Source organism: Stenotrophomonas sp. YJH_SMC_43 (assembly GCF_059372535.1).
The window spans coordinates 624,239-736,323 of sequence record NZ_JCAFVQ010000003.1; the positions used below are offsets into that span (position 1 = coordinate 624,239).

Here is a 112,085-nt window from a genome sequence, read left to right on the forward strand (position 1 = left end):
GCCTGCCGTCTTCGGCGTCACTGCGCCGCTGCAGCAGCCCTTCGCGCTGCAGGCCATCAATCAGGCCACTGATCGTGGCGCGGGTGACACCTGCGCGCTCGGCCAGTTCATGCGGAGGCAGCGTGCCACCCGCGCCGTGCAGCAGGAAAAGCACGATGAAACGCCCTTCACTGAGCCCGTGCGGCGCCAGGCGCGTGGCGCAGTCGCGGTCGATGGCCGATGACAGCGACAGCAGCTGGAAACACAGGCGCAGCTGCGCGACGCCGGTATGGCCGCGTCGTTGCGCTTCATCCAGAAGGGCACTGTGCTTGGCTTCCAGCATGGCTCTCTCCAACATGATTAGGCGCCTAATCATATTGCAAAACAAGGCTCCAACGCCAGTATCAAGGCGATATCAGGAAACCGGCCCCAGCAGCAGGCGTGCGATCAGTCCGCCGCCGTCACGCTGCAGCAGCAGAAGCTCGCCCCCATGCCGTCGTGCGACGTTGGCCGCCACCGCCAGGCCCAGGCCGGTCCCTCCTGTGGCGCGGCTGCGCGAGCTCTCGCTGCGTTGGAAGGGTTGCAGCAGGCGTGCGCGGTCGTCCTCGGCGATGCCCGGACCGCGGTCCATCACATCCAGCTGCATGCGACTGCCTTCCATGGCGATGTGCAGGTCTACGGCACCGGCGTAGCGGTCTGCGTTGTCGATGAGGTTGTCGATCGCCCGCCGCAGCAGGAGCGCGTCGCCCTGCCACGGCAAGGTGTCCGGTCCCTCGATGGAGATCTCGACGCCGCGCAGCAGGGCACCCTGCACGCATTCCTCCAGCAACGCGGCAAGGTCCAGCGGCCGTAACTGCAGTGGTTGCAGTTCGCCGCGTGCGTAGTCGAGCACCTGCTCGATCATCGTATCCATGCGTTCGATGTCGGCCACCATCCGCGCCGCCTGCGGTGGCGGTGCGAACTCCGCACGCAGACGCAGGCCGGTCAACGGCGTGCGCAGGTCGTGCGCTACTGCGGCCAGCATGCGCGTCATGTCCTGGGCCTGTTCGCGCAGGCGCACGCGCCCGGTGCTGATCGCTGCAGCCAATATCTGTACTTCGCGTGGGCCGTCGTCCGGCAATGGTGTTTCGGCCTGCAGGTCCACACGTGCACTGGCATCGGCCAAGCGTCGTAGTGGACGCACCAGCCGGATCGATGCCCACGCCGCCAGCGGCGCCAACAATAAGGCACCGCCCAGCAGCGCCAGCACGACCTGCCGGCGCCACGCCGCCAGATCGCTGTGGTCACTACCCACCACCTGCCATCGGCCATCGGCCTGGCGCATGCCCAGTTCAAACGGCGGCCATTGCATCGCGGTCAGCAGCGCGGCCTGCGCCTTCAGTACACCGACCCGCGCCGTGGCGTCGAGCACAGCGCCGCCTTCGATGACCTGCACATCAGGCGCCTTGCCCTGTCCGCTCCAGACCAGGCGCACCTCCTTCGCCGGCAAACCCATCTGCAGCGCCGCCAACTGGGTGAGCCAGTCACTGGCACTGCCCTGTGGTGGCGCATCCTGCGTCGCCAGATGCAGGCCCAGTGGTGCCGCGGCCTGTTCCCCTCGCAGCACCTGCACGGCCTGGTCCAACCGCATCGGTGGCGGCGCGGGCCGAGGCATCCACCCAACCACCGCCACGCTGACCAGCGTCGCCAGCAGCAGGCTGGCCAGGGCCAGCATCGTGATCCAACGCGCGGTCGGCCACCGGCTGCTCACAGCAGCTGTACCTCGGCGTCGAAGCGATAGCCTTCGCCACGCGATGTCTGCACCAGCGATTCCGCACCGGGTGAAGCCTGCCCGAGCTTGCGGCGCAGGCGGCTGATCGCCAGGTCGACCGCGCGGTCGACGCTGTCACTGGGCTCGCCACGGCTCAGCTGCAGCAGCTGCTCGCGCCCCAGCACCCGCCCGGGGCGTTCGGCCAGCGCCAGCAACAAGCTGAATTCACCACGGCTGAGCACCAGCTCGTTGCCATCCGGGGCCAGCAGGCGACGTTGTTCCGGCAGCAACCGCCAACCAGAAAAGCGCAGTTCACTGGCGACCTGCGCGCGCAGCTTGTCCTGCCGGCGCAGCAGCGCACGTACCCGCGCCAGCAGCTCGCGCGGATCGAACGGTTTGGCCAGATAGTCGTCCGCGCCCATCTCCAGGCCGATCACCCTGTCCGGTGCGCTGCCCATCGCCGACAACATCAGGATCGGGATCGCCCGCGCCTGCAATCGGCGGCAGACCGAAAGTCCATCCTCGCCGGGCATCATCCAGTCAAGCACGATCAGGTCCGGACGTTCGACCTGCAGCAGCACATCCAGCGCCGCTGCGTCGGCAGCCACTCGCACCTGGTAGCCGTGCAGCAGCAGGCAATCGGCGATGGCATCACGGATGCTGGCGTCGTCATCGACAACGAAGACACGGGCGGGAGTCGTCATGCGGGCAGTATCAGGCAGGTCTGTATCAGGACGGTATCAACGCCGATATTCCCGCGATACGCCGCTGCGCGCCAATGGTCACCCATGATCACTGCGGAGACTTCCCTTGCGCCTCATCCCATTCTTCCTGCTTGCTGCCCCGCTGCCTGCGCTGGCGTCCGATCCCCCCGAACACATCCTGCCGATGTGGATGCAGGGCGGTCATCCGGCCGTGGCCGTGTCGCTGGACGGGCGTGCCGAACCGCTGCGCTTCGTGGTCGACAGCGCGGCAGGCGCCACTCTGGTCGATGACCGCGTCGTGCGGCGCTATGGTCTGGAGGATGCGGATGCAGAGGTATCACAGGCCCAAGGGGCAAGTGCAGCTTCCGCGCGGCTGCAGCGCATACGCAGCACGTCCTGGCAGCTGGGCAGCTGGCAGCTGCAGGCCCAAGCCATGAAGGTCGATCTATCGTCGTTGCCGAAGGGCGATGATCCGGCCATTGACGGCTTGATCGGCAACGATCTGACCGGACGCTGGGACACCCGTTGGGACTTCGGCCGCAATCAACTGGCGCTGTGGACACCCGGTGGATTGAACCTGGAAGGACCGGGTTGCCAGCCCAATGCGCTGCCCGGCCGCACTGACGGCCTGCGCCAGTTCGGCTTCATCAGGCTTGCACTGGGCGCGCCCGCGGTGGACGCCATCGCCGTGGTCGACACCGGTGCCGCGCAGACCATCCTCAACGCCGAAGCAGCCCGCGCACTGGGGCTGCGCACCGACGGCAGCGACGCGCGGGTGCGGGTGCGTGAAAAGGGCACCGAAGGCCTGGGCGGCGGAAAGCAGGCAACCTGGCTGTACACCCTGCCCGGCATGACCGGCAGCGGCTGGCAGCACCCGTCGATGGAGGTCCGCATCAGCGAACTGCCAGTGTTCAAGGCGATCGGCCTGGAGGGTCGGCCGGCGCTGATCCTTGGTGCGGATGCAATGCGTGGCGGCCAGGTGGACATCGGTGCCGGCGCGGCCCGGATCTGCCTGCGCCGGCCGCAGGCCAGCTGACATCTGGCAATGACGCCAGCGGCAGCCTGGCGTAGCATCACCGTGCGCCCCACCAGGAGTTCCACGCATGTGCCGTGCCACCCTGATGTTGCTGACGCTGCTCCCGCTGGCGGTACTGGCCGCGCCGCCACCCGTGCCCTCGCCCACTCGCATCGATGCCGAAGCACAGCGGCTGATGCAGGCGGCCCACGCGCGCGGCATGGCGCTGGCGGTGATCGATGGCGGCAAGGTGGTGCATGTGGCCGCCTACGGTGAACGCAACGCCGCAGGCGAGCCGCTGCGCACCGACACCGTGATGTACGCTGCGTCACTGACCAAGATGGCTTTCGGCCACCTGGTCGCACAGCTGGCGCAGGACGCGCGGATCGATCTGGATGCGAGCATCGCTACCGCCCTGGACAAACCGCTGCCGGACTATCCACCGGAACCGAAGAAGTACGCCGACTACAGCGTGCTGGCCGGCGATGCCCGCTGGCGCCAGCTCACCCCGCGCCTGCTGCTCAACCATTCCAGTGGCTTTGCCAACTTCGGCTTCCTGGAGCCCGATGGGCGCCTGAAGTTCCACTTTGATCCGGGTAGTCGATATGGGTATTCCGGAGAGGGACTGATCCTGCTGCAGTTCGTGATCGAACGCGGGCGGCTGGGCGAGGATGTGGGCGCGTTGATGCAGCAGCGGGTGTTCGACCGCTTCGGCATGACCCGCACCAGCATGATGTGGCGCGAGGATTTCGCCGCCAACCTGGCCGATGGCTGGACGGCGGAAGGTGTGGCCGAACCGCATGATGAGCGCAGCCGCGTACGTGCGGCAGGGTCCATGGATACCACCATTGCCGACATGGCCCGCTTCGCCGCCGGTTACGTGCGTGGCGACGGGCTATCCGCACCGATGCGCAGGGAGCTGGTGCGGCCGCAGCTGCCCATCACCACGGCCAGCCAGTTCCCCACCCTGCAACCGGAGTTGCCGAAGGCGCAGCAACGCAAGGACCTGGCGGCAGGTCTGGGCGTGGTGACGTTTCTCGGCCCGCAGGGCGCAGGCTTCTACAAGGGCGGCCACGACGATGCAGTGGGCAACACGCTGGTATGCGTGGAGCAGCACCAGCGCTGCGTGGTGATCCTGGGCAACGATGTGCGGGCAGAGGCGGCCTTCCCGGCCCTGGTAGCGTTTGTGCTGGGCGACACCGGCGTGCCGTGGCAGTGGGAGTACGGCGCGGCGAAGGCGTTCGTCAGATGATCGAAGCGTTGCCGTTGCACACAGGTCCCGCAGTCGTGCAGCATGCAGACACGGACGCAATGCAGGAGACAGGATGAATCGCCCAGAGATCGATGCCATTGCCGAAGCGGTGTTGCAGCCGGATGCACGGCGCCTGCGCATCGCCGCACGCCATCGCCAGGCTGCACATCGGCAGCGGCGGCAGCGGGTGGGCGCCGGCGCCAGCCTGATCGGCATGGCGGCGGGCCTGCTGCTTGCGCCGATCACGGAGCTGCCGTGGGTACAGGGCATGATCGCGGGTGGCGCGCTGGCCCTGCTGGCGGCCCACCTGTGGCTGCAGCGGCGCGAGGGCCGCGCGTAGATACCCGCCTGGGAGCGGTATCCACGCATGGCGTGGATCTGATTCGATTCCGACCGGCCCCAAAAAAAAACCCCGCCTTCCGGCGGGGTTTTTCATTGCATCGGTAACGCGGGGACTTAGAAGTCCATGCCGCCCATGCCACCCATGCCGCCCATGCCACCGGCGCCGCCCATGGCCGGCTCGTCCTTCTTCGGAGCTTCGGCAACCATGGCTTCGGTCGTGATCATCAGGCCAGCGATCGAGGCCGCGTTCTGCAGCGCCGAACGGGTCACCTTGGTCGGGTCCAGGATGCCGAACTGCAGCATGTCGCCGAACTCGCCGGTGGCGGCGTTGTAGCCGAAGCTGCCGGTGCCTTCCTTGACCTTGTTGATGATGACCGACGGTTCTTCACCGGCGTTGGCCACGATTTCGCGCAGCGGGGCTTCCATCGCGCGCAGGGCGATCTGGATGCCGTGGTTCTGGTCTTCGTTGGTACCCTTCAGGCCGGCCAGCGCGGTGACCGCACGGACCAGGGCAACGCCGCCGCCCGGGACCACGCCTTCTTCAACGGCTGCACGGGTCGCGTGCAGGGCGTCGTCGACGCGATCCTTCTTTTCCTTCATTTCGATTTCGGTCGAAGCGCCGACCTTGATCACGGCAACGCCGCCGGCCAGCTTGGCCACGCGTTCCTGCAGCTTCTCGCGATCGTAATCGGAGGAGGTGTCCTGGATCTGGGTCTTGATCTGCGCCACGCGTGCATCAACGTTGGCCTTGTCACCCACGCCATCGATGATGGTGGTGTTTTCCTTGGAGACCTGCACCTTCTTGGCGCGGCCCAGGTCCTTGATGGTGGCCTTTTCCAGCGACAGGCCAACTTCTTCGGAGATCACGGTGCCGCCGGTAAGCACGGCCATGTCTTCCAGCATCGCCTTGCGACGGTCGCCGAAGCCCGGAGCCTTGACGGCCACGACCTTGACGATGCCACGGATGGTGTTGACCACCAGGGTCGCCAGCGCTTCGCCTTCGACTTCTTCGGCAACGATCAGCAGCGGCTTGCCGGCCTTGGCGACGCCTTCCAGCACCGGCAGCAGGTCACGGACGTTGGAGATCTTCTTGTCGTGCAGCAGGATGAACGGGTCATCCAGGTCAGCAGTCTGCGACTGCTGGTTGTTGATGAAGTACGGGGACAGGTAGCCGCGGTCGAACTGCATGCCCTTGACCACGTCCAGCTCGTTGTCCAGGCCCGAGCCTTCTTCAACGGTGATCACGCCTTCCTTGCCGACTTCCTTCATCGCGTCAGCGATGATCTGGCCGATCGACTCGTCCGAGTTGGCCGAGATGGTGCCGACCTGGGCAATCGCCTTGTCGTCGGCGGTCGGCTTGGAGATGGTCTTCAGCTCGGCAACGGCGGCCACGACGGCCTTGTCGATACCGCGCTTGAGGTCCATCGGGTTCATGCCGGCGGCAACAGCCTTGGCACCTTCGCGGATCAGGGCCTGGGCCAGCACGGTGGCGGTGGTGGTGCCGTCGCCGGCGTCGTCGTTGGTGCGCGAAGCAACTTCCTTCACCATCTGCGCGCCCATGTTCTCGAACTTGTCAGCCAGTTCGATTTCCTTGGCGACGGAGACGCCGTCCTTGGTGATGGTCGGCGCGCCGAAGCTCTTTTCCAGCACGACGTTGCGGCCCTTCGGGCCCAGGGTGGCCTTGACGGCATTGGCGAGAACGTTGACGCCGCGCACCATGCGCGAACGGGCGTCTTCACCGAAACGAATATCCTTGGCAGCCATTGCGATTACCTCGATGTTTGCGCCGGGCCGGGCCCGGCGACGAAAAGGGATGTCTTACAGAAAAGCAGGTCGCGCCGAGGCTCAGCCGATGATGGCGAGCACGTCGTCTTCGCGCAGGACCTTGTACTCGACGCCTTCGCTCTTGTACGAGCTGCCGGCGTACTGGCCGTAGATGACCTTGTCGCCAACCTTCAGCGACGGCGCGCGCACGTTGCCGTTGTCCAGCGGCTTGCCCGGGCCGACGGCCACAACTTCACCCTTGGTGGACTTTTCCTTGGCCGAGTCGGGGATGACGATGCCACCGGCGGAGATTTCGTCGGCTTCGATCGGCTTGACCACAACGCGGTCGTGCAGCGGCTTGATGCTCATGAGAGACCTCTTAAGTTATTGATTGGTCTGAAAAAGTCCGGCGATGTTAGCAGTCACACCAGGCGAGTGCCAGCAACGCGCGTGAAAAAGCCCGACAAGTCGGGAGCACGACAGAGATGGAGACCTCCACAGGCCTTTCAAGGGCCGATCCCGAAATTTTTCTCCGGACCCGGAAACCTCCTTCCCTGCGTGGACGCCTGTATAGGGATGCAACGCGGCAAGCCAAGGGGGGAACGGGTGACATTTGGTGACCAATGTCCCACTGTCAGATATCTGACGTTCATTTACGACAAAGTGTCACTGGATCGGCCTTAGGCTCGGCCGCGCATTCCCAATCACAAGGAGTTGTCGATGCGATTGCTGTCCCCGCTTGCCGCCGCCTGCCTGCTGGCGCTGGCCGCCGCGCCGGCCCAGGCCGAGGTCTTCATCAACGAACTGCACTACGACGACAGCACCGCCGCCGGTGACGTCGGCGAAGCGATCGAGGTCGTAGCCACCGCCGGTGAGGATCTGTCCGGCTACCGCCTCTACCTCTACAACGGCAGCAACCCTTCTGCCGCCACGGTTTACGCCAACAACCCGGTTCCGGCCGGCACCGCCGCCGGTTGCGGCAGCGCCACCCTGGCCGTGGTCAGCTACCCGACCAACGGCCTCCAGAACGGCCCGAACGACGGCATCGCCCTGGTCGATGCCAGCGGCAAGGTGGTCCAGTTCCTCAGCTACGAGGGCGCCATCACCGCCTCCGGTGGCCCTGCCGCCGGCATGACCAGCCAGAACATTCCGGTGGCCGAGACCAACAGCACAGCGCCGGGCACCTCGCTGCAGCTGACCGGCAGCGGCAGCCAGTACGCCCACTTCACCTGGGCCGAGTCGGCCAGGCAGACCTTCGGCAGCTGCAACAACGGCCAGACCTTCAGCGGTGGTGGCACCCCGGGTCCGAACACGCCGCCGTCGGTGTCTACCACCACCCCGGCACAGGGCAGCAGCACCTTCCCGGCCGCCGCCGACCTGGAAGTGGTGTTCAGCGAGACGGTGAACCTGGCCAGCGGCGCCTTCGCCCTGAGCTGCGGCACTTCCGGCAGCGTGCCGCTGACCTACCCGGCCAGCGGTCGCAACGTGAAGCTGTCCACCAATACCGCGCTGGTGGCCGGTGAAGCCTGCCGCTTCGATATCCGCGCCGCGCGCATCACCGACCTGCAGGGCGCACACCCGGCCGCCGACAGCCGTATCGCCTTCACCGTGGCCAGCACCGGCGGCAACCCCGACCCGGGCAATCCGGGCGTACCGGCCGGCTACTACTCCAAGGTCAACACCAGCAGCCCCAGCCAGCTGCGCTGCTCGCTGCACGCCACCATCAAGGGCCACACCGCCTACCCGTACAGCGGCTCGGGCACCAGCACCTGGACCATCCTGGAAATCGCCGACGAGGATCCGAACAACAGCGGCAGAATCCTGGATGCGTACCGCAACCGCAGCTACGCCAAGGTGACCGACCGCGCCGGCAGCGGCGGCGGCCTGAAGTACAACCGCGAGCACACCTGGCCGAACTCGCTGGGCTTTGCCAGCACCACCGGCGACAAGGGCCTGCCGTACGCGCCGTACACCGACACCCACATGCTGTACCTGACCGATGCGCAGTGGAACGCCGACCGTGGCAACAAGCCGTTCGGCAAGTGCGACGCCAACTGCGGCGAGCGCGCCACCGAGGCCAACAACGGCCAGGGCGGCGGCAGCGGCGGTTACCCGGGCAACTCCAACTGGGTACGCACGCCGGACGGCAACACCGGCACCTTCGAGGTGTGGGGCAAGCGCAAGGGCGACATGGCGCGTGCGGTGCTGTACATGGCCATCCGCTACGAGGGCGGCAAGGATGCGGCGACCGGCCAGTCCGAGCCGGACCTGGAGCTGACCGACGACCGCAGCAAGATCGTCAAGACCAGCAGTTCGCCGGCCTACATGGGCCTGCTGTCCACGCTGATCGACTGGCACCTGTCCGATCCGCCGGATGATGCCGAACGTGCGCGCAATGACGTGATCTTCAGCTTCCAGGGCAACCGCAATCCGTTCATCGACCACCCCGAGTGGGCGACCCCGGGCCTGTTCACCTCGGCCAAGCCGGCTACCTGCCAGCTGGCCAACTGACCGCGCAACGCAGCGGTCCACTGCCGCCGCCGGGCCCTGACCCGGCGGCGGCCCTATACTCGACGGTCATGTCGACCGTCGATCCCGTGCTGCTGCTGTTGACCACCTGCCCGGACCGGGCCAGTGCCGAGCGCATCGCGCACGCGCTGGTCGGCGAGCGCCTGGCCGCGTGCGTGACCCGCCTCGATGGCGCGCAGTCGACCTACCGCTGGCAGGGCGAGGTGACCACCGACGCCGAGCTGCAACTGCTGGTGAAGACCACCGCAAGCCGCGTCGATGACGCGATTGCCCGGATCGTCGAACTGCATCCGTATGAACTCCCGGAGTGCATCGCGGTCGAAACCCGGGCCGGCCTGCCGGCGTATCTGGACTGGATCCGGGCACAGACCCGAGAGGACACTGATTGAAGACTCTGTTTGCGCGTGGCGCCGCCTTGTGCGCCCTGATGTGGCTCTCGCTGCCCGCCTTCGCCCTGGATGAGAAGGACCTGCTGCCGGTGGACCAGGCGTTCGCGCTGACCGCCACCGCCCCCGAACGCGGCCAGGTGCAACTGCAGTTCAAGATCGCACCCGGCTACTACCTGTATCGCCACCGCACCAGCGTCAAGGCTGATCCGGCGTTCAACGCCGGCGCGCTGCAGATGCCCAAGGGCGACAAGCACCACGACGATTTCTTCGGCGAAGTCGAAACCTATCGCGAACGCCTGCAGGCCACCCTGCCCGGCACGCCGACCGACGCCGCCGGCACCATCAGCCTGGAAGTGCGTTACCAGGGCTGCGCCGATGCCGGTGTCTGCTACCCGCCGCAGAAGCGCGTGGTGCAGGTCACCCTGCCCGGTAGCGGCGCACAGGCCGCGGCGCCGGCCACGCGTGCCGGCGCCACCAGCCCGTTCAACAACCCGCTGGCCGGTGCCGGCAACAGCGGTGGGCTGCGCCTGCCGGGTGCCGCCAGCAACAGCCAGGCGCTGCCGCTTCCTTCGGAGCAGGCGTTCGGCTTCGATGCCATCGCCAGTGACGGCAACACCCTGCTGCTGCGCTTCAGCCCGGCGCCGGGCTACTACCTGTATCGCGACCGCACTTCGGTGAAGCTGGACGGCAGCACCGGCGTGCTGGCCGACAAGCTGCGCTGGCCGGCCGCACAGTCGCATCGCGACGAGCATTTCGGCGATGTCTCGGTCTACTTCAACCAGGTGGAAGTGCCGCTGCCGCTGCGCCGCGCCGTCGCCGATGCGGTCGACAGCACCCTGGTGGTGACGTTCCAGGGCTGCCAGACCGATGGCATCTGCTACCCGCCGATGACCCGCCGGGTGAAGCTGTTGATCCCGGCCGGCAAGATCAACGCCAGCACCGATCAGTCGCCGCCGCGCAACGAGGTGATCAGTCCGCTGCCTACCGCCAGCGGCGCACCACGCGAAGCCGCCAACGGCGCCCCGTTGCGCCTGCTGCCGACGGTGCCCAATACGGATGCCAGCACCCCGGCCGTTGCAGGCGCCGAAAACGGCGATGAGTTCGCTGCCGATGCGCGCGGTGACAACGCCCTGCGCACGCGCCCACCGGCGACCACGCCGAATCCGGACCGTTCGTTCGTTTGGGTGCTGCTGCTGGCCCTGGCCGGTGGCCTGGTACTGAACCTGATGCCCTGCGTGCTGCCGATCCTCTCGCTGAAGGTGCTGAGCCTGGCGCAGAGTGGCGAAAGCCCGCAGCGCGCGCGCAGCCACGCCCTCTGGTACACGTTGGGCGTACTGGTCGCGTTCGCGGTGATCGGCGCGTTGATGGTCGGCCTGCGCGCGATCGGCAACGCCGTCGGCATCGGCTTCCAGCTGCAGCACCCGGGCGTGGTCGCGGTGCTGGCCTACATCATGTTCGCGGTGGGCCTGAGCCTGTCCGGCGTGTTCACCCTCGGCGGCGGCATCGGCAACCTCGGCCAGTCGCTGGCCAGCCGCAGTGGCCCGGCCGGTGATTTCTTCACCGGTGCGTTGGCCTGCGTGGTCGGCAGTGCCTGCGTCGGCCCGTTCATGGGCGGCGCGATTGCCTACGCGTTCATTGCCCCGCCGCTGAAGGCGATGACCGTGTTCCTGTTCCTCGGCCTGGGCCTGGCGCTGCCGTTCCTGCTGATCGGCTTCGTGCCGGCACTGGCGCGCCGCCTGCCCAAGCCGGGCCCGTGGATGGAGACGCTCAAGCACGTGCTGGCCTTCCCGATGTACGCCACCGCGCTGTGGCTGCTGTGGGTGCTGGGCAAGCAGCGTGGCGTGGACGGCATGGCGCTGGTGCTGGGTGGCCTGCTGCTGCTGGCCTTCGGCCTGTGGCTATTCGAGCGCAACCGCTGGACTGGTTCGCGTGCAGTGACCCTGCTCGGCGTGCTGCTGGCGATCGGTGCACTGGTTCCCGCCTGGGGCGTGACCCAGCTGGCACCGCCGGCACGCGCCGCACAGGCCGCCAGCGACAACGTGGTCGAGTACTCGCCGCAGTTGCTGGACCGCCTGCGCGCCGACAACCGCGTGGTGTTCGTGAACATGACCGCCGACTGGTGCGTGAGCTGCAAGGCCAACGAGCGCGCCGTGCTGTCGCGGCCGGAGTTCAAGGAACTGCTCAAGCGCACCAACGCGGTGTACATGCGCGGGGACTACACCAACGTCGATCCGCAGATCACCACGTTCCTGGAAGAGCACAAGGCCGTGGGCGTGCCGCTGTACGTCGTGTACGGCCCGGGCGCACCGCCGACCGTGCTGCCGACCCTGCTGACCCAGGCGGTGGTCGAGGAAGCGCTGCTGCGCACCGCACGATGAAGTGGCAACGGCCAGCGCTGCTGTGGACAGCGGTGCTGGCCGCCGGCCTTGGACTGTGGGCCGGGCATCGATTGGCTCCTGCGCCGGCTGCGCCTGAGGCCATGCCAGCGGCGCCCGCCGTTGCGGCTGCGGCACCCGCCTTGCAGGTTGGCGACAGCCTGCCCGCATTGTCGCTGCCCGATCTTGATGGCCGGCCGCTGGACCTGCGCCAGCACGCTGCCGGTCGCCCGCTGTTGATCAATGTCTGGGCCAGCTGGTGCGCTCCGTGCGTGGAAGAAATGCCGGAGCTTGCCCGCTTCGCCCATGCCCAGGGCGACAACGGCGTGCAGGTGCTGGGCCTGGCACTGGATACCCCGGAAGACGTGCGCGGTTTCCTGCAGCGTGTCCCGGTGGATTACCCGATCGTGATCGAGACCCCGGGGCTGCGCGATGCCAGCGTGCAGCTGGGCAATACACAGGGCCTGCTTCCCTACAGCGTGCTGTTCGATGCACAAGGGCGGCTGGTGAAGGCAAAGCTGGGACCATTCGCCCACGGCGAGATCGACAGCTGGGTGAAGTGAGGGGGCTTTTTGCAGGGCTTGCAGCCCTGCACCCGGCTCAATGCAACGCCAACAGCCAAAGCGGGCGTTCCGCGGGTTGGCGGGGCGATGTCGGAGTGCGGGGACGCTGCAAGTACGTCCCTGTAAGCTTGGCAGCCGCATCCATGCGGCTGACACCCCGCACTCCGACACCGCCCCACCTCTGACAGATCTTCGCGGCTGTTGGTAGGTGTCGACCTTGGTCGACACATCTGTCAGATATCGATATTCAGAACAGAATCAGACCCCGTGCCGACCAACGGTCGGCACCCACCAAAGCAGAACGCCGTTCCGACAGATCGCGGAAAACTGTCGAAGGCGGGGTGGGTCCGGTTGAGGGGGCGTGAGCCGCATGGGCCCGAGGCATGCCTCGGGCGGGTTGGGCAGGACGCCCAACCCTGGTCTTGCCGTGTGCGCAGGACAGCGCACACGAGCAAGCGGCGACCGAGCTTACATGGACGTACTTGCAGCGTCCCCCTCAACCGGACCCACCCCGCCAGCCCACGGAAAGCCAGCTTTTGACGTTGACGTTGCTCCGGCTTGTAGCGGGTGCAGGGCTGCAAAGCCCTGCAACAAAACCCTCCTTGACCGTAGCCCCTCCGCCACGGAGAATTCCGCGACTAATTCTCATTTGCTGTTGCGCAGGATGCGGGCGGCAGCCTTCCGGGCCCTCCTCCTTCGATGTTCAAGAACGTCCTGTTCCAACTGCACTGGCTGCTGGGCATCACCGCCGGTGCCGTACTGGCCGTAATGGGCCTCAGCGGCGCCGTACTGTCCTTCGAGGACGAGCTGTTGCGCGCCGCCAATCCCGGCTTCGCCGAGATTGCCGAGCACCATGCCGATGGCCAGCTTCCACTTGCACTGAGCGAACTGGTGCCGCTGCTGCAGGCCGGCAGTGAACGCCCGCTGCAGCGCCTGCGTGTGGATGCCACCGGGCAACGGCCCTCGGTGGCACGCTTCGCCGGCGGCAAGGAACACTGGGTCTACTTCGATCCGTACAGCGGCGAACGATTCAGCGCCCTGCGCGGGCAGGCGTTCTTCGATTTCGTCGAGGACCTGCATCGCCACCTCGCCGCCGGCGAGCGTGGCAAATGGATCACCGGCAGCTGCGCCATCGCGCTACTGTTCTTCACCCTGTCCGGACTCTATCTGCGCTGGCCGCGACGCTGGTGGCACTGGCGCAGCTGGTTGGCGGTGGAGTGGAAGCGCAGCGGCCGTGGCTTCCTGTGGAGCCTGCACTCGGTGGTCGGCACGTGGGTGCTGCTGATCTACCTGATGAGTGCGCTGACCGGCCTGTGGTGGTCCTTCGACTGGTATCGCAGCGCCGCCAACACCCTGCTTGGCGTCGCACCGGCCGCCAAGCACAAGATCGCCACCGGTGCCGCCCTGAACCTGGAACGCGTCGAAGCCACGCTGTACGCACTGCCCGGCGTGCGCACCGGCTACATCGACCTGCGCCTGCCGGAGAAGCCCGGGCAGGCACTGAATGTACGCGTGATGGCCGGTGATCCGTCGCAGCGCGGCGGCCAGCATGACCGCGCGCATGATCTGCTGCAGCTCGACCCGGGCACGGGTGCCACACTCGATGCCCGCCCCTATGCACGCCAGGGCGTCGGCGCGCAGCTGGCCACCAGCGTGTTCGCGCTCCACTCGGGCAGCTACTTCGGCGTGCCCGGGCGTGTCGTGGTGATGCTCAGCAGTTTGGGCATGAGCCTGTTCTTCATCACCGGCTGGATGCTCTATCTGGACCGCCGACGCAGCCAGCGCGCTGCGCGTGGCCTGCGCCAGTCGCTGCCAGCAACGCCTGCCGATGGCGGTGGCACGCCGTGGCTGGTGGTGCATGCCAGCCAGAGCGGACTGGGCGAACAACTCGCATGGCGCGCAGCCGCGCAGCTGCAGGCATCCGGTCATGCGGTGCAGGTGCTGCCGCTGGCCCGCGTCGATGCCGTGCAGCTGGCACGCACCGCGCAGGCGCTGTTGGTACTGAGCACCTTCGGCGATGGCGAACCACCGGATGCGGCGCGAGGTGCTGCACGACGGCTGATGGCACAGACACTCGACCTGTCAGGCCTGCAGTTTGGACTGCTGGCGCTGGGTGATCGACAGTACCCGCACTACTGCGGCTTCGGCCGCCAGGTTGATGGCTGGCTGCTCGGCAACGGCGCGCGCCCGTTGTTCGACCGCATCGAAGTCGATGCCGCCTCGGTCGCGGCGCTGCGCCAATGGCAGCTGCAGCTGGGCGCGCTGACCGGCATCGCCACCGATGACAGCGTGCTGCCGGCGGCCACGCAGATGCATGAGTGGCGGCTGCTCGGCCGCGACCGGCTCAACCCGGGCAGCGTGGGCGGCGCCATCTGGCGCATCTGTCTTGCGCCACCGGCCGAGGTGCAGTGGCAGGCGGGCGACATCCTGCATATCGCGCCCCGGCACAACGCGCGGCATGCCGGCGCGGTGCTGAAGGCACATGGGCTGGATCCCCTGCAGCCACTGCTGATCGACGGCCAGCCGCGCACGCTGTTGGCGCTGGCCAGCGAACGCGAACTGCCGGATGCCGATGCTGCGCTGGCGGTACAGGATCCGTGCCTGTGGCTGGCAGGGCTGCCGATGCTGCCCGGACGCGAATATTCCATCGCCTCGTGCACCGAGGATGGCGCGGTGGAACTGGTGGTACGACTGGTGCACGACGACACGGGCCGCGCCGGGCTCGGCTCGGGCTGGCTGTCGCTGCATGCACCGATCGGTGCCAGTCTCGTCGCCCGCGTGCACCGCAATCCCGGGTTCCACCGCGTCGCCGGTGCACCGATGGTGCTGATCGGCAACGGCACCGGCATCGCGGGCCTGCGCAGCCTGTTGCGCGAAGCCGCGCATGCAGGCGAGCACGGGCACTGGCTGCTGTTCGGCGAACGCCAGCGCGCGCATGACTTCCTGTTCGCCGACGAGATCGAGGCCTGGCAGGCCAATGGTCATCTCGCGCGGGTGGACCTGGCGTTCTCGCGCGATGGCGACGGTGGCTATGTACAGGATCGCCTGCGTGCGGCGGCCGATGCCCTGCGCAACTGGATGCAGCGTGGTGCAGTCATCCACGTGTGCGGTTCGCTGCAGGGCATGGCCGAAGGCGTGGACCAGGTACTGCGTGAAGCACTCGGTGATGAGGCGGTGGAAACACTGCTGGAGAACGGCCGCTACCGCCGCGACGTGTATTGATTCCTGCCAGCGCGCATTGGCCTGAGCCGAGCATGGGCTCGGCTCTACAGTGTGCCTGCAGCCGATGTAGAGCCGAGCCGACGCTCGGCTGATTCCCGGCCAGCCGACAAGGAACCGCAGGCTAGGCCGCCGCAGCGCGCGCCTCTGGCATCGACTGCAGACGGAACGCGCCCACCGCTTCCGCCAGCGCATGCACCTGCGCCTGCATCTGCGCTGTCGAAGCACCCGCCTCTTCCACCAGGCTGGCGTTGCGCTGGGTACTGGCTTCCATCTGCACGATGGTCTGGTTCACCTGGGCGATGCCGGCATGCTGGTCCTGCGACGCGCTGCGGATACCGGCCAGCAGATCCGCCAGTTGCTGCACGCTGCCGACAATCTCGCCCATCGTGGTGCCGGCCTGTTCGGCCTGCTGGTTGCCCTGGCCCACACGCGCCACCGAATCCTCGATCAGGCCCTTGATCTGTTTGGCCGCCTCCGCGCTGCGTTGTGCCAGCAGGCGCACTTCTGCGGCCACCACGGCGAAGCTGCGGCCCTGCTCGCCCGCGCGCGCGGCTTCCACCGCAGCATTCAGCGCGAGAATGTTGGTCTGGAAAGCGATGCCATCGATCAGCTGGGTGATGTCGCCGATCCGTCGCGAGGCCTCGCTGATGCCCTGCATGGTCGCGACCACCTGGCCAACGGCCTCGCCACCGCGCTGGGCCACTGCCGCCGCGCCCTTGACCAGCACGTCGGCACGGCCCGCGGCATCAGCATTGCGGCCAACGGTATCGGTCAGCTCGTGCATCGACGCCGCCGTCTCTTCCAGGTTGGCCGCCTGCTGTTCGGTACGCTGCGACAGGTCATGGTGACCGGCAACGATCTCGCCAACGCCGGCATCCAGGCTGGACGTGGCGTGCTGGATGCGGGTGACGATGCGGCCCAGTTGCGCGACGGTGGCGTTGGCATCGTCGCGCATGCGTGCGAACACGCCTTGCAGCTCACCTTCCATGCGCACGCTGAGGTCGCCGCGGGCCAGCGCGGCCAGAAGCGCCTGCAGATCGCCGAGGTTGGTCTCGAAGGTGGTCAACAGGCGATTGATGCTGGTCGACAACGTACGCACAAAGCCCTGCTTTCCCTCCAGCGCGATGCGCCCGTGCAGGTCGCCGTGCGCGGCGGCGTCGACCAGTGCGGCCACTTCGGTTTCCAACAGGGTTTCCAGCGCACGGCTGCGCCACTCCACCGCCACACCAAGGAAGTGACCTTCGTCGATGATGGCGTTGGCAATCAGCTGGTAGCGCACCCCTGCATGGCCGATCTCGCGCTCCTCGCGCTGGCGCACACCGGCCAGGCTGGCCAGTGCCGGATGCAGGCGCACCGCATCGCTCGCCACCAGATCTTCAACCTGGAGGTCAAGCTGCTCCAGCAGCGCCGGATTGGCGTAGGCGACCTGCCCTTCCGCATCAATCACCATCAGCCCGGTCTGCGCGCTGTCCAATGCCTGGCGCACCCGGGTATTGCCGCGCGCCACGGCACGCTCGGTCTCGATGCGCGCACGCAGGCGCTGCTGCATGTCGACCAGGCGCTGGGCCAGCTGGCCGATCTCATCATTGGCGTTGTAGACGCGCAGGGTGGTGTCGAGGCGGTCGTCAGCGATATCGCTGGCGAAACGCAGGGTGTCCTGGATCGGCTGGCGCACCGCACGGAGCACCAGCATCAGGCTGGTGATCAGCACGCCGGCCACCAGCAGCAGGGTCAGTGCGAACAGCACGCTCATCGTGCGTGCGCCGGCCTGCTGGCGCGCCTGCGCCGTGGCCAGCGCCGCCACCTGCGCCTGCTGGAAGGCGGCCAGCGCCGGTGCTACGCCCGCGGCGGTATCCAGCAGCGACTGCGCTTCCACATCCAGGCCGACGCGGGCAGCGGTATACCCCAGCAATGCGGCCTGATACGCATCCATCCCGGTGCGCAGGGTGTCCTGCGCATCTGCGGGAAGGCCCGCCAGCGCGAGGTCGAACGGCAGCTTTTCCTCGCTGGCGCGGTCGGCGTGAGTGGAGTCACCGTCGAGCAGCAGCAGTGCCTCCTGCCTTCGCATCTTCTGCAGTGACAACGCCAACGACGGCCGCTGCAGCGCATCCACCTGTACCTGCAGGGTATCGGCGGCCTGCTGCAGCTGCGCGGCGAGGCCGGCATCACCACGACCCATCTCGTCGACACGTTCGAACAGGGCGGCCACACCCTGCGAGAACGCGTCGGCGGCTTCGGTCAGCGCCTGCAGGGCCTTGCGCCGGCCAGTATCCATCGGCGTCGCGCGCAGCGCCTGCAGATCGACCTGCAGTGCCTTCTGCGTGGCCAGCAGCTGCGCGCGGTCGGCATCATCGAAACTGCGTGCATACTGGGTCTGCAGGCGACGCGCTTCGGCCACCCGCGTGGACAGGCTGGCTGCCAGATCGCTGCCGCGCTGGTAGCTGGCCTGGCTGCGCGCAGCCAGTGCGTTGGCATGGCCGGTCCAGGCGTAGACAGCGGCGATCGCGACCAGGCCCAGGCCACAGACCCACAGGGTCGCCTTGAGCTTGTTGGCCACGCTGAGCCGATGCGGCTGCAGCCAGCGCAGCAGGCCGGGGGACGCCGAGTGCAACGCGGCAAGGCGCGTGCGCAGGGACCGGAGGTGGGGGACAACGGCCGACATGACAGACTCCAGGCGGAAAGACGCACCTGTATCGGCCGGATTCAGGGCAACTTTAGCGCCTTCTTCGTCCGGGTCCCCCGGTCGCGGGTGGACGCGGCCTTTGTACAGGGTGCAAGCGACGGGGGCATGACACGGGCACCGCGCTTGACCTCAACCACGGTTGGGGGAGCACAGTGGACGTTCCTCCCCGCCCGGTGTCTCCATGACGACGCTCGATGTCCCCCGCTACCTGCAACGCCTGCAGCTGGATGCGCCGCCACCGCGGACCCTGGCCGGCCTGACCCTGCTGCAGCAGCGCCACAACGCACTGCTGCCCTTCGAGACCCTCAGCTGCCTGCTGCGCGACGCGGTGCCGATCGACCTGGACAGCGTGCAACGCAAGCTGCTTGACGACCGCCGCGGTGGTTACTGCTTCGAACTCAATGGCGGCCTGCTGGCCCTGCTGCAGGCACTGGGCTTTGATGCGCAGCCGCTGAGTGCGCGCGTGCTGCTGGCAGCGCATGACGGCGAACTGACCGCGCGTACCCATCTGCTGCTGCGCGTGCATGTGGATGGGGACGACTGGCTGGTGGATGCCGGTTTCGGCAGCCTGACCCCGACCGTGCCGCTGCGGCTGCACGATGCGCAGCCGCAGGCCACGCCGCATGAGCGCTACCTGCTGCAGCGTCTGCCTGACGAGGGCGACTTCGTGCTGTCAGCCGAATCCAGCGACGGCTGGCGGGCGATGTACCGCTTCGATCTGCAGGCGCCTGCACCGATCGACAACGTGGTGGGCAACTGGTACGTATGCACCCACCCCGATTCCAGCTTCCCGGGCCAGCTACGCGTGTCGCTGACCGGACCGGACTGGCGCCGTACCATCGGCAGCGGCAACTACACCGAGTACCGCCCCGGGCAGGCGCCGGACAAGCGACCGCTGCATGATGTGGGTGATGTGCGTGACGTGCTGCAGCAGCGCTTCGGCATGCAGCTGCCGGACGACCCGCGACTGGACCCGGCCATCAATGACTGGCTGCAGCGCTCGCGCGCCGCGACCTTGTAGGGCCGAGCCCATGCTCGGCTGAGCTGGAGCGGCTGGGCCAACAGCAGCCGAGCGTGGGCTCGGCTCTACAGAGCTGCGCGCGCCTGCAGCGCAATGCGGTTGCCTTCGCTGTCGCGGATCTCGGCCACACGCCAGTCACCCGCGTCGGCCGGGCCGAAGCGCAGCTCAGCTCCCGATTGCAGTGCACGGTCGAGGCTCGCATCCAGGTCATCGACGCCGATGTAGATGCGGGCGCCCTGCTCGGAGGGCCGGTAGTCCGCGCCGTGCACCAGCGCAATGCTGGCACCGGCGGCGTCATCGGAGAACGGCAGGTAGGCCATCCGGCAGTCGTGCAGCACGATAGGTTCGTCCACCGCGACCTGCAGCCACCGCTGGTAGAACGTGATGGCCCGGTCCAGGTCACTGGCCGGGATTTCCACATGCAGGATCGGGTTCACTGGCACGCCTTGCTCGGTCCACTCAGATGATGCGCAGGGTAATCGCCTTCAGCACTGCACGGGTGCGATCGCGAGTGCCCAGCTTGTCGAGTATGGCCGACACGTAGTTCTTCACCGTGCCTTCGGCCAGGAACAGGCTGCGCGCGATTTCCTTGTTGCTGTATCCCCCGGCCAGCAGGCGCAGGATCGCCACTTCGCGTTCCCCGAAGGTATCGGTGGGCGGTGCTTCGTCGTGGAAGCGGTAACGGGCGCGCACCGGCTCGGTGCTGACCGGCAACAGCAGGGTTTCACCCGCGGCGACGCGCTCGATCGCTTCACGCAGGTCTGCGGGCACGGCGTCCTTGAGCAGGAAGCCCTGTGCGCCGGCCTCGCTGGCACGCAGCAGCAGATCACTTTCATCGAAGGTGGTCAGCAGCAGGCACGGCGTGGCATCACCGCGCGCGCGCAGCTGGCGCAGTGCCTCGATGCCGTCCATCCCGGGCATGCGGATGTCACTGAGCACCACATCCACGCGCTGGGCAGCCAACGCGTCCAGCAGCGCCTGGCCCTCTTCGGCCTCCAGCACCACGTCTACCCCCAGGCCCTGCAGCAGCGCGCGCAGACCCGCACGCACCAGCGCCTGGTCATCGGCCAGGGCAACGCGGATCGCGGCGCCACTCATGCCGGCAACCATGCGGTCAGGTGCATGCCGCCCTGTGCGGTTCGCGCCAGCTCCAAACGCCCCTGTACGGCCGCCAGGCGCTCGCGCATGCCGGCGATGCCATTGCCCTCGCGGATGCGTTCGGCGCGCTGGCCGTCATCGCGGATATCGATACGCAACCGGGAATCCTCTTCACTGATCGTCAGCCAGACGGTGTCTGCATTGCCGTGGCGGGCGGCGTTGGTCAGGGCTTCCTGCACCAGCCGCAGCACGGTCTCGGCCATCAACGGGTCAGCCACGCGCACCCCGTCGCCGATCTGCAGCTGCAGCTTTGGTCGTGGGAAGGGTGCGGCCAGCGCATGCAGTGCGGTGGCCAGATCGAGGCCGCGATCATCGCGCATCGATTGCACCACCTGGCGGATGTCGGCCAGCAACTCGCCGGACAACCGTTCCACCAGCACCAGTCCCTCGCGGCCGGCCAGTGCTGGGTCAGCGGCCAGGGCGCGCAGGTTGAGCCGCATCGCGGTGAGCTTGTGCCCAGCCACATCGTGCAGCTCACGCGCCAGGCGCAGGCGCTCGGCATCGCGTGCGCTGTCGGCCAGCAGCGCGCGGGTAGCCAGCAGGTCGGCGTTGACCCGGGCCAGGTCATCGCGGGCCAGCGCCGTGCTGCGGGCATAGTGGGCGGTCAGTGCGGCGAAGGCCTGGAAGCCGCCATAGAGCAGCACGACCAGCAGCGGCTGGCTGAAGCCGCTGTGGCGCAGCGCGGCATACACCGCCAGGTTGGCCAGCAGCGCAACGCCCAGCACGAAGCGCGGCGGCCAGTGCTCGGCCAGCTGTGCGACCAGCACCACCAGCAGCACCGGAGCAGTTCCGGTACGCGGCTGCAGCGCAACCAGCGCAACCGCCAGCAGCGCCTGCAACACCGCAGCGACGGCGCGCACGCGGGATGGCATCGACGCCCAGCCGTGCACCACGAACAGCAACAGGAACACGGCAAGCAGCAGCAGGCTCAGCCCGGCACCGTTGCGCTGTACAGCGAACGACAGGCCCACCGCCAGCACGGTAACCAGGCCGGCAAGGCTGAGAGGACGCAAGAGATGGCGGAACAGGCTGGGCATGGCCAGATGCTGACCGCCGCACACGCCGGCGGCAATGGGTCCAGCGCAGAAAGTGACTTCTGGCACGTCGAATCGATGACCACTGGCCCTGAACCCCGTGCACCGCGCCACCCAGACTGGCGCCACACCGCCACACACACTTCCGGAGCCACTGCCATGATCCGCACCGCCCTGCTCAGCACCGCCCTGACTGCACTGGCCCTGGCCGCCAGTGCCCACGCCGCCGACCTGGCCGTGACCGTGCACGACGTCCACGCGCAGAGCGGCACCCTGCGCGTTGCGCTGGTCGACAGCGCTGCCGCCTGGGACGGCAAGGCCAAGCCGGTGCAGGCCCAGCAGGCGGCGCCCAGCGGCGACAGCGCTCACTTCACGTTCAAGGGTATACCGGCCGGCAGCTATGCCGTGCTGCTCACCCACGACGAGAACGACAACGGCAAGCTCGACACCAACCTGGTCGGCATGCCGGTGGAAGGCTACGGCTTCAGCAACAACCCGCAGGTGATGCGCAAGCCGACCTTCGACGAAGCACGCGTCAACGTGCCAGCCGCTGGCGCCGCCATCGACATCACCCTGCGCTGATTCCGCATCCAGACCCGAGGCCACCATGGACCGTCGCCGCTTCCTTCGTACCTTGCTCAGCAGCAGTGCCTGCCTGGCCCTGGGCGCCACCGCGCTGCGCAGCGCTCCCGCCTTCGCCGGCGACCCGGCGCGGTTCGCGCAGGGTATGCAGGAACACCCCTGGCTGCTCGGCTGGCGCAGCGTCGGCAGCGAAAGCCTCGGCCCGGCCACCGTGCAGCTGCAGGGAAAGCTGCCGTCAGGCCTGGCCGGTACGCTGTACCGCAACGGCCCGGCGTGGACCGAGCGCGATGGCTTCCGCTACGACCACTGGTTCGACGGCGACGGCATGGTGCATGGCTGGCGTTTCAATGGTGATGGCAGCCTGACCCATCACGGGCGCATGGTCGCCACGCCGAAATTCACCCGTGAACAGAAGGCCGGCCGCTTCCAGTATCCGGCTGCCGGCACCAGCGTTCCCGGTGCGCTGGCGGTACGCAACAACGATGATGCCAACGTGGCCAACACCTCGGTGACGATGATCAATGGCCGCCTGTTCGCGCTGTGCGAATCCGGTTCTGCGTTCGAAGTGGACCCCGATTCGCTGCAGACGCTCGGCCCGGTCACCTGGCGCCCGGACCTGGCCGCGCTGCCGTTCTCGGCGCACCCGCTGACCGATCGCGACGGCAGCCTCTGGAACTTCGGCTCGATCAGCCTGATGGGGGGCCATGGCCTGCTGGTCTGGCACATCGGTGCGGACGGCCAGCTGCGCAGCGCCAATGTGATCGAAACACCCGAGCATGGCTACCTGCATGCCTTCGCGATGACCGACCAGCACCTGGTGTTCGTCATGATGCCGTTCGATTTCACCGGCGCAGGTGGCAGCTTCTTCGAGCGCATGCAGTTCGCACCGCAGCGTCCTGTGCGTATCGCGGTGGTCGCCAAGGATGCGCCGGACAAGGCGCAATGGTTCGAGGCCCCGTTCGCGGCGATCTATCACTTCGGCGACGCGTTCACCCGCGATGGCGGCATCGTGCTGCGCGCAGTACGCCATGACGACATCAACGAGGCGCGCTCGCCGATGAAGGAAGCGATGGCCGGTGACGGTGCACATGCGGCCAACAGTGGCGCCAGCCTGGTCGAGCTGCATCTGGACCTGCGTCGTGGACAGGCCCGCTGGGAGACGTTGGGCATCAGCGCGGTGGAGTTCCCGTTGTTCGACCCGCGCTCGACGAACACACGTGGCGCACGGCTGTATGCGCCGACCATCGACGGCCCGACCACCGCACCGTACTTCAACGCCGTGGCTGCGTTCGACATCGATCGCGGGCGCCGCCAGCGGTGGAACTACGGGCCGGACATCATGGCCGAAGAGCATGTGTTCGTACCGCGCCCGGGCAGCCGCGAAGCTGACGATGGCTGGCTGATCGGCACCCTGCTTGACCCGGTCAACAAGCGCAGTGGCCTGGCGGTGCTGGATGCGCGCCATGTGGATGACGGCCCGCTGGCACAGGCCTGGCTGCCGTATGCGGTGCCACTGGGCTTCCACGGCACTTTCGCCGCGCACGGCTGAGTCCACGCTACGCGGACACCGTTGTTGGCATGCTGGGTCTCCCCTGCCCCGTGGAGTCCTGCATGTCCTTGGCCGACCATCGAAGTACGCTGGCACCGCACGGTTTCCTGCGCGTGGCGATCAACCTGGGCAACCCGGTGCTGGCACAGGGCGATGCGCGCTCACCGCGCGGCCCCTCGCTGGAACTGGCTACCGCATTGGCGCAACGGATGGGGGTGCAGGCACGCTTCACCTGCCACGATGCCGCAGCCTCGGTGGTTGCCGCAGCGGGCGAAGACGGCTGGGACCTGGCTTTCCTGGCCATCGATCCGGCACGCACCGACCGCATCGCCTTCAGTGCCCCGTACGTGGAGATCGAAGGCACCTATCTGGTTCGCGAGGACAGCCCTGCGCAGCAGGTGGCCGACCTCGACCGCGAAGGGCTGCGCATCGCGGTGGGGCGTGGCGCGGCCTATGACCTGTTCCTGAGCCGTGAACTGCGCAACGCCACGATCGAGCGGGCGGAGACCTCGGCGGCGGCCATCACCCTGTTCGATCAGCAGCGTCTGGATGCCGCCGCCGGCGTGCGCCAGCCGCTGGTGGCCTGGGCACAGGCGCATCCCGGCCATCGCGTGCTGGCCGACCGTTTCACCGCGATCCAGCAGGCCGTGGCGGCGCCAGCGTCGCGCCCAGCCGAGGCACTGCAGACGCTGTTCGACGAGGTGGAAGCGATCAAGACCGGTCCCTTGCTGGGCGAAGCGTTCGCGCGTGCCGGGCAGGCAGTCACGCTGGTGCGGTGACTGTAGAGTCGGGCCATGCTCGACTGCTTCTTCGAAAGACCAGTCGAGCATGGTTCGACTCTACAGATGCAAGATCGAGCACCGCGCCACGCTACAGATGCGCGTCTGCCATGTGCCGCACGTGCTCGGCGGCCTGCGCGTGCAGCCAGTCGCGGAACGCGAGGAAGCCACGATGGCTGGCCGAGCGCTGCGGGTACACCAGCCAATGTGGCCAGTCGGTCTTCAGGCGCTGGCTGGACAGCGCGACCAACTGGCCCGAATCCAGCAGCAGCCGCGCCCGCGTCACCCGCCCGAGGGCCACGCCCACGCCATCCAGAGCGGCGCGATGGTGCGCCTCCGAATCATCCAGCACCGCCACGAAGCGCGACGGCGGGCTCTGCCCGCTCAACGCGAACCAGGCGCCCCATGCCCCGTCCGGATCACCCAGCAGCGGCCACTGGGTCAACGGCACACGGTCGACGCCTCCCATGCGTTCGATCAGCGCCGGGCTCGCCATTGGCAGCAGCCATTCGTCGAACAGCGGCTCCACCACCAGACCTGGCCATTGCCCGCTGCCCAGCCGCAGCGCGGCGTCGAACTGGCGCTGCCGCTCGAAATCAATCAGGCGTTCACTCGACTGCAGGTTGATCTCGATCTGTGGGTGCTCTGCCACGAAGTGACCCAGGCGCGGCACCAGCCAGGCCGACGCCATCGACGGTACTGCGCTGATCGTCAGCACGTGCTCGGCACGTGCGGCATAGGGCTGGAAGGCTTCGTTGATCGCATCCAGATGCGGACCCACCTGGTCGAGCAGGCGCTGGCCCTCCAGGGTGAGGGTGACACCACGCGGCTGGCGGATCAGCAGCGGCTGCCCGAGCCGTTCTTCCAGCTGCCGCATCTGATGGCTGAGCGCGCTGACGGTCAGGTTCATCGACGCCGCCGCGCGCGACAGGTTGCCGAGCCGGGCGGCGGCCACGAAACCCTGCAGGGCATGGAGCGGTGGGCGGGACATCAGGCTTGAATTCCTCTCAAGGCACGCTTGCGGAAATGTCGCTTTTTGCCCGCCCATGCTGCCCGTATCGTGCAATCCACTCAAGTGGAGGCACGCTCATGAACATCTTCGGCGGCTTGTTGTTCCTGCAGGGCCACGTGGCCAGCACCGAGCTGGCACGCCAGCTGGCCAGCCCTTCCACACCTGCCCCGCAGTGCGCGCAGCAACCGGCTGCGCCTGTTCAGCCGCCGAGAACCCGTTGAACGCTCCTCACCCTGCGTACCAGCGTTGGACGTGTTCAGGCAGCCACGGGATCGGATCGATATCCAATGCCCCACAACCGTCGAGGGTGTCACGCAGCGCGCGCTCGCCGGGGCCACTGGGCAGCCGCAGGCCTTCCTCCTCCGGAAGTTGCACCGCAGCCCAGTCGTGCAGCTGGTCCATGCGCAGGCACAGGGCGGCCCGCAGCCACGCCTTCAGTGGATAGCAGCGATAGCCTTGTTTGCCCAACGCGATAATTGCACGCGACAAGGCCTGGTTGGCACCACGTACCCATTCGGTGCGACCTCCAGCCTTGTCCTGGACCGTCATCGGCGCCGGCGCGCGGTGCGCCTTGAACGGCGAACGCAGCTGCAGCTCCAGATCTCGCGCATCGCGCTCGCTTTCCGCTTCCACCAGTGCACCGGCGTCGAGGTCGAAGAACTCGAACCAACGCCGGTGCAATGCGCTGATGCGTCCGAGCGGATCACGTGAGAAACCGATCTTCGCGTAGTCTTCCCACGCACAGGGGAAGACGTAGGCGAAGACACGACCGTCGATGCGGATATCCGACTGCATGTGCGCAGGCTGCCTCGACAACAGCCCGGGTGCAACCGGGCGTTACCGTGGACGCTGCAGCGCCTCCTGCACCGCCGCAGCCACGTCGGTGTTGTCGATGTAACTGCCGTCGTTCCAGCGCACGTGCTGACGGTAGCCGGCATCAACGCCGCGCACGCGCTTGCCCAGCAGTTCCGACCCCGCGCCCTTGGCCCACAATGGCACCAGTGCATTGGAATGGTTGCCGGTGGGACGGAAACTGATCCCGGGCATGCGGCCGCGGCCGTTGTTGCGTACCGGAGAGAAGGCAACGTTCTGTGCATCCGGGCCCATCGGCATGCTGTTGTCGTGGTCGGTGGTAACGATCAGCAGGTTGCGCTCCCAGCCACCGTTACGCTCGATCCAGTCGACCACCGCCGTCACCGCGTTATTGAACTCCATGGTCTCTTCGATCAACCGGCCATACTGCGGCTGATCGCTGCACTGGCCGTAATGCCATTCGGTGCCGCAGGCACTGGTGTGTGCGGCCCAGTCGGTGGCGCCACCTTCCACCATCAGGTACAGCCCCTTGGACGAGCGCTGCTGCAGGAACTGCAGCGCGCCGCGGGTCATGGTCGCCAGATCGGGCACGCTGTCGATCTTCCTCACTCCCGAAGGCGTGGCTGCATCCTTGCCCAGCACCTGCAGGCGGCGCGCCTGCTGCAGGGTGTTGGCCACGCGCGGTACACCGATCAGCGGCCTGTCGGCCGGCAACCGTCCCTGCGCCAGTGCGGCGAACGCTTCCTTGCTGCGGATCAGGCGCCACGGTCCCGCCGGATTGCCGGCGATGGTGCTGCCCGCTTCCAGCTGCTGCCAATCCTGCTGCGACACCCACTCCCATGGATTCGCGCAGCCCTCTGCGTTTGCGGCGTCCGTGCCTTTGTTGCAGGCGCGGCCGTCGACGCTGTAGCCCGGGCCTCCGGTGCCCATCACCAGGTCCATGTGGCCCTGCGCCAGCATCTGGTGCGCAATGGCGTGATAGCTGCTACGCGATTCGTTCTGCGCTGCGAATGCGGCCGGTGTGGCGTGCGCGAACGGTACCGAAGTCACTACACCGGTCGCCATGCCCAGGCGCTTGGCGCGCAGCGTATTGAACTCGACCGGCTGGCCATCGTTGTTGTAGTTGATGGCGTTGTTGTAGGTCTTGATGCCCGAGGACAACGCGGTGCCCGCCGCCGCACTGTCGGTAGCCACCGCGGCCAGGTACTGGTAGCCGGCAAACGGCAGGTCCTGCGCAGGAACCGGCGTGTCATCCCAGGCCTTGCCCGGGTCGTAGCCAAGCGTCTGTGCGTTGTCGCGGGTCGGCTGGCTGCTGGCATTCAACGGGAAGGTGGTTACCGCCAGGCGCAGCGGGAAATCCGCATAGGGTGCGCCTTCGCGGCGGCCATACTGCCAGTAGGCCGCCGCGTCCCAGGTACCCCAGCCGGCACCGTCGTTGATCATCACGATCACATTGAGCGGACCGGCTTCGGCGGAGGAAACAGCCTCGGTGCGCAGGTTGGGCTGGCAGCCGCCAAGTGCGGCCAGCGCGAGCAGCAACGAAGAATGAAGCCAGCGGCGTGGAATGCGTGCAGTCATCGGATGTCCCGTCGGGCCATCGGCGGCCCGCAATTATGCTACGTTATATCGTTGCAATATTTCAGCTTCGTGCAGCCGCCGCACACTATCCTCCAGGGCCCCCACTGTCATCGTCGTTTCCATGCCGCTTCCTGCTCCTGCGCGTGCACCGCTGTCGTCCATCACCCTCGATGCGGCAACCTTCGCAGTGATTCACCAGCACAACGCGGACATCGCCAGGCAACCGGCCTCGCTGACCAAGCTGATGACCGCCTACGCGGCTTACGAGTGTGTCGAGGAGCGCGGGCGCTCGTGGGAGGACGAAGTCACCATCGCCGCCGACGACGTGCATGCGGTCGCCGACGATGAAACGCGCATGGGCCTGGTGCCCGGCGAAACGGTCACTCTCGCGCGCCTGCTGGAAGGCTTGATGATCGTCTCCGGCAATGACGCGGCGCTGGCGGTCGCGCGCCACCTGGACGGATCGCAGCCTGCGTTCCTGGAGCGCATGAACCGGCACGCGCGCCAGCTCGGCCTGCGCAGCACCTGGTTCGCCAGCGTCTCCGGCATCACCACGCCGCATCATGCGTCCAGCGCGCGCGACATGGCGGTGCTGGCCGCGTGCCTGTTGAACGATCATCCGCAGATCCTGGCGGTCACCGCGCAGCGCGCGTTCGCGCACGGCAGCTTCAGCCGCAACAACCAGAACGCCCTGCTTGGCGATGACGGCGTGGATGGCTTGAAGACCGGCTACACCCAGGCCGCAGGCTTCTGCCTGGCCGCCACCGCATGCCGGGTGGTACACGGGCGGGACGAGCCTATACGCCTGATCACCGTGGTATTGGGTTCTGAGAGCCGCGACGCGCGCGACGCATGGGCGCGCGATCAGCTGGCGGCAGGATTCGCCACGCTGGTCGGCAGTACCGCCGGGGCCTGACCTTCGAAGCAGCTCAGCGACGCTTGACCGTCGCCACGATCAGCCGCTGCAGCTCGGCCTCGGCGTCGGTCTTGTCCAGCGCGCCCGCGGCCACACCCTCGGACAGGGTTTCAGCCGCACCCAGGATCGCCCAGCGTCCCGCCAGCGGCACCGAGCCGTCGCTGGCGAACGGGCCCAGCCAGGCGTCGCAGTTGTCGATGAAGTCCTGCTGGTAACGCCGCCGCACCTCGTGCAGTTCCGGCGCGCCCACCAGCGCGGCGAGGATGCCCTGCACTTCACTGCCCTGGCTGAGGATGCAGTCGATGTAGCCGGAGGCGATGGCTGCCGCACGGTCGGCCAGCTGCGCCCGGGCGCGGCCGATACGCTCGTGGAAGACCACCGTCTGCCGCCCGTCATAGTCATCGTAGAGCGCGGCCAGCAGGCCGTTGCGGGTCACGAAGTGATCGTAGGCCACCGGCTTGGTCACGCCCGCCGCCTCGGCCAGCCGTCCCAGCGTCAACGCGTCGGTGCCCTCTTCGCCAACCAGCGCCCAGGCCACGTCCAGCAACTGGCGGGCGCGTTGCTCGCGGGTCAATCGGCGGCGCGTGGGAGCGGCGTTGGCAGGCATCGGCGGAACACGGTGATCAACTCATCGGAGTACCGATTTTACGGCCGATTTCCATGGCGGTCTGCAGATGCGCCTGCGCGGCACCGCTGTCGGCGTCGAGCAGCAGTTCGGACGACAGCACGCGCGCGCCACAGTAGTCGAAGATGCCCATGTCGATCTGGGTCTTCATCGCCGTGCCATAGCCGCGCCGTTCGATCATTTCCGCGCCCGCACCGCCAACGCCGACCAGATGCACGCGCAGGCGCTGCAGCTTCTTCTGCACCTTGCCATCGGCACCGTCCTGGTACGCCCAGCCCTGGGTGAACACGCGATCGATCCATCCCTTCAGCAAGGCAGGGAACGACCACCAGTACAGCGGGTAGACCAGCACCAGCGTATCGATGGCGTCCAGCCGCGCATGCTCGGCCGCCACATCGGGGGGAACCGGGCCGGTCCCGCGGAACAGAGCCTGGTCATCGCGGTTGAAGCGCGGATCGAAGCCTTCGGCGACCAGGTCGGCGTGGGTTACGGTGTTGCCGGCGCCGACGGCCCGGATGGCGTCGCCGATGCGCTGGGCGATGGCATGGGTAAGCGATCCGGTTTCCGGGTGGGTGGTGACGATGAGACTGTGCATGGGTGAATCTCCAGGAATCATTACCTACCAATGGTAAGTAATGATTCCCGGATCACCAACGCCACCGATGGGACGCTGTTTTTGCGTTCACCGTATAGTGCGCCGCATCCCGTGGAGGTCCCCGACGATGCACCGACGCCTGCTTGCTCCCCTGCTGTTCCTGCTGCTGGCCACGATGGCGCCGACGGCCGTAGCCGGCGAGCTCACCCCATCCGAATCGGCTGCCCTGCGCCAGGACGTGCAGGGGATGCTGGCCGCGTTCGCCCGCGGCGATGCCGAGCTGATCATCGCCCGCACGCATCCCAGCCTGAAACGCCTGGCCGGCGGTGATGAGGTATACGCCCGATCAACCCGCGACACGGTCAAGGCGCTGCACGAGGCCGGCGTCACCATCATCAGCGACGAAGCTGGGGTACCGACCCGTACCTATGCCGCCGGTGACGAGGAGGTCTGCTTCGTCCCGCGCTACTCGTTGCTGCGCGTACGTGAATCCCCGATCCGCAGCACCTCGTTCATGGTCGCCGTGCGCCGCGTCGGCGCCGCGCAATGGAGCTATCTGGATGGCGCCGGGTTGCTCGACAACCCTGAGCTGCTCTGGCAACTGCTGCCAGCGCTGGAGCCTGGCGTGACGCTGCCCAAGGGTGGAGTGGAAACGCTGTAGCGCGATTGCTGGGCGTCGGTACGCTCCGGCGCATCCATCTACGCATGGCATGGATCTGCCGGCTGTCCGTTAGCGGAACAACGCGTTCAACGCGGCCCCGGAAGCCGCCTGCTGCAGCCCATCGAAACGCCCCTCCTGCACGATCGGCTGTGTGGCCTGTATCAGCCCACCCCATGCCGCACGCGCAAGCGCACCGCCCAGGCTGACCCGGCGAACGCCAAGTGCTGCGATGTCCTGCAGGCTCAGCGGTGTCGGTCCACCAACCAGCAGGTTCACCGGTTTTGACCCTGCAGCGGCAACCACCGCGCTGATCTGCTCGCGCGTGCTGATGCCAGGCGCATACAGCACATCGGCACCGGCCTCGGCATAGGCCCGCAGGCGCTGCAGGGTGTCCTGCAGATCCGGCACGCCGACGAAGAAGTTCTCCGCACGCCCGACCAGCAGCACGTCACCGCCTGCGCGGTCGATGGCTGCACGGGCAGCGCGCAGGCGCTCGACCGCCTGGTCGATCGAACGCAGCGGTGCATCGGCGACGCCGCTGGCATCCTCGATCGACAACGCCGCGATGCCGGTGTCGATCGCTGCAGCCACCGCCTCCTCCACCGCCTGCGGCGTCGCGCCGAAACCATCACCGAAGTCGGCATTCAACGGCAACGGGGTCGCCGCCGCCATCAGGCGCAGATGCGCCAGCGTGGCCGGCAACGAAACCGCGCCATCCGGCCGCCCTTCGCTCCAGGCGCAGCCGGCACTGGTGGTGGCCAACGCCAGGAAGCCTTGCCGCTGCAGGTAGCGCGCACTGCCCACGTCCCACGGGTTGGGCAGCACGAAGCACCCCTGCGCGTGCAGTTGGCGGAAAGACGCGCGCTTGTGCTGTGTGTCGGCATCGGGCGAGGCCATGGCAGGGCTCCGGGGCGGCAGACCTGCACCCTAGCCCGCCGTGCGGTCGCGCTCAATGGCATCGAAGCCGGCCATGCATGAAGTGATGCCCCCTGCTTATTGGACGCCACCGGCAGCCCTGCCCGAGCGTACGTGGTTGTCCACACCAGTGCCGCCACGGAGCCCTTCATGCCGCCTGACCCGCAGCCCCTCATCGACGTCGGCGATGATGACGCCCACTGGGCCGACCTGCTCTCGCCGGCACGGCGCCGCCTGATCGCTTCGGCAGGTCTGGCCGCCGGTGGCCTGGCCAGTGCGTCGACCGGCACCGCAGCACCGCGCGGCAACGACGCGGTGAATACCACCGAGCCTGGCCGCCCCGGCTTCCGTGTCATCGTGCCGCCAGCGCCGGAAGGGCGCAGCCCCTGGGGCCAGGCCACAGCCAGCGAACCGACCCTGCGCCCGGCCAGCGTGCGTCCCGGCGAAGCCACCCTGCCCGCGACCCCACGCGCCTACACCGACATCAAGAGCTATCACGCGCATATCTACTTCGACGAGGACAGCTTCGAGAAGGCTGCGCTGCTGCGGCGCTGGGCGGCCGAGCGCTTCCCGGTGGAGCTGGGCAACTGGAACCTGGAACCACGCGGACCACACGTCACCCCGTCGTTCTATTTCGGCTTCACCAACGACCTGCTGCCGGTGCTGGTGCCCTGGCTGCAGCTCAACAGCCTGGGCCTGACCATCCTGATCCACCCCAATACCGGTGATGGCCGTGCCGACCACCTGTATTACGCATTGTGGGTGAACCGCGCGCAGCCGGTGAACGCCTACAACTGGCCGGCACCGAAGCCGGGGGAACGGGAGCCGCTGGAGGAGGTGTTCCCGAACGTGGTGCCGACGGTGCCGCTGGAGACCTGACCCGCCTTTCCGGTGGGTGCGTAGCTTGCTGCGCACCTTGGGACGCCCTTCGGTGGGTGCGTAGCTTGCTGCGCACCTTGAGCCCCCCTCCGGTGGGTGCGTAGCTTGCTGCGCACCGAGCTTCCTTCTTCCACGCGTGGCGCGGCTCCCCCGGCAAGGCTCTTGCCGCCATCGTCGCCCTACGTGCACGCATCCCCCGCCCGCACGGCGTTCAGCGCGCCTTGATCCGCCGCCCCGCGTAGGGCCGCAAGCGCTTCGGCAGGTTTCAAACAAACGATTGAAACGCAGCAAACTTCGCCGAACTGGACAGCATCCGCCGGTTCCGCCAGACTGCCGCCCTTTCCCGTCTTCCGGATCCCATGGCGAAGCTGCTGGTCCTGCACGGCCCCAACCTCAACCTGCTCGGCACCCGCGAGCCGGAGGTCTACGGCCACACCACGCTGGCCGACATCGACCAGGCGCTGGCGGCCCAGGCCTCGGCCGCCGGGCACGCGATGGAGAGCCTGCAGTCCAATGCCGAGCACGTACTGGTGGACCGCGTGCAGGCCGCGCGCGACGACGGAACCGCTTTCATCCTGATCAACCCCGCCGCCTTCACCCATACCTCGGTGGCCCTGCGCGATGCGCTGGCGGCGGTGGCGGTGCCGTTCATCGAGATTCACCTGTCCAATCCGCATACCCGCGAACCGTTCCGCCAGCACAGCTACTTCAGTGACAAGGCCGTGGGCGTGGTCTGCGGCTTCGGCGCCGACAGCTACCGCTACGCGATGGACGCGGCGCTGCTGCGCGTGCAGGCGGCCCGCGCGTGAACGTGCTGCCGCGCGTGCTTGCCGGCGTTCTGGCGTGGGCCGGTCTCTGCGGCGCGGCCACGGCGTTCGACCGCAAGGACGAAGGCATCGACTGCGCACGTCCGACCTCCACGATGGAGAGCGACCTGTGCGCCTCGGACGTGGCCGCAGCCGCTGATGTCGAACTCAATGCGGTGTATGCACAAGCCCGGCGCCAGTTGCGCACACCCGCCAACGGTGGCGGCTGCAGCTATTGCGGCGATGCCGAGCAGCAGCTGGTCCTGGCCCAGCGTGCCTGGATGCAGCTGCGCGACCACGACTGCAACGCCGTCTATGCCCTCAATTCCGATGGCACGGCGCGCAACGGCGCACAGATGCGCTGCCTGATCACCCTCGCGCGCGACCGCACACGGCAGCTGCGCGAGTTCTACGAACTGCTTTGACCCGAGCGCGATGCGCTTCCCACCACACTGACATCAAGAGCAAAGAGGCCACCATGGATCTCCGCAAAATCAAGAAGCTGATCGACCTGCTGGAAGAGTCGAACCTGGCTGAAATCGAAATCAAGGAAGGCGAAGAGTCGGTGCGCCTGTCGCGCGCCCCGGTGGCCGGCTATGCCGCCCCGGTCGCCGCCCCGGTGTATGCCGCTCCGGCTGCTCCGGCGCCGCAGGCGATGCCGATGCAGTCGCCGACCGAAGCTTCCACCGGCGGCACCGCCAAGCCGGGCCCGGCACTGCCGGAAGGCCACGTGCTGCGCTCGCCGATGGTCGGCACCTTCTACGCCTCGTCCGCTCCGGACAAGCCGGCCTTCGTCACCGTGGGCCAGCAGGTCAAGGAAGGCGAGACCCTGGCCATCATCGAAGCGATGAAGATGTTCAACCCGATCGAAGCCGACAAGTCCGGCACCATCGTCGCCATCCTCGGCGAGAACGGCCAGCCGGTGGAATTCGACCAGCCGCTGTTCGTGATCGGCTGAGGGGCACGCCATGCTCGACAAAGTCGTCATCGCCAACCGAGGGGAAATCGCGCTGCGCATCCTGCGCGCGTGCCACACCCTCGGCATCCGCACGGTGGCCGTGCACTCCACGGTCGACCGCAACCTCAAGCACGTGGCCATGGCCGACGAGTCGGTCTGCATCGGCCCGGCGCCGTCGCCGCAGAGCTACCTCAACATCCCGGCACTGATCGCCGCAGCGGAAGTCACCGACGCCCAGGCCATCCACCCGGGCTACGGCTTCCTGTCGGAGAACGCCGACTTCGCCGAGCGGGTGGAAGAGTCCGGCTTCATCTTCATCGGCCCCAAGGCCGACACCATCCGCATGATGGGTGACAAGGTCGAAGCCATCCGCGCGATGAAGTCCGCCGGCGTGCCGTGCGTGCCCGGCTCGGGCGGCCCGCTGGGCGAGGACATCGTCGCCAACACCAAGATCGCCCGTGAGATCGGCTACCCGGTCATCATCAAGGCAGCCGGTGGCGGCGGTGGCCGCGGCATGCGCGTGGTGCACGCCGAAGCCTCGCTGAAGACCTCGATCGAAACCACCAAGAGCGAGGCCAAGGCCGCGTTCGGCAATGGCGAGGTCTACATGGAGAAGTTCCTGGAGAATCCGCGCCACGTGGAGATCCAGGTGCTGGCCGACGGCCAGGGCAACGCCATCCACCTGGGTGAGCGCGACTGCTCGATGCAGCGCCGCCACCAGAAGGTGGTGGAAGAAGCGCCGGCCCCGGGCATCACCGCCGAGCAGCGCGAGCAGATCGGCAAGGTGTGCGTGGAAGCCTGCATCCGCATTGGTTATCGCGGCGCCGGCACCTTCGAGTTCCTGTACGAGGACGGCCGCTTCTACTTCATCGAAATGAACACCCGCATCCAGGTGGAACATCCGGTCACCGAAATGGTCACCGGCATCGACCTGGTGGCCGAGCAGCTGAAGATCGCCGCCGGCCAGAAGCTGTCGATCAAGCAGAGTGACGTGGTGCTGACCGGCCATGCCATCGAATGCCGCATCAACGCCGAAGATGCAGAAACGTTCGTGCCGAGCCCGGGCACCATCACCGGCTTCCATCCGCCGGGCGGCCCCGGCGTGCGCGTGGACACCCACATCTACAGTGGCTACCGCGTGCCGTCGAACTACGACTCGATGATCGGCAAGCTGATCGTGCACGGCCCGGACCGCGAAACCGCCATTGCCCGCATGCGCGTGGCACTGAGCGAAATGGTGGTCGATGGCATCAAGACCAACGTCGCCCTGCAGCAGCGGATCATGCGCGACAAGGGCTTCCAGGCCGGTGGCCAGAACATCCACTACCTGGAAAAGCGTTTGGCCGAACGCAAGAACAAGCCGATCGCGCTGACCTGATCGGTGCCCGGTGCTGGACATGAAAAGGGCGGGGATATTCCCGCCCTTTTCGCGTTCTTGCGGTAGCGCCGGGCCATGCCCGGCGGCTTTCCATTGCGACCGTCCACCCGCCGGGCATGGCCCGGCGCTACCGGTGTGGCATCAGCGCTTGTCGGCCGCTTCGGCCGGAATCTGCGAGTTCGCCAGCGGACGCACGCCATTGGGCGAGGTCGGGTCGACGATCACCATGGTCTCGGTCGAACCATCCGGCCACACCACCTGGAAGGTGCTGCCCGCCGGCAGCGACGCGAACGGCATGCCGCTCTGCGCGCGATAGACCGCGGCCACCTGGCTGGCACCGGCACGGCGCACGTCTTCCTGCGCCTTCACCGTGGTCAGTTCCACCTTCGACAGATGCCGGTAGCGATCTTCATAGGTATCGATCATCAACAGGCCAACCGCGCCAGCCGAGTAGGCCACGAACAGGACCACCCAGAACCAGAACTTGGCCCCGTGCAGGAATCGGCGGTAGTTCATTGCTCGTTCCTCTTTCCAACCAATCGCTTGATCCATTCCTTCATCTTCCCAGCGCCCTGCCGCGATACCGCAGCGTCATACACGAAATCCCGGAAATCCTGCGTACCATCCTGCGAACAGATCCCTCCGTTCGCACAAAAACTGTTGACCAGCACACTGTCTGCCCCACACGGTAGACCGAGTTCGCAGGCCGCAAGCCGCCAAGCGAGTTCACTGAGCTGCTCGCCCGCCACCAGGCCGTTGAGCGCACGGTCACCCGAGGCGCGCACGCCCATGCCCGGTGCGATCGCCATGAAGGCCTCCGGGTCGCGCGAGGTGCGCACCCGTGCAACCAGGTCACGGCGGTACTCGGGGCTGTCCTGCAGCGGCTCTCCCTCGGCGAACAACGCAGCCTCTGCAGCCAGATTGCCTTGTGCGGCCGCCTTGCGACGTTCGGACAGCACCAGGGCCGTGCCCAGCTTGTCGCCCGGCACGAAACCACCACAACGCTGCGCGACGCGTTCGCGCGCCTGCACCATCGCCGGCGCGGCGGTCAGGCCCAGCCCGGCCAGCACGTTGTTGTCCAGGCGGTAGCCACCCGGATCGACCGCGTACTGCGCGCAATAGTCATAGACACGGCTGAGCATCCAGCGCGCCTCGTGGTTGCCTTCGTCCGCCTGCACACGCAACCGCTGTGCATAGGCATACAGGTCGGTGGCGTCTTCGATATCGGCGCGGAGATCCAGGGGCAGCCCGGACGGCAATGCATTGCCACGCTCGAAGGGTGCCAGGCGGCGCGCGAGCGCCTCCGGCATCACCGGCAGCGGTGCCGCACTGTCAGTGGCTGCCACCCCACCTGCCAGATCCGCCGACGCCAGCGAAGAGGTCGCGGCATGGCCGCTGGCCCGATAACCGGCCACGCCCAGCACGGCCACGGCCGGCAGTACGAGCAACCAGGTTTTCAGGGTCGGAGCGAAGGCCATCGGCGGCGGTGAGCGATGCGGCGGACAGGAAAGCACGAAGTTTAGCAAGGCCCGACGGGCCTGTCTGAACGGGCTTCGTTCATCTCGGAGCGGCATCTCAGGCGATACGGAGACGCCCCGATGGTCTAGCATGGCCCCCTTTCCTGCGATTGCCCCCACCGCCATGCCGTTTCTGGAACTGACCCTGCGTTGCACCGAAGCTACCCAGCCCCGCTATGAGAATGCGCTGGAGGACGTCGGCGCACTGGCCGTCACGCTGCTTGATGCCGAGGCCGATACCAGCAACGAACAGGCCATCCTCGAGCCGGGCGTGGGCGAGACCCCGCTGTGGGACACGCTGGTGCTGAGCGCGCTGTTCCCCGCCGACAGCAACGCGCTGTTGCTGCTGGCCGCACTGGAATCCTTCGATCCGGAACTGGACTGGAGCAGCGGCAGCTTCCGCGCGGTCGAGGATGAAGACTGGGAACGCGCCTGGATCGACCAGTTCCAGCCGATGGACTTCGGCAGCCGTACCTGGATCGTGCCGTGGAACCATGAACTGCCCGATGCCGCACAGGCCGCCGATGCCGCCGTGGTGCGGCTGGACCCGGGCCTGGCGTTCGGTTCGGGCACCCACCCGACCACCGCACTGTGCCTGCGCTGGCTGGACCAGTTGGCAGTCGATGGCCTGCTGCAGGGCCAGCGCGTGCTCGACTTCGGTTGCGGCTCGGGCATCCTCGCACTGGCCGCGCTGAAGCTGGGCGCCGCTGAAGCCATCGGCGTGGACAACGATCCGCAGGCCCTGGTCGCCACCGCCGACAATGCCGAACGCAACGGCGAACAGGCCCGCATGCACGTGTACCTGCCGCAGGACGAACCGGTCGCGACCTATCCGATCGTGGTCGCCAACATCCTCGCCTCGGCGCTGGATGCGCTGGCCGAACTGCTGGCCGCGCGCGTCGCTGCCGGTGGCCGCATCGCCCTGTCCGGCATCCTGCATGGCCAGGAAGGTGAGCTGCTGCAGCGCTATGCGGCCTGGTTCGACGATCTGCAGGCCACCCAGGATGGCGACTGGATGCGCATCACCGGCGTGCGCCGCGCCTGATCGTGGTTGAATGACCGCTGGATCCGAGCCCGCGCCCTGAGCATGTCCGAGCCGAACCCACCGCGCCGTCCCCTGGCCACCTTCCTGCGCACCGCGCCGGAAGGTGAGCCCGCGCCTGCGACCGATGCGCGCATGCAGGATGAAGCCGGGCACACAGCGCCTGTGGAGCAGATTCCCGTCGAGCCCATCGACCTGGCAGGCCCACCGGCGACAGAAAGGCGACACGACGATGACGTTGTCATCGTTGATGAAGCAGCGGCCATCGAACCGGCGCCGCTCGCGGTGCAAGCAGCAGCGGCCGCCAGTGATGCCCCCAGCTTCCTGGGCAGCACGCGCGCACGCACGCTGCCAGCACCCCGCTGGCACTGGCTGCTGGTCGCCGGGCTGGCATTGCTGCTGGTACTGCAGAGCGTGCTGGCCGACCGCGCGCGGTTGGCCGCCGACGCCGGCAACCGCGCGTGGCTGGGCACGCTGTGCGGCGTCCTGCACTGCAGCCTGCCGGCCTGGCACGAACCCACGGCGTTCACCATGACCAGCCGCGAGATCCGGCCGCTGCCCGGGCAGGCCGGTGTGCTGCAGGTGCAGGCCAGCATCCGCAACGACGCACGTTGGGCACAAGCGTGGCCAGACCTGCGCCTGTCACTGTCCGATGCCGATGGCCGGGTGATCGGCAGCGGCGTGTTCACGCCCGCGCAGTACCTGGGTGAGAACCCCGGCGCAGCCCTGCTGGAACCGGGCCAGAGCGCACGCGTCGCGTTCCGGGTACAGGAGCCCGCCGCCTCCACCGTCGCATTCACCTTCGACTTCCTCTGACCGGGAGAGGCGACCAGCCGTGGCAGGCCGGGCACGCTCGCGCTAGACTGGCCGCCACCACCTCGTCCGGCCGCGCGCTCCGCGCGCACGGGCCAACCGAATCGGGAACCCCCTTGAACGCTGTCCTTTCTCGTCCTGACAACAGTCGTGGCGCTCCCCGGCCACCGCTGCGTGAACACGTCGCCCAGTCCGTGCGCCGCTACCTGCGTGACCTTGATGGCTGCGATGCGGACGATGTCTACGAGATCGTGCTGCGCGAGATGGAGATCCCGCTGTTCGTGGAAGTGCTCAACCACTGCGAAGGCAACCAGAGCCGCGCCGCGGCGATGCTGGGCATCCACCGTGCCACCCTGCGCAAGAAGCTGAAGGAATACGGCATCAGCGCCTGAGCGCACCGATGTGTAGAGTCGAGCCATGCTCGACTGCTCCTGCGCCGGGCGACACGTGAAAGGCAGTCGAGCATGGCTCGACGCTACAGAAGCGCGTCAATGCCGTTCCAGCAGAGCCATGCCATGCGTGGGTGGACGCCCGGCGGAATCAGCCACCCCCGCCCGCCTTCCAGTAATACCGCACCACGTGGAAGAACACCGGCGCGGCGAAGCACACCGAATCCAGCCGGTCGAGCATGCCACCATGGCCCTCGATCATGTGGCCCCAGTCCTTGATGCCACGATCACGCTTGATCGCCGACATCACCAGGCCGCCCCAGAACCCCATCAGGTTGATCAGCAGCGACAGGCCGAACGCCTGCAGCGGCGTGAACGGGGTGATCCACCACAGCGCCGCACCCAGCGCGCTGGCACTCAGCACGCCGCCCACGAAGCCCTCCACCGTCTTCGACGGCGACAGCTTCGGCGCGATCAGGTGCTTGCCCAGCAGCTTGCCCCAGATGTACTGCAGCACGTCCGAGGACTGCACCACGATCACCAGGAAGGCGAACAGCAACACGTTGCGCGACGGATCATGGCCGGGCACGTGCAGGTTCAGCAGCAGCGGCACATGCGAGATGCAGAACACGCAGATCATCAGCCCCCACTGGACCTTCGCGGTCCGCTCCAGGTAGTGCGTGGTATCACCACCGATGGTCGACAGGATCGGCAGGAACAGGAACGCATAGACCGGAATCAGCAGCGTGTACATGCCGTACCAGTCGATCCACACCAGGTAGTACTGCCACGGCAGGACGATGTAGAACGCGGCCAGCAGCGCGTAGTAGTCGCCCGAGCGGGTCGGCGCCAGGGTGATGAACTCGCGCAACGCGAACAGCGAGATGATCGCGAACAGCACGATCACCCCGGCACGTCCGAAGAACAGCGCCAGCCCGACCACGATCGCCATCACCCACCAGGCGCGGATGCGTGACACCAGGTTGGCGATGACTGCACTGGGCAGGCCGCGCTGGCGCCAGCGCAGGGTCTCGGCCACCAGCGTGGCCAGCACCAGCACCGCGCCGACACCAGCAAACAGCAGGCCGGTCTGCTGGCCCACACTCTGCGTTGCCAGATCGCCAGATACATCCAACACGAAACTCATGCACGACCTCCATTCGGCGCCAGGTCCAGCAGCGCCTGCCGGCTGCGGGCCAGGAAGGCGGCCTTGTCCTCGTCGGCCTGCAGTCGCAGCGGCGTGCCGAAGGTAGCCGTGCACAACAAGGGCAGCGGCAGGAAGCGGCCCTTGGGCATCACCCGCTTCAGGTTGTCGATCCACACCGGCACGAACTCCAGTTCCGGCCGCTGCCGCGCCAGATGGTAGATGCCGCTCTTGAACGGCAGCAGCGGCTCGTCGCCGACATTGCGCGTGCCTTCCGGGAACAGGATCAGCGAGCAGTCTTCGTCCACCGCGTCACGCAGGGCCTGCAGCGGATCCTGCTGGCGATGACCGGCCTCGCGCTCGACCAGCACGCCGTTGAACACCGCATCGATCAGGTAGCGACGCAGCCCATCGCGCTGCCAGTACTCGGCAGCAGCAACCGGGCGCACCTGCCGCCGCAATGCCGGTGGCATCGACGACCAGATCAGCACGAAGTCACCATGGCTGGCATGGTTGCCGTAATACACGCGTCGCTCGCTGGACGGCGCGCAACCGATCCACAGCGCGCGGGCGCCAGTCACCACATGGATCGCACCACTGCAGGCGCGGGCAATCAGTTCGGCGAACATTGGTCCCTCCCGTTCACGTCTGCGGCCACAACACGGCCAGCACCAGCAGTGCGAACTGCACCGCGGTCAGCAGGTACTGGCGCAACAGCAGGCGGCGCATGCCGGCCCAGCGCGCGTCCCAGCCGCGCAGGGGCGCATCGGGCGACGCGCGGCGCAGGCCGCTGTCCTGCAGCACCTGATCGGTGCGGCGCGCGGCGGCATCGCCGTCCAGGCCCTCATCGCGCAGCAGCTGCAGCAGGCTGGCGTCCAGCGCCACCCGCCACGCGTGGTACGTCTGAGCCACCCCCGCAAACATGCTGGCCAGCAGCAACCCTGCAGCGATCATCGCCAGGCCCGGCTCGGTGCCGAGCAGCAGCAATGCCACCAGCAGCAGCCCCAGCGACAGGCCTGCCGGCCAACGCCCCTGCCGCAACAGCAGCTGCATGGTCGCCAGATCGGGAACCGTACTCATGTGTGCGTTCCTGCCGCGTTGGTGATGGCACGCAGATGGGCCGTACCCAGCACGATGCCAGGACGCGCAGAACGCACGATCGCTACCGCCGCATCGGCATCAGCCGCGCGACCACTGCGCAGCAGCCAGGTCGCCACGCTGGCGGCACTGCGCGAATAGCCCAGTGCACAGCACACCAGCAACGGTCCCTGCGCACGCAGGCGCTCGATGGCCTCGGCTGCCTCGCGCAGCTGCTCCGGTTCTGGCACCACCAGGTCCAGCATCGGCACGCTGGCATACCCGGCGCCCGGCGCGCGGCAGGACAGCTCGGCACAGGCATCGACCACGCCCACCAAGGGTGCCGGCAACGCCGCGCAGGGAATCCGCCCCAACCACACGCCGTCCAGCACCGGCACCGGCTGCGGCGCACGCCGCGTCCACAGCCGCGAGTTGATCCAGGCGGCGCCCACGTACGGCGCCAGCAGCCAGCGCGCCGCCATGGTCAGGCGACCATCAGCGCGCTTCTGGAACACCGCCGTACCCAACCCGGCATACGCCAGCGCCACCAGCAGCAACGACACCACCGGCCACAGCAGCCACAACGCCACGCCGCGCAGCATCACCGCCGGCGCCAGCAGCAGCATCGCCCCCAGCAGGTACAGCACTGCCAATCGCCAACGTTTGGCATCACCCGCAGTACGCCAGGCGCGCAGCGGCGGCGTGCCCTGCTCCGGCCACAGCCATACGCACAGCCAGCCGGCCAGCAGCCCGGTCGGGATGTCGATGAAATGGTGCTGGAACGTGGTCAGCACCGAGACACCGATCAGCAGTGCCCACACATGCAGCACCCAACGCCACACGCCGTGCAGGTACTGCGCGAACTTCACCCACAGCACGATCAGCAGCACGATGTGCAGCGATGGCGCCTGGTTGAACGGCTTGTCGAAGCCCAGCAGCACATCGAACAGCCAACCGAACACGCCGCCGATCTCCGGCCGCTCGAAACTGAAGCGCAGCGGCCACAGCAGGAAGCAAGTGACCGCGATCAGCTGTGCACTGAACAGCCGCAGCGCATGCCGGTCCAGTTCCAGACGTTGCCGGCACAGGAAGAAGGAGACCGCGTAGAACAGGTCGATCGACCAGTACGGCACGATCGTCCACGGCACGAAGGGAATGCGCGTCTCCCAGGCGAACGCCATCACCGGCAGTTCGGGATGGCGACCAGCCATCCAGTTGGCGAAGCCGTAGCTGGCGAAGAAGAACGGACCCAGCAGAGCCAGCCACAGCAGGGCGCGCCGCCAGGGGCGCCCTTCCGCGGCCAGTGGGGTTGCGGCCAGCGTCGCCATCACGCGGTCCGGCGCGCCAGCGACACGGTGAAGATGCCGAAGTCATCGATGCGCTGCGCCACCTTCTCGAACCCGGCCAGGCGCACCAGCTCATCCATCTCCTGCTGGGTACGGCGGCGCATCACCCACGCGGCGCCACCACGATGGCTGGTCAGTGCGCGCGCGATGAACTCCAGCTGCGGGTGCCAGGGCTGGCCGGTGTAGGCCAGGTAACCGCCCACCGGCACGGTTGCGGCAATGCCCTGCAGCGAGCGCAGCACCGCATCGTTGTCGGGGAACAGTTCGTACAGGCCCGATACCACCGCCAGCGTCGGCGCTGGATCGACCTTGGCCAGCTGTGCCGGATCGAACGCATCGCCCTGCTCGAAGTGGGCGATGTCGGCTGCACCGAGGCGCTCGATCAAGGCCTGGCCCTGGGTCACGTTCAGATCGCTGAAATCACGCAGCACGATGCGGTCGGCGCGCTGTTCGCCCTGGCCCAGCGCTTCCAGCACATAGCGGCCATGGCCGGCGGCCACGTCCAGCACGCGCACCGGCGTGCCCTGCCCGCGCAGTCGCTGCGCAGCATCGCGCAGCAGTTCCTGCAGGTGCTGGCCGCGCACACGGATGCCGCGCCAGCCGATTGCATCCAGATAGTTGCGGTCGACCATGCGGCCCAGCGGGCCCTTGCCACGCGCTTGGTCGCGATAGATGTAGTCCAGCGTGCTGCCGGAATCGAAACCGGTCTGCAGGCCCAGCGCGATGCCTTCGGACAACGTGCCACCGAAACGCAGGCCGCCACGCACCACGCGCCAGCGCAGGTCGGCCAGGCTGTTGCGTTCCAGTGGCCAGGCCAGGATCTCCGATTCCTCGAAGGTCGGACCATGCCGGTGTGCGTCACGACGCGACAACTCGCGCAGGGGTTCGGCGAAGCGCGTCTGGATGAAACTGCGGATGCGCGCCAGTGCCGGCGCGCGATCACGTTCGCCCAGCGTGTCGTGGAAGAAGCCCGGCAGGTGCACGCGCTCCTTGATCGGGCTGGACAGGCGCTCGTAGAAGCGGTCCTGCGGGCCACGATGCACGACGAAGTCCGAGCCGGACACCAACAGCTGCACCGGCACGCTGATCGCCTGCGCATCGGCGACGATGCGGTCGGCCGCTTCGTACAGGCCCAGCAGCACGCGCACCGAGATCGGGCGGGTGATCAGCGGATCGGTACGATAGCTTTCCACCCGTGCCGGGTCGTGGGTCAGCCACTGCGGCTTGACGTAGCTGTTGACGAAGAAATTGCCGCGCAGCTTCTGCATCAGCGCCAACCCAGCGCGTGCGAACGGCACGTACAGCTTCACCTTGAAGGCGGGCGAAGCCATCACCAGCGCACGCAGGCGCGGCGCGTAATCGTGCACCCAGGTCGCGGCGACCACCGCCCCCACGCTCTGCGCGATCACCACGATGTCTTCCACCGCGATACCGTGCTCGGCGCCGATGTGGGCAATGAAGCTGTCCAGGTCACGCACCAGCGCCGGGAAGCCCGGTGCATCGCCACGTGCGCCCGGCGAACGGCCATTGCCGCGCGCATCCCAGGCGAAGAAGGCGGTGTCGGGCAGGTCCAGCTCATCGACCAGGTGGGTGACCCGGCCGGAGTGCTCGTGGCCGCGGTGCAGCAGCACGATGGCCCTGGTGGCCGGGGTTGCGGTGGTGCCCGCCCAGTACCGGTAGAACAGCGGTACCTGGTCGAAGCTGTGGAATTCCCGTTCCTGCGCCTGACGCATGCAATCTCCTGATTGTCTTTTTGTATCTGCTTGATTAATTCGGCGAAACCGCCGCTTCCCGCAGTCCGCGACGGACGCGGTTGATCATCGTCAGCACGCACAACACTGCCATGGCTGCAGCCACGCCGCTGACCGTCAGTGCACCGCCCCAGCCGAAGGCCAGCAGCAAGCCCAGCGCACCGATCACGAAGGCGCGGTCGCTCTTGCCCATCGGGCCGTCATAGCGGCGGCTGGCACCGACCATCAGCCCCAGCACGCCGGCGTACTCGCTCAGCGCCGCCGTCCAGGCCAGCAGCCACAGCGCCTCCGGGCGCACGCCGGGTACGCTGAGCAGGCTCAGGTACAGCGCCGCATCGGCGATCACATCGCACAATTCGTTCAGATAGGCGCCCAGCCGCGATTGCTGGCCGAATTCGCGCGCCAGCATGCCGTCCACCGCGTTGAGCGCCATGCGCAGCAGCATCCACAACGGCAGCAGCAGATACAGCAGAGGCTGGGCAGGCGCGCAGCACCACACGGCCGCGGCCACCAGCAGCGAGACCACGGCAGCGGCCACGGTCACCGTATTGGCAGTGATCCCCATGCGGAACAGACCGCGTACGGCTGGACGCAACAGGTCCTGGAAACGTCCCTTCAATGCATAGATCGACATGATCCGTACCCGCTGATCCTTGGCAGTGCGGGCACAGCCTACCCCATCGTTGGCAGATTCCGACAACCCGGCTCTGGTCCGCAGCCCAGACTCCGGATCGGGCCGGATCGGTGTGCCCGACCCGGCCTTACGCCGATTGCCACGGCAAATTACCCCTTCCAGCGCCCGCCACGGGCCCCCACCGCCTACAATATCGGCCCCGCTCCGCTGCCGATTCTGTCCCATGACTGCTGATCTGTTGCCCGTCCGCCGGGCCCTCCTCTCCGTTTCCGACAAGACCGGTCTGGTCGAGCTGGCCACTGCGCTGGCGGCACGCGGCGTGGAGCTGCTGTCCACCGGCGGCACCGCCAAGGCGATCCGCGATGCGGGCCTGGCCGTGAAGGACGTGGCCGAGGTCACCGGTTTCCCGGAAATGATGGACGGCCGCGTCAAGACCCTGCACCCGATGGTGCACGGTGGCCTGCTGGGCCGTTCGGGCCTGGATGATGCGGTGATGGCCGAGCATGGCATCGGTGCCATCGACCTGCTGGTGCTGAACCTGTACCCGTTCGAGTCGGTCACCGCCAAGGCCGACTGCACCCTGGCCGACGCGGTCGAGAACATCGACATCGGCGGCCCGGCCATGCTGCGCTCGGCGGCCAAGAACTTCGCCCGCGTGGCGGTGGCCACCGATCCGTCGCAGTACGCCGAACTGCTGGCCTCGCTGGCGGCCAACGACGGCCAGCTGTCGGCCGCCACCCGCTTCGCGTTCTCGGTGGCCGCGTTCAACCGCGTCGCCCAGTACGACGCGGCGATCAGCAACTACCTGTCGGCGGTCACCGCCACCGACGCCGCCGTGCCGGCCCGTGCCGAGTACCCGGCGCAGATGAACTCCACCTTCGTGAAGGTGATGGACCTGCGCTACGGCGAGAACCCGCACCAGAGCGGCGCGTTCTACCGCGACCTGTACCCGGTGCCGGGCACCCTGGCCACGTTCCAGCAGCTGCAGGGCAAGGAACTGAGCTACAACAACCTGGCCGATGCCGATGCGGCGTGGGAGTGCGTGCGCCAGTTCGACGCGCCGGCCTGCGTCATCGTCAAGCACGCCAACCCGTGCGGCGTGGCCGTCGGTGCCGGCAACGGCGATGCCTACGAGCTGGCCTACGCCACCGACCCGACCAGCGCCTTCGGCGGCATCATCGCCTTCAACAAGCCGCTGGACGCTGCCACCGCCAAGGTCATCCTGGACCGCCAGTTCGTCGAAGTGCTGATCGCCCCGGATTACGAGCCGGCCGCGCTGGAATACGCGCAGAAGAAGGCCAACGTGCGCGTGCTGCGCATCCCGCATGGTGATGGCCTGAACAACTTCGACAGCAAGCGCGTCGGCTCGGGCCTGTTGCTGCAGTCCTCGGACAACCGCGGCATGACCCGCGATGAGCTGAAGGTGGTCAGCAAGCTGGCGCCGACCGACAAGCAGTTCACCGACCTGCTGTTTGCCTGGAAGGTGGCCAAGTTCGTGAAGTCCAACGCGATCGTCTATGCGAAGGACAACCGCACCATCGGTGTCGGCGCCGGCCAGATGAGCCGCGTGTACTCGGCGCGCATCGCCGGCATCAAGGCCGCCGATGCAAACCTGGTGGTCGAGGGCTCGGTGATGGCCTCCGATGCGTTCTTCCCGTTCCGCGACGGCATCGATGCCGCTGCTGCCGCCGGCATCAAGGCGGTCATCCAGCCGGGCGGTTCGATGCGCGATGCCGAAGTGATCGCCGCCGCCGACGAACACGGCCTGGCCATGGTGTTCACCGGTGTTCGCCACTTCCGCCACTGATACTGGAGCGACACGGATGTCCGCAGTCTCACTGAAACCGCTGGCCTTGCTCGCCCTCGCGGGCGCGGCCGCGCTGGCCGGCTGCAAGCCTGCGGCCGCCCCGGTGCCTGCGTCGTCGCCGCAGGCCGCCACGTCGGCCCCCGCCGAGCCGACGGCGCACGTGAGCCGCACCGCACGACTGCAGGCCTTCCTGGTCCAGCGCTACGGCAAGAACGCCAGGCTCTCCGGTGAATGGCACGGCAGCTGGAACGACGACGGCGAAACCCGCCCGATGGACTGGCACGTCTGCGCCGAGCAACCGGTGGTGAGCGGTGACAGCTGGCAGCAGTTGCTGGCGGTCTGCGGTGCTTTGTCCGAAGGCGCGCACATCGACGCAGGCATGATCGACTTCTTCGTGCTGCGTCCGAAGGGCGAGGGCTTCGACGTGACCAGTGAACTGACTGGCGAACGCTTTGGCAGCGGCGGCCAGCCCGGCACCGCCAGCATCATCCGCGCAGGCAGCGACTTCTATGGTTTCCGCGTCGAGGACGGCTGGTTCGGGCAGGGCTTCTCGCTGCTCTCGCAGTCGCTGATCCTGCCAGGCCCGAACGGCCTGGTGTCCAGTGGCAGCGTGCGCAGCCATATCGACAATGACGCCCAGTACGAGTGCGACAACCTGGGCGCCAGCAGCGACCCGGAGACTGTCGAGGACTGCCGTACCCGTCGCTTCAGCATCGATTTCGCCCTGCGTTTCGACGACAGCGATCGCAGCGCGCGCATCTGGCCGCTGCTGATCGAGGAAACCGGCACCACCTGCGGTGGCAAGCAGGTCCGGCAGGAACACCGCTTTACCCTGGACCCGAAGACCTGGGCCTATTCCTTCCCCGAATCACTGCGACGCGAAGGCTGCGAGTGAGCCACGCGCGCCGCCGGGGATATCGATCTTCCCTTCCCACGCAATCTGGAATCTCGTGATGAACGTACTTGTCATCGGCTCTGGCGGCCGCGAACACGCCCTGGCATGGAAGCTGGCCCAGTCCTCCCGTGTCACCGAAGTGATCGTGGCGCCCGGCAACGCCGGCACCGCCAGCGAAGACAAGTGCCGCAACGTGGCGGTGAAAGTGACCGACATCGACGGCCTGCTGGCGCTGGCCCAGGCCGAAGGCGTGGCGCTGACCGTGGTCGGCCCGGAAGTACCGCTGGTGGCCGGCGTGGTCGACCGCTTCCGCGCCGCCGGCCTGCGCATCTTCGGGCCGACTGCCGCCGCCGCGCAGCTGGAAGGCAGCAAGGCCTACGCCAAGGACTTCCTGGCCCGCCACAACATCCCCACCGCGTTCTATGCCGTGCACACCGAGGTGGATGCCGCCCTGGCCTACATCCGCGAGAAGGGCGCGCCGATCGTGGTCAAGGCCGATGGCCTGGCCGCCGGCAAGGGCGTGATCGTGGCGATGACCCTGGCCGAAGCCGAAGATGCCGTGCGTGACATGCTGTCGGGCAACGCGTTCGGCGATGCCGGTGCGCGCGTGGTGATCGAAGAGTTCCTCGATGGTGAGGAAGCCAGCTTCATTTCGATGGTGGACGGCGTGCATGCGCTGCCGATGGCCACCTCGCAGGACCACAAGCGCGTCGGCGACGGCGACACCGGCCCGAACACCGGTGGCATGGGCGCCTACTCGCCCGCGCCGGTAGTGACGCCGGAGGTGCATGCACGCGTGATGCGCGAGGTGGTGAACCCGACCGTGCAGGGCATGATCGCCGACGGTATCCCGTTCACCGGTTTCCTCTACGCGGGCCTGATGATCGACGCCAGCGGCGCGCCGAAGGTGATCGAATTCAACGTGCGCTTCGGCGACCCGGAAACCCAGCCGGTGATGTTGCGCCTGCAGTCGGATCTGGTCGAACTGGTGGAAGCCGCCATCGATGGCCGCCTGGACCAGGTGCAGGCGCAGTGGGACGCACGCCCGTCGCTGGGCGTGGTGCTGGCCGCGAAGCCCTACCCGGAAGCGCCGATCACCGGTGACGTGATTTCCGGCCTGGACGACGTGCCGGCCAGTGCCAAGGTGTTCCATGCGGGGACTGCATTGGACGCGCAGGGCCAGGTGGTCAGCGCCGGCGGCCGCGTGCTGTGCGTGGCGGCGCTGGGTGACAGCGTGCGCGACGCGCAGGCCAATGCCTATGCCGGCGTGGCCAAGGTGACCTGGGCCAACGAATTCCACCGCAACGACATTGGTTGGCGCGCGATCGCACGCGAGGGGTGAGGCTCCCCCGCTCCCATGCATGGCGCGGATTGAATACCACGGTAAAGCAAAGGCCCGGCATTGCCGGGCCTTTGCTTTACAGGACTGCTTCGAGACCCTTCCGATCAATCAGGTTAAGCAACTTCAGTGACGGTCCGCTGGGTTTCTTTTCGCCCTGCTCCCAGCTGCGTACGGTGGAAACGCTGGTATTGAGAACCCCCGCAAAGACCGGCTGACTGAGCTGCAGTGACGTACGCAGGGCACGGATCTGGGCACTGCTGTACTCAGGGACCGGCTCAAGGCAAAGTGCTTCGTAGCTGCTCAACCGACGTTTATCGATGAAGCCATGCGCGTGCAGACTCACAGCAGCATCATGCACCGCTTCAAGAAGCGCACTTTTCGCGCGCCGTCGCTCAGGGGTCTTCGTCATGGCCGATCTCCTGTAGATCCCCGTACTCCACGGCGCGATTCAGCTGCGCCGTACTCATTCTCAGGAACTCCGATGCGTACAACTGCAGCGCATCCCGTTCCGCATTCGTGATCGCAGCACGTTCATTCTTCTCGTAGCCGAAAAGGAAGAACCAATGCCCGCCTCGCTGTGTGGCGACGATGATTCGAACGCTCCCACGCTTTCCTCGCCCCGGCAACGGAACGCGCTTCTTGAAGATTCCGCCGCCAAGATCAGCATCCACCAGACCCGCTTCCATTTCACGTACCGACCGGTACAGCGCAGCGTCGGACAGGGTGGTCCTACGCATACTGCGATTGAAACTTCGTGTGCGGAAGACGCGTGGCATGATCATACCGTGCCACTGCGTGGTACGGCGTGAACATCAGCATCCAGCACATGACCCGGTCGGCACAATCACCGCTCTGGCGTCAGAGTAGAGCCACGCCATGCGTGGCTAAGCCCCACAAACGAAAAAGGCCCGGCAGTGCCGGGCCTTTTCATTGCTTCAACGCCATCCCGCCTTACGCGGTGAACAGCGCCTTCATCTTCTTCAGCGCGTTCGCCTCGACCTGGCGGATGCGCTCAGCCGACACGCCGTACTCGTCGGCCAGTTCCTGCAGCGTCACCTTGCTGTCGGCATCCAGCCAGCGGCGGCGGATGATGTCGCGCGAACGCGCATCCAGCTCGGCCAGGCCTTCGCGCAGCAGCTGCATCTGGTTGTCTTCGCTGTCGGCACGTTCGTAGGCCATCGACGGATCTTCGTCGTTGGCAACCAGGAACGCGGCCGGCGACGGCGGCGCGTGTTCGTTGTCTTCGTCGGTCGGCGCATCGAAACCGATATCGCGACCGGACAGGCGCGATTCCATTTCCATGACCTCGCGCTCGGACACGTTCAGGTCCTTGGCGACGGCGCTGACTTCCGCCGCGTTCATCCAGCCCAGGCGCGTCTTCGACTTGCGCAGGTTGAAGAACAGCTTGCGCTGCGCCTTGGTGGTGGCGACCTTCACGATGCGCCAGTTCTTCAGGATGAACTCGTGCATCTCGGCACGGATCCAGTGCACGGCGAAGGAGACCAGGCGCACGCCCATATCCGGGTCGAAGCGCTTGACCGCCTTCATCAGGCCGATGTTGCCTTCCTGGATCAGGTCGCCCAGTGCAAGGCCGTAGCCGTTGTAGCCGCGGGCTACGTGCACCACGAAGCGCAGGTGCGAATGCACCAGCTCGCGGGCGGCGTCCAGATCGTTGCCGTCGCGGAAGCGACGGGCCAGGTCCTGTTCGTCATCGACCGACAGCACCGGGATCTGGTGCACGGCACCGATGTAGGCGTCCAGCGAACCGAGCGCACTGGGAATCGGGAGATTGTTTGCCACAAGGGCAGTAGAGGTGTTCTGGCTCATAGGCACCCATCTTAGCAGTCCGGGATTTGGACTGCTAAAGGAGGAAAAAGTTCCAGCATCCTATTGATGCAACACTGGTCCCAAACAGAGCCCTACCGTAGCGCGATTTGATGACAGTGGCGAGCGCGCTTTTCGGGATTCACAATCCCTTGGAATTCAAGCAATTACCTGCCGGAAACCGGCCGATTCCGGTCAAGGTTAGCTGAACAGGCCGTCCCCGGACGCCCATTCAGGGCCGGAAACGTTGCCCGGCGTTCAGCCCCGGACCGGCACCGCCGCTCAGAGCGCCGAACGGGGCGGCAGCGACCAGTCGATCGGAGCCTGGCCGCGGCGCTGCAGGTACTCGTTGGCCATCGAGAAATGGCGGCACCCCAGGAATCCACGGTGGGCCGATAACGGCGACGGGTGCGGCGACTTCAGCACGCGATGGCGACGGGTATCGATGACCTTGCCCTTCTTCTGCGCGTACGCGCCCCAGAGCATGAACACCAGACCGTCGCGTTCGCGGTTGAGCACATCCACCACGTGGTCGGTGAAGCCTTCCCAGCCTCGCCCCTGGTGGGCACCGGCCTGGCCCTCTTCCACCGTCAACACGGCGTTGAGCAACAGCACGCCGCGCTGCGCCCACGGAATCAGGCAGCCGTGGTCCGGACGCGGGATACCCAGATCGCTCTCGATCTCCTTGTAGATGTTCAGCAGCGACGGCGGCACCGGTACGCCCGGCTGCACCGAGAAGCTCAGGCCATGGGCCTGGCCTCGGCCGTGGTACGGGTCCTGACCGAGGATGACCACCTTTACCTGCTCGAACGGCGTGGCGTCGAACGCAGCAAAGATCTGCGGGCCAGGCGGGAACACTGCCGCACCAGCGGCCTTGCGCTGGCGCAGGAAGCTGGAAAGCTCGCGCATCTGCGGCTGCAGCAGGTAATCGCCGACATGCTGCTTCCAACTCGGTTCCAGCTGGATCGTCGGGGTGCCGGCTACTTCATCCATCATCGAATGAGGGGTCCATCGTTCAATCGGGCCAGCCGCAGCTGGAACAGTACCTTGGTGACCAGCAGCCGTTCTTCGATCGGCTTGAGCACCAGGTCGTTGGCGCCGGACTGCAGCAGCCCGGTCTGGTTGTGCGGATTGCCATCGCCGGTCATCACCAGCACCGGCAGGCGGCGCTTGCCGTAACCGAAGTCCACGCGCACGCGCTGCACCACGTCGCGGCCGCTCAGCTCGCCCTTCAGGGTGACATCGGTCAGCACCAGGTCGATACGGTGGCGGCTGCGGCCCAGCGACTCGGCGGTAAGCAGGGTGAACGCCTCTTCGGCGCTGACCACGTGCAGCACGTTCAACTGCTGGCGTTCCAGCATGCGCTTGGTGGCCTCGGCCACCACGCGGCTGTCCTCGATATAGAGGATGGTGGCGCCGGGAATGGTCTGCGGCTGCACATAGCCACGGACGAAGGTGGCCAGTGCCTCGTGGCCCAGCGCCTTGTCGAAATAGTCGGTGACGTACTCGGTGAAGCGGCGCTGCTCCAGATGCTGCTGGGCATCGCCGGAGACCACGATCACCGGCACGTAGGCCTGGCCAGCGGCTTCGCGCACCATCCGCGCCAGTGCCAGGCCGTCACCATCACGCAGGGTCAGCGAGGTGGTCACCAGATCCACCGGGCCCTGCGCCAGCGCCAGCTGCGCCTCCTCGATGCTGTCGCAGCCGATCACCTCCACGCCCGGCAGGTCACGCTGCAGGACGTCGGCGATCAGCTTGCGGACCAGCTTCGACCCGTCGACCACCATCACCCGCGTCGCGGGCCCTTCAAGGTGCTTCAGCGCTTGCGGTTGCATGCCGGTCTCAGGTGTCGGTCGGGCGGGTCTGGCGCAGGAAATGGCCGGTCACCAGCCACGCGCCCAGCCAACCCAGCAGCAGCGTGCCGAGCAGGACCAGGCTGCCATGCAGCAGGTCCAGGCCATGCAGCACGAACGGGCTGCCGTAGCTGCGCGAGAGTTCGGCCAGCGGCAGGCGCAGGGCGGCGCCGGCCGCAGCAATCAGGGCCAGCGCCACCGCGCCGGCACCCAGTCCATACCACGCGCCCAGGTACAGGAACGGGCGGCGAATGAAGCCATCACTGGCGCCGAGCAGCTGCAGCACGCCGATCTCTTCGCGACGCGCCTGGATATCCAGGCGCACGGTGTTGCCGACCACCAGCGCGGCGCCCACGCCGAGCAGTACCGACAGCACCTGCACCAGCCGTGCGCCGAACGCCAGCCAGGCATCCAGACGCTGGCGCCACAGTGCGTCGTGCTGCACCAGGTCGGCCTCGGGCAGGCTCTCCAGCGCGCGCGCCAGGCGTGCGTCGTCCTTGCCCTGGCCCGGGGTGATCACCAGCAGCGAGGGCAATGGATTGTCGTTGAGTGCGTCGATCGCCTCACCGAGGCCGGCATCGCGCAGTTCCTGCAGGCCCTGCTCGGGCGTGCGCACGTTCACTTCGGCCACGTCGTCGCGGTCGCGCAGCTGGCCGGCCAGGCGCAGTGCGCCGGGACCATCGACGTTGCCCTTCAGGAACACGTTGATGTCGCGCGACTGCTGCACGCTGCCGGCGAACTGCTTGAGGTTGTCCAGCGCGATCGACAGGCCAAGCGGCAGGGCCAGTGCCAGCGCCATGACCATCACCGTCAGCAGGGTCGCCCACGGCTTGCGGCAGGCGCGGCCAAGGCTGAACACCACGCTGTGCACGTGGTGCTGGAACCAGACGCCCACGCGCGAGGGCGCGGCGGCTTCGCTGTTTTCGTTCTTCGCCATGCGTTACTCCGCCAGGTCCTGCGGCGAGATGTCATCCACCAGCCGGCCGTGGTCGAGGATCAGCACGCGCTTGCGCATGCGACGCAGCAGCGGCAGATCGTGGCTGACCACCAGCACGCTGGTGCCGCGCGAGGGCAGCTCGGCGAACAGGGCCATGATCTCCGCGGCCAGGGTCGGGTCGAGGTTGCCGGTCGGCTCATCGGCCACCAGCAGCTTGGGTTCGCCGACGATGGCGCGGGCGATGCCGACGCGCTGCTGCTCGCCGGCCGACAGCTGCGAGGGCAACGCCTTCTCGCGATGGCCCAGGCCCATCCGCTCCAGCACCGAGCGCACGCGCTTGTTGATGTCGCCACGGCGGGTGCCGCGCAGGATCAGCGGCAACGCCACGTTCTCGGCGATCGAGCGGTCCATCAGCAGGCGATGGTCCTGGTAGACCGCACCCACCGCGCGGCGGTGGCGGGGCACGTCGCCGCCACGCACCTTCAGCAGGTTGCGCTCGTCGAACACCACCGCACCGCGGCTGGGCCGCTCGTCCAGGTGGATCAACTTGAGCAGGGTGCTTTTGCCCGCACCGGAATGGCCGGTGACGAACAGCATCTCGCCCGGCGCGACCTCGAAGCTGACATCGGTCAGTGCCTCGTGGCCACCGGCGTACTGTTTGCTGACATTGTCGAAGCGCAGGACACTCATGCCCCGATTATGCAGGAGCGGCGCGACGTCGTGGAGATGGTCGGTGCCACCGGCCCCGCCTGGTGGGTGCCGACCGTTGGTCGGCACACCTTTCAAAGCCACCCGACCAACGGTCGGGTGCTACCCGCTGATCGGCAGTACCGATCAGTTGCCCGACAGCATCCGGCGGATCTTGCGGCCGATGCGGGTCAGGAACGAATCACCGGTATCAGCGGCGGTACGCACCGGCTTGGCCACCACCTGCACCGGGGTGACCGGGCTGGCGCCATTGCCGGCAGCGCTCTGCACGCCCTCGGCACCTTCGACCGGACGGCCGTGGCGACGACGACGGCGCTTGCGCGGCTTGTGCTCGCCGTCCACCGCACCTTCCGGTGCGCCTTCGGCGCGCGGCGGGCGCGGCGGACGCGGGGCCTGGGCAACGGCGCCTTCGGCACCGGCGGCCGGGGCGGCAGCGCCCTGTTCGCCCTCCACGCGCGGCTTGCGCGGGCCACGCGAACGGCGCTCGCCGCTGCGCTCACCGTCGCGACCACCACGGCCACCACCGCCTGAACGGCCGCCACTACGGCCACCGCCCCGACGCTCTTCCTCGGCGGCGCGGGCTTCGCGCGCTTCGCGGAAGATCTGGCCGACGCTTTCGTTGTCCTCGCCTTCCTCGCCTGCTGCGGGGGCCGGGCGTTCCGGGCGCGGCAGCGGGGTCAACAGTTCCTTGGTCACCGGCTCGGACGGAATCTTCTGCTCGATATAGGCCTCGATGTCCGGCAGGCCCATTGCATAGCGCTCACAGGCGAAGCTGATCGCGTCTCCCTCTTCACCCAGGCGCGCGGTACGACCGATGCGGTGCACGTAGTCTTCGGCATCGAACGGCAGGTCGTAGTTGTAGACGTACTTGATGCCGTCGATATGCAGGCCGCGCGCAGCCACGTCGGTGGCCACCAGGATTTCCAGCTGGCCCTTCTGGAAGCGGTTGAGCAGGCTCTCACGCTTCTTCTGCGGCACGTCGCCGGACAGCACGCCCACGCGGTAGCCGGCCTTTTCCAGCGAACGCGCGACACGCTCGACGAACACCTTGGTGTTGACGAAGACCATGGTGCGCGCGCCTTCGCTGCGCGACAGCAGGCCCAGCAGCAGTGGGATCTTCTCGTCGTCGGCCGGGAAGTAGATGCGCTGGCGCACGCGCGCGGCGGTGATGGTCTCGGCTTCGACCACCAGCTTCTGCGGCTCGTTCATGTGCTCGTAGGCCAGCTCCAGCACGCGATGGCTGAGGGTGGCACTGAACAGCAGGGTCTGGCGGGTGGTGCGCTCGGGCATGCGGCGCAGCAGGAAGCGGATGTCCTTGATGAAGCCCAGGTCGAACATGCGGTCGGCTTCGTCCAGCACGCAGATCTCGCAGGCGTGCAGCGACACCACCTTGTGCTGCTTGACGTAGTCGATCAGGCGGCCCGGGGTGGCGATGATCACGTCCACGCCCTGCTGCAGCAGTTCGCGCTGCTTGTCGTAATCCACGCCGCCGTAGACCAGCGCGAAACGCAGGCCCAGGTCGGAACCGAACTTCACTGCATCCTTGTGGATCTGGATGGCCAGTTCGCGGGTCGGGGCGAGGATCAGCGCGCGCGGATCTTCCGGCTTGCGGTCGGCCAGGGCCGGACGCGTCAGCAGGCGGTTCACGACGGCGACCAGGAAGGCCAGAGTCTTGCCGGTGCCGGTCTGGGCCTGGCCGGCAACGTCACCACCGGGCAGCGCGACGGGCAGGGTCAGCGCCTGGATCGGGGTGCAACGGGTGAATCCGGCTCCTTCAAGGCCGGCCTGCAGGGCCGGGTGCAACTCAAAGGAGGAAAAGGTCAAATCGGTCAGCGGTTTGTCGCTCATGAGTCCGTCTTGGTATGGCCGCCGGCCCGTGGGGCGGCTGGCACTTCAGCGTCTAGGGGCACCGTCGCAAACTGCGGCCCCTGCGGCGGGTTGGCAGGCTGGGACCACCCGGTCCGCGCGCCGCACAATGCCCCAGTTTAACGCACTCGGGCCAGCAAACCGGAATGACCTGTCTCATAAAGTCAAGAGACGGCGCCCTTCACCCAGCCACACCGGACTTGAACGGCCCTGCCAGGCCCGCTGGTGTCGCCCACTGCCAGCCCCATGTACAGGAAGACAGTGAAATCCGACACATACCAGGCATCGAAGCGATCACGATACGCTGGGTTCCAGCCGGCGCCTGTCCCTGCCCTGCGATAGGGGTACACTGCCGGCCGTGAGCGTCCAGGCATCCCGCCGAACGCACCGCGGCAGTGCGCCGCGAGGCAACGACGAGGGTCGCGCCACCGGGCATGGCCCAGTTCACCCACCTCCGGCATGGCCGGGTGCAATCCAAGACGAGAAACCAAGATGAGCGACAAGGTTGTACATGTCGGCGACGCCGACTTTGATAGTGCAGTGCTGAATTCCAAGGAACCGGTGCTGGTCGATTTCTGGGCCGAGTGGTGTGGCCCGTGCAAGATGATCGCCCCGGCGCTGGACGAGCTGGCCGATGCCTACCAGGGCCGCGCCAAGATCGCCAAGGTCAACGTCGACCACAACCGTGCGCTGGCCGCCAAGTACCACGTGCGTTCGATTCCGTACCTGGTCGTGTTCAAGGACGGCGAGAAGGTTGGCGAGCAGATCGGTGCGGTGGGCAAGGCCCAGCTGGCCGGCCTGCTGGACAAGGCCCTGGCCTGATTGCTGCTGTTCTCCGGCAGCCGCCGACCGCGGCTGCCGGCGGGCGCCCCGCGCCCATGATGAATGCTGTTCCCGGCAGCCCTTGCACGGCGCCGCAGGCCGATGATAGTGTCGGCATATCCGGCCGCGTTCGCGTGCCGCACCCTCTGGACGCAGTTTCCTCCAGACCCATTCCCAACGTTCGCCGCCCCAGCCGGGCGCTCGCACCTTCAAGCGAGGAATAACGCTCTTGTCCGATAACACTTCCGAAACCGGCAGCGCCGATGCGCCCGCCGAAAAGCGCGTGCGCAAGCCCCGCGTGAGCAAGGCCGCCGCCCCGGCAGCCGCCGAAACCAGCGCCGCTCCGGCGCAGCCGACCCTGCCGCTGGCCGCCGCGCCCGAGGCACCGGCTGCTGCCCCCGCACCGAGCGCGCCCGCCGCCGAGGCCCCTGCCAGCAGTGGCGGCGGCGAAGGCGGTGAGGGTCGCGAATCCGGCCAGCCGCGCCAGCAGAACCACCAGGGGGGCGGCCAGAACCAGGGCCAGAACCCGTACAACCAGAACGGCCAGCAGGGCCAGGGGCAAGGCCAGGGCAACCGCCGCGACCGCTTCCGCAACCGCCGCGACCGTGACCGCAACAACCGCTTCCGCGACGACGGCCTGCCCAACGATGGCGGCGAGCAGCAGCCGTTCGTGCCGCGCCCGCACGCCAACGTGCCCGAGGGCTTCCCGGTCTATTCGCTGAGCGACCTCAAGCGCATGCCGGCGCAGAAGCTGCTGGAAATCGCCGAGCAGCTGCAGATCTCCGAAGGCGTGGCGCGCGCCCGCAAGCAGGATGTGATCTTCGCCCTGCTGAAGGTGCTGACCCGCCACGGTGACGGCGTCGCCGCCGATGGCGTGCTGGAAATCCTGCCGGACGGCTTCGGCTTCCTGCGCGCGGCCGAAGCCAGCTACCTGGCCGGCCCGGACGACACCTACATCTCGCCCAGCCAGATCCGCCGCTTCAACCTGCGCACCGGTGACCACATCTCCGGCCGCATCCGCTTCCCGAAGGACGGCGAGCGCTACTTCGCGCTGAACATCGTCGACACCATCAACGGTGAGCCGATCGAAGCGTCGAAGAACAAGGTGCTGTTCGAGAACCTGACCGCGCTGTTCCCGCGCCGCCGCTTCACCCTGGAGCGTGGCAACGGTTCGTCGGAAGACATCACCGGCCGCATCCTCGACCTGATGGCCCCGCAGGGCAAGGGCCAGCGCTCGCTCATCGTGTCGCAGCCGAAGGCCGGCAAGACCATGATGATGCAGCAGGTCGCTACTGCCATCACCACCAACCACCCGGACGTGCACCTGATCGTGCTGCTGATCGACGAGCGCCCGGAAGAAGTGACCGAAATGCAGCGCACCGTGCGCGGCGAGGTCATCAGCTCGACCTTCGACGAGCCGGCCGCGCGCCACGTGCAGGTGGCCGAAATGGTCATCGAGCGCGCCAAGCGCCTGGTCGAGCACAAGAAGGACGTGGTGATCCTGCTCGACTCGATCACCCGCCTGGCTCGTGCCTACAACAACGTGGTGCCGAGCTCGGGCAAGGTGCTGACCGGTGGCGTGGACGCCAACGCCCTGCACCGCCCGAAGCGCTTCTTCGGTGCCGCGCGCAACGTGGAAGAAGGCGGCAGCCTGACCATCATCGCCACCGCGCTGGTCGACACCGGCTCGAAGATGGACGAGGTGATCTACGAAGAGTTCAAGGGCACCGGCAACAGCGAAGTGCACCTGAGCCGCCGTATCGCTGAGAAGCGCGTGTTCCCGGCCATCGACATCAACCGTTCGGGCACCCGCCGCGAAGACCTGCTGATCGAGCCGGAACTGCTGCAGAAGATCTGGATCCTGCGCAAGCTGCTGCATCCGATGGATGAAATGGCTGCGATGGAGTTCCTGCTCGACAAGATGAAGAACACCAAGTCCAACGACGAGTTCTTCGGTTCGATGAAGCGCTGATCCACGGCGCTGCATCGGAAGAAACCTGCCGCTCGCTGCGGCAGGTTTTTTTTTGCCTGCAGGGCGACGCACTTCACTTCGCCGCCGCCCACTTTTGGCGATAATCCGCCGGCCCCTGCCCGGCCCTGACGGCCTGGCCACCGATTCCCGCTGTCGCCCCTTCCGGAGAACCGGTCGGGTCCAGCCTCCTGCCGGATCCGTCGACGCATGCGAACGCTGTCTCCCCGCCTCAACCTGGGCAAGCTGATCCTCGCCCTGGCCCTGCTCAGTGCCATCATCGCCCTGGCCAACACCCTGCTGGCCAGCTACCGGGTGCAGCGCGACCAGCTGGTCGGCAACACCCTGGAAGCCAACCGCGTCTATGCCACCAAGCTGGCCGAGACCACCCAGAACTTCCTGCTGGCTGCGCAGCAGCAGCTGGCCTATGCCGCAACCCGCCTGGGCGAGCACGACCTCGATCCGAAGCAGGCCCAGGATGAAGCCAGCCGCCTGCAACTGCAGTCCAGCAGCTTCAACTCCTCGCTGGTGGTGGACGCCGACGGCCTGGTGATCGCCACCTCGCCGCAGACCCTGCAGCTGCAGGGTGAGGTGCTGCACAGTGTCGGCAACAACGCGGCACTGGCGGCGCGCCAGCCGATGATCAGCGATCCCTACCAGTCGGCCACGGGCAAGCTGCTGGTGTCGCTGTCGCACCCGATCTTCGACCGCCAGGGTCGCTATCGCGGCTATGTAAGCGGCACCCTGTACCTGCGCCAGCGCAGCGCACTGCACACGCTGCTGGGCAAGCACTACTACCGCGACGGTTCCTACCTGTACGTGGTGGACCGCAATGGCCGCCTGCTGTACCACGCCGATGGCAAGCGGGTGGGTGACTACGTGGTCGGCAACCCGGCGGTGAAGGCCGTGGTGCGCGGGGAGCGTGGCGCACAGCAGGTACGCAACAACCGTGGTGTGTCGATGCTGGCCGGCTATGCGCCGGTGGCGGCCACTGGCTGGGGCATCATTGCCCAGCGCCCGACCGAGGCCACCCTGCAGCCGCTGTCACGGTTGATGACCGCGGTGATCTGGAATGCGATTCCGCTCGGCCTGCTGTCGCTGCTGGTTACCTGGTGGTTCGCGCGCCGCATTTCGATGCCGCTGTGGCAGCTGGCGCGCAATGTGCAGGGCGGCGAGGACACCGGCAATGCGATCAACCATGTCAGCGGCATCCGCGCCTGGTACTTCGAGGTCGCCCAGCTCAAGCAGGCCGTGCTGCACAGCTTCAATGCCCTGCAGGATCGTATCGGCACGCTCAACCGTGCCAGCCGCACCGACCCGCTGACCGGCCTGCTCAACCGCCGCGGGCTGCAGCAGGCGCTGGACGCGCTGCAGGTGCAGGGCATTCCGTTTGCGATCCTGGCGCTGGACATCGATCGCTTCAAGTCGATCAACGACAGTTACGGGCATGACGTCGGCGACAACGCCATCGTCCACATCGCCGACCAGATGCGCCGCTACTCGCGCGACAGCGACATCCTCTGCCGCGCTGGTGGCGAGGAATTCCTGCTGCTGCTGCCGGGCATCAGTACTGAATCGGCCCGTCAGGCCGGTGAACGCCTGCGCCAGCACATCGCCGACCATCCGTTCGAACCGGTCGGCACCATCACCGTATCGCTGGGCGTGGCCCACTTCCCCAGCTTCCATGTCGACGCCGAGCAGGCATTGCGGCTGGCCGACAAGGCGCTGTACATGGCCAAGGAACAGGGCCGCAACCGGGTGGTGGTCTACCCGTACGCCGACTGACGCGGAGCCGGGCTGCCCGGCTCCGCAGCGGGTCTCAGCTCTGTTGCAGCGGGGTCAGCAGGCGCAGGCCGCGCTTGGCGCCGTCCACCATGTAGACGCCGCCTTCCGGCAGCAGATCGCTGCCGGCCTGCTCGACCGGGTCGGCCTCGTGCCACGGCACGCTCTGCCGCGGCCCCGGAATGAAAGCGCGCCAGCGGCCATAGCGTTCCGCCTCTGCATTGGGATCATGGTTCAGGGCGAAGTTCACCGGGATGCGAACCGTCCAGCTGTCCCGGGTGCTGTCCTCGCCGGTGGTCGGTGGCTTGAAGGTCCAGGTGCGGGCGGTGCTGACGCTGGCTCTGGCCAGGATGTCGCGCATTTTGGCCAGGGTCCGCTCGGATGCGACCACGGCCATGTTCACCTGCTCGGCGGCCACGTCGGCCACTGTTCCGTCGCGCGCCACCTTGACCAGCAGCAGCACCTCACCCTGGCCACCGTTTCGGTAGGCCGCCTCCGGGTAGCGCGGCGGTGTCATGTGCAGCGGGGTCACCGAACCAGTGGCCTCAGGATCGTACTCGCTGAAGTCGACACTGGTCATGCTGATTTCATAACCGCCGTCGGCCGCAGCCTTGCCGCGCAGGCGAACGCGCAAAGGGGCCCGCGTGGCCACCGCCTGGCCATCACGCAGCGTGGGCTCGAAGCGCCAGCCACCGATGGTGCCTTCGACGAAGGAGGCGATGCTCGGGGCGACCATGGCTTTCTGGTCCAGCACCAGCGAACTGACCGCGCCCTCCGGCGTGACCTCGATATGACCGGACAGCACCATGCTCATTTCCGCAGTCGCACGTACAGCGCGTGCGGTCTGCGCAGTGGCGTCACCTGCAAGCAGGGGGGCGCCGGCACCGACGGCCAGCGCGAGGGCGAGAAACAGTGGAGAACGCATCATTGCCGGATCCTTGGTGATGAACAGCGAGCGTACCTCAGTCCCAATACCCATGACAGCCGGCTCAGGCCAGCCGGTGTGCACCCGCATAGGGCGGCGTATCCGGATAGTCCCCTCGTGCGAAGCGTTCCTGCAGGCCCTGCCACCAGCCCGGGTCGAACAGGTGCCGGTAGTGCTCGCGCACGGCTGCCAGCTCCGCAGCCGGCAGGCCCATGAATGGACCGAAGCGCTCGGGAAACACATCGCGCGGGCCAACATGGAACCAGGGCTCGTCGGCCATGGCCTCCTCCGGCGTACGCGGCTGCGGCCACGCACGGAACACGCAGTCGCTGACCAGGCACAGCTCGTCATAGTCGTAGAACACGGCCCGGCCGTGCCGTGATACACCGAAGTTCTTCGGCAGCATGTCACCGGGGAAGATGTTGTTGCGCGCCATGTCGGTGATCGCCTGCGCGTAGTCGAGTACCGCCGCGCGCACCGCCTCACCGCCCTGCTCGCGCAGGTACAGGTTCAATGGACGGAAACGGCGCTGCACGTAGCACAGTGCGATCTCCACCTCATCGCCATCAGCGCGTACGCTCTGCGCGCACTGCTGCAGCAGTTCGTCCAGCAGGGCCGGCGCGAAACGCGCGCGCGGAAAGCGCAGATGACGATAGGGCTGCGCATCGAGCAGGCGGCCGACACGATCGAGATTGAACACCAGCGCGTACTTCTCTTCCACCTGCTGCCGCGACATCGCCTTGGGCCACGCGAAACGGTCGCGGATCAGCTTGAACACCAGCGGATAACTGGGCAGCGTGAACACCGCCATGACCATGCCCGGCGTGCCTTCGGCATGCACCAGCCGCTCCTGCGGGTGCTCGTTGAAGTGGCGGAAGAACGTGCGGTAGCGCTCGGTCTTGCCCTGCTTGGCACGTCCCAGCACGGTGTAGATCTCATCGATGGGCTTGCCCGGCAGCAGGCTGCGCAGGAACACCACGGCATCGCCCACCGTACCCAGATCGGCCTGGAAGTAGCTGCGCGACACGCCAAACAGATGGGCAACATCACGGCGCCGGGTCAGCACCGCATCGGCACGCAGGCCGCGCGCGTCGTTGACCAGGGCAATCACGCAGGGTGAGAAGCGGTGCTCGCCGAATACACGTCCAACCAGATAGGCGCGGCGCTCGCGGTAGAACACGGTGTCGAGCAGTTCGATGCTGCGTACCGGCGTGTCCCCCCAATGGGCGAGGTCGTCCTGCAGGCGAACGGCGATGGCCGCCGCGCAGCGCAGCTGGTGCGCATACGGAATGTCGAAACGATAATCGGCCAACACGCGTTGCAGGGCCTCCACCGGCCGCGTCGGCGAGACGGCATAGGTATGGCGCGCGACGGGATGGGTGATTGCATCGGAAGGCTCGACGTCGAAAGCAATGAATTCCAGCGCCGGGTCCACGCCGCGGGTAGCGAACAGGCGCCGCGACAGCGTGTTGTAGAAGGTCTTGTACAGCTCGGCGTCGATCAGGCCCTGCAACAGCGCGCTGTAGCCAGCGTGCACCTGCAGCCACAGCGCGCGCTCGCCGATCGCGTCACCGGCGAGGCGGCGCAACGCATCCATCTGCTCGGCGATGCACAGGTCGTAGAGGGCGATGCGCTCAACCGCATCCTGTCGCGCACCGGCCCAGTCGCGCTGCTCGAAGCGCTGCCGCGCCCGCGCGGTGATCGCCGCGAAGCGGGCATGGTACTGCTCGAAACCATCGCGGATGGCACCGGCGATACGCGGCGCCAGCTCGGTAGCGATGTCAGGCTTGGACATGCATGGCTCACCCGGGAAGACCGGCTTTACCATACGCTGGCGTGGGGTTGCTTGTGTAGAGCCGAGCCCATGCTCGGCTGATCCAGGCAGAAGCAGCCGAGCATGGCTCGGCTCTACAGTAGCAAAGAGCAGTCGGGCGGGCTCGACTCTACCGAAGCCAATGGCTCAGATCGCCAGTTCGGACTCCACGTCCTGCACCTTGCGCCGGGCCAGCGCCAGGTTGGACTTGGTACGGTCCAGCACGATGTAGAAGAACAAGCCCTTCTTCTTCGCCACCGGGCGCATGATGTGGTACGCCTTGCCCAGCGAGATCAGGATGTCCTCGATGCTGTCATTGAGGTTCAGCGACGCGGCGGTCTTCATCTTGGCGCGGATCACTTCGGTGTTGCCGGCGGCGGCCACTTCCATGTCCATGCCGGCACCGGCCTCGCCCAGCAGCATGCCGCTTTCGTAGTCGACCAGCGCCACTGCCTGCGCGCCGTCGATGCCCATCAGTGCGTTCAACGATTCATTCAATCCAGCCACGTCGCACCCCTTGTCGATGTTGGTTCGAGCCCCTCGTTCCCCTGCGGCCGGGCTCACGATCCGCCGAGTTCGGCCAGGATCGCCTGGCCACATTCCCTGCTCTGCCACAGCACCTGGCCGATCACGCTGCGCTGGTCGCAGGCCGCCATCAGCAGCAGCGGTGCACGTCCCTCGGCCTGGATCGCCAGCATCAGCACCTTGCCGCCGGCCGCCTCCAGCATCAGCGTCTGCAGATCCCCCAGCAGCAGTTCGCGCCCGACCGCCGCGGCCAGCGCCAGCATCGCGCTGGTCATTGCCGCCAGCCGTTCGCCGCGCCCTTCGGCACCAGCGCTGACCAGGGCAAAGCCATCGACACTGGCCAGCACTACCGTGCGCACGCCTTCCACCCGCTGCTGCAGGTCCTGCAGCAGCGGCTGCAGGCGCGCACGCTGGCCGGCATCGGGCAGCACCGCCATCTGCCCGTCAGCCATGCGCGGCCACCAGTGCGTGCGCTTCCATTTCGCTCATCAGTACATCCATCAGCAGCAATCCCTGTTCGCGGTCGCGGGCATCCACCGCCAGCAAAGGCAGCGGTTGATCATCCAGGCTGGCGCGTGCAGCCCAGTCGTCCAGCGCAGCGTGCGGCGCCTGGTCGAGATGGGTGACCGCCACCACCAGCGCCAATGACGCTGCGAACGGCTGCAGCACCTGCAGGTAGTCCTCCAGCTCGCCGGCCAACCCGGCACGGCGCGCGTCCAGCAGCAGCACCGCACCACGTGCCCCCTGCAGCAGGATCGGCCACAGGAAATCAAAGCGCTGCTGGCCGGGTGTCCCGTAGAGCCGCAGGCGTTCGCCGTTGGGCAGGTCGATGTCTGCGTAGTCCAGCGCGACGGTGGTGGAGGCCTTGTCGGCACCGAGGCGATCACTGTTGGCCACATCGGTGTCGATCACCGCACCTGCCGCGATGCTGCGCACGAGTGTCGACTTGCCGCTGCCCATGCCACCGAGCACGACCACCTTGTGCTCACGCATTGCGCTCGCTCCCACGCAGGTGGCGCCACAGGCGGGCAAGCAGGCCGTTGTCGGTGCCATTGCCGCGTAGTGCCGTCATCGGTGCCGCCGGGGCGCTCTGCAACTGTGCGTAACCGCAGAGATAGGCGGCATGGATGAAATCACGCACCGCCGCAGCCGGCAACTCGAGCAGCATCGCGCATTCTTCAACCGTGCACGCGCGCTTGAGCAGCAGCGAACACAGGCGGAAGCCATCGTGGTCATGACCCAGCACGCGGAAATCCGGCCAGCGCAGCACCTTCACCGAGGCGCCACGCAGGCGTTCGTCCAGTGCCTGCCAATGTCGGCTGCGCTGTGCCCACTGCCACAGCAGGGGCCGCAGTGGCTGGCGCGGCCGCTCACCGGCCAGGGCCTGCAGGCGAGCCGGCGTGAGCGCATCCAGCTGCAGGCGCTCGAAGGCATCGGCCAAACGCTCCACCAGCGCGCTCGCGGGCTCCTGCAGCAGCACGGCCTGGTCATGCTCGAGGTCCATCAGCAGGACGGGGTCACCCGCGTCACTCAGCAGTGCCTGCCCCTGTCGCAGCGGCAGCCGCTCGCGCAGCAGACGGGTGATGGCATGCGCACCATCAGCCAGGCGGATCGGTGCGGGTGCGTGCATGGTCAGGGGCTCCACTGCCAACTGCATCCCGCGCAGGGCGCGGCCGATGGCACCGTCATCAAGTATGCCCTGATGGCCATCGCCGTCGCGCAGCTGGCCCCCCAGATCCTCGATCCAGCACTGCAGTCGCGGGCGTTGCTGGCGCATGCGCAGGGCCGCGTTGCGCAGCGCCGGCGTATCGCGGATGACCAGCAGGTCGCAATCGTCCAGATCCTGGCTGCGGCGGATCTGGCCGTCCGGCAGCGCCGATGCTACGCGTAGCCGCTGCAGCAGGGCCTGCTCGCCCTGGATGTCGGTTCCCACTACCAGCACGCGTGCCATCCGTGTTCCCCGTGCGGCCACCTCCCCGGTGGCCTCGCGTCGCCAAGGCTAGGACATCGCCAGCGGCAGCCGTCGTGATCGACTGCTCAGATCGGAAGCGGTTGCAGACGGTGTCCGATCGGTTCTGCGACAGCCATCGCGGGCAAGTTTCATGCCGCTTTGACGGCATTCCGACAGCCAACGGATGTCACGGTTCTGGACGCGGGTCGAATGGGGCCGCCCAAAAAGAAACCCGCGCCGAAGCGCGGGTTCCGGGGTCACGACCGAACGGCGACGGATCAGCCGCGCAGCTGCTCCAGCGCGGCGTTGAAGGTCGCGCTCGGGCGCATCGCCTTGCTGGCCTTGGCCACGTCCGGGCGGTAGTAGCCGCCGATGTCCACGGCCTTGCCCTGCACCGCGATCAGCTCTTCAACGATCTTCTGCTCGTTGTCGGTCAGTGCCTTGGCCAGCGGAGCGAAGCGCGCCTTCAGTGCAGCATCTTCGTCCTGCGCGGCCAGGGCCTGGGCCCAGTACAGCGCGATGTAGAAGTGGCTGCCACGGTTGTCGATGCCACCCAGCTTGCGCGACGGCGACTTGTCGTTGTCCAGGAACTGGCCGTTGGCTTCGTCCAGGGCCTTGGCCAGCACACGGGCGGCAGCGTTGTCGTAGCGGTTGCCCAGGTGTTCCAGCGAGGCGGCCAGGGCCAGGAACTCACCCAGCGAATCCCAGCGCAGGTAGTCCTCTTCGACGAACTGCTGCACGTGCTTCGGCGCCGAACCACCGGCACCGGTCTCGAACAGGCCACCACCGGCCATCAGCGGCACGATCGACAGCATCTTGGCGCTGGTGCCCAGCTCCATGATCGGGAACAGGTCGGTGAGGTAGTCGCGCAGCACGTTGCCCGTCACCGAGATGGTGTCCTCGCCCTTGCGGATGCGGGCCAGCGAGAACGAGGTCGCTTCCACCGGTGGCAGAATGCGGATGTCCAGGCCGTTGGTGTCGTGGTTCTTCAGGTACTGCTCGACCTTGGCGATGACCTGCGCGTCGTGGGCGCGGGCGGCATCCAGCCAGAACACGGCCGGGGTGCTGCTCAGGCGGGCGCGCTCGACGGCCAGCTTGACCCAGTCCTGGATCGGCGCGTCCTTGGTCTGGCACATGCGCCAGATGTCACCGGCTTCCACAGCGTGTTCGAACACCACGGTGCCAGCGTCGTCGGTGACCTTGACCACGCCATCGGCGGCGATCTGGAAGGTCTTGTCGTGCGAGCCGTATTCTTCGGCTTTCTGCGCCATCAGGCCGACGTTCGGCACCGAGCCCATGGTGGCCGGGTCGAAGGCCCCGTGCGCCTTGCAGTCGTCGATGACGGCCTGGTACACGCCGGCGTAGCAGCGGTCCGGAATGACCGCCTTGGTGTCCTGCAGCTTGCCTTCGGCGTTCCACATCTTGCCGGAGTCGCGGATCATCGCCGGCATCGAGGCGTCGACGATCACGTCGCTCGGCACGTGCAGGTTGGTGATGCCCTTGTCCGAATTGACCATCGCCACGCCCGGACGCTGTGCGTACTCGGCAGCCAGGTCGGCTTCGATGGCGGCGCGGGTGGCTTCCGGCAGCGACGGCAGGCGCGCAGCCAGGTCACCGATGCCGTTGTTGGCATCGAAACCGGCCTGCTTCAGCACGTCGGCGTGCTTGGCCAGCACGTCCTTGTAGAACTCGTTGACGGCCACGCCGAACATGATCGGGTCGGAAACCTTCATCATGGTCGCCTTCAGGTGCAGCGAGAACAGCACGCCCTGGGCCTTTGCATCGGCGATCTGCTCAGCGATGAATGCGGCCAGCGCCTTGCGGCTCATCACCGCGGCATCGACGATCTCGCCCGCCTTGACCGCGGTCTTTTCCTTCAGCACGACGGTGCTGCCGTCCTTGCCGTGGAAGGTGATCTTCAGCGCACCGGCGTTGGCCAGGGTGGCCGACTTCTCGCTGCCGTAGAAATCACCGGCGGCCATGTGCGCGACGTGCGACTTCGAATCCGACGCCCAGGCGCCCATGCGGTGCGGGTGCTTGCGCGCGTAGTTCTTCACCGACAGCGGTGCGCGGCGGTCGGAGTTGCCTTCGCGCAGCACCGGGTTCACCGCACTGCCCTTGACCTTGTCGTAGCGCGCCTTGTAGTCGCGCTGCTGGTCGTCGGCCGGGGTTTCCGGGTAATCCGGCAGCGGATAGCCCTGGTCCTGCAATTCCTTGATGGCCGCCTTCAGCTGCGGCACCGAGGCGGAGATGTTCGGCAGCTTGATGATGTTGGCGTCCGGGGTGGTCGCCAGCTGGCCCAGCTCGGCCAGGTCGTCGCTGACCTTCTGCGCGTCACTGAGCAGTTCCGGGAACAGCGACAGGATGCGGCCGGACAGCGAGATGTCACGGGTTTCCACCACGATGCCTGCGGTGGCGGTGTAGGCGCCGACGATCGGCAGCAGCGACTGGGTGGCCAGGAACGGGGCTTCGTCGGTCAGCGTGTAGAGGATCTTGGACATGGGGGACTTGGACTCTGTAGCAATGCTCAGGGGAAGGCCGGCGCCAGCGCCGGGCCACGTGCAACCGTGTCGCTTTCCCCCGTCGCCGTCAGGGTGGGCGCGCGGCGGGGAAACCCCTGCATTGTCGCGTTTTCAGCCGCGCGGGGCAAAGCCACGCCATACGCGGCGGTACTGGACCGCTGTGTTTCGTCGTTGGCTCGCTTCCGGTCTGGAAGCTGAGGCTTGATGGCTAATTCGACTTCCCGCTCGTGGAGGCACGCATGACCCACTCCGACAATCGCTGCCCCCACTCGGCACGCCTCGGACAGGTCAACGTCTGTGCGCGCCTGCTTTGCTGGAAGTTGCAGACACGGAATCCCCCAACGACGGCGGCCAGGCTGGCGAGTTCATCAGCCGTCGCTGCAGAACCTCGGATGTGCAGCGAACCGGCGCCAGATGATCCGGGTCGAACGTAGACGTCGTACCGGGTGGAAGGTCCTTCCGCCCTTGCATACCCCGACACGACATATCCGCCATCCGTGAAGCGCAGATCCGGCGTGCTTCCTGGCACAGGCTTTTCGGGGGCATCGCCCTCGTAGATCAAGGCGACTTCCCTACCATTACGCCTGATGCGGTGCAGACCAAAGTCAACAGGTGCCTCGTAGGTCACGGACATGTCTGTCGGCACCCGCACACAGGCGCCGTATAGGAAGTGGTCGCAACTGTAGCTCCAGAGATTCGCGGGTCCCATTGCGAGCGTGAGCGCAATCCAGCTGAGCATCCTATCCCCTACCTGGCCGTGTTCCGTTCAGCGTATACCGGCAGCCCCCTCCCCAAGCGGGCATCGCCAATAAAAAAGGACGCAGCCTCGCGGCTGCGTCCATCGTGAGCCCTGCCGGGAGAGAGTCGGCTGGACTTACTTGACCTCGAACTCCTGCGGCGTTCCGGCCGCCTTGCCATCGACGGTGACTTCGGCGCGGTACTTGCCGGCCGGCCAGCCCTTTGCATTCTTGAAGGTGACGTTGGTGGTTTCCGCACCGCTGGTGTTCAGCGTGGCATTCTGTTCGCCGGCCACCTGGCCGTCCTGGTAGGTCAGCTTCGCGCCAACGGTGACGTTGTTGGCGGCACCGTCGGTCTTGACCGAGACGATGATGTCGTCCTTCGGCGCGAACAGAGCCGTCGTCGCAACCGACTTGTCGGCGGCTGCGGTCTTGCCGACCGTGACCGCCGAGACGCTGACAGCAGCGGCTTCTGCCATCGGCGGCGGCGCGCCGGTCATCGGGGCCGGTGCTGCCGGTTCGGCCGGAGCAGTCGCTGCCGGAGCGGCATTGTTGTCGGTCGACTCTTCTTTCTTCTTGCAACCGACCAAGGCGACGCTGCCCAGCAGGGCGGCGATCAGGGCGGTCTGGAGCGGGGCGGTCTTGATCATTCGGGGTTCCTCCCAGGGATTGTCGGACGGCGTTCTGGCCGGCTTACTTCGGCGGCAATTTCAGGGTCTGGCCCGGGAAGATCTTGTCCGGGTCATCAAGCACATCGCGGTTGGCTTCGAAGATCTTCTTCCAGGCATTGGCGTCGCCCAGATGCTGCTTGGCGATCTTCGACAGCGAGTCACCCTTCTGCACGGTATAGGTGCCGCCGCTGACAACGTCTGCGGTGCTGTCCACCGAGGCGCTGACGCCGGAGAAGTCCGCCTTCGGCACCTGCTCGGCGGTACTGTCGACGCTGCCACTGACGCCGGAGAAATCGGCTTTCTTCTCGGTACTCATCCACAACTCCCGTCTGCATGACTACGTGGTTCGCACGGTGCCATGGAGGTTGTTAAATGGGGATGGTGCAGATGTGAAGCCGCCCCCGGGGGCGGCTGAACAATCGGGAGAGAAGGTGTCCGGTCGTGCCGGCCGCTGGCCGGCTTGCCCTGGACACCGGTTCCACGTGGTTGCCGGCCAGCGGCCGGCACGACCGGTAACCGCCTGCTGGGTTACTGCCGCAGTTCGCGGTAGGTCGCAGCCGGGGCGGCGATGCCGGGACTGGCGCGCCAGGGATTGATATCCAGGCCACCACGGCGGGTATAGCGGGCCTCCACTTCCAGCCACTGCGGCTGGCAGCGCGAAGTCACCTCGCTGAAGATCCGCTCAACGCACTGCTCGTGGAACTCGGCGTGCTCGCGGTAGCTGACCAGATAGCGCAGCAGGCCGGCACGGTCGATCTTCGGCCCGCGGTAACGCAGGCTGACCGTGGCCCAGTCCGGCTGGCCGGTGACCGGGCAGTTGGACTTCAGCAGCGACGAGACCAGGGTCTCTTCCACCACCTCGCCCGCATCGGCGGCGAGGAAGTCCGCCTGCGGCGGACCGTAGCAGTCGATCTCCACGTCCAGCCCGTCGATGGATTCACCGAGCGGCGTCTCACGCAGGCCCGGCAGGCCGAACTCGACCTGGACCGGCGCACCGGCGCAGGCCGACAGGTCGGCCACCAGGCGCTCGCGCAGTGCCTCTGCGCTGTCGATGCGGGTGCTGTTGAGGGAATTGAGGTACAGCTTGAACGACTTCGATTCGATCAACTGCGGCGAGGTGCACGGCACCTGCACGGTGGCGACGGCCACCTGCGGCTTGCCGCGCGGATCGAGCCAGCTCAGCTCGAAGGCGTGCCAGCGGTCGTGGCCGACGAACGGCAGCGCGGCGTCATCGAGGCCGATCTCGGCGCGGGCGCCGCTGCGGGGGATGGGGAACAGCAGGCCGGGATCGTACTGCGACGGGTAACTGACCTCGCGACCGAGGCTGGAATCCTGTGGGGTGTTCATGGGCGTCATTGTATCGCGCGGAGGGCGGGCCTTCGGCCGGGCCGGCCAACGGCGGAGCCCCTCCGTGGCGGTTCAGGGCAGGATCTCGGGGTCGGCCGGGAGGGTGGGTTGGCTGGGGGCCGCTGCAAGTACGTCCATGTAAGCTCGGTCGCCGCATCCATGCGGCTCACGCCCCCAGCCAACCCACCCTCCCGGCCACGGACAGTTTCCTGCGCCACCACGGGAAGGATCAGAAAAATCAACATCAAAAGCCGATCCTTCAGACGTTCATGACGTCCGCCGTGTCGACCAAGGTCGACACCTACCAAAGCAGGATGTCGTTCTGACAGCAGCAGGAAACTGTCGAAGGCGGGGTGGGTCCGGTTGAGGGGGTGTCCGCGGCATGGATGCCGCGGCCAAGCCCCCAGGGACGGGTTTACGGCGTCCCCCTCAACCGGACCCACCCCGCCATCCCACGGAATGCACGCTTTTGACGTTGACGTTGATTTGAGCGGGTGCAGGGCTGCAAGCCCTGCCGGAAACCCTCACCCCGCCGGAGTGCCGGTACCGTGCAGGTAATCCAGGCTCACCTGCAGCAACGCGCGCAATCCCACATCCAGCGCCTTCTCATCCAGCAGGAACTTCGGCGAATGATTGGCCGGTGCCGTCGCCGGGTCGATGCCCACGCTGGTGGAACCCACGAAGAAGAACATGCCCGGCACTTCCTTCGCGTACAGCGAGAAATCCTCCGCACCCATCTGCAGCGGCGGCTCGTACACGTTGTCCTTGCCCACCACCGCCTGCAGGCTCGGCAGCATCTTCGCGGTCAGTGCCGGGTCGTTCACCGTGGCCGGGTTGCCATCGGCCTCGTAGATCTCGGTCACCGCCTTGGCGCCATGCGCGGCGGCGGTGTGCTCGGCCACGTTGCGCAGGTCGGCAAAGATCTGCTGGCGCATGCCTTCGTCGAAGGTGCGGATGGTGCCAACCATCTCCACTTCATCGGGAATGATGTTGTAGCGGATGCCGCCGTTGATCGCGCCGAAGGTCAGCACGGCAGGCTGCTTGGACAGGTTGGCGCGGCGGCTGACGATGGTCTGCGCGGTACCGACCAGATCGGCGGTGGCGACGATCGGGTCAATGCCGTTCCACGGTGCCGAGCCATGCGTCTGGCGACCGGTCACCTTGATCCCGAAGCGGTCCGACGCTGCCATCAGCGGGCCACCGCGCACCGCGATCTGTCCGGCCTGCACACTGGAGAACACGTGCAGGCCGAATACCGCCTCCGGCTTGAAATCGGCGAACAGCCCTTCCTTCAGCATGAGTGCGGCACCGCCCTCTTCCGGCGGCGGCGCGCCCTCCTCGGCCGGCTGGAAGATCAGCATCACCTGGCCCGGCAGGTCCTTCTTCATCGACACCAGTGCTTCGGCCACGCCGAGCAGCGTCGCGGTGTGCGCGTCGTGGCCACAGGCATGCATCACGCCCACGGTCTGCCCGCGGTACTGGTCAGTGGCCTTGGAAGCGAACGGCAGGCCGGTCTGCTCGGTCACCGGCAGCGCGTCCATGTCCGCGCGCAATGCGATCTTCGGGCCCGGCTTGCCGCCTTCGATGATCGCCACCACGCCGTGGTGGGCGATGCCGGTCTTCGGCTTCAGGCCCATCGCCCGCAGGCGCTTGGCGACTTCGGCCGAGGTACGCACTTCGCGGTTGGACAGCTCCGGGTGCTGGTGGAAATCACGACGCCACTCGATCACCTTGGACTGCAGCCGCTGCGCGGCGGCGGTCACTTCCGGGCGCTGCCCGTCCTGGGCGTGGGCAAGGGCCGGCAGGGCCAGCAGCAGGGCGGACAGCAGCAGCGAACGGCGCATCACAATCTCCACGGCAGGGGGTTCCAGCTGAATGTAGGGCAACACTGCCGCCACGGGAACCTCCGGCGCGGCATCCGGTCTTAGCGCCCGTCCCATCCGTCATGCAGGAAACGTGATGTGGCACAGGTATGCTTTGCGCATTGCCCCCGGGTCGCGCCCGGTCCAGCCCTTTTGGAGTCCTCGTAATGTCACGTGTTTGGAAGATCGTGCTGCTGGTCGTGGCAGTGCTGGTGCTGGCCGTGGTCGGCCTGCGGGTCATCGGCGGCGGCAAGGACGAGGCTGGAAAACCGGCTGCGGGCGCGCGCCAGGGCGGCGAAGATCCGGATGCGGGCCCGGTGCCGGTGACCGTGGTCGATGCCACCCGCCAGGACGTACCGGTGTACGCCAGCGCGCTGGGCACGGTGACCGCAATGAATACCGTTACGGTCAGCCCGCAGGTCGGCGGCCAGCTGATGAGCCTGAATTTCCGCGAAGGCCAGGAAGTGAAGCAGGGTGATGTGCTGGCGGTGATCGATCCGCGCACTGCCCAGGCCAGCTATGACCAGGCCGCGGCAGCCAAGCGCCAGAACGAAGCCCTGCTGGCCACCGCGCGCTCCAACTACCAGCGCTCCAACGCGCCGGAATACCGCCAGTACGTCGCCAAGACCGATCTGGATACACAGCGAAACCAAGTGGCACAGTACGAAAGCGCCGTGGCCGCCAACGAGGCCAGCATGCGCTCGGCGCAGGTGCAGCTGCAGTACACCAAGGTCACCGCACCGATCTCCGGCATCGCCGGCATCCGCGCGGTCGACGCGGGCAACGTGGTCAACGCCGGCACCGCGCTGGTCACGCTGACCCAGATCCATCCGATCCACGTGCTGTTCAACCTGCCCGAGCGCCAGCTGGGTGATGTGCGCCAGGCACAGGCCGCCGGCACGGTGCCGGTGGCCGCGCTGGACCGCGCCGACTCGCATGTTCTGTCCGGCGACGGCAAGCTGGACGTGGTCGACAACCTGATCAGTGCGGACAGCGGCACGTTCAAGGCACGTGCGGTCTTCGACAACACCGACAATGGCCTGTGGCCGGGCCAGTTCGTCAACGTGCGCATGCAGCTGCGCACGATCGCCGGTGGCGTGGTCATCCCGACCCAGGCGGTGCTGCGTGGCCCGGATGGCGAATACGTCTATGTCGTGCAGGGCGACAACACGGTGAAGATGCAGACCGTGCGCAGCGGCGTGGAAGTGGGCGACAGCCAGGTGCAGATTGCCGAAGGCCTGAAGGGCGGCGAGCGGGTGGTCAGTGAAGGCCAGTTCCGCCTGAAGCCGGGCAGCAAGGTCACCGCACTGAAGCCGGGCCAGACCCCGGCCGCACCGACCGAGGCCGAGCTGAAGGCGGCCGAGCAGAAGAACGGTGGCGGCGGTGGCCGTCGCGGTGGTGGCCCGCGCTGAGCGCAGGCGACTGTTCTCCCTCGCGCCGGCATGCTCGTCGGCGCCGACATTGAAGTGCCAGCAAGGATCAGTCCGTGGGCTTTTCGACGATCTTCATCCGCCGCCCGATCGCCACCTCGCTGTTGATGGCGGGCCTGTTGCTGCTGGGCATCCTCGGCTACCGCAAGCTGCCGGTGTCGGCGCTGCCGGAAATCGATGCGCCCAGCCTGGTGGTCACCACCCAGTACCCCGGTGCCAATGCCACCACCATGGCTTCGCTGGTCACCACCCCGCTGGAGCGCCAGTTCGGGCAGATTTCCGGGCTGGAGTTGATGACCTCGGATTCGTCGGCGGGCCTGTCGACGATCATCCTGCAGTTCTCGATGGACCGCGACATCGACATCGCCGCGCAGGACGTGCAGGCGGCGATCCGCCAGGCCACCCTGCCCTCGTCGCTGCCCTACCAGCCGGTCTACAACCGGGTGAATCCAGCCGACGCAGCCATCGTCACCCTGAAACTGACCTCTGACACGCGCCCGCTGCGCGACGTCAACAACTACGCCGACTCGATCCTGGCCCAGCGCCTGTCGCAGGTGCAGGGCGTCGGCCTGGTCTCGATCGCCGGCAACGTGCGTCCAGCCGTGCGCATCCAGGTCAATCCGGCGCAGCTGTCGAACATGGGCCTGACCCTGGAAGAGCTGCGCAGCGCGCTGACCCAGGCCAACGTCAATGCGCCCAAGGGCTCGTTGAACGGCAAGACCCAGTCCTACAGCATCGGTACCAACGACCAGCTCACCAGTGCCGCCGAGTACCGCGACACCATCATCAGCTACAAGAACGGCCGTCCGGTGCGTTTGTCCGACGTGGCCGAAGTGGTCGATGGCGTGGAGAACGACCAGCTGGCCGCCTGGGCCGATGGCAAGCCGGCGGTGCTGCTGGAAGTGCGGCGCCAGCCCGGCGCCAACATCGTGCAGACCGTCGAGCGCATCCGCGCGATCCTGCCGCAGTTGCAGGGCGTGCTGCCAGCCGACGTGCACCTGGAGATCTTCAACGACCGTACCGAGACCATCCGCGCCTCGGTGCATGAAGTGCAGTTCACCCTGATCCTGACCATCGGCCTGGTGGTCGCAGTGATCTTCGTGTTCCTGCGCCGGCTGTGGGCCACGATCATTCCCTCGGTGGCAGTGCCACTGTCATTGGCGGGCACTTTCGCGGTGATGGCCTTCACCGGCATGTCGCTGGACAACCTCTCGCTGATGGCGCTGGTGGTGGCCACCGGCTTCGTGGTCGACGATGCGATCGTGATGATCGAGAACATCGTGCGTTACATCGAGCAAGGCAAGAGTGGCAAGGAAGCGGCCGAGATCGGTGCGCGCCAGATCGGCTTCACTGTGCTGTCGCTGACCGTGTCGCTGGTGGCAGTGTTCCTGCCGCTGCTGCTGATGCCCGGCGTCACCGGCCGCCTGTTCCATGAGTTCGCGTGGGTGCTGAGCATCGCCGTCGTGCTGTCGATGCTGATCTCGCTGACGCTGACCCCGATGATGTGCGCCTACCTGCTCAAGCCCGACGCCCTGCCCGAGGGCGAGGACGCGCATGAGCGTGCGGCGGCGGCCGGCACGCAGAACCTGTGGACGCGCACCGTCGGCCTGTACGAGCGCAGCCTGGACTGGGTGCTGGGCCACCAGCGCCTGACCCTGGCCGTGGCCGGCGGCGCACTGGTGCTGACCGTGCTGCTGTACGTGCTGATTCCCAAGGGCCTGCTGCCCGAACAGGACACCGGCCTGATCACCGGCGTGGTGCAGGCCGACCAGAACATCGCCTTCCCGCAGATGGAGCAGCGCACCAGGCAGGTCGCCGAAGCGCTGCGCCAGGATCCGGATGTGACCGGCGTGTCGGCCTTCATTGGCGCGGGCAGCATGAATCCCACGCTCAACCAGGGCCAGCTGTCGATCGTGCTGAAGGAACGCGGCGAGCGCGATGGCCTGGATGAGATCCTGCCGCGCCTGCAGAAGGCGGTGGCCGGTATTCCGGGCGTGGCGCTGTACCTGAAGCCGGTACAGGACGTAACCCTGGACACCCGCGTGGCCGCCACCGAGTACCAGTACTCGTTGTCGGACGTCGATCCGGCGACGGTGGCCACCCAGGCCACGCGCCTGACCGAAGCGCTGCGCAAGCGCCCGGAACTGGCTGACGTCGACAACAACCTGTCCAACCAGGGCCGCGCCCTCGAGCTGAACATCGACCGCGACAAGGCCAGCGTGCTGGGCGTGCCGATGCAGACCATCGACGACACGCTCTACGATGCGTTCGGCCAGCGCCAGATCTCGACCATCTTCACCGAACTCAACCAGTATCGGGTTGTACTGGAAGTGGCGCCGGAGTTCCGCACCAGCACCGCGCTGATGGAACAGCTGGCCGTTGCCTCCAATGGTGCCGGTGCGCTGACCGGTACCAATGCCACCAGCTTCGGCCAGGTCACCTCGTCGAATTCATCGACGGCTACCGGCATCGGCGCGCAGAACACCGGCATCACCGTCGGCGCCGGCAGCATCATTCCGCTCTCGGCACTGGCCGAAGGCAAGGTCAGCAGTGCGCCGCTGGTGGTCAGCCACCAGCAGCAGCTGCCAGCGGTGACGGTCTCGTTCAACGTGGCGCCAGGCTATTCGCTGTCCGACGCCGTGCGTGCGATCCAGGAGACCAAGGACAGCCTGGACATGCCGGCACACCTGCATGCCGAATTCATCGGCAAGGCCGCCGAATTCACCGGCAGCCAGACCGATGTGGTGTGGCTGCTGCTGGCCTCGCTGGTGGTGATCTACATCGTGCTGGGCGTGCTCTACGAGAGCTACATCCACCCGATCACGATCATCTCCACGCTGCCGCCGGCCGGTGTCGGCGCGCTGCTGGCGCTGATGCTGTGCGGGTTGAGCCTGTCGGTGGATGGCATCGTCGGCATCGTGCTGCTGATCGGCATCGTCAAGAAGAACGGCATCATGATGGTGGACTTCGCGATCGAGGCGCGCCGCGCCGGTGCCAATGCGCATGAAGCGATCCGCCGGGCCTGCCTGCTGCGCTTCCGTCCGATCATGATGACCACCGCCGCGGCAATGCTCGGCGCGCTGCCGCTGGCGCTGGGCACCGGCATCGGCTCGGAGCTGCGCCGCCCGCTGGGCATCGCCATCGTCGGCGGCCTGCTGCTGTCGCAGCTGGTGACCCTGTACACCACGCCGGTGATCTACCTGTACATGGAGCGCTTCTCCGAATGGCTTGCCCGCCGCCGCGAGCAGCGCGCACTGCGCGACGGATCGCTGCAGGAGCCGCAGGCATGATCCACGCCCCGCTGCCGCGGGGGGCCGCACGATGAACCTGTCCGGCCCCTTCATCCGCCGCCCGATCGGCACCGCGCTGCTGGCCATCGGCCTGTTCATGGTCGGCCTGATCTGCTACCTGCGCCTGGGCGTGTCGGCACTGCCGAACATCGAGATTCCGGTGATCTTCGTGCACGCCAGCCAATCTGGTGCCGATGCGGCAACCATGGCTTCCACGGTCACCGCGCCGCTGGAACGCCATCTCGGCCAGCTGCCGGGCATCGACCGCATGCGCTCGTCGAGCTCGGAAGGTAGCTCGTTGGTGTTCATGATCTTCCAGAGCGGCCACGACATCGATTCGGCCGCGCTGGACGTACAGACCGCGATCAACTCGGCACAGGCCGACCTGCCCTCGGGCATGGGATCGCCGATGTACCAGAAGGCGAACCCGAACGACGACCCGGTCATCGCCATCGCACTGACCTCGCAGACGCAGTCGGCCGATGAGCTGTACAACGTCGCCGACTCGCTGCTGGCGCAGCGCATCCGCCAGATCAGCGGCGTTGCCTCGGTCGACATTGCCGGTGCTTCGACGCCGGCGGTACGCGTGGACGTCAACCTGCGCCTGATGAACGCGCTGGGCCTGACTGCCGATGATCTGCGCAACGCCGTACGCGCGGCCAACGTGACCTCGCCCACCGGCTTCCTCAGCGATGGAAATACCACCACCGCGATCATCGCCAACGATTCGGTCGCGCGTGCGGCCGACTTCGCCGACCTGGTGGTGAAGACCCAGGGCGATGGCCGGGTGATCCGCCTGAAGGACATCGCCAACGTCTACGACGGCCAGCAGGATGCCTACCAGGCCGCGTGGTTCGACCACAAACCCGCCGTGGTGATGTACGTGTTCACCCGCGCCGGCGCCAACATCGTGGAAACCGTGGACCGGGTGAAGGCGCAGATTCCCGCGCTGCGCGACTACCTGCAGCCCGGCACCACGATGACGCCGTACTTCGACCGTACACCGACCATCCGCTCGTCGCTGCATGAAGTGCAGATCACCCTGCTGATCAGCCTGGCAATGGTGGTGCTGACCATGGCGCTGTTCCTGCGCCGGCTGGCGCCGACGCTGATCGCCGCCGTAACCGTGCCGCTGTCGCTGGCCGGTGCCGCGCTGGTGATGTACGTGATGGGCTTCACCCTGAACAACCTGAGCCTGCTGGCGCTGGTGATCGCGATCGGCTTCGTGGTCGACGATGCGATCGTGGTGATCGAGAACATCATGCGTCACCTCGACGAAGGCATGCCGCGGATGCAGGCGGCACTGACCGGCGCGCGCGAGATCGGCTTCACCATCGTCTCGATCACTGCCTCGCTGGTGGCGGTGTTCATTCCGCTGCTGTTCGCCAGCGGCATGATGGGCGCGTTCTTCCGCGAGTTCACCGTCACCCTGGTGGCAGCGATCGTGGTCTCGATGATCGTCTCGCTGACGCTGACCCCGGCGCTGTGCAGCCGCTTCCTCAGCGCCCACGACCACACGGCGCCGCCGTCACGCTTCGGCCGCTGGCTGGACGCCGGCCACGAGCGCATGCTGCGCATCTACACCGTGTTCCTGGACTTCTCGCTGCGCCATGCGCTGCTGCTGTCGCTGACACCGCTGCTGCTGATCGGTGCAACCATCTTCCTGTTCGGTGCAGTGAAGAAGGGCGCGTTCCCGCCGCAGGACACCGGCCTGATCTGGGGCCGCGCCAACTCCAGCGCTACGGTCTCCTTCGAGGACATGGTCAGCCGCCAGCGCCGCATCACCGACATGCTGATGGCCGACCCGGCGGTGAAGACCGTGGGCGTGCGCCTGGGCAGCGGCCGCCAGGGCTCCAGCGCACAGTTCAACGTCGAGCTGAAGTCGCGAAAGGAAGGCCGCCGCGAAACCACCGCGCATGTCCTGGCGCGTCTGAGTGCGAAGGCCGACCGCTACCCCGACCTGCAACTGCGCCTGCGCGCGATCCAGGATCTGCCCAGCAACGATGGCGGTGGCTCCAGCCAGGGCGCGCAGTACCGCATCTCGCTGCAGGGCAATGACCTGGCGTCACTGCAGGAATGGCTGCCCAAACTGCAGGCGGAGCTGAAGAAGAACCCGAAGCTGCGCGACGTCGGCACCGACGTGGACAATGCCGGCCTGCGCCAGAACATCGAGATCGACCGTGCCAAGGCAGCCCGCCTGGGTGTTTCGGTCGGCGCCATCGACGGCGCCCTGTACGGCGCGTTCGGCCAGCGCCAGATCTCGACCATCTATTCAGACATCAACCAGTACAGCGTGGTGGTCAACGCCCTGCCTTCGCAGACCGCTACGCCGGCGGCGCTCGACGAGGTGCACGTGCGTGCGCGCAACGGCGACATGGTGCCGCTCACTGCGGTGGCCAAGCAGGTGCCGGGGCTGGCGCCTTCGCAGATCACCCATGAGAACCAGTACACGACGATGGACCTCAGCTACAACCTGGCGCCGAACGTGAGCATGGGCGAAGCCAAGGCGATCATCGACGCCACCGTGGCCGGCATGCGCATGCCCGGCGACATCCGCCTGGCCGATGATGCGGGGTTCGGGTTCAACTCCGATCCCAGCGACATGCTGATCCTGGTGTTTGCCGCGATCCTGACCGTGTACCTGGTGCTGGGCATGCTCTACGAGAGCCTGATCCATCCGGTCACCATCCTGTCCACGCTGCCGGCGGCGGGCGTGGGTGCGCTGCTGGCGTTGTTCGGCACCAACACCGAACTGTCGGTGATCTCGATGATCGCGCTGGTGCTGTTGATCGGCATCGTCAAGAAGAACGCGATCATGATGATCGACTTCGCGCTGGTGGCGCAGCGCGAGCATGGGCTGGCACCGCGCGAGGCGGCACGCGAGGCCAGCATCGTACGCTTCCGTCCGATCATGATGACCACGATGGTGGCGATCCTGGCGGCGGTTCCGCTGGCGATCGGCCTGGGCGAAGGGTCCGAGCTGCGTCGTCCGCTGGGTATCGCGATGATCGGCGGCCTGCTGTTCTCGCAGAGCCTGACCCTGCTCAGCACCCCGGCGCTGTACGTGATCTTCTCCTGTCTGGCCGAGCGCTGGCGGGCACGTCGCGCGCGCAGGCGCGAAGCGAAGCTGCTCAAGCGCGCGCAGCGGGCGTAGAAGGGCCCATCCACGCACGGCGTGGATCTAGTGCAACACCTGCCTCTGGTGGGTGCGGACCGTTGGTCCGCACGCCGCTTTGGATTTGACGTGCCGTAACGAAAAGAGAACAATTCTCATCCAGCCATGGTCCTGCGCCCCTTCGCGGCGCCCCGCTGCCATCTCCGGCCAGCCTGCGTGATCCCAGCCACTGCCCCTTCCCCCACCCGTGGGCGGATGGCCTGTGGCCGTCCGTCGAGGACCACCATCGATGCTGCCTTCCCGTCTCCCCCGCCTGGCCCTGCTGGCCTCCGCCCTGTCCGCCGCCTGCGCTGCCCATGCCGAAGCGCCGGCCGTCAGCCGTAACGCCATCGATCTGGATGCGGTGAAGGTCACCGCCGAACGCACCCATACCGACGCCGGCGCACTGGGCGACCGCGCCCTGCGCGACACTCCGTTTGCGATCACCGCTGTTGGCCGCGAGCAGATCGAGCAGCGCCAGGTGGTCTCGCTGGGCGAAGCCTTCCTGCTCGACCCCTCGGTCACCACCCAGGTCAGCGCCTACGCCAGCGGCTGGAGCTCGCCCATCCGCAATCGCGGTATCGAACTGAATTTCGACAGCTATCGCGTCAATGGCCTGCAGGTCTCTTCCTGGGGTACCGAATGGCCGCTGGAAGTGATGGAACAGGTCGATCTGCTGAAAGGCCCGGGCGGTTTCCTGTACGGGTTCGGTGCACCCGGCGGCATCGTCAACTACATCACCAGGAAGCCGACGGACACGCCCACCTTCTCCGCCCAGCTGGGCTGGCGTGAACAGGGCATCGTCAGCGGCGGCATCGACGTTGGCGGACGTTTCGGCAACGAGCAGATGTTCGGCTACCGTTTCAACGCCTTCCAGGAAAAGGGCGAGACCTTCAATGGTGGGCACGTCGATCGCAAGGTTGGCGCACTGTCGCTGGATGCGCGCCTGAGCGATGTACTGACCTGGACCTTCGACGGCGTGTTCCAGTCACGCGATCTGCGCGAAGAGTCGCCGCAGTACTACTTCCGTGGCCTGACATCGCTGCCGCGACCGATTGCCGGGGATACCGACAACAGCGTACCCGGCACCTACTACGACACCCGATCCAGCCTGCTGTCGACCGGCTTGAACTGGCAGATCAACAGCAACTGGAAAGCCAGCCTGAGTTACGGCGTCACCACCTCGTGGAATGACGTCAACAAGATCTTCGCCTACATCGACAATCCCAACGGCGACTACGACGTCAACGTCTACGAACTGGGTGGCAAGAGCGAGTGGAAGCTGGCCCAGGCGATGCTGCAGGGCAGCTTCCGCACCGGCCCCCTGCAGCATCAGGTGGTGGCGGGCATCAGCCACCAGACCGGGCTGGGCTGGGACCGCCCCTACGAATGGAGCCTGATCGGCCGCGCCAACCTGTACCAGCGCCACGCGATCCGCCATGACGCCGTGGGTTTACGGGTGATGACCCGCGGCGACGAGACCGTGCAGCAGGCGGTGTTCGCGAGCGATACCGTCGATCTCGGCAGCGGCTGGTCGGTCCTGGCGGGCTGGCGCTACAACGACTACGAGACCAAGGGCCGCTACCACACCTACCCGGTCACACCGACCTACGCCGTGATGTTCAAGCCCAGCGAGGCGGTCACACTCTACGCCAGCTACATCGAATCGCTGGAAGCGGGCAGCCGCGTGGGCAACAGCTACGCCAACGCCGGCGACGTGCTCGACCCGACCATCAGCAAGCAGTACGAGATCGGCGCGAAGGTCGAGGCGGCACGCTGGAATGCGAATCTGGCGGCGTTCCGGCTGGAACGTGGCGCCAACATCGACCAGCTGATCGCCGGCAGCCTGCCTCGCCTGGTGCAGGACGGCATCACGCTGTACGAAGGCATCGAAGCCAATGGCGACCTGCACGTGACAGACGCGCTGACGGTGGGGGGCGGCGTGACCTGGCTGGACCCGACCTACGACAAGTTGTCTCCGGGCAGCGCCTCGCAGGAAGGCAAGCGCACCGCAGGTGCTGCGCGCTGGAGCGGAGTACTGCATGCCACCTACCAGCTGCCATGGGTGGATGGGCTGGAGACCTACGCCGCCGTGCGCTATTACGGCGATGTCTGGTACGACGCCGACAACACCCTGAAGCTGCCCGACTACACGCTGGTCAATGCAGGCATCGGCTATCGCCTGCTCGCCTCCGGCCACCCGGTGACCGTGCGCGCCAGCGTCGAGAACCTGGCCAACCGGAAATACTGGTCCAACGCCGGCGTCGGCCTGCCGCGTACGTTCGCTGTGAGCGTGCGGTTCGACATGTAAGGCCCGGCACCGCCGGGGGTGCGGACCGTTGGTCCGCACTCCATATTTCACGCGCAGCCCGCAATAATGGTGGGAGACCCTTCCACCGAGCCTGCATGTCCGCCCGCGAATCCCGCCTCAGCCGCCTGTGGGCCCACGAAAAGGCCAGCTACGGCCTGCGCGTGTTCATCGCCCTGACCGCAGCGCTTGCCGTGTGCTGGCAACTGGATGCGCTCACCGCCCTGCCCGGCGTGTTCCTCGGCATCATCGCCAGCGCCATCGCCGAGACCGATGACAACTGGTGGGGACGTACCAAGGCGGTACTGCTGTCGCTGCTGTGCTTCTGCCTTGCCGCCGCGTCGGTGATCTGGCTGTTCCCCTGGCCATGGATCTTCATCGGGGCGCTGGCGCTGTCCACGTTTGGGCTGACCCTGCTGGGTGCGCTCGGCGAACGCTACGCGTCGATCGCCCAGGCCACGGTAACGCTGGCGATCTACACCATGATCGGCCTGGAACAACACGGTGCCAGCGACCTGCACAGCGCGTTGGAAGCGGTCAGCCACCTGCTGGCCGGTGCGGTCTGGTACGGCCTGCTGTCGATCCTGTGGACCGCGCTGTTCGCCAACCGTCCGGTCCGCGAACGCGTGGCGCGCCTGTACGTTGAACTGGGCCGCTACCTGCAGTTGAAGGCAACACTGTTCGAGCCGGTGCGCGAGGCCGACCTGCAACGTCGCCAGCTCGACCTGGCCGAGCAGAACCGGCGCGTGGTCGGTGCGTTGAACGAGGCCAAGACCGCGATCCTCGCCCGCTTCGGCCGTTCCGGGCGGCCAGGCGTGAACTCCGGCCTGTACCTGCGCCTCTATTACATGGCACAGGATTTCCACGAGCGCGCCAGTTCCTCGCACTACCCGTACGGTGCGCTGGTCGATGCTTTCTTCCATAGCGATGTGCTGTACCGCTGCCAGCGCCTGCTCGACCTGCAGGGGCAGGCCTGCGCGCGGCTGGGCGAGGCGATCCGCCTGCGCCGTCCATTCGTGTATGGCGAAAGCAACCAGCAGGCCGGACGCGATCTGGCCGATGCGCTGGCCTACCTGCGCGACCAGCAGCGGCCGCAGTGGCAGCGACTGCTCGGCTCGCTCGACCTGCTCGTGCACAACCTGCGCAGCATCGAGCGCCGCCTGCTGGATGCGGAGCGTTCCGAGGCCAGCCTGGACAACGTCGATACCCGCCTGCGCGACAGCAACCCGCACACCCTTCGCGAGATGGGCGTGCGCGTGCGCCAGCAGCTCACGCCCGGTTCGGTCCTGTTCCGCCACGGCCTGCGCATGGCATTGGCACTGATCGCCGGTTTCGCAGCGATCCGCCTGTTCAATGCCCAGAACGGCTCATGGGTGCTGCTGACCATCGTGTTCGTATGCCGCCCCAACTTCGGTGCCACCCGCCAGCGCCTGGCGCAACGCATCGTCGGCACCGTGGCCGGCCTGGTGCTGACCTGGGCGCTGCTGCAGCTGTTCCCGCAGCTGCACGTGCAGCTGCTGATCGCGCTGCTGTCGGCGCTGTTGTTCTTCTTCACCCGCACCGACCGCTACCTGGTGGCATCGGCGGCGATCACGGTGATGGCCCTGACCTGCTTCAACCTGATCGGCGATGGCTTCGTGCTGATCGTGCCGCGCATGGTCGATACGCTGCTGGGCTGCGCGATTGCCGCCGCCGCAGCGTTCCTGATCCTGCCCGACTGGCAGGGCCGCCAGCTGCACCTCGTGCTGGCGCGCGTGCTGGACACCGCCGCACGCTACCTGGATTCGGTACTGGGCCAGTACCGCAGCGGCATGCGCGATGACCTGGCCTACCGCATCGCCCGCCGCGACATGCACAACGCCGATGCCGCGCTGTCCACCGCGCTGTCGAACATGCTGCGCGAACCGGGCCACGTGCGCCGCAACCTCGATGCCGGTTTCCATTTCCTGGCGTTGTCCAACATGCTGCTCGGCCATCTCTCGGCGCTGGGTGCGCACCGCGACCAGGTGGACAGTTACGCCGGTGATCCGCTGGCGCTGGCCGCCGGTGAGCGCGTGCGAAAGGCGCTGCAGCAGCTGTCCTCGGCCCTGGCCGCACGGCAGCCGGTCAGCGAGGACGACAATGACGCCGACCGCGCGGTGGCCGCCGAGCTGGAGCAGATCGGTGAGGCGATGCCGCCGAAGCTGCAGCTGATCCGCACGCAGATGGCGCTGGTGCTGCGGATGCTGCCGAAGGTGCGGGCGGCGGCGAATGAGGCGGTAACCAGCCTGACCTGATCCCTCATCGCTGGTCGGACATCCCATCCACGCGTGGCGTGGATCTACTGCACCGTGTGCAACCGTGTGTTGCGCCCGGCGATGCATCCCGATCACGTTTCCGCGCGGATACTGCGTGATCCCCTGGTCCTGGACTCCCCCATGAAGATCGAACTCGCCGGCCGCACGGCGCTGGTCACCGCCTCCACCGCCGGCATCGGCCTGGCGATCGCCCAGGGTCTTGCCACAGCGGGTGCGCGGGTCATTCTCAATGGCCGCAGCACCGACAGCGTCGAACGCGCCCGCCAGCGCCTGCTCGCCGCCGTTCCGGGTGCCGAGGTGATCGGCCTCGCCGCCGACCTCTCCGATGCCGCCGGCGTCGACACGCTGCTGGCGGGACTGCCCAAGGTCGACATCCTGGTTAACAACGCCGGCATTTTCGGCCCCGAGGACTTCTTCGAGACCGAAGACGCCACCTGGGAGCGTTACTGGCAGACCAACGTGATGTCCGGCGTGCGCCTGTCGCGGGCACTGCTGCCGGCGATGGTCGATGCCGGCTGGGGTCGCGTGCTGTTCATCTCCTCCGAATCGGCACGCAACATTCCCGCCGACATGATCCATTACGGGGTCAGCAAGACCGCGCAGCTGTCGCTGTCGCGCGGCCTGGCCAAGCGTGTGGCCGGCAGCGGCGTCACCGTCAACGCAGTGCTGCCCGGCCCGACCCTGTCCGATGGCTTCGCGGCGATGTTCGAAGATGAACGCCAGCGCAGTGGCAAGCCACTGGAGCAGATCGGCCGCGAGTTCGTGATGGCACACCGGCCGTCTTCGGTGATCCAGCGCACCGCCACGGTCGAGGAAGTGGCCAACATGGTGGTGTACCTGGCCTCGCCGCAGGCCTCCGCCACCTCCGGTGCGGCACTGCGCGTGGATGGCGGCGTGGTCGACGATATCGTCTGAGATCTTTCAAAGTGTGCGGACCAACGGTCCGCACCCACAGGTCCGCACCCACAGCGGATGGGCAGGAATGCTAGGCTGCGCCGGTCAAGGAGGCTCCATGTCCGGTCACAACCAGTTCGCCCTGCTGCGCCAGCGCCGTTTCCTGCCGTTCTTCGTCGTCCAGGCGCTCGGAGCGTTCAACGACAACGTGTACCGGCAGGCGATCATCAGCATGTTGCTGTTCATGGCCGTACCGGAGGAAGAACTGGGGCTGTATGCCACGCTGGCACCTGCCATCTTCATCCTGCCGTACTTCCTGTTCTCGGCACTGGCCGGGCAGATCGCCGACAAACTGGAAAAATCGCGACTGATCGTGATCACCACCACCATGGAGATCGTGATCATGTCGCTGGCGGCCACGGGCTTCCTCACCCAGAGCCTGCCGGTACTGCTGGTCGCGCTGTTCTGTACCGGCATGCAGTCAACCCTGTTCGGACCGGTGAAGTACTCGGTACTGCCCTCGGTACTCAAGCCCGAAGAGTTGACCGGTGGCAACGGTCTGGTTGAAATGGGCACCTCGATGTCGATCCTGTCCGGCATGATCGTCGGCGGCCTGGTGTTCACCGTGGCCGGCAGCCACGGCACCGTAGTGGCAGCGTGCGCGATCATCGCGCTGGCCATCTGCGGCAACATCGCCGCGCGCCTGATTCCCAAGGTCGATGCCGGCGACCCGAACCTGAAGATCAACTGGAACCCGCTGCCGGAGTCGCTTGCGGTGCTGCGCATGGCGCGCCAGCAGAAGGCGGTGCGCAATTCGATCCTAGGTGTGTCCTGGTTCTGGTTCGTCGGCACCGTGCTGACCTCGCAGCTGCCGGCCTATGCCGTGACCAACCTCGGCGGTGAGCCGACCCTGTACATCTTCGCGCTGGCCCTGTTCTCGGTCGGCACCGGCATCGGCTCGCTGCTGTGCGAGAAGCTGTCGGCACGCACGGTGGAAATCGGCCTGGTGCCGCTGGGTGCGTTCGGTATGACCGCGTTCCTGCTCGACCTGTACTTCGCCCGCAGTGGCGAAGCAACGGTGCACGGGCTGACCATCGGCACGTTCCTGCAGCAGCCGGGCAGCATCCGCATCGTCATCGACCTGATCGGCATCGGCCTGTTCACCGGCATCTTCGTGGTGCCACTGTTCGCGCTGATCCAGAGCCGCACACCGAAGGCCCAGATGTCGCGCGTGTTCGCCGCGCTGAACATCCAGAATTCCGGCTTCATCGTCGGCGCAGCCCTGCTGTCGCTGGCCGCGCACAAGCTGCTGCACTGGACCATTCCGCAGCAGTTCCTGGCGCTGGCCATCGCCAACGCGCTGGTGGCGATCTACATCTTCACCATCGTCCCCGAATTCCTGATGCGCTTCCTCAGCTGGCTGATGGTGCGCACCCTGTACCGGCTGCGCCCGCACGGCATCGAAGCGAACGTGCCCGACGAAGGCGCCGCGCTGCTGGTCTGCAACCATGTCAGCTACATGGATGCGCTGATCCTGTCGGCGACGATTCCGCGCCCGGTGCGCTTCGTCATGTACTACAGGATCTTCAACATCCCGGTGATGCGCTGGATCTTCCGCACCGCCAAGGCGATCCCGATTGCCGGCGCGCGCGAAGACCCGGCGCTGATGCAGCGCGCGTTCGATGACATAGACGCCGCGCTGGCCGAAGGCGAGCTTGTCTGCATCTTCCCCGAAGGTGCGTTGACCAAGGATGGTGCGATGGCGCCGTTCAAGTCCGGCGTCGAGAAGATCCTCGAACGGCGGCCGGTGCCGGTGGTGCCGATGGCGCTGCGCGGCATGTGGTCGAGCATGTGGAGCCGTCGCGACAGCCGCCTTGGCCGGATGCGCGTGCCACGCCGTTTCCGTGCCACCGTCGAGGTGGTGGCCGCACCGGCCGTGGATGGCCACAGCACCAGCGCACCGGTGTTGGAGGCCCAGGTGCGGGCCTTGCGCGGCGATCACGCCTGACGGTACCGGCCCGCCAGTCGGGCCCGGCGACCTCCCCCACATACGTCACCGTCCAGTGGCGTACGCGACATGTCGTGACTGTAAACGCATACATGCAACGTCGGTTGCGGTAGATTACGCACCCACAGGGGGGAGGCCCGGTCGATACATCACGGCCGGCCACCAAGGAATGGAGTCTTGCTTTGAATCAACCACCACCGCTCAGCCGTCCGGTCTACATCCCCAACCATCTGGTCTGGGCGATCCTGACGACGCTGTTCTGCTGCCTGCCGTTGGGCGTGGTGTCGATCGTCTATGCCTCCCAGGTCGATGGCCGCCGCGCGGCCGGCGACCTGCCGGGGGCCTACAGCGCGTCGCGCAAGGCGGGCTGGTGGGCGGTGGCTTCGGCCGTGGCCCTGCCAGTCCTGTTGCTGTTGTGGTTCGGGCTGTTCGGCGGCTTGGCCGTACTGGGCGCTCTTTCCGACCAATGATTCACCACCACCACCCATCAAGGAGCTTGAACCCATGAATACCGCTACTCCGCAGGTCCCGAACAACCTGGTCTGGGCGATCCTGACCACCCTGTTCTGCTGCCTGCCGGCCGGCATCGTGTCGATCGTCTACGCCGCCCAGGTCAACGGCAAGCTGGCCGCTGGCGACATCGCCGGCGCCCAGGATTCGGCTGCCAAGGCCAAGAAGTGGGCCATCTGGTCGGCCATCGCCTGGGTCGTCGTGGTCGTGCTGTACGTGCTGTTCTTCGTTGTGCTCGGCGGCATGGGCGCGATGAGCAACAGCAGCTACTGATACGCCTGGACGGATCCGGCGCCTGCGCCGGATCCGTTGTTGCATGTCCGCGCTTCCCGCTCGTTCCCGACTCGCCCGCTGGGCACCGCTGCTGGTTTCCGCCGGCCTGGCCGTGGGTGCCACGGTGGTCCTGCGCAACGTCAATCCGTATGTCGCCGGCAATCCGTTGCCGAGCTGCCCGCTCTACGCCCTGACCGGCCTGTACTGCCCGGGCTGTGGCAGCACGCGCTGCCTGTATTCCCTGGTCCACTTCGACCTGCCCGGCGCGATGGCGATGAACCCGCTGCTGGTCATCAGCCTGCCGTTCCTGTTGCTGATGCTGCTGAACATCGCCGGCATCCGCCCACGCGCGCTCGACCCGCTGATGCGGGTACTGGCCAATCCCGTGTTCTGGCTCTGGGTGCTGCCCGGGTATGCGCTGCTGCGCAACCTGCCGTGGGCACCGTTCACTGCACTGGCACCGGTCTAGGTTTCCAGCCAACGGCGCAGCCCCCCGTGGTGGGCGGCGTTCGTCGATCATGGGGTTGGCCGGGCGGGATGGGTTTGCGGGGGACGCCGTGAATCCGTCCGTGGAGGCTTGTCCGCGGCTTGCTCGTGTGCGCTGTCCTGCGCGCACGGCAAGACCAGGGTTGGGCGTCCTGCCCAACCCGCCCGAGGCATGCCTCGGACCCATGCCGCGGACACCCCCTCAAACCCATCCCGCCCGGCCACGGACAGTTTCCGTGTCCGTCCACCACGGAAAAGAAAGAGAAGATCAAAAGCGGATCGCTTCGCTCCGCATCCACGCATGGCGTGGATCTACCGTGTCGACCAAGGTCGACACCCACCGGCAGTCGCAGTTGACCCACCGTCACCGGGAAACTGTCGGGGGTGGGGCGGTGTGGGGCCGCAGGACCGTTGGCGCCATGGATGGCGCCATCGAGCCCCCAGGGACGGGTTTACGGCGTGTCCTGCAGCCCCACACCGCCCCGCCCAACCCTCAGCAACCCAGAGCCGCTTTGGCTTTGGCTTTGGCTTTGGCCTCTGCAGGTGCAGGGCTGCAAGCCCTGCAAAGCAACTACGTCACCCAGCCTGCAATCACCAGCAGGGCGAGGATCGCCAGCCACAGCAGCAGCATCCGCCACACCAGGCTCATCGCATCACGCAGGTCCGGCAGCCGCTGCCACACCGGCAACAGCCCGGCCTCGGTGTAATCGTGCGCGTCCTCACGCAGCTCGGCGTTGACGCTGGCCCGCGCCACCGCGCCCAGGAACCCGATGTTGCCGGCCAGGCGCTCGCCATGGGCCTGGCGCCAGGCCTTCCACGCCGTATCGAAGTTGCCCACCAGCGCCATCGAGAACGCCATCAACTGCGCCACCGGCCATTCGATCCAGCCCAGCAGGCGCTGCGCCAGCGCCAGCGGCTCCACCGGCACGCGGGCACGCATCGGGCTTTCCGCCATCAATGCCAGCAGGCGATAGCCCAGCGCACCGGCCGGGCCCAGCAGCAGGAACCAGAACAGCACCGCGAACCAGCGCCGCAGTGCATTGAGCACGGTCGCCTCGACCAGCGAGGGCACGTCCTCGCGCAGGCTGCCCCCGGCCGACTGCAGGTTGCGCACGGCCGCCTGTCGTGTCGCCGCGTCATCGGCATCGATGATGGCCTCGATATCGCGGTCCAGGTCGCGTGGCCCCCAGCACCAGGCCAGCACGCCCACGCCCAGCAACAGCGACGGCAGACCGAACAGCACCCCGCGCAGCAGCCACGCCAGCAGCGCCATCAGCAGCAGCGGCGGCAGCAATGCCAGGGCCACGCCTGCCGGACCCTGCCAGGCCTTGCCGCCGCGCGCGTCCAGCCAGCCCAGCCAGCGCCGGAAGCCGTCGAAACGGCGCAGCGAGGCGGCAGCGGCCGGGGCAACATGGCCCAGGGCCAGTGCCACCAGCACGGCGGCCAGAGTGGTGAACATGGCAGGTCTCCCTACGAAACAGAACGCTCGGCGCCGCTACCTTACCTGTCGCAGCGGCGCCCTCAGCGGTGAACCGGACTGTAACCCGGGCCGTGTTCAGGTGGCGGCAATACAGCTGCCACGAACGGACCGGCAGCGGTTCGGGTTCAGCCCTTACTGCTGGCGGTACCAGTGTTCGATCAGGCCGCGCGAAATCGAGATCGGCGGCGACAGGCGGATGCCCTGGCCATCGTCCTCCACATCGCGTGCCAGTGCCGCGCCCACCTCGTCGGCGCTGAACCAGCGCGCGTCTTCCAGCTCGCCATCCACGGTCGGCAGGTCATCCTGCGCCTGTGCACGGAAACCGATCATCAGCGCGCCCGGGAACGGCCACGGCTGCGAGCCGAGGTACTGGCAGGCGGTCACCCGCACCTTGCTCTCCTCGTGCACTTCGCGCACCACGGTCTGCTCGAAGGTCTCGCCGGGTTCGACGAAGCCGGCCAGCACCGAGTAACGCCGCGGTGCCCAGTTGGACTGCCGGCCCAGCAGCAGCCGGCCCTGGTTTTCCACGGCGACGATCACGGCGGGATCGACACGCGGGTAGTGCTCGGTGGAACACTGCGCGCAACGACCGACGAAACCCCCACGGGCAAACGCCACGGCGCCGCCGCACACACCGCAGAAGCGGGTGCGCGAATGCCAGTAGGACATGCCGCGGGCATAGCTGAAGGCGGTCGCATCGGCCATCGACCACAGCAGAGCGGCCTGGCGCAGGTCGAGGCGACGTGGTGCGGTGACCGTGACGCCGGCGGCTTCAACCGAGAACCACGCTTGTTCCCCGCGCAGGCCGAGGAAGATCGCGGAGCCGGGACCACCACCGATGTCGGCGCCGGTCAGCGCCAGCGGCTGGTCGTCATCGCCGGTGAAGGCGCTGCCGTCCTGATCGAGCACGAGAATGCGCGCACCCGGCCACAGGCGCGCCAGTGCATCGGCATCGTCGCGCAGGGCATCGGCGCGCTCCAGCGGTTCGCCAACGAAGGCGAAACCGGAAAGCGGCGAAGAAGTATTGGGCATCCGGCAAGCGTGCCGCCAATCGATGCGGGTGGCAAGGTCGGCGCTGTGCGCAATCTGCTGTTGTGGGCTGGAGGGCACAGAGCATCCACGCATGGCGTGGATCTACTGATCCGCTCTGGTAGGTGCCAACCTTGGTTGGCACATCCTGGCCACAGGGCTCTTACATGCTGAAGCTGCTGCCGCAGCCGCAGGTGGTCTTCGCGTTCGGGTTGCGAATCACGAACTGCGCACCGGTCAGGCTCTCGGTGTAATCCACCTCGGCGCCCATCAGGTACTGCAGGCTCAGCGGGTCGACCAGCAGGGTCACCCCGCTGGTCTGTACCGCCAGGTCGTCCTCGGCACGGTTCTCGTCGAACTCGAACCCGTACTGGAAGCCCGAACAGCCACCGCCTTCGATGTACACGCGCAGGGCCAGGTCGGGGTTGCCCTCTTCCTGGATCAGGGATTTGACCTTGGCGGCCGCCGACTCGGTGAAGTTCAGCGGGCGCTCCAGCGACTGGTAATCGGGCGCGGCAACCGGGGTGGTGCCGGGCAGGGAGACTAGCGTGCTCATGCCGTCAGCATGGGGGTGCCGACGATGGCTTTCAAGCCATCGCCTCGGCCAGCTTGCGGCGTGCGGCGGTGTCACCCTTGCCACCATTGGCCTCTTCGCCTTCCGGAGCCGGCAGGGCGGCCATCGGGGCGCTGGCATGGATCAGGCGACCGTTCAGCTGGGCGCCCGCATTCATCTCCACCACCTGGTAATGGACGTTGCCATTGACCCGTGCGCTCGGGGTCAGTTCGACCTTCTCGGTGGCATGCACGTCGCCGTCCAGACGGCCACTGATGACCACCACCTGGGCACGGATCTCGCCCTCGATCACGCCATGCTCGGCGACCGTCAGGGTCGCGCCACTGGCGCCTTCGGCGGCGATCACCTTGCCATGGATGCGGCCTTCCACATACAGGCCCCCACTGAATTCCACATCACCGCGGATCACCACCTGGTTGCCGATCAGGGCATCCACCACCAGCTGGCCTTCACGGTTGGATTTGCTGCTTCCGAACATCTGCCTACTCCCCTTTGCTGGCCGGCGCACCGGCCTGTTTCCAGTCGAATACCTGGGTGGTACCCCCCGTACCACTCCCCAATGTCACCCGCACGCGTTGCGGGGTGAAGTCAGCCGGCAGCATCACGCTGCCGGTGAGCTGCTGGAAGTACCGGAACGAGTAATCCTGTCCCGGCACCTTGCTGCGCTGGTGCAGATCATCCCAGCTGATCGTGGCCAGCTTGCCGTTCTTGACGCCTTCCACGGTGAAGCGCATCTGCCCCTGGCTGATGGCACCGCGGTTGAGGTTCTGGGTCAGCACGGCGGTGTACTGCCAGGTGCCGGCCGCTTCCGGGCTGAACTCGATCGAATGGGTATTCAGGCCCTTGCGCTGGCTGGTGGAGCCCACCAGGCGCTCATAGAAGGCGACGTCGGCACGCAGGCCGGCGATTTCCTCATCGCGCTCGGCCAGCGAGGACTGCACCTCGGTGTTGGCGGCGCGGCTGATGCGGTCGGAGGCTTCCAGCGTGGCCTGCTTCTGGCGCAATTCGGTCAGCTGCGCCTGCAACGTCTCGGCACGCTTCTCGGCAGCCTGCAGGCGCTGGCCCTGGGCGTCGCGCGGCGTGGCCATCCAGCAGCCACCCAGCACGGCCAGTACCAGGCTGAGCAGCCAGATGCCGCCGATCACCAGCAGGCGGCGACGGTCGGCCGGCGGTTGTGGCGCGCCAGGCAGGCGGACCTGCACGCGCATGGGAGGACGGTTGGTCATGGGTGGATTCCGGGGCATCGCGAGGGCGACACCGGTACGGCCCCTGTGGCAAACGACGCGCTAGTGTATGACAGGACGGGTGGGTTTCCTGCGCAGTGGCGAGCCACGGTCTGTGGCGTTCAGGCATGCCATCGTCGATAGTGTGGTCCCCTGCACAGTTCCGTCGCCGGAGCATCGCCATGACCGAAGCCCACCTGTTCGTGATCGGCATCCTGCTGGCCTGGCTGGCCGGCATCCGCGTCTACCTCACCGTGTTCGGTGTCGGCCTGGCCGGCCTGCTCGGCTGGGTCGACCTGCCGCCGGCCCTGCAGGCCACTGAATCGTGGTGGGTGCTGGGCACCTCGGCGGCGCTGGCGGTGACCGAATTCTTCGCCGACAAGATTCCCGGCGTCGACTCGGCGTGGGATCTGGTGCAGACCCTGGCACGTGTGCCAGCGGGGGCTTTCCTCGCCGCCGCCACGCTGTCGCCGGATGGGCAGCTGGGCACCGGTGCGCTTGCCGCCGGCGCCGGTGTGGCGCTGGCCAGTCATGGCCTGAAGGCCGGCACCCGCGCTCTGCTCAATACCTCGCCCGAGCCTGCCAGCAACTGGGTGGCCTCCGCCGCCGAGGACACCGTGGTGGTCGGTGGCCTGGCCCTGGCCCTGGCACACCCGTGGATCGCGCTGATCGTGGTGCTGGCCTGCAGCCTGGCCGGTGCGCTGCTGGTGTGGCTGGTCTGGCGCGCACTGTGGAAGGGCGTGCGCTGGCTGGCACGCGGTGCGTCGCCCGACAGTCCACGCCAGCCCGGTACCGGTTGATCGCCGGGCTTGTCGCATAATGGACGCGAACACCAGGAGCACCGATGGCCGCAAACGAATCCCCCGCGGGCGCCCGCCCGGGACGCGCTGAATCCCCTCCGGCCGATCATTGGCAACGCTGGACGGCTGAATCGGCGAGCGCCGTCGCCGCAGCGCCGGCAGCAGTTCCGCCGCTGGCAGCCTCCGACGCACCCGCATCGATCGGCAGCGCACCACCGCCGCTGCCGGGTCCGGGCATGCTGGCCGAGGCTGGCAACAACGACCAGGCACCGCCGACCTCCGATTCGCCCTACCGCGTGCTGATCGTCGAGGACGACCGCGCGCAGGCCCTGTTCGCACAGAGCGTGCTGCATGGCGCCGGCATGCAGGCCATCGTGCACAGCGATGCCGACGGTGCGCTGCAGGCGATCAAGGAACATCGCCCCGACCTGATCCTGATGGACCTGCACCTGCCCGGCCTGGACGGCATGCGCCTGACCGCGCTGATCCGCCAGCAGCCTGGCCTGCAGTTGCTGCCGATCGTGTTCCTGAGCGGCGATCCGGACCCGGAGCGCCAGTTCGAAGTGCTCGACAGCGGCGCCGACGATTACCTGAGCAAGCCGATCCGGCCGCGCCACCTGATCGCCGCCGTGGCCAACCGCATCCGTCGCGCACGTGCGCAGGCAGCAACCCTGCCCGGTGCAACCGGCGCACCGGCCACCAGCAATCCGGAAACCGGCCTGCCGACGCGTCACCACGTGCTGCAGCAGCTCAATGCCGCCCTCGCCCATCGCGACCGGGGTGGCGTGTTCTTCGTTGAAGTGGCCAGCGCGCTGGGCCTGCGCGAACGCTATGGCTACGCCGCCTTCGAGCGCCTGATGGTGCAGGCCGGGCAGCGCCTGGCCGAGGCCGGCCATCCGCACCTGCTGGCACGCCTGAACGACAACAGCTTCCTGCTGCTGGCCCGCAATACTGATGAAGACAGCCTGGAAAGCATCGCCGCGACCCTGCGTGAGCAGCTCTCGGCGCGCGCCTTCGTGATCCGCGACGATGAATCGGTGCACCTGCGCGGCGTGGTGGGTTACGCGCCGCTGTCGCCGGGCTTCGACGATGCCAACGCTGCACTGGAAGCGGTCGAGCGCACCACCCTGCAGGCGCGCCTGCTCAGCGCCGGCGTGGCGGGCCACGTGCACCGCCAGGCCGTCACCGAACAGGAACACCTGGCACTGCTGGAAGGCCAGCTGGAGCTGGCCTATCAGCCGATCGTCGCCGTCGCCGGTGGCAACACCGCGCAGTACCAGCTGCTGCTGCGCCTGCGCCAGGCCGATGGCACGGTGCTGGCGGCCGGCCAGGTGATTCCCGCCGCCGAGGCGGCAGGCCGCATCGCCGACCTCGACCAGCAGGTGATGGACCATGCGCTGGGCCTGCTGGACCTGTACCGGCACGCAACGCAGCCGCTGAACCTGTTCGTCTCGCAGTCGCTGCGCACGCTGCAGCGCGATGCCTTTGGCGACTGGCTGCTGGAATCACTGCAGCAGCGTGACCTGCCCGGCAGTGCGCTGGTGATCGACGTGCGCCTGCCCGACGCGCTGATCCATACCGTGCCGCTGCAGCAGTTCTGCCAGCGCATGGCCGGCGCCGGCGTGCGCTTCTGCCTGAGCCAGTTCGAGCCCAGCGGCGAAGCCGATGCACTGCTGACCCAGCTGCCGCTGTCGTTCGTGCGCATGGCCGCGCGCTTCTCCAGCAGCCATTCCAACCCAGCCACGCGCGAGGAACTGCGCAAGGCGATCGAACAGGCGCATGCGGCCGGGCTCCAGATCATCGGCCAGCAGATCGAAGACCCGCAGGCCGCGGCCGCGATGTGGGTCGGCGGCGTCGATTACATCCAGGGCAACATGGTGCAGTCGGCCGGCAGCGACCTGAACTTCGACTTCCACAACGCGGTGCTCTGACGTGCCGCTGTGGGGCGTGCTGCTGGTTGCCCTTGCCGCGGCCACCATGGCGCTGCTGTTGGGCCTGCGCCTGCGCACGCGCAGCCGGGCACTGGCCCGGCTGCAGCGCGAGCACAGCGCGCTGGCCGCCGACCGCGACCAGCTGCGCCATACCACCGAACGCCAGGGCCAGCTGGAACAGCAGCTGCTGCAGGCCAAGCAGGCCGCCGAAGCGGCCGTGCTGGCCAAGGGCGAGTTCCTGGCCACGATGAGCCACGAGATCCGCACCCCGCTCAACGGCATCCTGCCGATGCTGGAGCTGATCGCGCGCGGGCCGCTGGGCGAGGACCAGCGGCAGATGCTGGCCACCGCTTCGGCCAGTTCACAGCAGCTGCTGCGCATCGTCGACGACATCCTCGACTACTCCCGGCTGGAAGCACAGGCGCTGGAACTGGAGATCACCAGCTTCAACCTGCGCGACCTGCTCGATGGCGTGGTGCAGCTGATGCAGCGCGCCGCCGACGCCAAGGGCCTGGTGCTGGGCCTGCAACTGGATCCTTCGGTGCGCCTGCCGGTGCGCGGCGACCCGGTGCGCCTGCGCCAGGTGCTGAGCAACCTGCTGGCCAACGCAATCAAGTTCACCGCCCGCGGCCAGGTGCAGCTGCGCGTGCTGCGGCTGGGCGAAGGTGCCGCGCAGCACCAGCTGCGCTTCGAGATCATCGATACCGGCATCGGCATCGACGACACGCTGCAGGCACGCCTGTTCCAGTCCTTCAGCCAAGCCGACGCATCCACCACCCGCATCTACGGCGGCACCGGCCTGGGCCTGGCCATCTGCAAGCGCATCATCGACCTGATGCACGGGCAGATCGGCGTGCAGTCCACGCCTGGCCAGGGCGCTACGTTCTGGTTCGAGATCCCGCTGCTGAAGGTTCCTGGCGACCTGCCGGCGATGGCGCGCGCGCCAGCACCGCTGCTGCTCTTCAGTGCCGATGCAACGCTGCGGGCACGCATCGAGCGCATCGCGGCCCATCATGGCCTGCTGGTGCACGCCATGGCGCAGCTCGATGCCGTGGTCGAGCGCCTGCGCGCGGTGCCGAGGCCGGGGCAACCGGCGCCGGCCTGGCTGCTGGTCGATGCACGTGCGCGCCGCATCCGTGAAGCGACGCTGCAACAGGCGTTGGCCGAACGTGGCGAGGACGATGCCCTGCAGGTGCTGTGGCTGCAGGACGATACCCTTCCGGCACGCCCGCGCCAGCGGCAGCTACCCTCGCATTTCGACGACGCTGCGCTGCATGCACTGCTGGCTGTACCGGTCGCGCATGCGCGCCCTGCCGCGCTGCTGGCCAACGCCGAACAGGGGCAGCCCACGCCCACGCTGCCGCCGTTGCACCAGCGCGTGCTGCTGGTGGAAGACAACACGGTCAACCGGATGGTGGCCGAGCATCTGCTGCGCGTATTCCAGTGCGAGGTGCGCAATGCCGCCGATGGCGAGCAGGCGCTGGCCGCCCTTCGCGAAGGCGGCGTGGACGTGGTGCTGATGGATTGCCAGATGCCGGTGCTGGACGGCTACGCCGCCACGCGCCACTGGCGTGCGGAAGAAGCGGAAACCGGGCGCACGCGGTTGCCGATCATCGCGATGACGGCCAACGCCATGGCCGGTGATCGCGAGCGCTGCCTGCAGGCCGGCATGGACGACTACCTGTCCAAGCCGATCGCACGTGCCACGCTGCATGCGCTGTTGCAGCGCTGGGGTGGCGGGAAGGCTGCATCACCTGGACAGCCTTCCGTAGAGCCGAGCCATGCTCGGCTGACGGCCAATTGCAGTCGCACGCCATCAGCCGAGCATGGCTCGGCTCTACAGAATCCGGAAAAGCAGGTGGCGCCAGCACCGCAACCGGTACTGGACCGCGACGTGCTGGACGAACTGCACGCGGTAATCGGCGATACCGCCCTCCAGATCGTCTCGGTGTTCCTGGAGGATGCGCCGGCGATGGTGCAGCAGCTGCAGCAGGCCGCGCAGAACGGCGACGAGCCCCGCCTGCAGGCGGTCGCGCACAGCCTGAAATCATCAAGCGCGAACGTGGGGGCCTTGTCGCTGTCGGCGGTGGCGCAGCGGATCGAACATGAGGCCCGCAGCGGCAGCCTGCAGCGCCCCGCCGTAGCGGTAGCGCTGCTGGTTGCCGAATTCGCCCGTGCGCGCGTGGCACTGACGGGCTACCTGGCACAGCATCGCGCCGGCCAGGCCGGCTGAGTCAGTCTTCCAGCTTGCTCAGCAGGTACTTCGGCTCGCCGATGCGCTCGATCAGGTCGAGCTGGGTTTCCAGCCAGTCGATGTGCTCTTCTTCCGAGTCGAGGATCTTCACGAACAGCTGGCGGCTGACGTAGTCACCCACCGAATCGGAATAGGCCACGGCCTCGCGCAGGGTGACCACGCCATCGCGTTCCAGCGACAGGTCGCACTGCAGGATCTCGGTCGGGTTCTCGCCGATGCGCAGCTTGCCCAGCGCCTGGAAGTTCGGCAGGCCTTCAAGGAACAGGATGCGGTCGGCGAGCATGTCGGCATGCTTCATCTCGTCGATCGATTCCTTGTACTCATGTTCGGCCAGTTCCTTGATGCCCCAGTTCTTCAGCATCTTGGCGTGCAGGAAGTACTGGTTGATCGCGGTCAGCTCGTTGTAGAGGACCTTGTTGAGGAATTCGATGACCTTGGTGTCGCCCTTCATGGGGATGCTCCTGCACGCTGAAAACGCAGGCACTTTAACGCCTTGCGTGCGGTCGTGAAGGAACGCGAATCGTGCGCATTGGCCTATGCGGCCACGCGTGAAGGATGCGGAAGCGCGGCGTCAACGCGCCGCGAAAGAGGCGTCAGGCGACCTGGGCCAGACCGAGGACCGGCAGCGGCAGATCGTGGGTGGCACGTGCCTTGGCCAGCAGGTCGCCGGCCATGTCCAGGCAGGAACCGCAGGTCGCGCCACAACCGGTACGCATGGTCAGCTCGGCCACCGTGCTGACGCCATTGCTGGCGGCTTCGCGGATCTGGTGGTCGGTGACTCCGTTGCAGATGCAGACGTACACAGGCGTGAACCGGGCTGACAGGCCAAGAGTGGCCTGTTGGCTATTCCAATGGAAACGAGAATGGTTGTCAATCAGAGACCTGAACCATTCTCGATACGGTTCAGAGTGCGATCGAATACAACAGGGCCAGCACCGGCGTACTGAAGAACATGGTCAGCCAGTGCAGGCCACCGCCTGCCGCCCTCAGGCGCAGCAGGTAGTCCGCCAGATACAGGGCACCGGCACAGTTCACCAGGATGAGGACCATGCCCAGCCCAAGCGGGATCGTTGCGCTGCCGCCAAGCACCACCACGCCCAACGCCATCCAGGGCAGGCTGGCCAGCCGGACAACCAGGCCCTGCTGGAGATACCCGGCGGGGACGCGTTGTGACGGATCGACCCGCGGCCTGCGCGGCCTCCCCATCAAACCGCCCCCGGCTCACCCTTGGCCTTGCGCGGCCAGTAGCCACCGCGCTTGGGCGTGCGCTTGCGGGGCCTGTCGTGGCCGGCAGCGTGACCCGGCATCCAGGCCTCCGCAGCGCTCTTGGGCATGGCGGTGACGCCCTGCCCGGCCACCCCGCGCGCCAACGGCGCCAGATGTCGCAGAGCGCGCGCATAGACGCCACGCTTGAACATCACCACGTGCTCCACCGGGTACCAGAAGTCCACCCAGCGCCAGTGGTCGAACTCGGGTGAATCGGTATGGTCCAGCTGCACATGTGATTCGTCGCCGGTCAGGCGCAGCAGGAACCAGACCTGCTTCTGGCCGATGCAGACCTGCCGCTCATTGCGGCGGATGGCCCGCGCCGGCAGCTTGTAGCGCAGCCAGCCGGGCGTCGCCCCGAGCACTTCCACGTGCTCAGGCAGCAGGCCGGTCTCTTCCTGCAGTTCACGATACATGGCCTCGACAGGCGTCTCGTCGGTGTTCATGCCACCCTGCGGGAACTGCCAGCCGTCCCGGCGCACACGTCGTGCCCAGAACACCTGGCCGTCCTGCCGCATCAGCACAATGCCGACGTTCGGTCGATAGCCGTCCGGATCGATCACGATGCGGACTCCTAAGAAAATCTACTGGTCGGGACTATCCCATGCCCTCTGTCGACCCACAAGCACGACACAAAAGTGTTGACAGGGTCGATACACATCCGCAGAATAGCGGGCTCACCAAGGCTATGTAGCTCAGCCGGTTAGAGCACAGCACTCATAATGCTGGGGTCGGTGGTTCGAGTCCACCCATAGCCACCACACTGAAAATCAAGTTGTTTTTCAGTGTGAAAAGTGAGAAAATAGTTGCACGTTTTGCCCCGTCGCCAAGCGGTAAGGCACCTGACTCTGACTCAGGCATTCGGTGGTTCGAATCCATCCGGGGCAGCCAAACAAAAAAGAAAAAAGCCTGATCGAAAGATCAGGCTTTTTTCTTTTTTGTTGGGTCACGCATCCCACCTTATCCCCGCGCCTGCCGGCCCCCCCCCCCCCCCCCCCCCCCCTTGAACAACAAGGGGTTGCTCTCCAGAGAGATCCGGGATCGGATCCTTTTTCAGAGAAAAGGCTCCACCCCCTTCTGACATGTGAAGCCACGGGTAGTACCGACCGCTGGCCGGCAACCTGGGAATGCATGACCCCGAAACGACAAAAGCCCGGCCGAAGCCGGGCTTTTGCTTTTCCATCCAGCGGGCTCCCGAAGGAGCCCAACCAGGCGCGGTAGATCAGCGCTTGGAGAACTGGGTGGCGCGGCGGGCCTTGTGCAGACCGACCTTCTTACGCTCGACTTCACGGGCGTCACGGGTCATGAAGCCGGCCTTGCGCAGCTCGGACTTCAGGGTTTCGTCGTACTCGACCAGAGCACGGGCGATGCCCAGACGGATCGCACCGGCCTGGCCGGTGGTGCCGCCGCCAGCGGCGGTGACCAGGATGTCGAAGCTTTCGGTGTTCTTGGTCAGCTCGAGCGGCTGGCGCACGATCATGCGCGCAGTCTCACGACCGAAGAACTCGTCCAGCGGACGGCCGTTGACGGTGATGTTGCCCGAACCCTTGCGCAGGAACACGCGAGCGGTGGAGGACTTGCGGCGGCCAGTGCCGTAGTTTTGAGTGATAGCCATGATTAGATATCCAGAACCTGCGGCTGCTGTGCGGCGTGCGGATGCTCAGTGCCGGCGTAGACCTTGAGCTTGCGGTACATCTGGCGACCCAGCGGGCCCTTCGGCAGCATGCCCTTCACGGCGATCTCGATCACGCGCTCCGGGTGGCGCTCCAGCGCCTGTGCCAGGGATTCGGTCTTCAGGTTGCCGATGTAACCGGTGAAACGGTGATACATCTTGTCCTGCAGCTTCTTGCCGGTGACGGCAATCTTTTCTGCATTGATGACGACCAGGTAGTCGCCGGTATCAACGTGCGGGGTGTAGACCGGCTTGTGCTTGCCGCGCAGACGGCGGGCCAGCTCGGTGGCGAGACGGCCCAGGGTCTTGCCCTCGGCGTCGACGAGGTACCAGTCGCGCTGGACGGTCTCGTTCTTGGCAGTGAAAGTGCTCATGAAGAACTCTAGGTTAGGTCGGGCTCATTGCGGCGAAAGGCTCACCGGAACTCTGCCACGCGTTGTGAAAAGGTGAAGCGTAAGAGGCGGGATTGTACGCAGGTCAGACCCCCGTTGCAAGCCGGCCCCTGACCGGGTTGGCAGGGGGACGGGGCCGGGCGAGAATCGCGGGGTCTTCCGCCCCACCGTGTACCGCCATGACCGTGCTCCGCCAGATCACCCCGCTGGACCACCTGCTGACCGAGGCGCAGCGCGCCCTGGACACGGTGTTCGGCAACCCGCCGGCGGCCCGTCCCTACCCGGCTGCGGACACCGACGAGCCGGGCATGGACAGCACTGAACGCCGCCATGCGGCCGGGCTGATGCGGATCAACCATGTCGGCGAGGTCTGCGCGCAGGGCCTGTACTTCGGCCAGGCCGCCGTGGCCCGCGACCCGGCCACGCGTGAACACCTGCTGGAAGCGGCCCAGGAAGAGACCGACCACCTGGCCTGGTGCGCCACCCGCCTGGGCGAACTGGACAGCCGTCCGAGCCTGTTCAACCCGCTCTGGTATGCCGGCAGCTACACCATCGGCACCCTGGCCGGGCTGCGTGGCGACGGCTGGAACCTGGGCTTCGTGGTCGAAACCGAGCGCCAGGTGGAAGCCCATCTGGACGAGCACCTGGTCGACCTGCCGGCCAGCGACCTGCGCAGCCGCGCGGTCATCCAGGTGATGAAGGAAGACGAGGCCCGCCATGCGGAGCACGCCGAGCAGGCCGGCGCACGCCGCCTGCCGTTCCCGATCCCGGGCGCGATGGCGCTGGCATCGAAGGTGATGAAGCACATCGCTTACCGCATTTGAAGGGTTGTCCGCACCAACGGCGTGGGCCTACCAAGAGGTGCGGCGGGGCCTGACGGTGGGGCGCGACCGTTGGTCGGGCCATCAATCAGTTCGGCGACACCAGCTTCAGGCCGATCACACCGGCCACGATCAGGCCCACGCAGGCCAGGCGGGCCGGCGATGCGCTGTCGTTGAACAGGTAGATGCCCAGCACCGCCACGCCCATGGCGCCGATACCGGTCCAGATCGCGTAGGCCGTGCCGACCGGGATGCTCTTCATCGCCTGGCTCATCAGGTACAGGCTGATCAGCGCGGACACGACCGTGGCAGCAGTGGGAAGGGGTTTGCTGAAGCCTTCGGAGTACTTCATTCCGAGGGCGAAACCAATCTCGAACAGGCCGGCCAGCAGCAGGTAGATCCAGGGCATGGGTGGGGGCTCCTTACCTTTTTGAGAAAAACGAAACGGCCCGGTGTTTTCACACCGGGCCGTGGGTCGGTACATCACCGTGGAACCACGTCGCTTGCGCGACACCAGTTCCACGGGGCGGGTCGTCCCGCCTGGGCGGCGATGCCTGCCGGCATCGCGCATGGGGCTTACTCGGACAGGTTCCGGCCGTGGAACAGCTCTTCGATCTCGCGCTTGAGCAGCGCTTCGATCTTCATGCGTTCCTTGAACGACAGGTTCTTGGCCTTTTCCTCGAACAGGTACTGGTCCAGGTCGAAGTCCTTCAGGTGCATCTTCGTGTGGAAGATGTTTTCCTGGTAGACGTTGACGTCGAACATCTCGTAACGCGACTTGATGTTCTTGGCCAGGAAGTTCTGGATCGAGTTGATCTTGTGATCGATGTAGTGCTTCTTGCCCTTCACATCGCGGGTGAAGCCACGGACGCGGTAGTCCATGATCACGATGTCCGACTCGAGGCTTTCGATCAGGTAGTTCAACGCCTTCAACGGCGAAATGACGCCGCAGGTGGCCACGTCGATGTCGGCGCGGAAGGTGGCGATACCTTCCTGCGGGTGCGTTTCCGGATAGGTGTGCACGGTGATGTGCGACTTGTCCATGTGCGCGACCACAGCGTCGGAGATCAGCTCCTTGCCGGCCTGCTTCTTGTCGATCACCGGTTCTTCGGAGATCAGGATGGTCACCGAGGCACCCTGCGGGTCGTAGTCCTGGCGGGCCACGTTCAGGATGTTGGCGCCGATGATCTCGGCGACATCGGTCAAGATTTGAGTCAGCCTGTCGGCGTTGTACTCTTCATCGATGTATTCAATGTAACGCTGACGCTCCTCTTCGGTGCGCGCGTAACACACGTCATAGATGTTGAAGCTCAGCGCCTTGGTGAGGTTGTTGAAACCCTGCAGCCTCAGGCGAGGCAACGGCTTGACCACGGCGGTCGATTCCTGTGTAAGAAGGGAAAGGGGGAATTATGGGGCAAACTGTCCCCGGGGGGAACGTGAAGATCGCTCACATCTGGCACACTGTTTGCCCTTAACAATTGCGCTGGTTAAGCTCCGCTATCGACCCCGTGAATCCGTTCATGCGCAGAGGGAGCGCTCCTATCGTGTCAACCGTGCGCCTAGCTAGCAGTCCACTGGCCCTGGATATCGCCACAATCGATCGTTTCCTGGCGCACAGCCACAGGCGGCGATACCCCACCCGTACCGACGTCTTCCGACCCGGTGACCCGGCGGGAACCCTGTATTACGTCATCAGCGGCTCGGTTTCGATCATGGCCGAGGAAGATGACGATCGCGAGCTCGTGCTGGGCTACTTCGGTGCTGGCGAGTTCGTCGGCGAGATGGGCCTGTTCGTTGAATCGGACCGCCGCGAGGTGATCCTGCGGACCCGCACCGCCTGTGAGCTGGCCGAAATCAGCTACGAGCGCCTGCATCAGCTGTTCCTCGGCCCGCTGTCGGCCGATGCCCCGCGCCTGCTGTACGCGCTGGGCCAGCAGATCTCCAAGCGCCTGCTCGACACCAGCCGCAAGGCCAGCCGACTGGCATTCCTGGACGTCACCGACCGGATCGTGCGCACCCTGCACGACCTGGCGCAGGAACCGGAAGCAATGAGCCACCCGCAGGGCAGCCAGCTGCGCGTCTCGCGCCAGGAACTGGCGCGCCTGGTCGGCTGTTCGCGCGAAATGGCCGGCCGCGTGCTGAAGAAGTTGCAGACCGACGGCCTGCTGCATGCCCGCGGCAAGACCGTGGTGCTGTACGGCACCCGTTGACCGTTGAGCACCCGGTGGGTGCGGACCTTGGTCCGCACTCCTTCGCGCGCTAGGCTCGGGGCATGGAGCTGAGCAGCGAATTCTGGTGGTTCATCCTCATCGGCCTCGGCGCGCAGCTGGTCGACGGCGCGCTGGGCATGGCTTTCGGCCTGGTCTCATCGTCGGTGATGCTGAGCATGGGCCTGCCGCCGGCGCAGGTCAGCGCCAGCATCCACACCGCGGAAGTGTTCACCACCGGCGCCTCGGGTGTGTCGCACCTCGCCGCCGGGAATGTCGATAAACGCCTGTTCCTGCGCCTGGCCCTGCCCGGCGCGGTGGGCGGCGCGGTGGGCGCCTACGTGCTCACCCAGATCCCGGGCGAGATCATCCGGCCACTGATCTACCTGTACCTGCTGGTGCTGGCGATCATCATCCTGGCCCGCGCGGCCGGACGCTGGATGCCCAAGGGCGAAATCCGCCGGGTACCGGTGCTGGGCTTCTTCGCGGGCCTGCTCGACGCCAGCGGCGGTGGCGGCTGGGGGCCGATCGCCACGTCCACCCTGCTCGCTCGTGGTGGCCAGGCGCGCACCACCATCGGTACGGTCAATGCGGCGGAGTTCGTGGTCACGCTGACGGTGTCGGCGACCTTCCTGCTGTCGATGGGGGTGCAGCACCTGCAGATCGTCGCCGGCCTGCTGATCGGCGGCATGATGGCCGCGCCGGTGGCGGCGATCCTGGTCAAGCGGGTGAAGGAGCGCTGGGTGCTGGTGGCCGTTGGCGTGCTGGTGCTGGGCATCAGCCTGTTCCAGATCGGCCACGCGGTGTACGGGCACCTGTATCGCTGAGGCATTCCCTGTAGAGCCGGGCCATGCTCGGCTGATCGCGCACGGATACCGCAACGAAGAGCAGCCGAGCATGGCTCGGCTCTACAACAGGCTCGGATCAGGCCTTGTCGCCACCACGGTCCACGCAGCCCCAGTTGAGGATGCGGGTGCCGGCCGGCAGCACGCGGCGGAAGAAGTCCACCCTGCCCGGCTTCGGGTTCACCACCACCGGCGCCTTGGCCGCCAGCAGCAATGGCAGGTCGGCGGTGCTGTCGGAGTAGGCGATATCGATATCGCCGTAGCCGCGCTCGCGCAGCATGCGCATCTTCTCTTCGTTGTGGCAGTGGCGGGTCGGGCCGACGCCGCCCAGCCGTGGGCCAACCTCGGTGCCGATCACCGGTACGTCCTGGTGGGCGACGAAAGCCAGGATCGCCCGTGCCAGCTCTGGCGGCGCGCCGGTGGCAACCACCACGCGGTCGCCCTTGGCGCGGTGCGCGGCGAACACCTCCAGCGCCTGCGGCAGCAGCTTGGCGCGCATCTGCGCCTCATTGCGCAGCACATAGGCGTCGATGACCTTGTTGAAATCACGCGCGCGGTGCAGGCCGAAGCTGCCGATCCACACATAGACCGAAATGCCGGTACGACGGGTCGGCAGCAGCGCCACCATCGGCCCGGCGATCGGCGTGACCAGCAGCGCCGCCAGCATCCGCAACGGGTTGCGCTTGATCAGCGAGGCGAACAGGTGAGTGCCCGAATCGCCGTCGTAGAGGGTGTGGTCGAAATCGAAGACCACCAGCGGTGCATCGTCGCGCGGCGTCGGATAGTGCGTTTTCATGCCGCGAAGAATAGCTGACGCAGGCCCTCGCCCGGCTCTTCCACGCGCATGAAGGCCTCGCCGACCAGGAACGCATGGATGCCGGCATCGCGCATCAGCGCCACGTCCTGTGGGCCCAGGATGCCGCTCTCGGTCACCAGCAGGCGGTCACGCGGCACCGCCTTCTGCATGTCCAGCGTGGTCTGCAGCGACACTTCGAAGGTGCGCAGGTTGCGGTTGTTGATGCCGATCATCGGTGCCGGCACCTGCAGCGCACGCTCCAGTTCGTCGATGTCATGCACTTCCACCAGCACGTCCATGCCCAGCGACAGTGCCAGTTCGGACAGGGTGGCCAGCTGGGTGTCGTCCAGCGCGGCGACGATCAGCAGGATGCAGTCGGCGCCCAGCACGCGCGCCTCGTACACCTGGTAGGCGTCAATCACGAAGTCCTTGCGCAGCACCGGCAGCGTGCAGGCCTCGCGGGCCTGCTGCAGGTAGACGTCGGCACCCTGGAAGAAATCCACGTCGGTCAGCACCGACAGGCAACTGGCGCCACCGAACTCGTAGCTGACGGCGATATCGGCCGGGCGGAAATCCGGGCGGATCACGCCCTTGGACGGGCTGGCCTTCTTCACCTCGGCGATGACCGCGGGGTCGCCATTGGCCACGGCCGCCTGCAGGGCGCGCACGAAGCCACGTACCGGCGGGGCGCTGGCCACGGCGGCCTGAAGCGCCTCGAGCGGGCGCTGGGCGCGGCGCTGGGCCACTTCTTCGGCCTTGCGGGCCAGGATCGTCTGCAGGATGTCGCTCATCGTCGTCGGTTCGGTGCGGGGGCGGTGAGGACGGCCATTATCGGCCATCAAAAGGGTCAGGCTGAACCGCGCGCTCAGGCAACCAGCGCGCGGGTAGTCTCCACATACTGCTGCAGGCGCTGGCGGGCGCTGCCGTTGGCGATGGCTGCACGGGCACGGGCCAGGCCATCGCCGATGTCGCTGGCCACGCCGGCCACGTACAGCGCGGCGCCGGCATTCAGCGCCACGATGTCCAGTGCCGGTCCCTGCTGGTTGTCCAGCACGGCGCGCAGCATGGCGATGGACTGCTCCGGGCCGTCCACGCGCAGGTTGCGGCTGGCCGACATGGCGATGCCGAAGTCTTCCGGGTGGATCTCGTACTCGCGCACCTTGCCGTCGCGCAGCTCGCCCACCAGGGTGCCGGCGCCCAGCGAGATCTCGTCCATGTTGTCGCGGCCCCAGACCACCATGGCGCGCTCGGTGCCCAGCTCGCGCAGCACGCGCGCCTGGATGCCCACCAGATCGGGGTGGAACACGCCCATCAGCACCGACGGCGCGCTGGCCGGGTTGGTCAGCGGGCCGAGGATGTTGAAGATGGTGCGCACGCCCATCTCGCGGCGGACCGGCGCGACCACCTTCATCGACGGATGGTGGATCGGCGCGAACATGAAGCCGATGCCGGTCTGCTCGATGGCCGCGGCCACCTGGGCCGGCTGCAGTTCGATGGCGGCACCCAGTGCTTCGACCGCATCGGCGCTGCCGGACTTGGACGACACGCTGCGGTTGCCATGCTTGGCCACGCGCGCGCCGGCTGCGGCCGCCACGAACATCGCGCAGGTGGAGATGTTGAAGGTATGCGAGCCATCGCCACCGGTACCGACGATGTCGACCAGGTGGGTGGTATCGGCCACCGGCACCGCCAGCGCGAATTCGCGCATGACCGTGGCCGCGGCCGCGATCTCGTCGATGGTTTCCTTCTTCACCCGCAGGCCGGTGAGGATGGCGGCGGTCATCATCGGCGAGACATCGCCGCGCATGATCTGCCGCATCAGGTCGACCATTTCGTCGAAGAAGATTTCGCGGTGCTCGATGGTGCGTTGCAGGGCTTCCTGGGGGGAGAAGCTCATGGGAATGCTCCTTGGATCAGGCCGCCGGACGCTGCAGGAAATTGCGCAGCAGGGCGTGGCCGTGTTCGGTGAGGATGGATTCGGGGTGGAACTGCACGCCCTCCACCGGGAACTGGCGGTGACGCAGGCCCATGATCTCTTCGATCGAGCCGTCCTCGTTCTCGGTCCAGGCGGTCACTTCCAGCGCATCGGGCAGGCTGTGCTTGTCCACCACCAGCGAGTGGTAGCGGGTGGCCTGGTAACGATCCGGCAGACCGGCGAACACGCCCTTGCCTTCATGGCGGATGGGCGAGGTCTTGCCGTGCATGATGTTGCCCGCGCGGATGACCGTGCCACCGTAGACCTGGCCGATGCCCTGGTGGCCCAGGCACACGCCGAGGATCGGCGTGGTCGGGCCCAGGCGCTGGATCAATTCCAGCGACACGCCCGCTTCGTTGGGCGTGCACGGGCCAGGCGAGATGACGATGCGCTCGGGCTTCTGCGCGGCGATCTCGTCCACGCTCATCGCATCGTTGCGCACCACCTTCACTTCGGCGCCCAGCGTCTGCAGGTACTGCACGAGGTTGTAGGTGAAGCTGTCGTAGTTGTCGATCATCCACAACATGGTCAGGTTCCGTCGCTTATCAGGAAAATGGCGTATACGTTTTCGGTGTAGGTGATGGGGCCGGCTTCAATGGACTCCGGTGCACCGGGCGCAGGTGCCGAGGCCGGTGCATAGCTGCCGGTCACCGAGATCCTGTCCAGATACTCACCATCCTCGCCCGGCTGCGGCCATTGCCCGGCCTGGATGCCGTAGGCGAAGTCCGGCGCCACGTCGGAGATGCTGTACAGGCCACGCACTTTCGTTCCATAGGCCTCGGCCAGGCCCTGCGCGGACTCGCGGGTCTTGGCCGCTGCTTCGCCCTTGAGTTCGCGTCGCAGCGCCACTTCGCCCGAGTAGGTCGGGGCCACGCTGCTGACCTGCACGTTCTCGTTGGCCTTCAGCGCACCCAGCACGTCCTGCATCGCCTTCACGCTGGCGAAGCTGGCACGCAGCTGGCGCGACACGCGGGTGCCGATGAAGACCTGCCGGTTCTGCTCATAGCGCGTCGCCGGACCGATACGCAGGTTGTCCGCTCGCACGCTGCCTTCCACCGCCTTGTGCTGCTTGAACAGCGCCAGCACGCGCGCGACGTTGTCCTGCACGCGGTGGCGCGCGGCGTCGGCATCCATGTCGGTCTCTTCGATGTTCAACTGCAGGCCAAACCGGTCCGGCATCACCACGCGGCGCGCCTCGCCCTTCACCAGCAGGTGCGGCTGCGAAGGAATGGTATTGGCCTGTGCCCACGCAGACGGGGCCATCGTGGCCAGCAGCGACGACCACAGCAATGCGCTCAGCAGCTTCATGCGGTACTCCTTGTCTTGAATGGGAACTGCAGGAGGTGCCGCGGCGCAGGCCACGGCACGGAAAGGCTCACAGGCCCTTGGCGGCCTGGGCGACGGCGCGGAACAGCGCGCGGCCCTTGTTCATCGTCTCGTCCCATTCCTTGTCCGGGTCCGAGTCGTAGACGATGCCGGCGCCGGCCTGCACGTACAGGCGGCCATCCTTGATCACCGCGGTGCGGATCGCGATCGCGGTATCGGCATCGCCGTGCCAGCCGATGTAGCCGATGCTGCCGGCATAGACATTGCGCTTGATCGGTTCCAGCTCGCGGATCACCTCCAGCGCGCGGATCTTCGGCGCGCCGCTGACCGTGCCGGCCGGGAAGGTGGCGCGCAGCACATCGGCATAGCTCAGCCCCGGCTGCAGCTGCCCGGTCACTTCGCTGACGATGTGCATGACGTGGCTGTAGCGTTCGATCACGAACTGCTCGCCCACTTCCACGGTGCCGGCCTTGGACACGCGACCGGCATCGTTGCGGCCGAGGTCGATCAGCATCAGGTGCTCGGCGCGTTCCTTCGGATCGGCCAGCAGTTCGGCTTCCAGCGCCAGATCCTGCTCGACGGTGGCACCGCGCGGACGGGTACCGGCGATCGGGCGCACGGTGACTTCGCCATCCTGCAGACGCACCAGGATTTCCGGCGACGAGCCGACCACCTGCAGGTCGCCGACATCCAGGAAGTACATGTACGGCGACGGGTTCAGTGCACGCAGCGCGCGGTACACATCCACCGGGCGCGCCTTGAACGGCACGCTCAGGCGCTGGCTGAGCACCACCTGGAAGATGTCACCGGCGCGGATGTATTCCTTGCTGCGCTGGACCGCATCGACGAAGCCTTCGCGGGTAAAACCGGAGACGAAATCGGACTCGTCCAGCACATCACTGTTGAGCGGGGCGGGATAACCGGCGCCCGGTGCACGCAGCTTCGCAGTCAGTGCGTCCAGGCGCGCCTGCGCCTGGTCGAAGGCACCGTCGACACGCGGGTCGGCGTGCACGATCAGGTACAGCCGGCCCTTGAGATTGTCGAATACCGCCAGCTCGTTGGAGTCCAGCAGCAGGATGTCCGGCGTGCCCAGCTCATCACGGCCAGCCGGCGGGGCCAGGCGCGGCTCGATGTAGCCGATGCACTC

106 protein-coding genes and 2 tRNA genes (2 of these 108 running past the window's edge) are annotated in these 112,085 nt (G+C 67.0%); 47 read left to right on the forward strand and 61 right to left on the reverse strand.

Annotation, left to right across the window (positions count from 1 at the left end; translation table 11 throughout):
* The 3 genes from AC5QAH_RS15025 to AC5QAH_RS15035 all read right to left on the reverse strand — a co-directional run.
* Window positions 1–322 carry the 5' portion of a MarR family winged helix-turn-helix transcriptional regulator gene (locus tag AC5QAH_RS15025; protein ID WP_010481135.1) on the reverse strand. The gene continues 179 nt to the left of window position 1, outside the view, so only the first 322 of its 501 coding nucleotides appear in the window; it begins with the start codon at window positions 320–322; its stop codon lies off the left edge, out of view.
* Window positions 323–394: 72 nt separating this feature from the next.
* Window positions 395–1,693, reverse strand: coding sequence for a sensor histidine kinase (locus tag AC5QAH_RS15030; RefSeq protein WP_043397593.1), 1,299 nt, complete (start codon window positions 1,691–1,693; stop codon window positions 395–397).
* Window positions 1,694–1,725: 32 nt separating this feature from the next.
* Window positions 1,726–2,433: a response regulator transcription factor gene (locus AC5QAH_RS15035; protein WP_313269844.1), complete on the reverse strand. Its 708-nt coding sequence runs from the start codon at window positions 2,431–2,433 to the stop codon at window positions 1,726–1,728.
* Between the two features lie 106 nt (window positions 2,434–2,539).
* Here AC5QAH_RS15035 and AC5QAH_RS15040 point away from each other — a divergent pair, with 106 nt between their 5' ends.
* The 3 genes from AC5QAH_RS15040 to AC5QAH_RS15050 all read left to right on the forward strand — a co-directional run bounded on the left by AC5QAH_RS15040 (window position 2,540) and on the right by AC5QAH_RS15050 (window position 5,040).
* Entirely contained in the window at window positions 2,540–3,469 is a 930-nt protein-coding gene (locus AC5QAH_RS15040; RefSeq protein ID WP_495232431.1) for an aspartyl protease family protein, read from the forward strand.
* A gap of 67 nt (window positions 3,470–3,536) precedes the next feature.
* Complete coding sequence (locus tag AC5QAH_RS15045) at window positions 3,537–4,700, forward strand: serine hydrolase domain-containing protein (RefSeq protein ID WP_053443581.1); 1,164 nt, start codon at window positions 3,537–3,539, stop codon at window positions 4,698–4,700.
* Between the two features lie 73 nt (window positions 4,701–4,773).
* Entirely contained in the window at window positions 4,774–5,040 is a 267-nt protein-coding gene (locus tag AC5QAH_RS15050) for a hypothetical protein (protein WP_049413040.1), read from the forward strand.
* Between the two features lie 116 nt (window positions 5,041–5,156).
* On the opposite strand, the gene groL is transcribed toward AC5QAH_RS15050, so the two are convergent.
* Together groL and AC5QAH_RS15060 are read right to left on the reverse strand one after the other, a co-directional pair.
* A complete protein-coding gene (gene groL / locus AC5QAH_RS15055) occupies window positions 5,157–6,806 on the reverse strand; it encodes a chaperonin GroEL (protein WP_312661793.1) in 1,650 nt (549 codons plus the stop codon).
* Between the two features lie 81 nt (window positions 6,807–6,887).
* Window positions 6,888–7,175 carry a co-chaperone GroES gene (locus tag AC5QAH_RS15060; protein WP_019338944.1) on the reverse strand — a complete coding sequence of 96 codons (288 nt, stop codon included), beginning with the start codon at window positions 7,173–7,175 and terminating at the stop codon, window positions 6,888–6,890.
* Window positions 7,176–7,526: 351 nt separating this feature from the next.
* Between AC5QAH_RS15060 and AC5QAH_RS15065 the strand changes: the two genes are divergently transcribed.
* The 5 genes from AC5QAH_RS15065 to AC5QAH_RS15085 all read left to right on the forward strand — a co-directional run bounded on the left by AC5QAH_RS15065 (window position 7,527) and on the right by AC5QAH_RS15085 (window position 15,884).
* Window positions 7,527–9,317 carry an endonuclease gene (locus tag AC5QAH_RS15065; RefSeq protein WP_495232432.1) on the forward strand — a complete coding sequence of 597 codons (1,791 nt, stop codon included), beginning with the start codon at window positions 7,527–7,529 and terminating at the stop codon, window positions 9,315–9,317.
* 68 nt (window positions 9,318–9,385) lie between these two features.
* Complete coding sequence (gene cutA, locus AC5QAH_RS15070) at window positions 9,386–9,724, forward strand: divalent-cation tolerance protein CutA (protein ID WP_010481118.1); 339 nt, start codon at window positions 9,386–9,388, stop codon at window positions 9,722–9,724.
* A complete protein-coding gene (locus AC5QAH_RS15075; RefSeq protein WP_495232433.1) occupies window positions 9,721–12,102 on the forward strand; it encodes a protein-disulfide reductase DsbD family protein in 2,382 nt (793 codons plus the stop codon). Before cutA ends, AC5QAH_RS15075 begins: the two co-directional genes overlap by 4 nt.
* Window positions 12,099–12,662 (forward strand): TlpA family protein disulfide reductase, encoded by a 564-nt coding sequence (locus AC5QAH_RS15080; RefSeq protein WP_495232434.1) that lies wholly within the window; start codon window positions 12,099–12,101, stop codon window positions 12,660–12,662. Before AC5QAH_RS15075 ends, AC5QAH_RS15080 begins: the two co-directional genes overlap by 4 nt.
* Window positions 12,663–13,361: 699 nt before the next feature.
* Window positions 13,362–15,884 (forward strand): PepSY domain-containing protein, encoded by a 2,523-nt coding sequence (locus AC5QAH_RS15085; RefSeq protein WP_495232435.1) that lies wholly within the window; start codon window positions 13,362–13,364, stop codon window positions 15,882–15,884.
* Between the two features lie 121 nt (window positions 15,885–16,005).
* On the opposite strand, the gene AC5QAH_RS15090 is transcribed toward AC5QAH_RS15085, so the two are convergent.
* Window positions 16,006–18,546 carry a methyl-accepting chemotaxis protein gene (locus AC5QAH_RS15090; RefSeq protein WP_495232436.1) on the reverse strand — a complete coding sequence of 847 codons (2,541 nt, stop codon included), beginning with the start codon at window positions 18,544–18,546 and terminating at the stop codon, window positions 16,006–16,008.
* Between the two features lie 202 nt (window positions 18,547–18,748).
* On the opposite strand from AC5QAH_RS15090, the gene AC5QAH_RS15095 reads away from it, so the two are divergent.
* Entirely contained in the window at window positions 18,749–19,588 is an 840-nt protein-coding gene (locus tag AC5QAH_RS15095) for an arylamine N-acetyltransferase family protein (RefSeq protein ID WP_019338949.1), read from the forward strand.
* A 65-nt stretch (window positions 19,589–19,653) separates the two neighbouring features.
* Here the strand turns inward: AC5QAH_RS15095 and AC5QAH_RS15100 are convergent, their stop codons facing one another.
* From AC5QAH_RS15100 to AC5QAH_RS15110, 3 genes are read right to left on the reverse strand one after another with little or no spacing between them, the layout of a single operon-like run.
* Window positions 19,654–20,025: a VOC family protein gene (locus AC5QAH_RS15100; RefSeq protein ID WP_019338950.1), complete on the reverse strand. Its 372-nt coding sequence runs from the start codon at window positions 20,023–20,025 to the stop codon at window positions 19,654–19,656.
* A gap of 22 nt (window positions 20,026–20,047) precedes the next feature.
* Complete coding sequence (locus tag AC5QAH_RS15105; protein ID WP_029550907.1) at window positions 20,048–20,686, reverse strand: response regulator transcription factor; 639 nt, start codon at window positions 20,684–20,686, stop codon at window positions 20,048–20,050.
* Window positions 20,683–21,783, reverse strand: a complete 1,101-nt coding sequence (locus AC5QAH_RS15110; RefSeq protein ID WP_010481109.1) for a sensor histidine kinase — start codon at window positions 21,781–21,783, stop codon at window positions 20,683–20,685. Before AC5QAH_RS15110 ends, AC5QAH_RS15105 begins: the two co-directional genes overlap by 4 nt.
* A 156-nt stretch (window positions 21,784–21,939) precedes the next feature.
* Here AC5QAH_RS15110 and AC5QAH_RS15115 point away from each other — a divergent pair, with 156 nt between their 5' ends.
* From AC5QAH_RS15115 to AC5QAH_RS15125, 3 genes are all read left to right on the forward strand, one after another.
* Window positions 21,940–22,362, forward strand: a complete 423-nt coding sequence (locus tag AC5QAH_RS15115; protein WP_010481108.1) for a DUF2141 domain-containing protein — start codon at window positions 21,940–21,942, stop codon at window positions 22,360–22,362.
* A gap of 25 nt (window positions 22,363–22,387) precedes the next feature.
* The gene (locus tag AC5QAH_RS15120; protein WP_495232437.1) at window positions 22,388–23,911 is read left to right on the forward strand and encodes a carotenoid oxygenase family protein; all 1,524 of its coding nucleotides are present in this window, start codon (window positions 22,388–22,390) and stop codon (window positions 23,909–23,911) included.
* A gap of 62 nt (window positions 23,912–23,973) precedes the next feature.
* A complete protein-coding gene (locus AC5QAH_RS15125) occupies window positions 23,974–24,690 on the forward strand; it encodes an ABC transporter substrate-binding protein (RefSeq protein ID WP_019338955.1) in 717 nt (238 codons plus the stop codon).
* Window positions 24,691–24,781: 91 nt separating this feature from the next.
* Here AC5QAH_RS15125 and AC5QAH_RS15130 read toward each other — a convergent pair whose 3' ends face one another.
* Entirely contained in the window at window positions 24,782–25,681 is a 900-nt protein-coding gene (locus AC5QAH_RS15130; RefSeq protein ID WP_010481100.1) for a LysR substrate-binding domain-containing protein, read from the reverse strand.
* A 98-nt stretch (window positions 25,682–25,779) separates the two neighbouring features.
* On the opposite strand from AC5QAH_RS15130, the gene AC5QAH_RS15135 reads away from it, so the two are divergent.
* Complete coding sequence (locus AC5QAH_RS15135; protein WP_010481098.1) at window positions 25,780–25,923, forward strand: hypothetical protein; 144 nt, start codon at window positions 25,780–25,782, stop codon at window positions 25,921–25,923.
* A gap of 7 nt (window positions 25,924–25,930) precedes the next feature.
* Here the strand turns inward: AC5QAH_RS15135 and AC5QAH_RS15140 are convergent, their stop codons facing one another.
* Together AC5QAH_RS15140 and AC5QAH_RS15145 are read right to left on the reverse strand one after the other, a co-directional pair.
* Window positions 25,931–26,497 carry a GIY-YIG nuclease family protein gene (locus tag AC5QAH_RS15140; protein WP_019338956.1) on the reverse strand — a complete coding sequence of 189 codons (567 nt, stop codon included), beginning with the start codon at window positions 26,495–26,497 and terminating at the stop codon, window positions 25,931–25,933.
* A 42-nt stretch (window positions 26,498–26,539) separates the two neighbouring features.
* Complete coding sequence (locus AC5QAH_RS15145) at window positions 26,540–28,093, reverse strand: alkaline phosphatase (RefSeq protein ID WP_495232438.1); 1,554 nt, start codon at window positions 28,091–28,093, stop codon at window positions 26,540–26,542.
* Between the two features lie 121 nt (window positions 28,094–28,214).
* Here AC5QAH_RS15145 and AC5QAH_RS15150 point away from each other — a divergent pair, with 121 nt between their 5' ends.
* On the forward strand, window positions 28,215–29,009 hold the full coding sequence (locus AC5QAH_RS15150; RefSeq protein WP_495232439.1) for a D-alanyl-D-alanine carboxypeptidase family protein: 795 nt from the start codon (window positions 28,215–28,217) through the stop codon (window positions 29,007–29,009).
* A gap of 13 nt (window positions 29,010–29,022) precedes the next feature.
* On the opposite strand, the gene AC5QAH_RS15155 is transcribed toward AC5QAH_RS15150, so the two are convergent.
* Window positions 29,023–29,616, reverse strand: coding sequence for a TetR/AcrR family transcriptional regulator (locus tag AC5QAH_RS15155; protein WP_029379726.1), 594 nt, complete (start codon window positions 29,614–29,616; stop codon window positions 29,023–29,025).
* 16 nt (window positions 29,617–29,632) lie between these two features.
* On the reverse strand, window positions 29,633–30,229 hold the full coding sequence (locus AC5QAH_RS15160; RefSeq protein ID WP_010481087.1) for an NAD(P)H-dependent oxidoreductase: 597 nt from the start codon (window positions 30,227–30,229) through the stop codon (window positions 29,633–29,635).
* Between the two features lie 127 nt (window positions 30,230–30,356).
* Between AC5QAH_RS15160 and AC5QAH_RS15165 the strand changes: the two genes are divergently transcribed.
* Window positions 30,357–30,890 (forward strand): hypothetical protein, encoded by a 534-nt coding sequence (locus tag AC5QAH_RS15165; protein WP_049480688.1) that lies wholly within the window; start codon window positions 30,357–30,359, stop codon window positions 30,888–30,890.
* A gap of 69 nt (window positions 30,891–30,959) precedes the next feature.
* Here AC5QAH_RS15165 and AC5QAH_RS15170 read toward each other — a convergent pair whose 3' ends face one another.
* Window positions 30,960–31,787, reverse strand: coding sequence for an isocitrate lyase/PEP mutase family protein (locus AC5QAH_RS15170; RefSeq protein ID WP_126560181.1), 828 nt, complete (start codon window positions 31,785–31,787; stop codon window positions 30,960–30,962).
* A 168-nt stretch (window positions 31,788–31,955) separates the two neighbouring features.
* On the opposite strand from AC5QAH_RS15170, the gene AC5QAH_RS15175 reads away from it, so the two are divergent.
* The 5 genes from AC5QAH_RS15175 (at window position 31,956) to accC (ending at window position 35,826) form a co-directional block, all read left to right on the forward strand.
* Window positions 31,956–32,684 carry a DOPA 4,5-dioxygenase family protein gene (locus AC5QAH_RS15175; protein ID WP_053443592.1) on the forward strand — a complete coding sequence of 243 codons (729 nt, stop codon included), beginning with the start codon at window positions 31,956–31,958 and terminating at the stop codon, window positions 32,682–32,684.
* Window positions 32,685–33,043: 359 nt separating this feature from the next.
* Window positions 33,044–33,493 (forward strand): type II 3-dehydroquinate dehydratase, encoded by a 450-nt coding sequence (gene aroQ / locus AC5QAH_RS15180; protein WP_010481082.1) that lies wholly within the window; start codon window positions 33,044–33,046, stop codon window positions 33,491–33,493.
* On the forward strand, window positions 33,490–33,915 hold the full coding sequence (locus tag AC5QAH_RS15185; RefSeq protein ID WP_010481081.1) for a lysozyme inhibitor LprI family protein: 426 nt from the start codon (window positions 33,490–33,492) through the stop codon (window positions 33,913–33,915). The genes aroQ and AC5QAH_RS15185 overlap by 4 nt, the downstream gene beginning before the upstream one ends.
* A gap of 53 nt (window positions 33,916–33,968) precedes the next feature.
* Window positions 33,969–34,448: an acetyl-CoA carboxylase biotin carboxyl carrier protein gene (gene accB, locus AC5QAH_RS15190; protein WP_010481080.1), complete on the forward strand. Its 480-nt coding sequence runs from the start codon at window positions 33,969–33,971 to the stop codon at window positions 34,446–34,448.
* A gap of 10 nt (window positions 34,449–34,458) precedes the next feature.
* Entirely contained in the window at window positions 34,459–35,826 is a 1,368-nt protein-coding gene (accC, locus tag AC5QAH_RS15195) for an acetyl-CoA carboxylase biotin carboxylase subunit (RefSeq protein WP_010481079.1), read from the forward strand.
* Window positions 35,827–35,967: 141 nt separating this feature from the next.
* Here the strand turns inward: accC and AC5QAH_RS15200 are convergent, their stop codons facing one another.
* Window positions 35,968–36,342, reverse strand: a complete 375-nt coding sequence (locus AC5QAH_RS15200) for a hypothetical protein (RefSeq protein WP_262102373.1) — start codon at window positions 36,340–36,342, stop codon at window positions 35,968–35,970.
* Window positions 36,339–37,304, reverse strand: a complete 966-nt coding sequence (locus AC5QAH_RS15205) for a hypothetical protein (protein ID WP_495232440.1) — start codon at window positions 37,302–37,304, stop codon at window positions 36,339–36,341. Before AC5QAH_RS15205 ends, AC5QAH_RS15200 begins: the two co-directional genes overlap by 4 nt.
* A gap of 163 nt (window positions 37,305–37,467) precedes the next feature.
* Here AC5QAH_RS15205 and prmA point away from each other — a divergent pair, with 163 nt between their 5' ends.
* From prmA to fis, 3 genes are all read left to right on the forward strand, one after another.
* Window positions 37,468–38,388 (forward strand): 50S ribosomal protein L11 methyltransferase, encoded by a 921-nt coding sequence (gene prmA, locus AC5QAH_RS15210; protein WP_010481075.1) that lies wholly within the window; start codon window positions 37,468–37,470, stop codon window positions 38,386–38,388.
* Between the two features lie 42 nt (window positions 38,389–38,430).
* Complete coding sequence (locus tag AC5QAH_RS15215) at window positions 38,431–39,201, forward strand: DUF3426 domain-containing protein (protein ID WP_019338964.1); 771 nt, start codon at window positions 38,431–38,433, stop codon at window positions 39,199–39,201.
* A 113-nt stretch (window positions 39,202–39,314) separates the two neighbouring features.
* Window positions 39,315–39,590: a DNA-binding transcriptional regulator Fis gene (gene fis, locus AC5QAH_RS15220; RefSeq protein WP_005419706.1), complete on the forward strand. Its 276-nt coding sequence runs from the start codon at window positions 39,315–39,317 to the stop codon at window positions 39,588–39,590.
* Window positions 39,591–39,738: 148 nt separating this feature from the next.
* Here the strand turns inward: fis and AC5QAH_RS15225 are convergent, their stop codons facing one another.
* Genes AC5QAH_RS15225 through AC5QAH_RS15250 form a run of 6 tightly spaced genes read right to left on the reverse strand, consistent with a single transcriptional unit; the run spans window position 39,739 to window position 45,539 of the window.
* Window positions 39,739–40,734, reverse strand: a complete 996-nt coding sequence (locus AC5QAH_RS15225; protein ID WP_495232441.1) for a phosphatidate cytidylyltransferase — start codon at window positions 40,732–40,734, stop codon at window positions 39,739–39,741.
* Window positions 40,731–41,360, reverse strand: a complete 630-nt coding sequence (locus tag AC5QAH_RS15230) for a lysophospholipid acyltransferase family protein (RefSeq protein ID WP_005411260.1) — start codon at window positions 41,358–41,360, stop codon at window positions 40,731–40,733. Before AC5QAH_RS15230 ends, AC5QAH_RS15225 begins: the two co-directional genes overlap by 4 nt.
* Before the next feature lie 13 nt (window positions 41,361–41,373).
* The gene (locus AC5QAH_RS15235) at window positions 41,374–41,811 is read right to left on the reverse strand and encodes a hypothetical protein (RefSeq protein ID WP_043397407.1); all 438 of its coding nucleotides are present in this window, start codon (window positions 41,809–41,811) and stop codon (window positions 41,374–41,376) included.
* Complete coding sequence (locus AC5QAH_RS15240) at window positions 41,808–43,112, reverse strand: phosphatase PAP2/dual specificity phosphatase family protein (protein ID WP_177178896.1); 1,305 nt, start codon at window positions 43,110–43,112, stop codon at window positions 41,808–41,810. Before AC5QAH_RS15240 ends, AC5QAH_RS15235 begins: the two co-directional genes overlap by 4 nt.
* 23 nt (window positions 43,113–43,135) lie before the next feature.
* Window positions 43,136–44,887, reverse strand: coding sequence for a class I SAM-dependent methyltransferase family protein (locus AC5QAH_RS15245; RefSeq protein ID WP_262102371.1), 1,752 nt, complete (start codon window positions 44,885–44,887; stop codon window positions 43,136–43,138).
* A gap of 34 nt (window positions 44,888–44,921) precedes the next feature.
* The gene (locus tag AC5QAH_RS15250; RefSeq protein WP_010481057.1) at window positions 44,922–45,539 is read right to left on the reverse strand and encodes a CDP-alcohol phosphatidyltransferase family protein; all 618 of its coding nucleotides are present in this window, start codon (window positions 45,537–45,539) and stop codon (window positions 44,922–44,924) included.
* Window positions 45,540–45,762: 223 nt separating this feature from the next.
* On the opposite strand from AC5QAH_RS15250, the gene purH reads away from it, so the two are divergent.
* From purH to purD, 3 genes are read left to right on the forward strand one after another with little or no spacing between them, the layout of a single operon-like run.
* Window positions 45,763–47,346: a bifunctional phosphoribosylaminoimidazolecarboxamide formyltransferase/IMP cyclohydrolase gene (gene purH / locus AC5QAH_RS15255; RefSeq protein ID WP_262102370.1), complete on the forward strand. Its 1,584-nt coding sequence runs from the start codon at window positions 45,763–45,765 to the stop codon at window positions 47,344–47,346.
* Window positions 47,347–47,362: 16 nt separating this feature from the next.
* Complete coding sequence (locus AC5QAH_RS15260) at window positions 47,363–48,241, forward strand: hypothetical protein (protein ID WP_053443596.1); 879 nt, start codon at window positions 47,363–47,365, stop codon at window positions 48,239–48,241.
* A gap of 58 nt (window positions 48,242–48,299) precedes the next feature.
* A complete protein-coding gene (purD, locus tag AC5QAH_RS15265) occupies window positions 48,300–49,583 on the forward strand; it encodes a phosphoribosylamine--glycine ligase (RefSeq protein ID WP_010481051.1) in 1,284 nt (427 codons plus the stop codon).
* 76 nt (window positions 49,584–49,659) lie between these two features.
* Here purD and AC5QAH_RS15270 read toward each other — a convergent pair whose 3' ends face one another.
* The 8 genes from AC5QAH_RS15270 to rhlB all read right to left on the reverse strand — a co-directional run bounded on the left by AC5QAH_RS15270 (window position 49,660) and on the right by rhlB (window position 56,753).
* A complete protein-coding gene (locus tag AC5QAH_RS15270) occupies window positions 49,660–49,992 on the reverse strand; it encodes a helix-turn-helix domain-containing protein (RefSeq protein WP_019338970.1) in 333 nt (110 codons plus the stop codon).
* On the reverse strand, window positions 49,976–50,359 hold the full coding sequence (locus tag AC5QAH_RS15275) for a type II toxin-antitoxin system RelE/ParE family toxin (RefSeq protein ID WP_043397589.1): 384 nt from the start codon (window positions 50,357–50,359) through the stop codon (window positions 49,976–49,978). Before AC5QAH_RS15275 ends, AC5QAH_RS15270 begins: the two co-directional genes overlap by 17 nt.
* 175 nt (window positions 50,360–50,534) lie before the next feature.
* The gene (gene rpoH, locus AC5QAH_RS15280) at window positions 50,535–51,410 is read right to left on the reverse strand and encodes an RNA polymerase sigma factor RpoH (protein ID WP_006473441.1); all 876 of its coding nucleotides are present in this window, start codon (window positions 51,408–51,410) and stop codon (window positions 50,535–50,537) included.
* 279 nt (window positions 51,411–51,689) lie between these two features.
* The gene (ung, locus tag AC5QAH_RS15285; RefSeq protein ID WP_054172625.1) at window positions 51,690–52,403 is read right to left on the reverse strand and encodes a uracil-DNA glycosylase; all 714 of its coding nucleotides are present in this window, start codon (window positions 52,401–52,403) and stop codon (window positions 51,690–51,692) included.
* A complete protein-coding gene (locus AC5QAH_RS15290; RefSeq protein ID WP_049480669.1) occupies window positions 52,400–53,242 on the reverse strand; it encodes a response regulator in 843 nt (280 codons plus the stop codon). Before AC5QAH_RS15290 ends, ung begins: the two co-directional genes overlap by 4 nt.
* A 7-nt stretch (window positions 53,243–53,249) precedes the next feature.
* A complete protein-coding gene (gene ftsX / locus AC5QAH_RS15295) occupies window positions 53,250–54,197 on the reverse strand; it encodes a permease-like cell division protein FtsX (RefSeq protein WP_135275325.1) in 948 nt (315 codons plus the stop codon).
* A gap of 3 nt (window positions 54,198–54,200) precedes the next feature.
* Complete coding sequence (gene ftsE, locus AC5QAH_RS15300) at window positions 54,201–54,887, reverse strand: cell division ATP-binding protein FtsE (RefSeq protein ID WP_005419728.1); 687 nt, start codon at window positions 54,885–54,887, stop codon at window positions 54,201–54,203.
* A gap of 144 nt (window positions 54,888–55,031) precedes the next feature.
* On the reverse strand, window positions 55,032–56,753 hold the full coding sequence (gene rhlB, locus AC5QAH_RS15305) for an ATP-dependent RNA helicase RhlB (RefSeq protein ID WP_010481045.1): 1,722 nt from the start codon (window positions 56,751–56,753) through the stop codon (window positions 55,032–55,034).
* 510 nt (window positions 56,754–57,263) lie between these two features.
* Here rhlB and trxA point away from each other — a divergent pair.
* From trxA to AC5QAH_RS15320, 3 genes are all read left to right on the forward strand, one after another.
* A complete protein-coding gene (gene trxA / locus AC5QAH_RS15310) occupies window positions 57,264–57,593 on the forward strand; it encodes a thioredoxin (RefSeq protein ID WP_005411275.1) in 330 nt (109 codons plus the stop codon).
* Window positions 57,594–57,822: 229 nt separating this feature from the next.
* Window positions 57,823–59,565 (forward strand): transcription termination factor Rho, encoded by a 1,743-nt coding sequence (gene rho / locus AC5QAH_RS15315; RefSeq protein ID WP_029379723.1) that lies wholly within the window; start codon window positions 57,823–57,825, stop codon window positions 59,563–59,565.
* 207 nt (window positions 59,566–59,772) lie between these two features.
* Complete coding sequence (locus tag AC5QAH_RS15320) at window positions 59,773–61,347, forward strand: sensor domain-containing diguanylate cyclase (RefSeq protein WP_010481036.1); 1,575 nt, start codon at window positions 59,773–59,775, stop codon at window positions 61,345–61,347.
* Window positions 61,348–61,381: 34 nt separating this feature from the next.
* On the opposite strand, the gene AC5QAH_RS15325 is transcribed toward AC5QAH_RS15320, so the two are convergent.
* The 11 genes from AC5QAH_RS15325 to AC5QAH_RS15375 form a co-directional block, all read right to left on the reverse strand.
* Window positions 61,382–62,272, reverse strand: coding sequence for an energy transducer TonB (locus tag AC5QAH_RS15325; RefSeq protein ID WP_029379722.1), 891 nt, complete (start codon window positions 62,270–62,272; stop codon window positions 61,382–61,384).
* A gap of 61 nt (window positions 62,273–62,333) precedes the next feature.
* On the reverse strand, window positions 62,334–64,064 hold the full coding sequence (gene aceK, locus AC5QAH_RS15330; RefSeq protein ID WP_241874394.1) for a bifunctional isocitrate dehydrogenase kinase/phosphatase: 1,731 nt from the start codon (window positions 64,062–64,064) through the stop codon (window positions 62,334–62,336).
* Window positions 64,065–64,229: 165 nt separating this feature from the next.
* Window positions 64,230–64,589 (reverse strand): hypothetical protein, encoded by a 360-nt coding sequence (locus AC5QAH_RS15335; RefSeq protein WP_043397376.1) that lies wholly within the window; start codon window positions 64,587–64,589, stop codon window positions 64,230–64,232.
* Between the two features lie 53 nt (window positions 64,590–64,642).
* Entirely contained in the window at window positions 64,643–65,059 is a 417-nt protein-coding gene (locus tag AC5QAH_RS15340; protein WP_057502417.1) for a roadblock/LC7 domain-containing protein, read from the reverse strand.
* The gene (locus AC5QAH_RS15345) at window positions 65,052–65,600 is read right to left on the reverse strand and encodes a GTP-binding protein (protein WP_010481027.1); all 549 of its coding nucleotides are present in this window, start codon (window positions 65,598–65,600) and stop codon (window positions 65,052–65,054) included. Before AC5QAH_RS15345 ends, AC5QAH_RS15340 begins: the two co-directional genes overlap by 8 nt.
* Window positions 65,593–66,558, reverse strand: coding sequence for a hypothetical protein (locus AC5QAH_RS15350; RefSeq protein WP_241888739.1), 966 nt, complete (start codon window positions 66,556–66,558; stop codon window positions 65,593–65,595). The genes AC5QAH_RS15345 and AC5QAH_RS15350 overlap by 8 nt, the downstream gene beginning before the upstream one ends.
* 278 nt (window positions 66,559–66,836) lie before the next feature.
* A complete protein-coding gene (locus AC5QAH_RS15355; protein ID WP_071305941.1) occupies window positions 66,837–69,059 on the reverse strand; it encodes an NADP-dependent isocitrate dehydrogenase in 2,223 nt (740 codons plus the stop codon).
* 895 nt (window positions 69,060–69,954) lie between these two features.
* The gene (locus AC5QAH_RS15360) at window positions 69,955–70,467 is read right to left on the reverse strand and encodes a hypothetical protein (RefSeq protein WP_126560168.1); all 513 of its coding nucleotides are present in this window, start codon (window positions 70,465–70,467) and stop codon (window positions 69,955–69,957) included.
* Window positions 70,468–70,510: 43 nt separating this feature from the next.
* Complete coding sequence (locus tag AC5QAH_RS15365) at window positions 70,511–70,804, reverse strand: LysM peptidoglycan-binding domain-containing protein (RefSeq protein ID WP_005419771.1); 294 nt, start codon at window positions 70,802–70,804, stop codon at window positions 70,511–70,513.
* Window positions 70,805–71,016: 212 nt separating this feature from the next.
* Window positions 71,017–71,835: an NADPH-dependent 7-cyano-7-deazaguanine reductase QueF gene (gene queF, locus AC5QAH_RS15370; protein ID WP_241888738.1), complete on the reverse strand. Its 819-nt coding sequence runs from the start codon at window positions 71,833–71,835 to the stop codon at window positions 71,017–71,019.
* A gap of 524 nt (window positions 71,836–72,359) precedes the next feature.
* Window positions 72,360–73,679 carry a M20 family metallopeptidase gene (locus tag AC5QAH_RS15375; protein WP_313412877.1) on the reverse strand — a complete coding sequence of 440 codons (1,320 nt, stop codon included), beginning with the start codon at window positions 73,677–73,679 and terminating at the stop codon, window positions 72,360–72,362.
* A gap of 185 nt (window positions 73,680–73,864) precedes the next feature.
* Between AC5QAH_RS15375 and AC5QAH_RS15380 the strand changes: the two genes are divergently transcribed.
* The 10 genes from AC5QAH_RS15380 to AC5QAH_RS15425 all read left to right on the forward strand — a co-directional run bounded on the left by AC5QAH_RS15380 (window position 73,865) and on the right by AC5QAH_RS15425 (window position 90,330).
* Window positions 73,865–75,109: an efflux RND transporter periplasmic adaptor subunit gene (locus tag AC5QAH_RS15380; RefSeq protein ID WP_233653652.1), complete on the forward strand. Its 1,245-nt coding sequence runs from the start codon at window positions 73,865–73,867 to the stop codon at window positions 75,107–75,109.
* 74 nt (window positions 75,110–75,183) lie between these two features.
* Window positions 75,184–78,417: an efflux RND transporter permease subunit gene (locus AC5QAH_RS15385; RefSeq protein WP_100446879.1), complete on the forward strand. Its 3,234-nt coding sequence runs from the start codon at window positions 75,184–75,186 to the stop codon at window positions 78,415–78,417.
* 31 nt (window positions 78,418–78,448) lie between these two features.
* Window positions 78,449–81,571, forward strand: a complete 3,123-nt coding sequence (locus AC5QAH_RS15390) for an efflux RND transporter permease subunit (protein ID WP_049453005.1) — start codon at window positions 78,449–78,451, stop codon at window positions 81,569–81,571.
* Window positions 81,572–81,821: 250 nt separating this feature from the next.
* Complete coding sequence (locus AC5QAH_RS15395; RefSeq protein WP_049480659.1) at window positions 81,822–83,882, forward strand: TonB-dependent siderophore receptor; 2,061 nt, start codon at window positions 81,822–81,824, stop codon at window positions 83,880–83,882.
* A gap of 95 nt (window positions 83,883–83,977) precedes the next feature.
* Window positions 83,978–86,155 carry a YccS family putative transporter gene (gene yccS, locus AC5QAH_RS15400; RefSeq protein WP_313412876.1) on the forward strand — a complete coding sequence of 726 codons (2,178 nt, stop codon included), beginning with the start codon at window positions 83,978–83,980 and terminating at the stop codon, window positions 86,153–86,155.
* Window positions 86,156–86,296: 141 nt separating this feature from the next.
* The gene (locus tag AC5QAH_RS15405) at window positions 86,297–87,091 is read left to right on the forward strand and encodes an SDR family NAD(P)-dependent oxidoreductase (protein ID WP_241885671.1); all 795 of its coding nucleotides are present in this window, start codon (window positions 86,297–86,299) and stop codon (window positions 87,089–87,091) included.
* A 97-nt stretch (window positions 87,092–87,188) separates the two neighbouring features.
* Window positions 87,189–89,078 carry an MFS transporter gene (locus tag AC5QAH_RS15410; RefSeq protein ID WP_019336617.1) on the forward strand — a complete coding sequence of 630 codons (1,890 nt, stop codon included), beginning with the start codon at window positions 87,189–87,191 and terminating at the stop codon, window positions 89,076–89,078.
* Window positions 89,079–89,260: 182 nt separating this feature from the next.
* Window positions 89,261–89,548 carry a CD225/dispanin family protein gene (locus AC5QAH_RS15415; RefSeq protein ID WP_005419784.1) on the forward strand — a complete coding sequence of 96 codons (288 nt, stop codon included), beginning with the start codon at window positions 89,261–89,263 and terminating at the stop codon, window positions 89,546–89,548.
* A gap of 34 nt (window positions 89,549–89,582) precedes the next feature.
* Entirely contained in the window at window positions 89,583–89,861 is a 279-nt protein-coding gene (locus tag AC5QAH_RS15420) for a CD225/dispanin family protein (RefSeq protein WP_010481000.1), read from the forward strand.
* Between the two features lie 43 nt (window positions 89,862–89,904).
* The gene (locus tag AC5QAH_RS15425; RefSeq protein WP_010480999.1) at window positions 89,905–90,330 is read left to right on the forward strand and encodes a DUF2752 domain-containing protein; all 426 of its coding nucleotides are present in this window, start codon (window positions 89,905–89,907) and stop codon (window positions 90,328–90,330) included.
* A gap of 588 nt (window positions 90,331–90,918) precedes the next feature.
* Here the strand turns inward: AC5QAH_RS15425 and ampE are convergent.
* The 5 genes from ampE to AC5QAH_RS15450 form a co-directional block, all read right to left on the reverse strand.
* Entirely contained in the window at window positions 90,919–91,806 is an 888-nt protein-coding gene (gene ampE, locus AC5QAH_RS15430; protein WP_010482632.1) for a regulatory signaling modulator protein AmpE, read from the reverse strand.
* A gap of 153 nt (window positions 91,807–91,959) precedes the next feature.
* Entirely contained in the window at window positions 91,960–92,859 is a 900-nt protein-coding gene (gene nudC / locus AC5QAH_RS15435; RefSeq protein ID WP_010482633.1) for an NAD(+) diphosphatase, read from the reverse strand.
* A 160-nt stretch (window positions 92,860–93,019) separates the two neighbouring features.
* Entirely contained in the window at window positions 93,020–93,412 is a 393-nt protein-coding gene (erpA, locus tag AC5QAH_RS15440) for an iron-sulfur cluster insertion protein ErpA (protein WP_010482634.1), read from the reverse strand.
* 31 nt (window positions 93,413–93,443) lie between these two features.
* Window positions 93,444–93,908 (reverse strand): bactofilin family protein, encoded by a 465-nt coding sequence (locus tag AC5QAH_RS15445; RefSeq protein ID WP_010482635.1) that lies wholly within the window; start codon window positions 93,906–93,908, stop codon window positions 93,444–93,446.
* Window positions 93,909–93,912: 4 nt separating this feature from the next.
* Entirely contained in the window at window positions 93,913–94,656 is a 744-nt protein-coding gene (locus tag AC5QAH_RS15450; protein ID WP_005411304.1) for a DUF6776 family protein, read from the reverse strand.
* A 179-nt stretch (window positions 94,657–94,835) separates the two neighbouring features.
* On the opposite strand from AC5QAH_RS15450, the gene AC5QAH_RS15455 reads away from it, so the two are divergent.
* The 3 genes from AC5QAH_RS15455 to AC5QAH_RS15465 are packed head-to-tail and all read left to right on the forward strand — an operon-like array spanning window position 94,836 to window position 99,617.
* A complete protein-coding gene (locus AC5QAH_RS15455; protein WP_010482636.1) occupies window positions 94,836–95,453 on the forward strand; it encodes a DUF4126 domain-containing protein in 618 nt (205 codons plus the stop codon).
* A gap of 44 nt (window positions 95,454–95,497) precedes the next feature.
* Window positions 95,498–97,384: an EAL domain-containing protein gene (locus tag AC5QAH_RS15460; protein ID WP_010482638.1), complete on the forward strand. Its 1,887-nt coding sequence runs from the start codon at window positions 95,498–95,500 to the stop codon at window positions 97,382–97,384.
* Between the two features lies 1 nt (window position 97,385).
* A complete protein-coding gene (locus AC5QAH_RS15465; protein ID WP_329763187.1) occupies window positions 97,386–99,617 on the forward strand; it encodes an ATP-binding protein in 2,232 nt (743 codons plus the stop codon).
* Between the two features lies 1 nt (window position 99,618).
* Here AC5QAH_RS15465 and bfr read toward each other — a convergent pair whose 3' ends face one another.
* From bfr to AC5QAH_RS15485, 4 genes are all read right to left on the reverse strand, one after another.
* The gene (bfr, locus tag AC5QAH_RS15470) at window positions 99,619–100,089 is read right to left on the reverse strand and encodes a bacterioferritin (RefSeq protein WP_019336610.1); all 471 of its coding nucleotides are present in this window, start codon (window positions 100,087–100,089) and stop codon (window positions 99,619–99,621) included.
* Between the two features lie 142 nt (window positions 100,090–100,231).
* Window positions 100,232–100,441, reverse strand: a complete 210-nt coding sequence (locus tag AC5QAH_RS15475) for a (2Fe-2S)-binding protein (RefSeq protein WP_019336609.1) — start codon at window positions 100,439–100,441, stop codon at window positions 100,232–100,234.
* A gap of 100 nt (window positions 100,442–100,541) precedes the next feature.
* Window positions 100,542–100,844: a hypothetical protein gene (locus tag AC5QAH_RS15480; protein ID WP_239683694.1), complete on the reverse strand. Its 303-nt coding sequence runs from the start codon at window positions 100,842–100,844 to the stop codon at window positions 100,542–100,544.
* Complete coding sequence (locus tag AC5QAH_RS15485; RefSeq protein WP_010482644.1) at window positions 100,844–101,467, reverse strand: RNA pyrophosphohydrolase; 624 nt, start codon at window positions 101,465–101,467, stop codon at window positions 100,844–100,846. The genes AC5QAH_RS15480 and AC5QAH_RS15485 overlap by 1 nt, the downstream gene beginning before the upstream one ends.
* A gap of 121 nt (window positions 101,468–101,588) precedes the next feature.
* Here AC5QAH_RS15485 and AC5QAH_RS15490 point away from each other — a divergent pair.
* Window positions 101,589–101,665 (forward strand) — tRNA-Met (locus AC5QAH_RS15490).
* Window positions 101,666–101,720: 55 nt separating this feature from the next.
* A tRNA-Gln gene (locus tag AC5QAH_RS15495) sits at window positions 101,721–101,795 on the forward strand.
* Between the two features lie 331 nt (window positions 101,796–102,126).
* Here the strand turns inward: AC5QAH_RS15495 and rpsI are convergent.
* The gene (gene rpsI, locus AC5QAH_RS15500; protein ID WP_005411311.1) at window positions 102,127–102,519 is read right to left on the reverse strand and encodes a 30S ribosomal protein S9; all 393 of its coding nucleotides are present in this window, start codon (window positions 102,517–102,519) and stop codon (window positions 102,127–102,129) included.
* Window positions 102,520–102,521: 2 nt separating this feature from the next.
* Entirely contained in the window at window positions 102,522–102,950 is a 429-nt protein-coding gene (rplM, locus tag AC5QAH_RS15505; RefSeq protein ID WP_005414692.1) for a 50S ribosomal protein L13, read from the reverse strand.
* A 197-nt stretch (window positions 102,951–103,147) separates the two neighbouring features.
* On the opposite strand from rplM, the gene coq7 reads away from it, so the two are divergent.
* A complete protein-coding gene (coq7, locus tag AC5QAH_RS15510; protein WP_109815069.1) occupies window positions 103,148–103,792 on the forward strand; it encodes a 2-polyprenyl-3-methyl-6-methoxy-1,4-benzoquinone monooxygenase in 645 nt (214 codons plus the stop codon).
* 85 nt (window positions 103,793–103,877) lie between these two features.
* Here coq7 and AC5QAH_RS15515 read toward each other — a convergent pair whose 3' ends face one another.
* Both AC5QAH_RS15515 and speD read right to left on the reverse strand, forming a co-directional pair.
* Entirely contained in the window at window positions 103,878–104,198 is a 321-nt protein-coding gene (locus AC5QAH_RS15515) for a DMT family transporter (protein WP_005411314.1), read from the reverse strand.
* A 167-nt stretch (window positions 104,199–104,365) separates the two neighbouring features.
* The gene (speD, locus tag AC5QAH_RS15520; protein ID WP_006473908.1) at window positions 104,366–105,160 is read right to left on the reverse strand and encodes an adenosylmethionine decarboxylase; all 795 of its coding nucleotides are present in this window, start codon (window positions 105,158–105,160) and stop codon (window positions 104,366–104,368) included.
* Window positions 105,161–105,309: 149 nt separating this feature from the next.
* Here speD and crp point away from each other — a divergent pair, with 149 nt between their 5' ends.
* Window positions 105,310–105,999, forward strand: coding sequence for a cAMP-activated global transcriptional regulator CRP (crp, locus tag AC5QAH_RS15525; protein ID WP_010482649.1), 690 nt, complete (start codon window positions 105,310–105,312; stop codon window positions 105,997–105,999).
* Between the two features lie 62 nt (window positions 106,000–106,061).
* Window positions 106,062–106,823, forward strand: a complete 762-nt coding sequence (locus tag AC5QAH_RS15530; RefSeq protein WP_010482650.1) for a sulfite exporter TauE/SafE family protein — start codon at window positions 106,062–106,064, stop codon at window positions 106,821–106,823.
* A 97-nt stretch (window positions 106,824–106,920) separates the two neighbouring features.
* On the opposite strand, the gene AC5QAH_RS15535 is transcribed toward AC5QAH_RS15530, so the two are convergent.
* The 6 genes from AC5QAH_RS15535 to trpE form a co-directional block, all read right to left on the reverse strand.
* Window positions 106,921–107,637 (reverse strand): haloacid dehalogenase-like hydrolase, encoded by a 717-nt coding sequence (locus AC5QAH_RS15535; RefSeq protein WP_032127168.1) that lies wholly within the window; start codon window positions 107,635–107,637, stop codon window positions 106,921–106,923.
* Window positions 107,634–108,428 carry an indole-3-glycerol phosphate synthase TrpC gene (gene trpC, locus AC5QAH_RS15540; RefSeq protein WP_134958853.1) on the reverse strand — a complete coding sequence of 265 codons (795 nt, stop codon included), beginning with the start codon at window positions 108,426–108,428 and terminating at the stop codon, window positions 107,634–107,636. The genes AC5QAH_RS15535 and trpC overlap by 4 nt, the downstream gene beginning before the upstream one ends.
* A 74-nt stretch (window positions 108,429–108,502) precedes the next feature.
* On the reverse strand, window positions 108,503–109,534 hold the full coding sequence (gene trpD / locus AC5QAH_RS15545) for an anthranilate phosphoribosyltransferase (protein WP_043399367.1): 1,032 nt from the start codon (window positions 109,532–109,534) through the stop codon (window positions 108,503–108,505).
* A 16-nt stretch (window positions 109,535–109,550) separates the two neighbouring features.
* Window positions 109,551–110,138 (reverse strand): anthranilate synthase component II, encoded by a 588-nt coding sequence (locus tag AC5QAH_RS15550; RefSeq protein ID WP_049448425.1) that lies wholly within the window; start codon window positions 110,136–110,138, stop codon window positions 109,551–109,553.
* A gap of 2 nt (window positions 110,139–110,140) precedes the next feature.
* Window positions 110,141–110,920, reverse strand: a complete 780-nt coding sequence (locus AC5QAH_RS15555) for an SIMPL domain-containing protein (RefSeq protein ID WP_241874066.1) — start codon at window positions 110,918–110,920, stop codon at window positions 110,141–110,143.
* A gap of 67 nt (window positions 110,921–110,987) precedes the next feature.
* On the reverse strand, window positions 110,988–112,085 hold the 3' portion of the coding sequence (trpE, locus tag AC5QAH_RS15560; protein WP_235650923.1) for an anthranilate synthase component I. 378 nt of this gene lie beyond the right edge of the window; 1,098 of the gene's 1,476 nt are visible here — the last part of the coding sequence; its start codon lies beyond the right edge, outside the window; it ends in the stop codon at window positions 110,988–110,990.

What these genes read in the sequence shown, in the direction of transcription:
- AC5QAH_RS15030 (WP_043397593.1), bottom strand. Translation starts at nt 1,693, where the DNA reads ATGCTGGCCCTGGCCAGCCTGCTGCTGGCGACGCTGGTCAGCGTGGCG.
- AC5QAH_RS15035 (WP_313269844.1), bottom strand. Translation starts at nt 2,433, where the DNA reads ATGACGACTCCCGCCCGTGTCTTCGTTGTCGATGACGACGCCAGCATC.
- AC5QAH_RS15045 (WP_053443581.1), top strand. Translation starts at nt 3,537, where the DNA reads ATGTGCCGTGCCACCCTGATGTTGCTGACGCTGCTCCCGCTGGCGGTA.
- AC5QAH_RS15050 (WP_049413040.1), top strand. Translation starts at nt 4,774, where the DNA reads ATGAATCGCCCAGAGATCGATGCCATTGCCGAAGCGGTGTTGCAGCCG.
- groL (WP_312661793.1), bottom strand. Translation starts at nt 6,806, where the DNA reads ATGGCTGCCAAGGATATTCGTTTCGGTGAAGACGCCCGTTCGCGCATG.
- AC5QAH_RS15060 (WP_019338944.1), bottom strand. Translation starts at nt 7,175, where the DNA reads ATGAGCATCAAGCCGCTGCACGACCGCGTTGTGGTCAAGCCGATCGAA.
- AC5QAH_RS15065 (WP_495232432.1), top strand. Translation starts at nt 7,527, where the DNA reads ATGCGATTGCTGTCCCCGCTTGCCGCCGCCTGCCTGCTGGCGCTGGCC.
- cutA (WP_010481118.1), top strand. Translation starts at nt 9,386, where the DNA reads ATGTCGACCGTCGATCCCGTGCTGCTGCTGTTGACCACCTGCCCGGAC.
- AC5QAH_RS15080 (WP_495232434.1), top strand. Translation starts at nt 12,099, where the DNA reads ATGAAGTGGCAACGGCCAGCGCTGCTGTGGACAGCGGTGCTGGCCGCC.
- AC5QAH_RS15085 (WP_495232435.1), top strand. Translation starts at nt 13,362, where the DNA reads ATGTTCAAGAACGTCCTGTTCCAACTGCACTGGCTGCTGGGCATCACC.
- AC5QAH_RS15090 (WP_495232436.1), bottom strand. Translation starts at nt 18,546, where the DNA reads ATGTCGGCCGTTGTCCCCCACCTCCGGTCCCTGCGCACGCGCCTTGCC.
- AC5QAH_RS15095 (WP_019338949.1), top strand. Translation starts at nt 18,749, where the DNA reads ATGACGACGCTCGATGTCCCCCGCTACCTGCAACGCCTGCAGCTGGAT.
- AC5QAH_RS15105 (WP_029550907.1), bottom strand. Translation starts at nt 20,686, where the DNA reads ATGAGTGGCGCCGCGATCCGCGTTGCCCTGGCCGATGACCAGGCGCTG.
- AC5QAH_RS15110 (WP_010481109.1), bottom strand. Translation starts at nt 21,783, where the DNA reads ATGCCCAGCCTGTTCCGCCATCTCTTGCGTCCTCTCAGCCTTGCCGGC.
- AC5QAH_RS15115 (WP_010481108.1), top strand. Translation starts at nt 21,940, where the DNA reads ATGATCCGCACCGCCCTGCTCAGCACCGCCCTGACTGCACTGGCCCTG.
- AC5QAH_RS15120 (WP_495232437.1), top strand. Translation starts at nt 22,388, where the DNA reads ATGGACCGTCGCCGCTTCCTTCGTACCTTGCTCAGCAGCAGTGCCTGC.
- AC5QAH_RS15125 (WP_019338955.1), top strand. Translation starts at nt 23,974, where the DNA reads ATGTCCTTGGCCGACCATCGAAGTACGCTGGCACCGCACGGTTTCCTG.
- AC5QAH_RS15130 (WP_010481100.1), bottom strand. Translation starts at nt 25,681, where the DNA reads ATGTCCCGCCCACCGCTCCATGCCCTGCAGGGTTTCGTGGCCGCCGCC.
- AC5QAH_RS15135 (WP_010481098.1), top strand. Translation starts at nt 25,780, where the DNA reads ATGAACATCTTCGGCGGCTTGTTGTTCCTGCAGGGCCACGTGGCCAGC.
- AC5QAH_RS15140 (WP_019338956.1), bottom strand. Translation starts at nt 26,497, where the DNA reads ATGCAGTCGGATATCCGCATCGACGGTCGTGTCTTCGCCTACGTCTTC.
- AC5QAH_RS15145 (WP_495232438.1), bottom strand. Translation starts at nt 28,093, where the DNA reads ATGACTGCACGCATTCCACGCCGCTGGCTTCATTCTTCGTTGCTGCTC.
- AC5QAH_RS15150 (WP_495232439.1), top strand. Translation starts at nt 28,215, where the DNA reads ATGCCGCTTCCTGCTCCTGCGCGTGCACCGCTGTCGTCCATCACCCTC.
- AC5QAH_RS15155 (WP_029379726.1), bottom strand. Translation starts at nt 29,616, where the DNA reads ATGCCTGCCAACGCCGCTCCCACGCGCCGCCGATTGACCCGCGAGCAA.
- AC5QAH_RS15160 (WP_010481087.1), bottom strand. Translation starts at nt 30,229, where the DNA reads ATGCACAGTCTCATCGTCACCACCCACCCGGAAACCGGATCGCTTACC.
- AC5QAH_RS15165 (WP_049480688.1), top strand. Translation starts at nt 30,357, where the DNA reads ATGCACCGACGCCTGCTTGCTCCCCTGCTGTTCCTGCTGCTGGCCACG.
- AC5QAH_RS15170 (WP_126560181.1), bottom strand. Translation starts at nt 31,787, where the DNA reads ATGGCCTCGCCCGATGCCGACACACAGCACAAGCGCGCGTCTTTCCGC.
- AC5QAH_RS15175 (WP_053443592.1), top strand. Translation starts at nt 31,956, where the DNA reads ATGCCGCCTGACCCGCAGCCCCTCATCGACGTCGGCGATGATGACGCC.
- aroQ (WP_010481082.1), top strand. Translation starts at nt 33,044, where the DNA reads ATGGCGAAGCTGCTGGTCCTGCACGGCCCCAACCTCAACCTGCTCGGC.
- accB (WP_010481080.1), top strand. Translation starts at nt 33,969, where the DNA reads ATGGATCTCCGCAAAATCAAGAAGCTGATCGACCTGCTGGAAGAGTCG.
- accC (WP_010481079.1), top strand. Translation starts at nt 34,459, where the DNA reads ATGCTCGACAAAGTCGTCATCGCCAACCGAGGGGAAATCGCGCTGCGC.
- AC5QAH_RS15200 (WP_262102373.1), bottom strand. Translation starts at nt 36,342, where the DNA reads ATGAACTACCGCCGATTCCTGCACGGGGCCAAGTTCTGGTTCTGGGTG.
- AC5QAH_RS15205 (WP_495232440.1), bottom strand. Translation starts at nt 37,304, where the DNA reads ATGGCCTTCGCTCCGACCCTGAAAACCTGGTTGCTCGTACTGCCGGCC.
- prmA (WP_010481075.1), top strand. Translation starts at nt 37,468, where the DNA reads ATGCCGTTTCTGGAACTGACCCTGCGTTGCACCGAAGCTACCCAGCCC.
- AC5QAH_RS15215 (WP_019338964.1), top strand. Translation starts at nt 38,431, where the DNA reads ATGTCCGAGCCGAACCCACCGCGCCGTCCCCTGGCCACCTTCCTGCGC.
- AC5QAH_RS15225 (WP_495232441.1), bottom strand. Translation starts at nt 40,734, where the DNA reads ATGAGTTTCGTGTTGGATGTATCTGGCGATCTGGCAACGCAGAGTGTG.
- AC5QAH_RS15230 (WP_005411260.1), bottom strand. Translation starts at nt 41,360, where the DNA reads ATGTTCGCCGAACTGATTGCCCGCGCCTGCAGTGGTGCGATCCATGTG.
- AC5QAH_RS15235 (WP_043397407.1), bottom strand. Translation starts at nt 41,811, where the DNA reads ATGAGTACGGTTCCCGATCTGGCGACCATGCAGCTGCTGTTGCGGCAG.
- AC5QAH_RS15245 (WP_262102371.1), bottom strand. Translation starts at nt 44,887, where the DNA reads ATGCGTCAGGCGCAGGAACGGGAATTCCACAGCTTCGACCAGGTACCG.
- AC5QAH_RS15250 (WP_010481057.1), bottom strand. Translation starts at nt 45,539, where the DNA reads ATGTCGATCTATGCATTGAAGGGACGTTTCCAGGACCTGTTGCGTCCA.
- purH (WP_262102370.1), top strand. Translation starts at nt 45,763, where the DNA reads ATGACTGCTGATCTGTTGCCCGTCCGCCGGGCCCTCCTCTCCGTTTCC.
- AC5QAH_RS15260 (WP_053443596.1), top strand. Translation starts at nt 47,363, where the DNA reads ATGTCCGCAGTCTCACTGAAACCGCTGGCCTTGCTCGCCCTCGCGGGC.
- purD (WP_010481051.1), top strand. Translation starts at nt 48,300, where the DNA reads ATGAACGTACTTGTCATCGGCTCTGGCGGCCGCGAACACGCCCTGGCA.
- AC5QAH_RS15270 (WP_019338970.1), bottom strand. Translation starts at nt 49,992, where the DNA reads ATGACGAAGACCCCTGAGCGACGGCGCGCGAAAAGTGCGCTTCTTGAA.
- AC5QAH_RS15275 (WP_043397589.1), bottom strand. Translation starts at nt 50,359, where the DNA reads ATGCCACGCGTCTTCCGCACACGAAGTTTCAATCGCAGTATGCGTAGG.
- rpoH (WP_006473441.1), bottom strand. Translation starts at nt 51,410, where the DNA reads ATGAGCCAGAACACCTCTACTGCCCTTGTGGCAAACAATCTCCCGATT.
- ung (WP_054172625.1), bottom strand. Translation starts at nt 52,403, where the DNA reads ATGATGGATGAAGTAGCCGGCACCCCGACGATCCAGCTGGAACCGAGT.
- AC5QAH_RS15290 (WP_049480669.1), bottom strand. Translation starts at nt 53,242, where the DNA reads ATGCAACCGCAAGCGCTGAAGCACCTTGAAGGGCCCGCGACGCGGGTG.
- ftsX (WP_135275325.1), bottom strand. Translation starts at nt 54,197, where the DNA reads ATGGCGAAGAACGAAAACAGCGAAGCCGCCGCGCCCTCGCGCGTGGGC.
- ftsE (WP_005419728.1), bottom strand. Translation starts at nt 54,887, where the DNA reads ATGAGTGTCCTGCGCTTCGACAATGTCAGCAAACAGTACGCCGGTGGC.
- rhlB (WP_010481045.1), bottom strand. Translation starts at nt 56,753, where the DNA reads ATGAGCGACAAACCGCTGACCGATTTGACCTTTTCCTCCTTTGAGTTG.
- trxA (WP_005411275.1), top strand. Translation starts at nt 57,264, where the DNA reads ATGAGCGACAAGGTTGTACATGTCGGCGACGCCGACTTTGATAGTGCA.
- AC5QAH_RS15320 (WP_010481036.1), top strand. Translation starts at nt 59,773, where the DNA reads ATGCGAACGCTGTCTCCCCGCCTCAACCTGGGCAAGCTGATCCTCGCC.
- AC5QAH_RS15325 (WP_029379722.1), bottom strand. Translation starts at nt 62,272, where the DNA reads ATGATGCGTTCTCCACTGTTTCTCGCCCTCGCGCTGGCCGTCGGTGCC.
- aceK (WP_241874394.1), bottom strand. Translation starts at nt 64,064, where the DNA reads ATGTCCAAGCCTGACATCGCTACCGAGCTGGCGCCGCGTATCGCCGGT.
- AC5QAH_RS15340 (WP_057502417.1), bottom strand. Translation starts at nt 65,059, where the DNA reads ATGGCTGACGGGCAGATGGCGGTGCTGCCCGATGCCGGCCAGCGTGCG.
- AC5QAH_RS15345 (WP_010481027.1), bottom strand. Translation starts at nt 65,600, where the DNA reads ATGCGTGAGCACAAGGTGGTCGTGCTCGGTGGCATGGGCAGCGGCAAG.
- AC5QAH_RS15350 (WP_241888739.1), bottom strand. Translation starts at nt 66,558, where the DNA reads ATGGCACGCGTGCTGGTAGTGGGAACCGACATCCAGGGCGAGCAGGCC.
- AC5QAH_RS15355 (WP_071305941.1), bottom strand. Translation starts at nt 69,059, where the DNA reads ATGTCCAAGATCCTCTACACGCTGACCGACGAAGCCCCGTTCCTGGCC.
- AC5QAH_RS15360 (WP_126560168.1), bottom strand. Translation starts at nt 70,467, where the DNA reads ATGATCAAGACCGCCCCGCTCCAGACCGCCCTGATCGCCGCCCTGCTG.
- AC5QAH_RS15365 (WP_005419771.1), bottom strand. Translation starts at nt 70,804, where the DNA reads ATGAGTACCGAGAAGAAAGCCGATTTCTCCGGCGTCAGTGGCAGCGTC.
- queF (WP_241888738.1), bottom strand. Translation starts at nt 71,835, where the DNA reads ATGAACACCCCACAGGATTCCAGCCTCGGTCGCGAGGTCAGTTACCCG.
- AC5QAH_RS15375 (WP_313412877.1), bottom strand. Translation starts at nt 73,679, where the DNA reads ATGCGCCGTTCGCTGCTGCTGTCCGCCCTGCTGCTGGCCCTGCCGGCC.
- AC5QAH_RS15380 (WP_233653652.1), top strand. Translation starts at nt 73,865, where the DNA reads ATGTCACGTGTTTGGAAGATCGTGCTGCTGGTCGTGGCAGTGCTGGTG.
- AC5QAH_RS15390 (WP_049453005.1), top strand. Translation starts at nt 78,449, where the DNA reads ATGAACCTGTCCGGCCCCTTCATCCGCCGCCCGATCGGCACCGCGCTG.
- AC5QAH_RS15395 (WP_049480659.1), top strand. Translation starts at nt 81,822, where the DNA reads ATGCTGCCTTCCCGTCTCCCCCGCCTGGCCCTGCTGGCCTCCGCCCTG.
- yccS (WP_313412876.1), top strand. Translation starts at nt 83,978, where the DNA reads ATGTCCGCCCGCGAATCCCGCCTCAGCCGCCTGTGGGCCCACGAAAAG.
- AC5QAH_RS15405 (WP_241885671.1), top strand. Translation starts at nt 86,297, where the DNA reads ATGAAGATCGAACTCGCCGGCCGCACGGCGCTGGTCACCGCCTCCACC.
- AC5QAH_RS15410 (WP_019336617.1), top strand. Translation starts at nt 87,189, where the DNA reads ATGTCCGGTCACAACCAGTTCGCCCTGCTGCGCCAGCGCCGTTTCCTG.
- AC5QAH_RS15420 (WP_010481000.1), top strand. Translation starts at nt 89,583, where the DNA reads ATGAATACCGCTACTCCGCAGGTCCCGAACAACCTGGTCTGGGCGATC.
- AC5QAH_RS15425 (WP_010480999.1), top strand. Translation starts at nt 89,905, where the DNA reads ATGTCCGCGCTTCCCGCTCGTTCCCGACTCGCCCGCTGGGCACCGCTG.
- ampE (WP_010482632.1), bottom strand. Translation starts at nt 91,806, where the DNA reads ATGTTCACCACTCTGGCCGCCGTGCTGGTGGCACTGGCCCTGGGCCAT.
- nudC (WP_010482633.1), bottom strand. Translation starts at nt 92,859, where the DNA reads ATGCCCAATACTTCTTCGCCGCTTTCCGGTTTCGCCTTCGTTGGCGAA.
- erpA (WP_010482634.1), bottom strand. Translation starts at nt 93,412, where the DNA reads ATGAGCACGCTAGTCTCCCTGCCCGGCACCACCCCGGTTGCCGCGCCC.
- AC5QAH_RS15445 (WP_010482635.1), bottom strand. Translation starts at nt 93,908, where the DNA reads ATGTTCGGAAGCAGCAAATCCAACCGTGAAGGCCAGCTGGTGGTGGAT.
- AC5QAH_RS15450 (WP_005411304.1), bottom strand. Translation starts at nt 94,656, where the DNA reads ATGACCAACCGTCCTCCCATGCGCGTGCAGGTCCGCCTGCCTGGCGCG.
- AC5QAH_RS15455 (WP_010482636.1), top strand. Translation starts at nt 94,836, where the DNA reads ATGACCGAAGCCCACCTGTTCGTGATCGGCATCCTGCTGGCCTGGCTG.
- AC5QAH_RS15460 (WP_010482638.1), top strand. Translation starts at nt 95,498, where the DNA reads ATGGCCGCAAACGAATCCCCCGCGGGCGCCCGCCCGGGACGCGCTGAA.
- bfr (WP_019336610.1), bottom strand. Translation starts at nt 100,089, where the DNA reads ATGAAGGGCGACACCAAGGTCATCGAATTCCTCAACAAGGTCCTCTAC.
- AC5QAH_RS15480 (WP_239683694.1), bottom strand. Translation starts at nt 100,844, where the DNA reads ATGGGGAGGCCGCGCAGGCCGCGGGTCGATCCGTCACAACGCGTCCCC.
- rpsI (WP_005411311.1), bottom strand. Translation starts at nt 102,519, where the DNA reads ATGGCTATCACTCAAAACTACGGCACTGGCCGCCGCAAGTCCTCCACC.
- rplM (WP_005414692.1), bottom strand. Translation starts at nt 102,950, where the DNA reads ATGAGCACTTTCACTGCCAAGAACGAGACCGTCCAGCGCGACTGGTAC.
- coq7 (WP_109815069.1), top strand. Translation starts at nt 103,148, where the DNA reads ATGACCGTGCTCCGCCAGATCACCCCGCTGGACCACCTGCTGACCGAG.
- AC5QAH_RS15515 (WP_005411314.1), bottom strand. Translation starts at nt 104,198, where the DNA reads ATGCCCTGGATCTACCTGCTGCTGGCCGGCCTGTTCGAGATTGGTTTC.
- crp (WP_010482649.1), top strand. Translation starts at nt 105,310, where the DNA reads ATGCGCAGAGGGAGCGCTCCTATCGTGTCAACCGTGCGCCTAGCTAGC.
- AC5QAH_RS15530 (WP_010482650.1), top strand. Translation starts at nt 106,062, where the DNA reads ATGGAGCTGAGCAGCGAATTCTGGTGGTTCATCCTCATCGGCCTCGGC.
- AC5QAH_RS15535 (WP_032127168.1), bottom strand. Translation starts at nt 107,637, where the DNA reads ATGAAAACGCACTATCCGACGCCGCGCGACGATGCACCGCTGGTGGTC.
- trpC (WP_134958853.1), bottom strand. Translation starts at nt 108,428, where the DNA reads ATGAGCGACATCCTGCAGACGATCCTGGCCCGCAAGGCCGAAGAAGTG.
- trpD (WP_043399367.1), bottom strand. Translation starts at nt 109,534, where the DNA reads ATGAGCTTCTCCCCCCAGGAAGCCCTGCAACGCACCATCGAGCACCGC.
- AC5QAH_RS15550 (WP_049448425.1), bottom strand. Translation starts at nt 110,138, where the DNA reads ATGTTGTGGATGATCGACAACTACGACAGCTTCACCTACAACCTCGTG.
- AC5QAH_RS15555 (WP_241874066.1), bottom strand. Translation starts at nt 110,920, where the DNA reads ATGAAGCTGCTGAGCGCATTGCTGTGGTCGTCGCTGCTGGCCACGATG.